This window comes from Bacillus sp. MHSD_36, from assembly GCF_030757775.1.
Classification (GTDB): Bacteria; Bacillota; Bacilli; order Bacillales; family Bacillaceae_G; genus Bacillus_A.
In genome coordinates this window covers 173,014-288,356 of record NZ_JAVBIS010000005.1, presented here as the reverse complement: position 1 = coordinate 288,356, position 115,343 = coordinate 173,014, and the positions used below count along the sequence as shown (strand labels likewise).

Annotated in this window: 103 protein-coding genes, 8 pseudogenes and 1 riboswitch (2 of these 112 only partly in view); of the genes and pseudogenes, 81 read left to right on the top strand and 30 right to left on the bottom strand. The window is 35.6% G+C overall.

The window, feature by feature from the left end:
* The 3 genes from Q9B79_RS21395 to Q9B79_RS21385 form a co-directional block, all read left to right on the top strand.
* A protein-coding gene (locus tag Q9B79_RS21395) for a LamG-like jellyroll fold domain-containing protein (RefSeq protein ID WP_306187426.1) crosses the window boundary here: on the top strand, positions 1-2,033 show its 3' portion. Its footprint begins 427 nt before the window's first position; 2,033 of the gene's 2,460 nt are visible here — the last part of the coding sequence; its start codon lies beyond the left edge, outside the window; its stop codon occupies positions 2,031-2,033.
* A gap of 80 nt (positions 2,034-2,113) precedes the next feature.
* Positions 2,114-2,317 (top strand): hypothetical protein, encoded by a 204-nt coding sequence (locus tag Q9B79_RS21390; RefSeq protein ID WP_000391503.1) that lies wholly within the window; start codon positions 2,114-2,116, stop codon positions 2,315-2,317.
* A gap of 12 nt (positions 2,318-2,329) precedes the next feature.
* A complete protein-coding gene (locus tag Q9B79_RS21385; protein WP_306187422.1) occupies positions 2,330-2,500 on the top strand; it encodes a hypothetical protein in 171 nt (56 codons plus the stop codon).
* A 28-nt stretch (positions 2,501-2,528) separates the two neighbouring features.
* Here the strand turns inward: Q9B79_RS21385 and bcaP are convergent, their stop codons facing one another.
* A complete protein-coding gene (bcaP, locus tag Q9B79_RS21380) occupies positions 2,529-3,932 on the bottom strand; it encodes a branched-chain amino acid transporter BcaP (protein ID WP_306187420.1) in 1,404 nt (467 codons plus the stop codon).
* A gap of 277 nt (positions 3,933-4,209) precedes the next feature.
* Between bcaP and Q9B79_RS21375 the strand changes: the two genes are divergently transcribed.
* The 10 genes and pseudogenes from Q9B79_RS21375 to Q9B79_RS21330 all read left to right on the top strand — a co-directional run bounded on the left by Q9B79_RS21375 (position 4,210) and on the right by Q9B79_RS21330 (position 12,122).
* A complete protein-coding gene (locus Q9B79_RS21375; RefSeq protein ID WP_306187418.1) occupies positions 4,210-5,337 on the top strand; it encodes a cation:proton antiporter in 1,128 nt (375 codons plus the stop codon).
* A gap of 124 nt (positions 5,338-5,461) precedes the next feature.
* Positions 5,462-5,692, top strand: a pseudogene (locus Q9B79_RS21370) (outer surface protein); the annotation flags it as partial.
* Between the two features lie 152 nt (positions 5,693-5,844).
* Positions 5,845-5,943: pseudogene (locus Q9B79_RS21365) on the top strand (outer surface protein); the annotation flags it as partial.
* A gap of 17 nt (positions 5,944-5,960) precedes the next feature.
* Positions 5,961-6,824, top strand: a complete 864-nt coding sequence (locus tag Q9B79_RS21360; protein WP_306187416.1) for a MurR/RpiR family transcriptional regulator — start codon at positions 5,961-5,963, stop codon at positions 6,822-6,824.
* Positions 6,825-7,118: 294 nt separating this feature from the next.
* Positions 7,119-8,003, top strand: a complete 885-nt coding sequence (gene murQ / locus Q9B79_RS21355) for an N-acetylmuramic acid 6-phosphate etherase (protein ID WP_306187414.1) — start codon at positions 7,119-7,121, stop codon at positions 8,001-8,003.
* A gap of 24 nt (positions 8,004-8,027) precedes the next feature.
* Positions 8,028-9,404 (top strand): PTS transporter subunit EIIC, encoded by a 1,377-nt coding sequence (locus tag Q9B79_RS21350; protein WP_306187412.1) that lies wholly within the window; start codon positions 8,028-8,030, stop codon positions 9,402-9,404.
* A 48-nt stretch (positions 9,405-9,452) separates the two neighbouring features.
* Positions 9,453-10,517 carry a DUF871 domain-containing protein gene (locus Q9B79_RS21345; RefSeq protein WP_306187410.1) on the top strand — a complete coding sequence of 355 codons (1,065 nt, stop codon included), beginning with the start codon at positions 9,453-9,455 and terminating at the stop codon, positions 10,515-10,517.
* Positions 10,518-10,677: 160 nt separating this feature from the next.
* Positions 10,678-11,082 carry a DoxX family protein gene (locus tag Q9B79_RS21340; RefSeq protein WP_001077751.1) on the top strand — a complete coding sequence of 135 codons (405 nt, stop codon included), beginning with the start codon at positions 10,678-10,680 and terminating at the stop codon, positions 11,080-11,082.
* Between the two features lie 153 nt (positions 11,083-11,235).
* Positions 11,236-11,637, top strand: a complete 402-nt coding sequence (locus Q9B79_RS21335) for a nuclear transport factor 2 family protein (protein ID WP_306187391.1) — start codon at positions 11,236-11,238, stop codon at positions 11,635-11,637.
* Positions 11,637-12,122 (top strand): PRK06770 family protein, encoded by a 486-nt coding sequence (locus tag Q9B79_RS21330; RefSeq protein ID WP_306187388.1) that lies wholly within the window; start codon positions 11,637-11,639, stop codon positions 12,120-12,122. Before Q9B79_RS21335 ends, Q9B79_RS21330 begins: the two co-directional genes overlap by 1 nt.
* A gap of 34 nt (positions 12,123-12,156) precedes the next feature.
* On the opposite strand, the gene Q9B79_RS21325 is transcribed toward Q9B79_RS21330, so the two are convergent.
* Positions 12,157-13,068, bottom strand: coding sequence for a DMT family transporter (locus Q9B79_RS21325; RefSeq protein WP_306187386.1), 912 nt, complete (start codon positions 13,066-13,068; stop codon positions 12,157-12,159).
* A gap of 205 nt (positions 13,069-13,273) precedes the next feature.
* Here Q9B79_RS21325 and Q9B79_RS21320 point away from each other — a divergent pair, with 205 nt between their 5' ends.
* From Q9B79_RS21320 to Q9B79_RS21295, 6 genes are all read left to right on the top strand, one after another.
* Positions 13,274-13,768 carry an Lrp/AsnC family transcriptional regulator gene (locus tag Q9B79_RS21320; protein WP_088232423.1) on the top strand — a complete coding sequence of 165 codons (495 nt, stop codon included), beginning with the start codon at positions 13,274-13,276 and terminating at the stop codon, positions 13,766-13,768.
* A gap of 128 nt (positions 13,769-13,896) precedes the next feature.
* Positions 13,897-14,352 (top strand): N-acetyltransferase, encoded by a 456-nt coding sequence (locus Q9B79_RS21315; protein ID WP_306187382.1) that lies wholly within the window; start codon positions 13,897-13,899, stop codon positions 14,350-14,352.
* 343 nt (positions 14,353-14,695) lie between these two features.
* Complete coding sequence (locus Q9B79_RS21310; RefSeq protein WP_306187380.1) at positions 14,696-15,040, top strand: DMT family transporter; 345 nt, start codon at positions 14,696-14,698, stop codon at positions 15,038-15,040.
* Positions 15,041-15,042: 2 nt separating this feature from the next.
* Positions 15,043-15,357 carry a DMT family transporter gene (locus Q9B79_RS21305; RefSeq protein ID WP_000539670.1) on the top strand — a complete coding sequence of 105 codons (315 nt, stop codon included), beginning with the start codon at positions 15,043-15,045 and terminating at the stop codon, positions 15,355-15,357.
* A 129-nt stretch (positions 15,358-15,486) separates the two neighbouring features.
* On the top strand, positions 15,487-16,065 hold the full coding sequence (locus tag Q9B79_RS21300) for a TetR/AcrR family transcriptional regulator (RefSeq protein WP_016716563.1): 579 nt from the start codon (positions 15,487-15,489) through the stop codon (positions 16,063-16,065).
* A 211-nt stretch (positions 16,066-16,276) separates the two neighbouring features.
* Entirely contained in the window at positions 16,277-17,479 is a 1,203-nt protein-coding gene (locus Q9B79_RS21295) for an MFS transporter (protein ID WP_306187378.1), read from the top strand.
* Positions 17,480-17,512: 33 nt separating this feature from the next.
* Here the strand turns inward: Q9B79_RS21295 and Q9B79_RS21290 are convergent.
* A pseudogene (locus Q9B79_RS21290) lies at positions 17,513-17,814 on the bottom strand (winged helix-turn-helix transcriptional regulator).
* Positions 17,815-17,966: 152 nt separating this feature from the next.
* Positions 17,967-18,470: a transcriptional regulator YetL gene (gene yetL, locus Q9B79_RS21285; RefSeq protein ID WP_306187376.1), complete on the bottom strand. Its 504-nt coding sequence runs from the start codon at positions 18,468-18,470 to the stop codon at positions 17,967-17,969.
* Positions 18,471-18,629: 159 nt separating this feature from the next.
* Here yetL and Q9B79_RS21280 point away from each other — a divergent pair, with 159 nt between their 5' ends.
* The gene (locus tag Q9B79_RS21280) at positions 18,630-19,739 is read left to right on the top strand and encodes an FAD-dependent oxidoreductase (protein ID WP_306187375.1); all 1,110 of its coding nucleotides are present in this window, start codon (positions 18,630-18,632) and stop codon (positions 19,737-19,739) included.
* Between the two features lie 52 nt (positions 19,740-19,791).
* Positions 19,792-21,234, top strand: a complete 1,443-nt coding sequence (locus tag Q9B79_RS21275) for a DHA2 family efflux MFS transporter permease subunit (protein WP_306187373.1) — start codon at positions 19,792-19,794, stop codon at positions 21,232-21,234.
* Between the two features lie 250 nt (positions 21,235-21,484).
* On the opposite strand, the gene Q9B79_RS21270 is transcribed toward Q9B79_RS21275, so the two are convergent.
* Together Q9B79_RS21270 and Q9B79_RS21265 are read right to left on the bottom strand one after the other, a co-directional pair.
* Positions 21,485-22,426: an alpha/beta hydrolase gene (locus Q9B79_RS21270; protein ID WP_306187371.1), complete on the bottom strand. Its 942-nt coding sequence runs from the start codon at positions 22,424-22,426 to the stop codon at positions 21,485-21,487.
* Between the two features lie 533 nt (positions 22,427-22,959).
* Positions 22,960-23,544 carry a TetR/AcrR family transcriptional regulator gene (locus Q9B79_RS21265; protein ID WP_306187369.1) on the bottom strand — a complete coding sequence of 195 codons (585 nt, stop codon included), beginning with the start codon at positions 23,542-23,544 and terminating at the stop codon, positions 22,960-22,962.
* Positions 23,545-23,701: 157 nt separating this feature from the next.
* On the opposite strand from Q9B79_RS21265, the gene Q9B79_RS21260 reads away from it, so the two are divergent.
* The 3 genes from Q9B79_RS21260 to Q9B79_RS21250 all read left to right on the top strand — a co-directional run bounded on the left by Q9B79_RS21260 (position 23,702) and on the right by Q9B79_RS21250 (position 26,899).
* Entirely contained in the window at positions 23,702-24,928 is a 1,227-nt protein-coding gene (locus Q9B79_RS21260; protein ID WP_306187367.1) for a cytochrome P450, read from the top strand.
* 188 nt (positions 24,929-25,116) lie between these two features.
* On the top strand, positions 25,117-25,671 hold the full coding sequence (locus Q9B79_RS21255; protein WP_000064560.1) for a TetR/AcrR family transcriptional regulator: 555 nt from the start codon (positions 25,117-25,119) through the stop codon (positions 25,669-25,671).
* A 205-nt stretch (positions 25,672-25,876) separates the two neighbouring features.
* Positions 25,877-26,899 (top strand): 2,3-butanediol dehydrogenase, encoded by a 1,023-nt coding sequence (locus Q9B79_RS21250; RefSeq protein ID WP_306187364.1) that lies wholly within the window; start codon positions 25,877-25,879, stop codon positions 26,897-26,899.
* A 569-nt stretch (positions 26,900-27,468) separates the two neighbouring features.
* Here Q9B79_RS21250 and Q9B79_RS21245 read toward each other — a convergent pair.
* Positions 27,469-27,687, bottom strand: a pseudogene (locus tag Q9B79_RS21245) (winged helix-turn-helix transcriptional regulator); the annotation flags it as partial.
* 621 nt (positions 27,688-28,308) lie between these two features.
* Between Q9B79_RS21245 and Q9B79_RS21240 the strand changes: the two are divergent.
* From Q9B79_RS21240 to Q9B79_RS21200, 9 genes are all read left to right on the top strand, one after another.
* Positions 28,309-29,481, top strand: coding sequence for a radical SAM protein (locus tag Q9B79_RS21240; protein ID WP_306187363.1), 1,173 nt, complete (start codon positions 28,309-28,311; stop codon positions 29,479-29,481).
* Positions 29,482-29,484: 3 nt separating this feature from the next.
* A complete protein-coding gene (locus Q9B79_RS21235; RefSeq protein WP_306187361.1) occupies positions 29,485-30,108 on the top strand; it encodes a histidine phosphatase family protein in 624 nt (207 codons plus the stop codon).
* Positions 30,105-31,217 carry an Ldh family oxidoreductase gene (locus tag Q9B79_RS21230; RefSeq protein ID WP_306187359.1) on the top strand — a complete coding sequence of 371 codons (1,113 nt, stop codon included), beginning with the start codon at positions 30,105-30,107 and terminating at the stop codon, positions 31,215-31,217. Before Q9B79_RS21235 ends, Q9B79_RS21230 begins: the two co-directional genes overlap by 4 nt.
* A 3-nt stretch (positions 31,218-31,220) precedes the next feature.
* Positions 31,221-31,736: a M15 family metallopeptidase gene (locus Q9B79_RS21225; protein ID WP_200458757.1), complete on the top strand. Its 516-nt coding sequence runs from the start codon at positions 31,221-31,223 to the stop codon at positions 31,734-31,736.
* A gap of 43 nt (positions 31,737-31,779) precedes the next feature.
* Positions 31,780-33,051 (top strand): alanine--tRNA ligase-related protein, encoded by a 1,272-nt coding sequence (locus tag Q9B79_RS21220; protein ID WP_306187356.1) that lies wholly within the window; start codon positions 31,780-31,782, stop codon positions 33,049-33,051.
* A 693-nt stretch (positions 33,052-33,744) separates the two neighbouring features.
* A complete protein-coding gene (locus tag Q9B79_RS21215; protein ID WP_200458759.1) occupies positions 33,745-34,953 on the top strand; it encodes an ATP-grasp domain-containing protein in 1,209 nt (402 codons plus the stop codon).
* Complete coding sequence (locus Q9B79_RS21210; protein WP_306187353.1) at positions 34,937-36,163, top strand: MFS transporter; 1,227 nt, start codon at positions 34,937-34,939, stop codon at positions 36,161-36,163. The genes Q9B79_RS21215 and Q9B79_RS21210 overlap by 17 nt, the downstream gene beginning before the upstream one ends.
* Positions 36,160-37,362 carry an ATP-grasp domain-containing protein gene (locus Q9B79_RS21205; RefSeq protein WP_306187351.1) on the top strand — a complete coding sequence of 401 codons (1,203 nt, stop codon included), beginning with the start codon at positions 36,160-36,162 and terminating at the stop codon, positions 37,360-37,362. The genes Q9B79_RS21210 and Q9B79_RS21205 overlap by 4 nt, the downstream gene beginning before the upstream one ends.
* Positions 37,363-37,434: 72 nt before the next feature.
* A complete protein-coding gene (locus tag Q9B79_RS21200; RefSeq protein ID WP_200458762.1) occupies positions 37,435-37,572 on the top strand; it encodes a multidrug transporter in 138 nt (45 codons plus the stop codon).
* Between the two features lie 52 nt (positions 37,573-37,624).
* Here the strand turns inward: Q9B79_RS21200 and Q9B79_RS21195 are convergent, their stop codons facing one another.
* The 6 genes from Q9B79_RS21195 to gapN form a co-directional block, all read right to left on the bottom strand.
* Positions 37,625-37,828: a hypothetical protein gene (locus Q9B79_RS21195; RefSeq protein WP_200458763.1), complete on the bottom strand. Its 204-nt coding sequence runs from the start codon at positions 37,826-37,828 to the stop codon at positions 37,625-37,627.
* 241 nt (positions 37,829-38,069) lie between these two features.
* Positions 38,070-38,585: a type 1 glutamine amidotransferase domain-containing protein gene (locus Q9B79_RS21190; RefSeq protein WP_000037553.1), complete on the bottom strand. Its 516-nt coding sequence runs from the start codon at positions 38,583-38,585 to the stop codon at positions 38,070-38,072.
* 23 nt (positions 38,586-38,608) lie between these two features.
* Positions 38,609-40,606, bottom strand: coding sequence for a catalase (locus Q9B79_RS21185; RefSeq protein WP_306187347.1), 1,998 nt, complete (start codon positions 40,604-40,606; stop codon positions 38,609-38,611).
* Between the two features lie 190 nt (positions 40,607-40,796).
* Entirely contained in the window at positions 40,797-41,996 is a 1,200-nt protein-coding gene (locus tag Q9B79_RS21180) for an ABC transporter permease (protein WP_306187345.1), read from the bottom strand.
* 60 nt (positions 41,997-42,056) lie between these two features.
* Positions 42,057-43,481 carry an amino acid permease gene (locus tag Q9B79_RS21175; protein WP_001186318.1) on the bottom strand — a complete coding sequence of 475 codons (1,425 nt, stop codon included), beginning with the start codon at positions 43,479-43,481 and terminating at the stop codon, positions 42,057-42,059.
* 147 nt (positions 43,482-43,628) lie between these two features.
* Positions 43,629-43,817: riboswitch (Lysine riboswitch) on the bottom strand.
* A 178-nt stretch (positions 43,818-43,995) separates the two neighbouring features.
* Positions 43,996-45,435, bottom strand: coding sequence for an NADP-dependent glyceraldehyde-3-phosphate dehydrogenase (gene gapN, locus Q9B79_RS21170; RefSeq protein WP_306187342.1), 1,440 nt, complete (start codon positions 45,433-45,435; stop codon positions 43,996-43,998).
* Between the two features lie 596 nt (positions 45,436-46,031).
* On the opposite strand from gapN, the gene Q9B79_RS21165 reads away from it, so the two are divergent.
* From Q9B79_RS21165 to Q9B79_RS21145, 5 genes are all read left to right on the top strand, one after another.
* Entirely contained in the window at positions 46,032-47,792 is a 1,761-nt protein-coding gene (locus Q9B79_RS21165; protein ID WP_306187340.1) for an ABC transporter ATP-binding protein, read from the top strand.
* Positions 47,789-49,789, top strand: coding sequence for an ABC transporter ATP-binding protein (locus tag Q9B79_RS21160; protein WP_306187338.1), 2,001 nt, complete (start codon positions 47,789-47,791; stop codon positions 49,787-49,789). Before Q9B79_RS21165 ends, Q9B79_RS21160 begins: the two co-directional genes overlap by 4 nt.
* A gap of 272 nt (positions 49,790-50,061) precedes the next feature.
* The gene (locus tag Q9B79_RS21155; RefSeq protein ID WP_306187336.1) at positions 50,062-50,859 is read left to right on the top strand and encodes an amino acid ABC transporter substrate-binding protein; all 798 of its coding nucleotides are present in this window, start codon (positions 50,062-50,064) and stop codon (positions 50,857-50,859) included.
* A complete protein-coding gene (locus Q9B79_RS21150) occupies positions 50,846-51,544 on the top strand; it encodes an amino acid ABC transporter permease (RefSeq protein WP_029437600.1) in 699 nt (232 codons plus the stop codon). The genes Q9B79_RS21155 and Q9B79_RS21150 overlap by 14 nt, the downstream gene beginning before the upstream one ends.
* A 28-nt stretch (positions 51,545-51,572) precedes the next feature.
* The gene (locus Q9B79_RS21145; protein WP_001970173.1) at positions 51,573-52,307 is read left to right on the top strand and encodes an amino acid ABC transporter ATP-binding protein; all 735 of its coding nucleotides are present in this window, start codon (positions 51,573-51,575) and stop codon (positions 52,305-52,307) included.
* 203 nt (positions 52,308-52,510) lie between these two features.
* Here Q9B79_RS21145 and sasP read toward each other — a convergent pair whose 3' ends face one another.
* The gene (gene sasP, locus Q9B79_RS21140; protein ID WP_000013338.1) at positions 52,511-52,714 is read right to left on the bottom strand and encodes a small acid-soluble spore protein, SasP family; all 204 of its coding nucleotides are present in this window, start codon (positions 52,712-52,714) and stop codon (positions 52,511-52,513) included.
* 356 nt (positions 52,715-53,070) lie between these two features.
* Between sasP and Q9B79_RS21135 the strand changes: the two genes are divergently transcribed.
* Complete coding sequence (locus Q9B79_RS21135) at positions 53,071-53,316, top strand: hypothetical protein (protein ID WP_306187330.1); 246 nt, start codon at positions 53,071-53,073, stop codon at positions 53,314-53,316.
* Between the two features lie 16 nt (positions 53,317-53,332).
* On the opposite strand, the gene Q9B79_RS21130 is transcribed toward Q9B79_RS21135, so the two are convergent.
* Together Q9B79_RS21130 and Q9B79_RS21125 are read right to left on the bottom strand one after the other, a co-directional pair.
* A complete protein-coding gene (locus tag Q9B79_RS21130) occupies positions 53,333-54,793 on the bottom strand; it encodes a YheC/YheD family endospore coat-associated protein (protein WP_306187326.1) in 1,461 nt (486 codons plus the stop codon).
* A gap of 20 nt (positions 54,794-54,813) precedes the next feature.
* Entirely contained in the window at positions 54,814-55,866 is a 1,053-nt protein-coding gene (locus Q9B79_RS21125; RefSeq protein WP_306187324.1) for a YheC/YheD family protein, read from the bottom strand.
* Between the two features lie 134 nt (positions 55,867-56,000).
* Here Q9B79_RS21125 and Q9B79_RS21120 point away from each other — a divergent pair, with 134 nt between their 5' ends.
* A complete protein-coding gene (locus Q9B79_RS21120) occupies positions 56,001-57,137 on the top strand; it encodes a DUF445 domain-containing protein (RefSeq protein WP_306187322.1) in 1,137 nt (378 codons plus the stop codon).
* A gap of 142 nt (positions 57,138-57,279) precedes the next feature.
* Positions 57,280-57,636: a YlbF/YmcA family competence regulator gene (locus tag Q9B79_RS21115; protein ID WP_016082710.1), complete on the top strand. Its 357-nt coding sequence runs from the start codon at positions 57,280-57,282 to the stop codon at positions 57,634-57,636.
* 41 nt (positions 57,637-57,677) lie between these two features.
* Here Q9B79_RS21115 and Q9B79_RS21110 read toward each other — a convergent pair whose 3' ends face one another.
* Both Q9B79_RS21110 and Q9B79_RS21105 read right to left on the bottom strand, forming a co-directional pair.
* The gene (locus Q9B79_RS21110) at positions 57,678-58,274 is read right to left on the bottom strand and encodes an NDxxF motif lipoprotein (RefSeq protein WP_306187317.1); all 597 of its coding nucleotides are present in this window, start codon (positions 58,272-58,274) and stop codon (positions 57,678-57,680) included.
* 21 nt (positions 58,275-58,295) lie between these two features.
* Positions 58,296-58,856: a DUF1700 domain-containing protein gene (locus Q9B79_RS21105; protein WP_306187315.1), complete on the bottom strand. Its 561-nt coding sequence runs from the start codon at positions 58,854-58,856 to the stop codon at positions 58,296-58,298.
* A 402-nt stretch (positions 58,857-59,258) separates the two neighbouring features.
* Between Q9B79_RS21105 and alsS the strand changes: the two genes are divergently transcribed.
* Together alsS and alsD are read left to right on the top strand one after the other, a co-directional pair.
* Positions 59,259-60,947 (top strand): acetolactate synthase AlsS, encoded by a 1,689-nt coding sequence (gene alsS / locus Q9B79_RS21100; RefSeq protein WP_306187313.1) that lies wholly within the window; start codon positions 59,259-59,261, stop codon positions 60,945-60,947.
* A 16-nt stretch (positions 60,948-60,963) separates the two neighbouring features.
* Positions 60,964-61,722 (top strand): alpha-acetolactate decarboxylase, encoded by a 759-nt coding sequence (gene alsD / locus Q9B79_RS21095; protein WP_306187310.1) that lies wholly within the window; start codon positions 60,964-60,966, stop codon positions 61,720-61,722.
* 218 nt (positions 61,723-61,940) lie between these two features.
* On the opposite strand, the gene Q9B79_RS21090 is transcribed toward alsD, so the two are convergent.
* Positions 61,941-62,558 (bottom strand): DNA-3-methyladenine glycosylase, encoded by a 618-nt coding sequence (locus Q9B79_RS21090; protein ID WP_306187307.1) that lies wholly within the window; start codon positions 62,556-62,558, stop codon positions 61,941-61,943.
* 134 nt (positions 62,559-62,692) lie between these two features.
* Between Q9B79_RS21090 and Q9B79_RS21085 the strand changes: the two genes are divergently transcribed.
* The 4 genes from Q9B79_RS21085 (at position 62,693) to Q9B79_RS21070 (ending at position 71,238) form a co-directional block, all read left to right on the top strand.
* The gene (locus tag Q9B79_RS21085) at positions 62,693-63,565 is read left to right on the top strand and encodes a Cof-type HAD-IIB family hydrolase (protein WP_306187305.1); all 873 of its coding nucleotides are present in this window, start codon (positions 62,693-62,695) and stop codon (positions 63,563-63,565) included.
* 393 nt (positions 63,566-63,958) lie between these two features.
* Positions 63,959-67,816: an MSCRAMM family protein gene (locus Q9B79_RS21080; protein WP_306187303.1), complete on the top strand. Its 3,858-nt coding sequence runs from the start codon at positions 63,959-63,961 to the stop codon at positions 67,814-67,816.
* 141 nt (positions 67,817-67,957) lie between these two features.
* Entirely contained in the window at positions 67,958-69,448 is a 1,491-nt protein-coding gene (locus Q9B79_RS21075) for a coproporphyrinogen III oxidase (RefSeq protein WP_306187301.1), read from the top strand.
* Between the two features lie 233 nt (positions 69,449-69,681).
* Entirely contained in the window at positions 69,682-71,238 is a 1,557-nt protein-coding gene (locus tag Q9B79_RS21070; RefSeq protein ID WP_306187298.1) for a fatty acid--CoA ligase, read from the top strand.
* Between the two features lie 576 nt (positions 71,239-71,814).
* Here the strand turns inward: Q9B79_RS21070 and Q9B79_RS21065 are convergent.
* Positions 71,815-72,012 (bottom strand): hypothetical protein, encoded by a 198-nt coding sequence (locus Q9B79_RS21065; protein ID WP_001098286.1) that lies wholly within the window; start codon positions 72,010-72,012, stop codon positions 71,815-71,817.
* Between the two features lie 196 nt (positions 72,013-72,208).
* Here Q9B79_RS21065 and Q9B79_RS21060 point away from each other — a divergent pair, with 196 nt between their 5' ends.
* Positions 72,209-72,343, top strand: a complete 135-nt coding sequence (locus tag Q9B79_RS21060; protein WP_257192421.1) for a hypothetical protein — start codon at positions 72,209-72,211, stop codon at positions 72,341-72,343.
* A 150-nt stretch (positions 72,344-72,493) separates the two neighbouring features.
* Here the strand turns inward: Q9B79_RS21060 and Q9B79_RS21055 are convergent, their stop codons facing one another.
* Positions 72,494-72,958 (bottom strand): hypothetical protein, encoded by a 465-nt coding sequence (locus Q9B79_RS21055; RefSeq protein WP_000955014.1) that lies wholly within the window; start codon positions 72,956-72,958, stop codon positions 72,494-72,496.
* Positions 72,959-73,145: 187 nt separating this feature from the next.
* Between Q9B79_RS21055 and Q9B79_RS21050 the strand changes: the two genes are divergently transcribed.
* On the top strand, positions 73,146-74,624 hold the full coding sequence (locus Q9B79_RS21050) for a SulP family inorganic anion transporter (protein ID WP_139872638.1): 1,479 nt from the start codon (positions 73,146-73,148) through the stop codon (positions 74,622-74,624).
* 368 nt (positions 74,625-74,992) lie between these two features.
* Here Q9B79_RS21050 and Q9B79_RS21045 read toward each other — a convergent pair whose 3' ends face one another.
* Positions 74,993-76,372 (bottom strand): O-antigen ligase family protein, encoded by a 1,380-nt coding sequence (locus Q9B79_RS21045; protein WP_306187291.1) that lies wholly within the window; start codon positions 76,370-76,372, stop codon positions 74,993-74,995.
* A 308-nt stretch (positions 76,373-76,680) separates the two neighbouring features.
* Between Q9B79_RS21045 and Q9B79_RS21040 the strand changes: the two genes are divergently transcribed.
* From Q9B79_RS21040 to Q9B79_RS21020, 5 genes and pseudogenes are all read left to right on the top strand, one after another.
* Positions 76,681-77,469 (top strand): enoyl-CoA hydratase, encoded by a 789-nt coding sequence (locus Q9B79_RS21040; RefSeq protein ID WP_242242393.1) that lies wholly within the window; start codon positions 76,681-76,683, stop codon positions 77,467-77,469.
* Positions 77,470-77,542: 73 nt separating this feature from the next.
* Positions 77,543-77,854, top strand: a pseudogene (locus Q9B79_RS21035) (hypothetical protein); the annotation flags it as partial.
* Between the two features lie 179 nt (positions 77,855-78,033).
* Complete coding sequence (locus Q9B79_RS21030; RefSeq protein ID WP_001277353.1) at positions 78,034-78,360, top strand: nucleoside triphosphate pyrophosphohydrolase; 327 nt, start codon at positions 78,034-78,036, stop codon at positions 78,358-78,360.
* A 149-nt stretch (positions 78,361-78,509) separates the two neighbouring features.
* Positions 78,510-79,559, top strand: a complete 1,050-nt coding sequence (locus Q9B79_RS21025) for a M42 family metallopeptidase (protein WP_306187288.1) — start codon at positions 78,510-78,512, stop codon at positions 79,557-79,559.
* A 394-nt stretch (positions 79,560-79,953) separates the two neighbouring features.
* Positions 79,954-80,907, top strand: coding sequence for a TRM11 family SAM-dependent methyltransferase (locus Q9B79_RS21020; RefSeq protein ID WP_001059312.1), 954 nt, complete (start codon positions 79,954-79,956; stop codon positions 80,905-80,907).
* A 111-nt stretch (positions 80,908-81,018) separates the two neighbouring features.
* Here the strand turns inward: Q9B79_RS21020 and Q9B79_RS21015 are convergent.
* A pseudogene (locus tag Q9B79_RS21015) lies at positions 81,019-81,219 on the bottom strand (YflJ family protein); the annotation flags it as partial.
* 131 nt (positions 81,220-81,350) lie between these two features.
* On the opposite strand from Q9B79_RS21015, the gene Q9B79_RS21010 reads away from it, so the two are divergent.
* The 4 genes from Q9B79_RS21010 to Q9B79_RS20995 all read left to right on the top strand — a co-directional run bounded on the left by Q9B79_RS21010 (position 81,351) and on the right by Q9B79_RS20995 (position 84,772).
* The gene (locus Q9B79_RS21010) at positions 81,351-81,812 is read left to right on the top strand and encodes a VOC family protein (protein WP_306187285.1); all 462 of its coding nucleotides are present in this window, start codon (positions 81,351-81,353) and stop codon (positions 81,810-81,812) included.
* A 236-nt stretch (positions 81,813-82,048) separates the two neighbouring features.
* Positions 82,049-83,092, top strand: a complete 1,044-nt coding sequence (locus tag Q9B79_RS21005) for a proline racemase family protein (protein WP_306187282.1) — start codon at positions 82,049-82,051, stop codon at positions 83,090-83,092.
* Between the two features lie 19 nt (positions 83,093-83,111).
* Complete coding sequence (locus Q9B79_RS21000) at positions 83,112-84,089, top strand: ornithine cyclodeaminase family protein (protein ID WP_306187280.1); 978 nt, start codon at positions 83,112-83,114, stop codon at positions 84,087-84,089.
* A 170-nt stretch (positions 84,090-84,259) separates the two neighbouring features.
* The gene (locus Q9B79_RS20995; RefSeq protein WP_046957205.1) at positions 84,260-84,772 is read left to right on the top strand and encodes a hypothetical protein; all 513 of its coding nucleotides are present in this window, start codon (positions 84,260-84,262) and stop codon (positions 84,770-84,772) included.
* A 107-nt stretch (positions 84,773-84,879) separates the two neighbouring features.
* On the opposite strand, the gene Q9B79_RS20990 is transcribed toward Q9B79_RS20995, so the two are convergent.
* On the bottom strand, positions 84,880-85,218 hold the full coding sequence (locus tag Q9B79_RS20990; RefSeq protein WP_306187278.1) for a hypothetical protein: 339 nt from the start codon (positions 85,216-85,218) through the stop codon (positions 84,880-84,882).
* Between the two features lie 228 nt (positions 85,219-85,446).
* Between Q9B79_RS20990 and Q9B79_RS20985 the strand changes: the two genes are divergently transcribed.
* The 6 genes from Q9B79_RS20985 to cdiI all read left to right on the top strand — a co-directional run bounded on the left by Q9B79_RS20985 (position 85,447) and on the right by cdiI (position 89,356).
* Positions 85,447-86,076, top strand: coding sequence for a hypothetical protein (locus Q9B79_RS20985; protein WP_098098326.1), 630 nt, complete (start codon positions 85,447-85,449; stop codon positions 86,074-86,076).
* A gap of 193 nt (positions 86,077-86,269) precedes the next feature.
* Entirely contained in the window at positions 86,270-86,566 is a 297-nt protein-coding gene (locus tag Q9B79_RS20980) for a WXG100 family type VII secretion target (protein ID WP_306187275.1), read from the top strand.
* Between the two features lie 162 nt (positions 86,567-86,728).
* Complete coding sequence (locus tag Q9B79_RS20975) at positions 86,729-87,004, top strand: TIGR04197 family type VII secretion effector (protein WP_306187273.1); 276 nt, start codon at positions 86,729-86,731, stop codon at positions 87,002-87,004.
* Positions 87,005-87,044: 40 nt separating this feature from the next.
* Entirely contained in the window at positions 87,045-87,407 is a 363-nt protein-coding gene (locus Q9B79_RS20970) for a DUF3958 family protein (RefSeq protein ID WP_306187270.1), read from the top strand.
* The gene (locus Q9B79_RS20965) at positions 87,404-88,948 is read left to right on the top strand and encodes a T7SS effector LXG polymorphic toxin (RefSeq protein ID WP_306187268.1); all 1,545 of its coding nucleotides are present in this window, start codon (positions 87,404-87,406) and stop codon (positions 88,946-88,948) included. The genes Q9B79_RS20970 and Q9B79_RS20965 overlap by 4 nt, the downstream gene beginning before the upstream one ends.
* A gap of 27 nt (positions 88,949-88,975) precedes the next feature.
* Entirely contained in the window at positions 88,976-89,356 is a 381-nt protein-coding gene (gene cdiI / locus Q9B79_RS20960) for a ribonuclease toxin immunity protein CdiI (protein WP_086389951.1), read from the top strand.
* A gap of 201 nt (positions 89,357-89,557) precedes the next feature.
* Here the strand turns inward: cdiI and Q9B79_RS20955 are convergent.
* A pseudogene (locus tag Q9B79_RS20955) lies at positions 89,558-89,866 on the bottom strand (tyrosine-type recombinase/integrase); the annotation flags it as partial.
* 25 nt (positions 89,867-89,891) lie between these two features.
* On the opposite strand from Q9B79_RS20955, the gene Q9B79_RS20950 reads away from it, so the two are divergent.
* The 4 genes from Q9B79_RS20950 (at position 89,892) to Q9B79_RS20935 (ending at position 92,385) form a co-directional block, all read left to right on the top strand.
* Positions 89,892-90,251, top strand: coding sequence for an AHH domain-containing protein (locus Q9B79_RS20950; protein ID WP_088121407.1), 360 nt, complete (start codon positions 89,892-89,894; stop codon positions 90,249-90,251).
* 34 nt (positions 90,252-90,285) lie between these two features.
* A complete protein-coding gene (locus Q9B79_RS20945) occupies positions 90,286-90,855 on the top strand; it encodes an imm11 family protein (RefSeq protein ID WP_306187263.1) in 570 nt (189 codons plus the stop codon).
* Between the two features lie 155 nt (positions 90,856-91,010).
* Entirely contained in the window at positions 91,011-91,463 is a 453-nt protein-coding gene (locus Q9B79_RS20940) for a YrhA family protein (protein WP_306187261.1), read from the top strand.
* Between the two features lie 271 nt (positions 91,464-91,734).
* A complete protein-coding gene (locus Q9B79_RS20935) occupies positions 91,735-92,385 on the top strand; it encodes a Yip1 family protein (protein WP_306187259.1) in 651 nt (216 codons plus the stop codon).
* A gap of 311 nt (positions 92,386-92,696) precedes the next feature.
* On the opposite strand, the pseudogene Q9B79_RS20930 reads toward Q9B79_RS20935, so the two are convergent.
* Positions 92,697-93,033 (bottom strand): annotated as a pseudogene (locus Q9B79_RS20930) (hypothetical protein).
* 287 nt (positions 93,034-93,320) lie between these two features.
* On the opposite strand from Q9B79_RS20930, the gene Q9B79_RS20925 reads away from it, so the two are divergent.
* The 5 genes from Q9B79_RS20925 to Q9B79_RS20905 all read left to right on the top strand — a co-directional run bounded on the left by Q9B79_RS20925 (position 93,321) and on the right by Q9B79_RS20905 (position 98,909).
* Positions 93,321-94,910 (top strand): ABC transporter substrate-binding protein, encoded by a 1,590-nt coding sequence (locus tag Q9B79_RS20925; protein ID WP_306187257.1) that lies wholly within the window; start codon positions 93,321-93,323, stop codon positions 94,908-94,910.
* A gap of 207 nt (positions 94,911-95,117) precedes the next feature.
* On the top strand, positions 95,118-96,068 hold the full coding sequence (locus tag Q9B79_RS20920; RefSeq protein ID WP_048566940.1) for an ABC transporter permease: 951 nt from the start codon (positions 95,118-95,120) through the stop codon (positions 96,066-96,068).
* Between the two features lie 6 nt (positions 96,069-96,074).
* Complete coding sequence (locus Q9B79_RS20915) at positions 96,075-96,926, top strand: ABC transporter permease (protein WP_306187253.1); 852 nt, start codon at positions 96,075-96,077, stop codon at positions 96,924-96,926.
* 26 nt (positions 96,927-96,952) lie between these two features.
* Entirely contained in the window at positions 96,953-97,945 is a 993-nt protein-coding gene (locus Q9B79_RS20910; RefSeq protein ID WP_306187251.1) for an ABC transporter ATP-binding protein, read from the top strand.
* Positions 97,938-98,909, top strand: a complete 972-nt coding sequence (locus Q9B79_RS20905) for an ABC transporter ATP-binding protein (RefSeq protein WP_306187249.1) — start codon at positions 97,938-97,940, stop codon at positions 98,907-98,909. The genes Q9B79_RS20910 and Q9B79_RS20905 overlap by 8 nt, the downstream gene beginning before the upstream one ends.
* Positions 98,910-98,980: 71 nt before the next feature.
* Here the strand turns inward: Q9B79_RS20905 and Q9B79_RS20900 are convergent, their stop codons facing one another.
* The 4 genes from Q9B79_RS20900 to Q9B79_RS20885 form a co-directional block, all read right to left on the bottom strand.
* Positions 98,981-99,520 carry a hypothetical protein gene (locus tag Q9B79_RS20900; RefSeq protein WP_306187247.1) on the bottom strand — a complete coding sequence of 180 codons (540 nt, stop codon included), beginning with the start codon at positions 99,518-99,520 and terminating at the stop codon, positions 98,981-98,983.
* A 47-nt stretch (positions 99,521-99,567) separates the two neighbouring features.
* Positions 99,568-99,810, bottom strand: a complete 243-nt coding sequence (locus tag Q9B79_RS20895; RefSeq protein WP_001045661.1) for a hypothetical protein — start codon at positions 99,808-99,810, stop codon at positions 99,568-99,570.
* A 90-nt stretch (positions 99,811-99,900) separates the two neighbouring features.
* Positions 99,901-100,356 (bottom strand): hypothetical protein, encoded by a 456-nt coding sequence (locus tag Q9B79_RS20890; RefSeq protein ID WP_000084805.1) that lies wholly within the window; start codon positions 100,354-100,356, stop codon positions 99,901-99,903.
* Positions 100,357-100,927: 571 nt separating this feature from the next.
* Complete coding sequence (locus Q9B79_RS20885; RefSeq protein ID WP_306187243.1) at positions 100,928-102,250, bottom strand: MFS transporter; 1,323 nt, start codon at positions 102,248-102,250, stop codon at positions 100,928-100,930.
* Between the two features lie 225 nt (positions 102,251-102,475).
* On the opposite strand from Q9B79_RS20885, the gene Q9B79_RS20880 reads away from it, so the two are divergent.
* The 8 genes from Q9B79_RS20880 to Q9B79_RS20845 all read left to right on the top strand — a co-directional run.
* A complete protein-coding gene (locus Q9B79_RS20880; RefSeq protein ID WP_306187240.1) occupies positions 102,476-104,065 on the top strand; it encodes an ATP-binding protein in 1,590 nt (529 codons plus the stop codon).
* 19 nt (positions 104,066-104,084) lie between these two features.
* The gene (locus tag Q9B79_RS20875; RefSeq protein WP_306187238.1) at positions 104,085-104,762 is read left to right on the top strand and encodes a response regulator; all 678 of its coding nucleotides are present in this window, start codon (positions 104,085-104,087) and stop codon (positions 104,760-104,762) included.
* On the top strand, positions 104,759-105,739 hold the full coding sequence (locus Q9B79_RS20870; RefSeq protein ID WP_306187235.1) for a tripartite tricarboxylate transporter substrate binding protein: 981 nt from the start codon (positions 104,759-104,761) through the stop codon (positions 105,737-105,739). The genes Q9B79_RS20875 and Q9B79_RS20870 overlap by 4 nt, the downstream gene beginning before the upstream one ends.
* 258 nt (positions 105,740-105,997) lie before the next feature.
* A complete protein-coding gene (locus Q9B79_RS20865) occupies positions 105,998-107,827 on the top strand; it encodes a DNA cytosine methyltransferase (protein WP_306187233.1) in 1,830 nt (609 codons plus the stop codon).
* Positions 107,828-109,008: 1,181 nt separating this feature from the next.
* Positions 109,009-110,481: an ATP-binding protein gene (locus Q9B79_RS20860; RefSeq protein WP_270707697.1), complete on the top strand. Its 1,473-nt coding sequence runs from the start codon at positions 109,009-109,011 to the stop codon at positions 110,479-110,481.
* Positions 110,474-113,173 carry a Z1 domain-containing protein gene (locus Q9B79_RS20855; RefSeq protein ID WP_270707699.1) on the top strand — a complete coding sequence of 900 codons (2,700 nt, stop codon included), beginning with the start codon at positions 110,474-110,476 and terminating at the stop codon, positions 113,171-113,173. Before Q9B79_RS20860 ends, Q9B79_RS20855 begins: the two co-directional genes overlap by 8 nt.
* Entirely contained in the window at positions 113,170-114,180 is a 1,011-nt protein-coding gene (locus Q9B79_RS20850; protein ID WP_270707703.1) for a PD-(D/E)XK motif protein, read from the top strand. Before Q9B79_RS20855 ends, Q9B79_RS20850 begins: the two co-directional genes overlap by 4 nt.
* 15 nt (positions 114,181-114,195) lie before the next feature.
* Positions 114,196-115,343: the 5' portion of an AIPR family protein gene (locus Q9B79_RS20845; protein WP_283729585.1), read on the top strand. The gene runs 694 nt beyond the window's last position; the window shows 1,148 of its 1,842 coding nt (coding positions 1-1,148); it begins with the start codon at positions 114,196-114,198; its stop codon lies off the right edge, out of view.

Sequence of the window (115,343 nt, the reverse complement as noted above, 5' to 3'; positions counted from 1 at the left end):
AAACAGGTATGAAATCAATTTATTATCATAATGTGGTAAAGGGTTATCACTTCCTTGTTATGTCTCCAGAGGATGGGACAACTCATGGATATTATTCAGACAAACAAATTAATTGGTTAAAAGAAGAAATGGCAAAGGCACAAAAAGATGATCCAGAAAAGCCGATTTTCGTATTTTTACATCAGCATATTAAAGATACAGTATACGGTAGTCAAGAGTGGGGAACGAAAGATAGTGCGAAAATTAATCAGGTATTAAAACAATACCCACAGGTTATTACGTTTTCAGGGCATTCGCATTATCCGTTAGATGATCCAAGATCGATTCATCAAAAAGACTTTACATCAGTTGGTACATCTTCTGTAAGTTATATGGAAGTTGAAGGTGGGAAAGTACAAGGAAATATCCCGCCAGGAGCTAGTACATTAAGTCAAGGTTTATTAGTAGAAGTAGATGATAAAGAAGTAACGATTAATCGCCGTGATTTCCATACAAATTCTTGGACAGGCGAACCGTGGAAAATTCAGTTGCCATCAAAGAAAGAAACATTTACACATGTAGAAGATCGTGATAAAGAAAAGCCTTACTTTGCAAAAGATGCGAAGTTATCGGTATCAAATGTAACAGAAAATGCAGCAACAGTAACATTCCCTCAAGCATTGGACAACCTTCTTGTTCACTCTTATCGTGTACAAGCTAAAGATAAGCAAACAGGTGAGATAAAGAATAAATTGTTAGCATTCTCAGAGTTTTATCGTGATCCAGTGCCAAAAGAGCTGACATTTACACTGGCAGGGTTAGATGGCGGGAAAACATATACACTTGAAGTTGTTGCGATTGATTCATTTGGCAATGAGAGTGGACAGCCGTTAACAGCAGAAATCACTACGAAAAAAGATAATATTGATCCGAATGTAAAAGTACCAAAGGCCGATGTTTTTGATGTAAACTTTGCAGATGGTACATTTAAAGACAATTCATCATTTGGTACAAAAGGTGATGTTAAGGGCACTGTGACTATTGAATATGATAAAGCATTAAAAAAGAATGTTATGAAGCTAAATGGAAAAGCAAATACATTTGGATACCTTCCGTTTTCAGCAGCACAAAAAGAGAAAGTAGCAAATACGTTTACGTTAGAAACTGTATTTTCAATGAATGAAATCCGCGGACAAGGTATTTTACAAAATACAGAGAGCGGCGGAATTGGCTTTGAATCTACAGGAAGTGGATATGTAGAATTATGGGCTCATATTGGCGGTAGCTATAAGCGCGTTGGGGTTCAATTAGCAGCTAACAAAACGTATCATTTAACAGGAACGTATAACGGAAGTGAAGTAGCAATTTACGTAGATGGTAAAAAAGTAAATAGCCAGCCAGCTACAGGGAAAGTGTATCACCCGAACGTACCATTTGCACTTGGTGCTGATCCTGATAGCAATGGGAATGGTGGTATTCCGTTAAATGGACAAATTGCGCTTGCGAAATTATATAGTAAAGCGTTAAATTCTTCAGAAGTATTAGCAGCGTATAATGAGTTTTCTAACCGTACAAAGTTAGAGGAAGTAAATGCGTTATATGAAGAGATTGGAAAAGTAAAAGAAGTGTTAGCTGGTACGTATGAATTTGGTGATAAGCCAGGTCAATATTCAAAGGAAGCATTTCAAGAATTAGAGAAAAGCTATAATAATACAAAACAAGTGTTTGAAAATGTAGCGAGTACGGGAGAACAAATTGTTCAAGCGTATAATAAATTAAAAACTGCAAATCAAATATTTATACAATCTAAAGTAGTAGACCAACCGAAAACACTGAAAGAAAAATTACAAATGAATATTGAATCTGCAAAAGCAGTAGTGAAAAAAGCGCAAGCTGCAAATGTAACGGACGGTTCAGTGAAATCATTGAGTCAAAAAATTACAGTGGCAGAATCTGTGTTAAAAGATGCGAAAGTAAAAGATACACAAGTAGAAACGATGAATCGTACGATGGAATATGCGATTTCACTCGTTGAAAAAAGCATAAACAAATAAGAGAGAAGAGAAAGAAGCTTATCATGATAGGCTTCTTTTTTGTTATACTAAAAATAGTATAGAATGAGGGAGCGAATAATTTGGAAGAGAAAAAGCTAAAAAGAATTCTTGAATATGTATGGATCGCGGTTGTGCTCCTTGTAGGATATTATTTCTTAAAAGAAAAAAGTATATGGATTCTATTTTTAATGACGTTTTTATTAGCGGGTTTAGGCACGTTATTTATTAACTTCTTCTTTGATAGTTTAAATGCATGGAAGAAGAAAAAGAAGGGAACGAAGTAAAGGAGGGAACATATGCAAAAGTGGAAGCTCATATATCAGGTGATTATTTTCTTAGTGCTTGTAGGTATTGGAATTGTTAAATACTCAACGCCAATAGGAAATTGGGCATCGTTTACAGCTTGCATCGGCATATTTTTCATTTTACAATCGTTAACGAAAAAATATAATAGTACAGAAAGATAGCTCGCCGTTTTATTGGCGAGCTATTTTGTTATGCTTTTTTCTGTTCATCGTTTGTTTTTTCAGTAGCTAAGTGACTATGTTTTCTAGAGTAGAAGAAATAAAAGCATAAACCGACTATAAGCCAAGCTATAAAGCTAATCCATGTCGTTTTAGATAAATTAGCCATCAAATATAAACAACAAAGAATCGCGACAACTGGTAATGCAGGGACGAAAGGTGTACGGAATCCGCGTTTCAAGTCAGGGTGTGTTTTTCGTAAAATAAGTACCGCACAGCAAACGAATGTAAAGGCTGTTAACGTACCGATGTTCACTAAATTAGCTAGTAAGTGTAAGTCTAAAAGTCCTGCTAATAAAGCGGCAACAACACCAGTAATCCATGTGTTTAATAAAGGGACTTTTACTCTTTTATTTACACGTGCTAATGCTTTTGGAAGTAGGCCATCGCGGCTCATCGCATATGAAACGCGAACTTGTCCATACATAACGACTAAGAGAACGGTTGTCATTCCAGTCATCGCTCCAATAGCAAGTAGTCCTGCAATTGTATCTTCGCCAACGAAATGTAAGGCAAATGCAACTGGATCAGAAACATCTAATTGTGTATACGGAACCATACCTGTTAAAACGAAAGATACAATCATGTATAAAACAGTACAAATAAGAAGGGAACCGATAATGCCAATTGGCAAATCACGCTGTGGTTTTTTCGTTTCTTCTGCCGCGGTTGCGATTGCATCAAAGCCTAAAAAGGCGAAGAATACAGTGGCAGCTCCAGTAATGATACCGTCGTATCCGAATGGAATGAACGGCGTCCAGTTTTCAGGTTTTACATATTTTGCACCTGCTACGATAAAGGCGATAATAACAGCTAACTTGATAAGAACCATAATATTATTAATGCGTGCGCTTTCGCGTATACCAAAACTTAAAAGCCCCGTAATGAGTAGTAAAATACAAACAGCGGGTAAATCGATAAGACCACCTTTTCCTACGCCAGGAGCCGAGGCGATTATGGCGGGCAGATGGATGTTAAATCCTTGTAGTAAAGATTGTAAATAACCAGACCAACCGACAGCTACTGCTGCGACTGCAAGTAAATATTCGAGCATTAAACACCAGCCGACGATGAAGGCGACGACTTCTCCGACTGTCATGTATGCGTAAGTATACACACTTCCTGAGACAGGAATAGAAGAAGCAAATTCAGCATAACAAAAGGCTACACAAGCACAAGTAAATGCAGCAATAAGGAATGATAGCATAATACCAGGACCAGAATGTTTCGCCGCAACAATACCTGTTAATACAAAGATTCCTGTCCCAATTACGGCGCCAATTCCTAAAAACGTTAAATCAAGTGCAGTTAATGTTCTATTTAACTGCCGTGGTGATTCAGTACTAAGCGCTTTTTTTCGTAATAATGACTTCACTTTGGACTCTCCCCCCGTTTTTCATTTCCATAACTGCGAATATAGTATGAGCCCACTAGAAAAGAGTATGTAGGTAAATGGAGGTACAGTTATGGTATGTAGTTTTTTAAAATTGCTGGATTAATCTTAATATAATTCAGAATATTTTGTCAAATAAAAGTATGACAAATAAAATGCGGATGAATAGGGGAAACTACTCGCAGGAATGGACGAGGGTTAATAATCTACTTTGGATGGAGAAAACCCGCTCATTAAAGTTAAAGTAGGAGAAGATGTTATGTTATTTTATTTTGAACTTGTCGTCATTTTACTTTGTACAAAATTAGCTGGTGATATTAGTGTAAGACTTGGTCAGCCTTCTGTACTTGGTAAATTAATTATCGGAATTATTATCGGTCCAGCTGTACTTGGTATTATAGATAGTTCCGAATTAATCGATGAACTGAGTGAAATTGGTGTTTTGCTACTTATGTTTATGGCTGGACTTGAAACAGATTTAGAAGAGCTAAATCGGAATTTGAAATCATCATTTGCAGTAGCGGCTGGTGGAATTATTTTTCCTTTCATCGGTGGTTATGTAACAGGATTGCTGTTTGGATTAATACAATCTCATGCAATTTTCTTAGGTTTATTACTTTGCGCAACGTCAGTTAGTATTACGGTTCAAACACTAAGAGATTTAGGGAAAATGAATACGAGAGAAAGTACAACGATTTTAGGTGCTGCTGTATTTGATGATGTTATCGTCGTTATTTTATTAGCGTTTGTTATGAGTTTTTTAGGAACGCAAGATGTGAATATAACACTTGTTATCGTAAAGAAAATTATTTTCTTCGTCAGTATTGTTTTTATTGCCTGGAAAGTTGTGCCTTGGATTATGAAAATGCTCGTGCCACTTCGTGTAACGGAGGCATTAATTAGTGCAGCTCTTATTATTTGTTTCTCTTTTTCGTATTATAGTGAAATGATGGGAATTGCAGGTATTATTGGCGCATTTGCAGCTGGAATTGCCATTTCGCAAACAGAGTATAAGCACGAAGTAGAACATAAAATTGAACCGATTGCGTATGCGATATTTGTGCCAGTGTTCTTCGTAAGTATCGGAATGGAAATTACATTTCAAGGTATCGGAAGCCAGCTTTGGTTCATTATCATCATGACGCTTATTGCGATTTTCACAAAGCTGATTGGATCAGGTTTAGGAGCAAGATTAACAGGATTCAACCTTCAATCTTCTATTAGTATCGGTGCCGGGATGGTATCACGTGGTGAAGTAGCGCTTATCATCGCAGCGAATGGACTTACGGCGAATTTATTAGCGAAAGAAAATTTCACAGCGATTGTTATTGTTGTTATATTAACGACGATTATTACGCCGCCGCTTTTGAAGAAGTATTTTGTATAGAAAGGAAGGGCTTATCTCATGTAGGTAAGCTCTTTTTTATTGGAAAAGGCAATAGTCATATAGCGTGAATAGGTTGTAATTATGGTAAAATCTACGTATATGATAAGTCGAGGGGAGAAAATGTGTGAAGATTACGAAGGGGAAGGTTATTGGTGTGATCATACTAATTGTACTATGTATGCCATTTACCGCATGGAAAGAATCAAAGGTGAAAGATTTTCCAGTTTCTATTTTTTCTTCCTATGTAGAAGACGAAAACCCGAAAGACTATAAGTACACTGCTTTTGTACCTGACTTTGCAATTTGGATACATGGATGGGAAAAACAGCGATTTGAAGGTGAAATAACGTCATATAAAGTGAAACTTTAATCAGTGGGGGGTTCTTCATCCCCCACTGATTATTAGCCTTCACCAATCGGACTTTTATGGGCAGCCCGACCCCCACCTAACTTCTTTGCTTTCGCTGAATTTTGAGATGGGGGTCTTACTGCCCATTAAAGCGGGATAAAAAAGGGGATCGAACTGTAATCGTTCACCATCCACCTGGTAATGATGGTTTTTATCTATATGGTGTAAATGATAGTAGAGAATATACGCAACCGTAAGAAGTGGAGGTTAAATAGTGAAAGCTTCAACATTACTATTTAAAATTGAAAGTAATATGGATCAATTTTCACCAGCTGAAAAGAAGGTTGCCATGTACATAATGGAGAATGCAGAGATTGTTCCGAACTTAACGACGAAAGAAGTTTCAACGAATGCGGGTGCAAGTGAGGCGAGTGTTGTTCGTTTTTGTAAGTCGATTGGGATTGGGAGCTTTAAAGCATTTAAAATCGCACTCGTTCGTGAATTAACGATTGCTGATTATAATATTAATGATTTTTCAGTGATGAATACAGAAGATGGCCCGTACGACTTGTTTAATAAAGTTACGTATGTGAATAAAGCTGCAATTGAGGCGAGCGTGACGGCGATAGATAAAAAAGAACTTGAAAAAGCTGCAGATCGTATTGTAAATGCCGATAAAATTATCTTTTACGGGGTAGGCGGATCAGCTACTCCGGCGATGGACGGAGCTTATAAATTTACAAGGCTCGGATTTACAGCGATGATGCTATCTGATTTTCATATGATGTTGCCGCTTGTGACGAATTTAAAAGAAGGTGATATTTTTGTGGCAATTTCAACATCTGGCCGTACGAAAGATGTACTTGAAATGGCGCAATATGCGAAGAGACAAGGTGCAACAGTTATTGCGATTACAAAGCTCGATCAATCATCACCGTTATATAAAGAGGCGGATATTCGTCTTTGTATGCCAGATGTAGAACAAGATCATCGTATTGCGAGTATTGCTTCAAGAATGACACAATTGAATATGATAGATGCTTTATATGTCATTACTTTTAATCGTATTGGTAATCAAGTGCTAGATCAATTTATGGAAACAAGAGAAGAAGCTTTACGATTACGGAAGCTGAAATGAGAAGATGGGGAAACCCATCTTTTTTTCGTACCGACATAAAGTGAAACTTTAATAAGTGGGGGGGCATCCCCACTTATTATTAGTTGAACCAATCGGACTTTTACAGGCAGTTGATCCCCCACCTATCTTCTTTGCTTTCGCTTAATTTGAGGTGGGGGTCTTACTGCCAGTTAAAGTGGGATAAATTCGTCATGAAAAGAAATTAAATTTCATAAAATAATAAAGTAATATTGATTTTAAATTTCTTAAAGTTATAATAAAAGTATGAAATTAAATTTCAAAGTGGGTGGTAATATGTTAGAAAATTTATCGACAGAACATCGTAATGAGAAGACGATGAATTTAGATGAGATGAGTATAAAAGAAGTGTTGCAAAGTATGAATGAAGAAGATCGAACTGTTGCGTTAGCAGTTGAAAATGAAATAGAAGAAATTGAAAAAGTTGTACAGATTGTCATTAAATCCTTTGAAGAAGAGGGCCGATTAATTTACATTGGGGCTGGTACGAGTGGCCGTTTAGGTATTTTGGACGCAGTGGAATGTCCACCGACATTTGGTACAGATGATAAAATGGTGCAAGGATTTATAGCAGGTGGATTGAAAGCGTTTACCAAGGCGGTAGAAGGTGCTGAAGACCGCGAAGAGTTAGCAGAAGAAGATTTAAAAAGTATTGGATTAAACGAGAAAGATACAGTGATTGGAATCGCAGCAAGTGGTCGAACTCCTTATGTTATTGGTGGCTTGAAGTACGCGAATAGTGTAGGGGCGAGTACAGCTAGTATTTCTTGTAATAAAAATGCTGAAATAAGTAAATATGCAAAACTAAACGTGGAAGTAGAAACAGGCGCAGAAATTTTAACAGGATCAACGCGTTTGAAAGCTGGTACAGCGCAAAAACTAGTACTGAATATGATTTCAACAGCATCTATGATTGGTGTTGGGAAAGTATATAAAAACTTAATGGTAGATGTGCAATCTACAAATGAAAAGTTAGTAGAACGATCAAAACGAATTATTGTGGAAGCAACAGGGGTTAGTTATGAAGTAGCAGGGGAGTATTATGAAAAAGCAGAACGTAATGTGAAAGCTGCGATTGTTATGGTGTTATTGCGGTGTGAGTATGGGGAAGCACTGAAGAAATTAAAAGAGGCGAAAGGGTTTGTGAAGAAGGCACTATAAAATAATAGGGAGGGGGATTCTATTATGAAGAAAGAAGAGAGAATGGCCAGAGAAATTTCAGAGCAACTTGGGGGAGTAAAGAATATTCGTGGCATTGCTCATTGTATGACGAGACTACGATTAACGCTTCATGATGAAAGTAAAGTGAATATGGACCTTTTGAAAAAGGTTGAAGGGGTTATGGGCGTTATTGAAGATGAGACGCTTCAAGTCGTTGTTGGACCAGGGACAGTAAATAAAGTAGCAGCTGAAATGGAAGGTTTAACAGGACTGCGAATTGGTGAGGTGGCAGATCATCACCTTGAAGACCTTGGGCAAGAGATGAAGTCAGAGATTAAGAAGAAAAATAATACACCAGTGAAAAACTTTTTAAGAAAAATAGGAAGTATTTTCATTCCGTTAATTCCTGGTCTTGTTGCGTCAGGTATTATAAACGGGGTCGCTAACTTTGCGAAAAACGCAGGTGCTGATCCGAATGCAACGTGGCTACAAATGTTATTACTTATTGGCGGGGGTATCTTTACATTCTTAGGAATTTTAGTCGGCTGGAATACAGCGAAAGAATTTGGCGGGACACCGGTTCTTGGAGCAATTGCTGGTATTTTAATTTTTAATCCAGCGATGGCGAACGTAAAATTATTCGGTGAAGCGCTCGTACCCGGACGGGGCGGATTGTTTGCCGTTATTTTTGCAGCGTGGCTTATGGTTGTAGTGGAAAGACAAGTTCGAAAAGCAGTGCCAAATGCAGTTGACATTATTGTAACGCCACTTATTACTGTGTTAGTGGTAAGTATCGTAACGATGTTAGCGATTCAGCCGGTAGCAGGTTTCTTATCTGAAGGAATTACAAGCGGCATTAATGGTATTTTAAGTATTGGTGGAGCATTTGCTGGAGCATTTGCTGGAGCAGTGCTTGCGGGAACATTTTTACCACTCGTTATGGTCGGTTTGCATCATGGTTTAACACCAATTCATATGGAGTTTATTAATCAAACGCACGTAACACCTCTATTACCAGTACTCGCAATGGCTGGAGCTGGACAAGTAGGAGCAGCGATTGCCATCTATGTGAAAACAAAAAACAAACGACTTCGTAACGTAATTAAAGGGGCATTACCAGTTGGCTTTTTAGGAATTGGTGAACCGTTATTATACGGGGTTACATTACCACTTGGGAAACCGTTTCTTACAGCTTGTTTAGGAGCAGCAGTTGGCGGTGCATTCCAAGCAGTTATGAAAACAGCCGCACTTGGAATTGGCGTATCAGGATTATCATTAATTCCGTTAATTGCTGATAATAAATATTTACTATATTTCCTTGGATTAGTAGTGGCATATACGTTCGGATTCATCTTTACGTACTTCTTCGGATTTAAAGAAGAAATGGCAGAAAACATATAGAGAAAGGGATTCCTTTCTCTTTTTCTATTCATAGAAAGGGAGATTCATATGATCGGAGTTTCAATTTACCTTGCAAAAGAACGAGTAAAGAAACAAGAAGGATGGCTAAAAGTAGTGAAGGAAAACGGGTTTTCATCTATTTTTACATCACTTCACATTCCTGAAGATGACCCTGGTACGTATAAAGAGCTAATTCAAATACTTGGGAAACAAGCTCTTGAAAACGACATGGAATTAATGGTCGATGTTTCTCCAAAATCGTTATACCATTTAGGGATGACGTATGAAAATGTGGAGGAGTTATTGGACTGGGGCATTACAGGCTTAAGAATGGACTACGGCATCAAGCCGAAAGAAATCGCACGCGTATCTCACAAGATGAAAGTAGCTTTAAATGCGAGCACGATTACAGATTCATTTTGGAAAGAGTTAATCATAGAACATATAAAGATAGAGAATGTAGAAGCGTGGCATAATTTTTACCCGCGCCCAGAAACAGGACTAGCAAAATCATTCTTACAAAAACAAAACGCATACTTACATGAGTGTGGAATAAAAACGATGGCATTTATTCCGGGAGATGGTGAAAAACGGGGTCCGTTATGTGAAGGTTTACCAACGTTAGAAAAGCACCGCAATATGCGCCCGCTTGAAGCGTACTTAGAACTTGTACAAGATTGTGGTGTCGATAAGGTGTTAATCGGGGATATAAGCGGAAGTATAGAAAGTGTACAAGAAATAGCGAGTGCGAGTAGAGGAATTATTCCGCTGCGATACGAGCCATTGATAGAGAAAAGTGAAGTGTTAAAAATGGTAGAACAAGTGCATACAAATAGACTAGATCCAGCGCGTGATGTCATTCGTTCTGTACAATCACGAGAAGAAAATAAAATCGTGTTACAGCCAATGCAAACAATTGCAAGGAAGAAAGGCAGCATTACAATTGATAATGAATTGTACGGTAGATATGCAGGAGAGATGCAAGTTGCCAAACATGACTTGCCTGTAGATGAGAAAGTGAATGTTGTTGGGATGGTTGTAGAAGAGGACTTGTCTTTATTGCCGTATGTTGGCGCTGGAAAAATGTTTCAACTTTTTTGTGCAATAGAGTAAAAGCTTGAATTAGCACTATTCTGTAGGAAAACATTATCCGTAAAAGGGATAATGTTTTTTGTTTTCTTAAAAAAAGTATTTGACGAATGAAATGAAATACCGTATTGTTTTGATTTGTAAATAAAAGTTCACCATAACAAAACAAAAAGGAGAGTTCAAAATGAACCAATATATTGGGAATTTAATTATTCGTATCGTGTTAGGAGTGACATTCTTTGCGCACGGTTTAGCGAAGTTTCAATCAGGTATCGATAACGTAGCAGGATGGTTTACAAGCATTGGCTTACCAGGTGGTCTTGCCTACGGTGTAGCAACAGTTGAATTAGTTGGTGGTATATTATTAATTATCGGTTTAGGCGTACGATATGTAGGATTGTTATTCGCTCTTATTTTAGCTGGAGCTATCGTAAAGGTAAATGGAGCAGCAGGTTTATTAGGAGATGGAAAGAATCCAGGATATGAATTAGATCTTGCATTATTATCAATGGGTGCGTATTTATTCGTTGTAAAAGCAGAAGGATATGTAGATCGTTTCTTAAAAGAGAAAGTAATGAAAACGAAGTAAACTTATTTATAAATTGTTGACTTGAATCATTAATGTAACTATAATGATTACAACATGTAGATTAAGAATAAAACAATTTAATTTTTTTTGCACAAGGTGTAACGTAATTGGTTACATCTTGTGCAAAAAATAAATAAAACGGGAGGAAGTAACATGCTTAAATCAAATTTAGAAGTGATTCGAAGTACATATGAAGGATCAGCTTCTTCGAATGCAAAACATTTAGTAGAAGCCCTCTCTGAAAAAGTAGAATGGACAGAGGCAGAAGGATTCCCATACGGGGGAACTTATATAGGGATAGAAGCAATAATGAAAAATGTATTTAGCCGATTAGGATCAGAATGGGATGATTATAAAGCGAGTGTAAATATGTACCATGAAGTAAGCGGAAAAGATGTGATTATTGCTGAGGGTGTTTATTCAGGAGTTTATAAAGAAACGGGAAAATCATTTGAAGCAGATTTTGTTCATGTATGGCAACTGGAGAACGGAAAAATCGTGAAGTTTAAGCAGTATGTAGATAGTCATCTTGTTAGGGAAGCGATGAAGAGCTAATGCTTTTTAAATGGATCGTAGGTATGTGCATTACAATTATAGTAATTTTCTCGTCTATAGTTGGCGGAAAGAAACTGCTTGCATATGTGGAAAAAGAAAATAAAAATATTCAAACCCAGCAAGTGGCAAACGAAAAAGAGAAGAGAGTTGCAGAAGAATCTCCACAAGTTAGTGAAGGTGAAATTATTTCTACTATGCACAAAATGGTACACCAAAAGGTAAAATCCTCTGAAAAATGGGGATTTGTAGAAATGACAAACAAGGAAATTTCTAATGTGAAAAGAGATATTGAAAATAGTACAGGTTTTCAATATAAAATGAGGTTATTTTCTATTATAAATAGATGGGAAAAAGGAGATTTTTCTCAAACTGTTGAGGAACACAACTTCTTATGGAGCCTTCAAGGTGGAGATACTGGTAAGGCAACTGAACGTTTATCACCAGAAGAGGAAAAGCAGTATATAAAAGAAATGAAGAATAAATAAAAACATCGCCAACTTAGATGACGATGTTTTTTCATTAAGAATGTTTTCGTATTAAAGCTCCAGTTGGCTGAACAGCAACTGTTTTGAAATGAGAAAATAAATAACATCCTGTTACAACGATCATTGTCCCTAAAATTTGAATCCACGTTAATTCTTCTCCGAGGAAAAGGAATGCTAAAATAGCTGTGAAAATGGGATTGAAGTTTAGAAAAATGCCAGATGTAGTTGCTCCTAATTTTTGTACGCCAACATTCCAAAATACCATACAAAGAACTGTGGAAATAAGCCCAGTATATAAAAGTGATGTTATAAAAGAAGTGTTGATATTTGTAACAGTGAAGCTCCCTATGTTAAATGGCAGTAATAAAATAACGCCGAAAATACCAGAGTATAATGTCGCCATGAGTGGTGTCGTTGTTTTTGTTGCCCATTTACTACAAACAGAATAGATTCCCCAAATACAAACTGCTGCAATCATCCATAAATCGCCGCTATTAAAATGTAGTGAAAATAAAAGGGCAAAGTTACCTTTTAATAGAACGAGAACAACCCCGAAGAATGAAAGAATCATAGATAAAATTTGAAGTGTATTTACTTTTTCTTTTAGAAATAAGACGGAAAATAATGCGATAGAAATTGCGTTTAATGTAGAAATAAGCCCTACATTTGTTGCGGATGTTTTTTCTAATGCCAAAAATTGAAAGATGTTAAAAAGAGCAACCCCTGAACTTCCCATCAATATTAACGGAAGTATGGCAGCACGTGGTGGAATGATTTTCTTCTCTTTAAACCATACCATCGGTAATAAACAAACGATCGCAATCATCCATCTTAAACTTGTAAGTGTCATTGGAGACGCGTGATCAACGAGTGATTTTCCAACGACGAAATTTCCTCCCCATAATAAGCTCGTTAGTAATAGTAAAAAGACATAAAAATAAGGCATATTAAAATCCCCTTTGTTATAATCAATGTGAATTGTAAATAATTTTAGCATTTTTCTTCTGTATGTAATATATTCTTTTGTATAAAGAATAAAAGTCGATAAAATATTTTGTTTAAGGTATTGTTTGCGGAATGATATTCAGTTTTGTATAAGTTGTAAGGTGTTTTTTCGAATAATCATCGGTAAGAAAAAAGGGGGAATTATAATGGAGTCGTCTGTTATTAAAGTGTTGGATGATTTAGATGTACAAATTTTAGATATATTGCAGAAGGAGTCACAAGTAAGTAATGCAGAGCTTGCGCGACGCGTTAATTTATCACCGGCTGCGATGCATGCAAGAATAAAAAGGTTAGATGGGGAAGGTTTCATCGATAAGCAAGTTGCGATTTTAAATCAAGAAAAGCTTGGGTTTGATTTATTATGCTTTATTTTTATGAGTACGAATATTCATCAATCGGATAAACTTGAAGTGTTGGAAAAAGAATTAGAATCGATGCCGGAAGTGTTAGAATGTCACTGTTTAACAGGAGAGTACGATTATTTATTAAAGGTTGCAAATCGTGATCGTAAAGAACTAGAGCAGTTTATTAGAAAGCTGAATAAGCTTGGTATTACACGTATACAGACGAGTTTGGCACTTCGTGAAATTAAATATTCGACGGTATTGCCGATACGAAATGAGGAACCAAGCATTGATTAGATTGCTTGGTTTTTTGTTTGTATAAAGTGATTGACGAGGAGAAAAGAGAGATGTATTATTATATAAAATTATGAATTAAAATTCATTTAGGTTTATAAATATTAATATTGAGGGTAAGGGGATAGAATATGAAAATCTTTAGCGCAGTTACGAGTGATGTGAAAGAAATTTATAGTCTTATTGAGATTTACGCAAAAGAGGGAGTGGTTTTACCGCGTTCTCTTTTATCTCTCTATCAATACTTACAATGTTTATATGTTATGAAAGATGAAGAAGAAATTGTTGGAGTTGCTGGTTTACATGTATTAGGGGAGGACCTAGCAGAAGTCCGGTCGTTAGTCGTTTCGCATACATATGCAGGGAAAGGGATTGGACGTATGTTAGTAAACCATGTAATAAATGAGGCAGCGAAAATAAAAGTGAGTAGAGTTATTTCTTTAACATATGAAACGGAATTTTTTCAAAAGTGCGGGTTTGATTTTGTGAATAGAGATGCATTGCCAGAGAAAGTATGGATTGATTGTAGGCATTGTCCAAAGGTTGATTATTGTGATGAGGTGGCGATGGTTCGGTATGTTGGGTGAAACTAATGCAAAAAAGAGCAGCTAGCAAAAGCTAACTGCTCTATTCAAGGGATCTCTCCAAGGGGGAGTGGAGAAAATATTATGTTACTAGCAGTATTGACAGATTATTAGGAAATATACAAATCAGATGAAATAAATTTTTGGCATTGACAGTTTTTAAAATATTCATGTACAATATTTATGAATGACATTCAGTCATTTTTGTAACAGGATGTCATTTACTTGGAAACGGAACAAATATAAATGGTAAATGAGGATGATAGTTGTTTATATATAGTAGTGATGAAGGAGTATATTTTTCAAAACAAAAATGACTGATAGTCAGTCATAAGAGGTGAGAGGTATGAAGAATAGAGCTTGGTTATATGTCATATTAACATGTATCTTTGAAATTTTTTGGGTGTTTGGTTTTAATACGGCCGATACTTGGTGGCATTGGATTATTATTTTAGGCGTTATCGCTGTTGATTTTCACTTCCTTTCTAAGGCGTGTGAGCATCTTGCAACAGGGACTGTATATGCCATTTTCGCCGGAGCTGGTACGGTAGGTACTTTCTTAATGGATGTATTCCTTTTCGGCGGAAGTTTCAGTGTAGGGAAATTATTCTTTATCGTGATGGTTATAGCGGGCGTTATCGGTTTAAAGCTAGCTGATAATAAAGAAGAAACTATGGAAGGAGCTGCTTAAAGATGGGTTGGTTTTTCGTATTTTGTGCTGCAATTAGTGAAATAGTCGGTGTGATCGGTCTAAAAATGTATAGTAAAGATAAAACGTTAGCAAATGGTGCGATTTATATAGGCGGATTTGCTACATCCTTCGCATTCTTGTATACATCTTTCTTATTCTTACAAGTCAGTGTCGCGTATGCGGTTTGGATTGGTATTGGAACAGCAGGTGCCGTTTTATTAAACATGTTCCTGTTTGGTGAGTCGAAAAGTAAAGCACGTATCATTAGTGTGGCTCTTATTGTATGTGGAGTGACAGGATTAAAAGCTCTTTCGTAAAGATATACTGTATCTCCTAACAAGTTGTTAGGAGATTTTTATTATACAAAGTACACGATCATTGACAGTACAGCTAGTTATTTTATAAAATGAGTGACAGTCATTCAATACGCGTGTGAAAGGGTTCAGATGATGAATAAAAAAGAGAAAATTGTCTATGCAGCTATTGAAGTGTTTCAGGAAAAAGGCGTTGAAAAAACGAAGATTTCTGATATCGTGAAATTGGCTGGCATTGCACAAGGAACTTTCTATTTATATTTTCCTTCTAAGTTATCTGTTATGCCTGCAATAGCAGAAGTGATGGTTGAGAAGATGATCCTTGCAGTGAAAGAAAAAGTGCAAAACGATGCGCCTTTTTCAAGTAAAGTTACGCAAGTAATAGATGCGGTGTTTCACTTCATAGCGGAATATCGTGAAATACAAGCTTTAATGTATGCAGGTCTTGCATCTACGGAACATATAAAAGAATGGGAAGCTGTGTATGAGCCTCTTTATATGTGGCTAAGTGAATTTTTAAGTGGGGCGAAAGAAGCTGGTGAAATTCGTGATTCGGTTCACGCAGAGCGAACAGCGAAGTTATTTATTGCTCTAGTTGAATCAGCAGCGGAACAAGTTTATTTATATGATCATAAAGATGATGAGCAAGTCGAGCTACAAAAGGCAGAAGTACTAGATTTTTTAACACATGCACTACATATAAAGAAGTAGTAAGATGAACCTGTCTGAGAAGGTAGGTTCATTTTTGAGGACAAATGAATGATAGTCATTCACTTAATACTTATGTATGTGTGGAAGGATAGAGTGAAATTCTAATGAGTGGAGGCATCTCTACTCATGATTAGCCCACAAATAGCAGGATAAAGAAAAAGCTTCTTGGGCATTATTTTTTGAGAGGAGCTTACGGGAAGAGGTGTTAAAAGTGAAGAAACCGATAAAAGAACAAAAGATGGTACTGGTCATTCTTTTGAGTAATATATTTATCGCTTTTTTAGGGATTGGATTAATCATTCCGGTTATGCCGTCCTTTATGAATGATATGCATTTAACAGGGAAGACAATGGGTTACCTCGTTGCAGTGTTTGCAATGGCTCAGCTCATTTCGTCACCTATTACAGGCCGGTGGGTCGATCTTTACGGTAGAAAGAAAATAATCATTATTGGCTTATTTATTTTTGGTGTTTCAGAACTTCTTTTTGGATTAGGAAAAGATGTGTGGATGCTTTATGTAGCACGGGTGTTAGGCGGAATTAGTGCTGCGTTTGTTATGCCTGGTGTTACGGCATATGTTGCTGATATTACCTCTATGCAAGAACGTCCAAAGGCGATGGGATATTTATCTGCAGCAATTAGTACGGGGTTTATTATAGGGCCTGGAATTGGCGGATTTATTGCGGAATACGGTATACGTGTGCCGTTTTTCGTTGCAGCAGCAATTGCCTTTATAGCATGTGTCATTTCGATCTTTATTTTGAAAGAACCGTTAACGAAAGAAGAGCTTGCAGAGATTTCTTCTAATACGAAAGAATCAAGCTTTATTGGTGATTTAAAGAAATCATTACATCCAATGTATGCAATTGCATTTATCATCGTATTTGTACTTGCATTCGGTTTATCGGCGTATGAAACGGTGTTTAGTTTGTTTTCTGATCATAAGTTTGGATTCACACCGAAAGATATCGCGGCAATTATTACAATTAGTTCAATCTTTGGGGTAGTTGTGCAAGTATTTATGTTTGGTAAATTGGTTGATATATTCGGGGAAAAAGTATTAATTCAAATCTGTTTAATTGTAGGTGCAGTATTAGCGTTCGTTTCAACTGTAGTCTTTAATTATTGGATTGTACTTCTCGTTACTTGCTTTATTTTCCTTGCATTTGATTTGCTTCGCCCAGCTTTAACGACGTTTTTATCAAAAGCAGCCGGAAAAGAGCAAGGATTCGTTGCTGGTATGAACTCGACTTATACGAGTTTAGGAAATATCGCAGGACCAGCGATGGGCGGAATATTATTTGATATGAATATTCATTATCCATATGCATTTTCAGGAGTTGTCTTAATAGTTGGTCTCGCTATTACATTTATGTGGAGAGAGAAACAGTTAGCTGAAAGTTTTGCGAAGTAATAAAACCCCTTACGACGGTAAGGGGTTTTTGTTTTATAAGCTTAATCCAAACCGTTTTAATTCAATAAATATGCCCTCTAATTGCTTTCCTTTATCCGTTAATGTGTACTCTACGCGAGGCGGAACTACTGGATATACTTTTCTCGTGATAATGTTTTCGGACTAATCCCATCCATTGATTTTTGTAAATCACTAAAGCGTAATGTTACTTCGATAAGAAGGTCACGGATGATTAAAAACGTCCATTTTGTACGAATTACATCAAGCGTTTTAGCGATAGGACAAGGTATGCCAGGTAAACCTTTCGTTAATTCAACTGGATTTATAGCGTTCATGGAACTAGCCTCACCGCCATCAACCTAAGAAATACAAATGCCCCCAAAACGAAAAAATGAATATTTTATTACAAGTTAGTACAAAATTTCGTTCTGGGGATACTATAAAATTTCAGCTGAATAACGATGTGGCGGGACCCAAAAAATGCGTTTTACTCTTTAAACACGCTCAGTTTTTCGAATAGATCTCCCAGGATACTGATAAACATTTCTTTTTCCTCATCGCTGTAGTTTTCCATTACCGCAGAGATTTTACTGAAATGACCGGGTAGAAATTGTTTCAGTTGTTCTTTTCCCTCTTTTGTCAGTTCAATGCTGATTTTTCGTTTATCCTTATTTTGATGCGTGCGGCTAACAAAACCGTCCCTCACCAGCCCGTCCAGCAAACCTGTAATCGTTGCTTTCGTGACGTTTGATTGCTTTGCAAGTTCTGTCGGACTTAACGAGTGGTCTTTTGCGTCAAAGAGTAGCATCAGGATTTTGAATTTTCCTTCAGACAGCCCTCTGCCTGCAAAGTAACGCTCCATCACATGATTCATTTTTTTTGATATATCAAATAGAGATAAAAACAATTCAAGAGAACTAGCATCTATATTGGAATACGTCTCGGTGTGTTCTGTTAAATATTTATATTTAGGTAAATGTTTTAATTCCATTAAAATAAGCTCCCGTTCGTTCGTTATGACACGATTATAAAGGAGTTAATATCATAATACAACCTGACTTAAAGATGATTGACAATTTTTCTGAGGATATAGTAAAGTAATGTAGTTAGGCGCCTAACTATATTCGAAGAACTAAAAGGGGTTATTTATATGAAACATATTTTGATAGCTGGTGGGGGAATTGGCGGATTGTCAGCGTCTATTTCCCTTAGCAAAGTAGGATTTTCTGTTACCTTGTGCGAAGCGGCTTTAGAAAATCGCAAAACCGGTGCGGGGATTCTCATGCCGCAAAACGCACTGGCTGTCTTGAAAGAATTGGACGTATTCGAAGAGTGTTGTGAACATGGCTTTCAAACAAAATGGCTTAAAACATTTGATGCACAGGGGAATCTGCAGTTTCAAGTGAGTGAATCCTTTTTAGACGACACACTTCCAGGGCGCAATAATATCCCGCGAAAAACATTAAGTGATATTCTCATCAAGCATGCTGATGCAGCGGGTGTAGATATCAAGTGGGGGAAAAAGGTTGTTGCTTATGAAGAAACGGCTGAATCGGTCTCTGCCATATTTGACGACGGAGAAAAGATAAAGGCTGATATTTTAGTAGGTTTTGACGGCATCCATTCAACTGTAAGGAATATGATGCTGCAAAAGGAAATAGAAAAGGAGCATCTCGGTATGGGGGCGTGGCGATTTTATTTCGAGCTTCCTGATTACAAATTCGAGGACTCGTCATTGATGTATATAAGCGGAGAAACGCAAATCGGCGTCGTACCATTAGCCGAGCGCGCCGGCTATGTCTTTGTGCTCCAGCCTTGCGCCAGCGATTACTGGGATGAGGAAGATACCCGGTTTAATAGAGTCAAAGAGATTCTCTTAGGCTTTCCGGGACTTGATTTTATTACAAAGCATATGTCAAAAGATTATCCTGTTATTTTTAACAAATTGGAGCAAGTCGCAGTGCAAGAGCCATGGTACAAAGGCCGCGTCGTCATTGGAGGGGACGCCGCCCACGTCGGAGCTCCGACTCTTGCACAAGGAGGAGCCATGGCTATTGAGGATGCAATCGTTCTCGCCGAAGAGCTCAAAAACAATAATGACATTGAAGCTGCATTTCAGGCATACTTCGAAAGAAGAGCACCAAGAGCGCTCAAAGTCCAGAATCTATCCTCAGAAATCGTCCGTCGTAGGCTGAAAGGCCAGACGGGAATAGAAGAGCTGATTTGGGAGTGCCACGAGGTGTTAAGGGAAGATTATTAAAATCGAAAATTCAAATAAAAGAATTAGGTAAGAGAGAGGAAGACAATTTAATATGGGGAATCAACAAACAACAGCAGAAAACTCTAACATCAGAGCTCTGCCGATTATTACGTCATTTCTTATTGCTGGATTTATCGGCTTGTTTAGTGAAACAGCCTTAAATATGGCGTTAAAAGATTTAATTACAGGTTTTGATATTCTAGAGACAACAGCACAGTGGCTGACAACCGGCTACTTATTAACATTAGGAATTCTTGTGCCAATTTCAGGTTTAATTCTTCAATGGTTTACAACAAGACAGCTTTTTATCGCATCTCTTGTATTCTCCATTATCGGAACGTTAATCGGAGCTATTGCACCAACATTTAGCGTACTAATGATTGCCCGCATTGTACAAGCAGTAGGAACAGCTTTACTTTTACCACTTATGTTTAACACCATTCTTGTTATTATTCCACCACATAAGCGTGGAAGAGCTATGGGAATTATCGGGCTTGTCATTATGTTCGCTCCAGCTGTTGGACCAACCGTCTCAGGGTTGATTCTAAAAACGTTAACGTGGCACTGGATTTTTTGGATTTCACTCCCATTATTGATTGTCGCATTAGTATTTGGTATATTCTTCATGCAAAACGTAACAAAACTAACAAAGCCAAGAATCGATATTTTCTCAATCATTCTTTCAACAATTGGTTTTGGCGGTATCGTATTTGGTTTCAGTAGCGCTGGAGAAAGTGGAGGCTGGGGAAGCTCACACGTTATTCTTTCTCTTGTTATTGGAGTCGTTGGATTAATTGCATTTTCCCTTCGTCAAATGAAGATGGATGAGCCAATGTTAGACCTTAAGGCTTTTAAATATCCAATGTTCGTTATTGGACTTCTCTTAATTTTAGTATGCATGATGGTGCTACTTTGTACGATGATGATTTTACCATTATACTTACAAACATCATTAGCGTTATCAACGTTTGCAGCGGGTCTTATGCTTCTACCGGGAGGAATTATTAACGGAATCCTTTCGCCTGTTATGGGGGGATTATTTGACCGTTTTGGTCCTAAATGGTTAGTTATTCCTGGACTTGTCATTGTAGCATGTGCACTGTATGGTTTCTCAACCTTAACATTGGAAACATCTACAGGATTTATTGTTGCACTACACATTGCACTTATGGTTGGAATTTCAATGATTATGATGCCAGCTCAAACAAACGGATTAAATCAGCTGCCACCTGAACTATACCCGCATGGAACAGCGATTATGAACACCTTACAACAAGTTGCTGGTGCTATTGGAACAGCTGTTGGAATTTCAATTCTTTCCTCAGGTTCAAGAAGCTTCCTTCAGACAGTATCTGATAAAGAAAATCCGTTAAACCAAGTTCTGGCCTTTACAAACGGTGTTCAAAATACCTTTATCTTTGCTATCATTGTAGTAATTGTTGGATTAATAATCTCGTTCTTTATCAAAAGAGTCAATGTTGAACAGCGAGCATAATAATAAAAAAGTACTGGCATTGCCAGTACTTTTTTCAGGCTGTGGAGAAAGTCTTCTCCACAGCCTGTTTTTGTGTCTGAGCTTCTTTTTATGTGTCACCACTGATAAAAAGAGGAAAAAGAGAGATTTCTTATGATGGGTTCTTTAATCTATTTCTGGTAATACAGAAAATATTTCTCTTAATTCTGGATGAACTCTATTCTTCATTAAAAATTCTCCTTTATTATGAAATTTTTTGTCGCTACCGTAGTTACTTTCTTGCGAAACCAGTTTTAACTGCTCGTACATAATCATTCCAAGCGTGAATAGATATATCAGTATCCGGATGCATCATTTCGAACCCATGATAAGCCCCAGGATATAAATGGAACTCGACATCAACACCAGCTTCTGCAAGTTTGGTTACATAGGTTAATGTTTCACTACGGAATGGGTCCAATTGACCAACACATGTGTAGGTACGTGGCAAATTACGATAATCTTCTGCTCGAGCAGCGGCTGCATAAGCAGGAATATGATCCGTTCCATGTAATTCTCCTAAATACATTTTCCAGCCAGCTTCATTTGATTTTTGATTCCAAACAAATCCTTCTTTAATTTCATTGGCAGAAGGTGTGTTATTACGATCATCAATCATTGGATAAAGCGGCATTTGGAAACAAATAGAAGGGTATTGGCGATCACGGGCTAATAATGTTAATGCAGCTGTTAGTCCGCCACCAGCGCTCACTCCTGCAACACCAATTCGATTTGAATCAATGTTCAATGTCTCCGCGTTATCAGCAATCCATTTTAATGCTGCATAACAATCTTCAATTGGAGCTGGATAAGGATGTTCAGGAGCTAAACGGTAATCTACAGAAACGACCATACAGTTAGCCTCTTTTGCAATTTTTACAGCAAGATCATCATTATCATTTATAGATCCCAAGATATACCCGCCACCATGTATCCACAACAGAGCAGGTAAGACTTCATTATTTGATTTTGGACGATAAATTTTTAATCGTAATGGATTCGCATCAGGTCCCTCAATGACCTCATCTGTTACAGAAAGAGTTTCATCAACAATGGTAGGTGGGAAGACTTTTGACGCTTCTTCTCTCATTACTGGCAAACATTCTGGGCGTAAATCTTGATCTGGATACATTTCTAATCCTGGTAATAATGCTGGATTTACTCGGTTCTTCATTTTAAAAACTCCTTTTTATTTTTTATGAAAGGTGAAATATTATTTTTAGAAATATAATTGTAAGCTAGCTATGTATAGCAATTTATCATAGGCATTAGTGGAAAACGATAATCAAAAATGTTTATGTGTATCAAAATGCGACATATATCTCAAAGTGGTTCATTTTTCAATAGATTTTTCACATGTGTTTTGACTGTTATTCTCCTTTTCCGAGGGGATAGGAAACATATCTAATGGGGAATTAACTATCATGAAGTAGATTGATGCGGGATTTATCCCGCTTTAATGGGCAGTAAGATCCCCACCTCAAAATTCAGTGAAAGCAAAGAAGTTAGGTGGGGGATGAAGAAAACCCCCACTGATTAAAGTTTCACTTTATATGTTGTATTATAAAAAAGAAAAAGCATGCCCTTCTCGCAGTATAAAGAAGGGGCATGCTTTTTCTTTTATTCCAGCTGCTTTAACACCTAGAAAAAATAAAACAGAATGAAATGTACAAAATGAAGCAACAAAGCGTAGGGCTTGATTAAAATTTAAGGCTTTAAAGATTTCAATGCTAAATTCATATAAGTATTCATTCTCTGTTCTAGTGAGTATTTTCCAGCTAAAAGACACCAATCTAATATAAGTCCTCTAGCAATTGTAAAAAGATATGTTGTTATTTCTTCTACACTCATATCATTTGTTAATTCTTTTTCAAGTTGTCCTTTGTAAACAAAGCCATTTAGAGCTTCGTAAATGAGTGAAGGCTCATATATAAATGACCTTTTGTTGAAATCGTTAAGAAGATTTATATGTAACTCTAATTTAGTTGTATATTCAGCTATGCATTGGAAGAAAGTTAAAATAGTTGTTTGCATTGTTGTATGTTGATCGATATTTTCTAATTCAACATGTAGGTTTTCTTCAATTTGTTGAAATAATTTTTTATAAATATCCTCTTTGGAAGAGAAATAATGATAAAAAGTTCCTACTGATACATTTGCTTTTTTACAAATATCTTCAATTGTTATATTTTCAAATTTTTTTTCTTTCATTAAATTTAAAAACACTTGAAATATATTGTTCTGTGTTAGTAGAGCTTGTTGTTTTCTATTTGGCAGAGTTTTTTTATACAACGTCTATTCCCCCTTATTTATATATTAACGGATATCTTAAAATCGAAAAAGTAGTTTGAATATTTCGGTTCTTGTTGTATAATCCTCATTACACCGAATGGCATTCGGTGAATATTATTCGGTGTAATAGAATTTTTTTGAGAGGAGATTTATATATATGAAAACACCTTATCAATCAGTTGTTATGATTCCTACAAATAAGTTGATGGGAAAAAAGGCTTTAGAAGATCCGTATAAACCATTTGCATGGTATAAAGAGATGCGAGAAAAGGAGCCTATTTGTTTTAATCATCAGGCAGACATGTGGAATGTTTTTTTGTACGAAGATGTAAAAACTGTCTTAGAGGATAAAGAGTACTTTTCTAATATTATGCCTGAGAAGAAAAAGTCTCCATTTCCACAAAGTATTCTTGGGATGGATCCGCCAAAGCATACGCAAATTCGGTCTATTGTAAATCGGTCTTTCACTCCTAAAGCATTAAGGGAATGGGAACCTAGAATCCAGCAAATCACAAACGATATACTCAATCAATTATCTAATCGTGAAACTTTTGATATTGTTAGAGAGTTATTTTATCCGTTACCAGTTATAGTAATTGCTGAAATGTTAGGTGTTTCTGCTAAGGATATGGAAAGGTTTAAGAGATGGTCTGATATTATCGTAAGTTCACCGAGTCATGATGATTCGGATTATTTGGAAGGATTTTTTAATACACGTTTACAAGCAGAAAATGAATTAGGAGAGTTTTTTGAAGAAATCATACAATCCAATCGAGGGAAATCCAAAAAAGATTCAAATAACATTATTTCTTTATTAGTTCAAAGTGAAGCGGAAAAAAACATTTCAGGAAAAGAAATAGTACCGTTTTGTAAACTACTTTTAGTAGCAGGAAATGAAACAACAACCAATTTACTTGGAAACGCTTTATATTGTTTCATAGAACATCCAAATGTTTATGATCAATTACAACAGGATATATCTCTTATTCCGAAAGCAATTGAAGAAGTATTGCGGTATCGTTCACCAGTTCAAAGAGTTGTACGCAGAGTAAAAAAAGAGATTCAATTAAAAGGGCAAACTTTACAAGTAGACCAAATCATTTCAGCTTGGGTTGGATCAGCTAACCGTGACTCACATCAATTCAAAGGTGCCGATAGTTTTAATATATATCGTAGACGTAATCCTCATCTTACATTTGGACATGGCATCCATTTTTGTTTAGGGGCTCCTCTAGCTAGATTAGAAGCGAAAATTGTATTAACAGAATTAATAAAAAGATATAAATCATTTTCATTTATTGATCAGAACCTCCCTGTTCCTATCTCAAATAGTAGCTCTATATATGGATTACATTCTTTCCCTGTAAAAAGTGAACTAAATTAAACATTTTGGCTCTGGTATATTCGCGCCAGAGCCAAATTTATATGATCCATCTCATTTTCATAAAAGGATTATATTTAGGGGGGAATTCCAGATCATCACTAATTTAGGCATACTAAAAGGAAATAAGGACTAGGAAAACAATTACAAATTCATGCATTACTTAGATTAAATATAGGAGGATACTAAAATTGAGTAATTTCACACGTTTACGCACACAAACCATAATAAAAGATGCGTTTATGGATTTATTAAAAGAAAAAACATTTTCATCCATCACAATTAATCATATTTGTGAAAAAGCAATGATTCATAGAAGCACATTTTACCGTCATTATGAGGATAAATATGAGTTGTTTAGTGACGTGTCAAATTCCATCGCAATAAACCTTTTTGAACAAACAAAAGAAGGTTTGGATTTAGAACATACACTATTTGAGGAAATAATTGAATACATAGATGTTAATCGTGCATTGTTTTTTAATATTACCAGTAAAAATAATAGCCTTGAGTTATACGAAAAATTGATTCGATTTGGTGCAGAAAATTTATATGAAAACTCAATGGAATATAATGATCCGCTTTCGAAAAAAATACAAAACTCAGATTACCCAATGGTACTATGTGATTTCTACTGTAGTGGTTTTTTTGAGATTATAAAAAAATGGTTAAGCAATGAATATTCCTATACAAAAGAAGAATTGATTCAGATTTCTAAGAACTTATTGATAAATGAACCAAATTAAAACAAATGTCTCAATTCGAGACGTATATTATTTTTTGCTCATCGTCTTCCTCAAAAACCTATGATAGATTATTGAACATAGCAAAGGAGGAATGAGTAAGGTTAAAGAGCAAAAAAATTGCTGTTATGCTTTAAAAAACGAATTACGATCTAATATTAAATGAAAATTATATATAATATTCCAATTGTTTGAGGGAGGATTTTTTATGAAAGCCGCAGTGTGGTATGGTGAAAAAGATATTCGTATCGAGGAAAGAGAAACAAAAGAGTTACAACCCAATGATGTAAAAGTTAAAGTGGCATGGGCTGGTATTTGTGGTTCTGATTTGCATGCATACTTGCATCCGGATTCAGTACCAATGAATAAGAATACGGTACTCGGACATGAATTTTCTGGTGAAATTGTAGAAGTTGGTTCTCATGTAACAAAATTTAAAGAAGGGGACAGAGTGTGCATCTATCCAATGATGCTTAAAGATCCTTCAAATGCTGAAACTGAACGTTTTATCACTTTAGATGCGGTTGGTGCACAAATCGATGGAGGATTTGCTGAATACGCGATACTTCCACAAAAAACGATTTTTAAAATTCCAGATACTTTACCACTAGAAGTGGCAGCAATGGTAGAACCAGCAGCTGTATCATTCCAATCAATTAAGGATTCAAATGTAGAAGAAGGAGATACTGTTGTTGTTTATGGAGCAGGTCCAATTGGGCTATTTGCTGTATTAGGTGCAAAAGCTGCAGGTGCTTCTAATATTATTGTTGTTGATTTATTTGATAGTCGACTTGGCAAAGCAACCGAGGTAGGTGCGACGCATACGTTTAATGCTAAAGAAGTAAACCCTGTAGAAGAAATTCGTAAATTATTCCCAGATGGAGCAGATGTGACAATTGAAGCTGCAGGTGTTGAGTCAACATTTAATCAAGCCATTCAATCAACTAAAGTTCGTGGCACAATGATGGTTATCAGCTTCCACACGCAAGATATCCAATTCAATGCTCCTGCTTCCTTACTCTTTAGTGGCGTAAAATTAATGGGATCTGTGGGATACAGTAATGAAACTTATAATGAGGTCATTCAATTACTTGCTAATGGAAGATTACCTGCACAATCCATTATTACAAGTAAAGTTGGTATAGATAATATCGCTGAACAAGGTTTTGAAGCGTTAATTCATGACAAAGCGCAAGCGAAAATTCTAGTTAAATTAAGTGGCGCACATTAAACATATTTTAGATGAAATAACTTGAGAAGATTAAAAATTTGTAAAAGTAGTCGAGAATATTAGAATGTAATTGAAATGTCTTTTTAAAGTGATTGGAAAAGAAATAATTAAAAATATAGAGAACTCTTAACTATTTACTCAAGAAATTCAAGCCTTTTATCCTCTAATGTTTTACGAAATCCTGCTAGAAATATAGGCTTTGTGCAACGAACCGATAAATAACAAACCAAAGATGTAGTTGCTTTGCGTGTATACCCTCACAAGAAAAAATATAGATTTTATCTTGTGGGGGTATTATAAAATTCTTAAGTTGATGCACACATATGGAGAGGTCTAATAGCGTGAAGATAAACTAATAAAATATAAATTTATACGCTACTTAGTGACAGAATAAAGGTGGACAAGGTTCCCCTCATATTCTAAATTCTTTATATATATATCTACATAAGCAATCTTCAATTGCTCACGTAATTGTTTCTTCTCTTCTTCTAAATTCTTAATCTTACGTTTCAATGAGGCTATAATTACTACTAATTATAGCCTGTTTAACGATGGTAAGGTTTTTTGTTTTATAAGCTTAATCCAAACCGCTTTAATTCAATAAAAATCCCCTCTAATTGCTTTCCTTTATCCGTTAATGTGTACTCTACACGAGGCGGAACTTCTGGTTATACTTTTCTTGTTATAATGCCTTGAGTTTCTAATTCTTTTAGTCGAAGCGATAATGTTTTCGGGCTAATGCCGTCCATTGATTTTTGTAAATCACTAAAGCGTAATGTTCCTTCAATATATTTAAATCTATATAGTCTTTTGATTAGTTCTGAAAATTCAGTTTAAATTTTATCAAGTTTATTTTTAGTGAATTTTCAAAAAAATATTCCGTTTTTACCTAATAATTGTATAATATGAAAAGTAAAGTAATGAATATGGAAATAATTAAAAGTAATCCCAAAATCCAGTAAATTAATAATGGAAAATATGGTTCTGCTGCAAAGTTACCAAAAACATAAATAATCTGGAGAAGCGTCGGTACTTTATTATGTAACGGTTAATAACTCTTGTAATTCATGATACACGGAAAAGGCGGAGTCTATCTGAAGATTTCACCATTTTCTGTATAGGGTATGAACGGAAGCATCACGATAGCTCATAGAAAAAAGGTGCTACTAAAATTATGTGTTTTTCAAAGTGTTTCCTTTTGGAGTATCTCACTCCTCATACTCCTGTTCATTTTTTAAAGTGTAACTTTGTTTAAAAACTTTACAACAGAATCACAATTATGCTGGTATCTTTAAATGGATTATTTTTGTAATTATTCGTATTTTGAAACTTTAAAGATAAAAAATGATTTGTTATATCAAGTAAGAAAAGAAGAAAATTGTAAAAAACTTATACTGGAGGAATATTTAATGTCAATTATAATGCAAACCCTACCATCACCTCTTGTCCGCTTAGGGCTATTAAGTAACGGTATTAGAGTATCTGCGGATGTACAAGAAGCATTTCAAAAGTATATTAAAGAACCATTAAGAACAAGAGCAGGGGCGGGTGGAGGATTAGATATCATCCTTGAAGATGGAACTTGGGTAAATGCGCCTACTCTGGAGGATTTCGCAGAAAATTCCCCTTATTATCTAGATGTCTATAAAGGAGAATTTTTCATTAAGGCAAGAGGAGAAGCTATTCAAAAGGTAACCTTCCCAAAAAGGCCAGAGTATTACGATATGCTAACTTCCGATGGAGTACCAATGTCTAAAGTCGGTGTAATGTTAGGAGATAGACTGGCAATATCCATTACAAATGCATGTTTATTTTGGGGCACCCAGGATGTTTGCAAATATTGTTCAATAGGATTAAATAAGGAGCAAGATCTTACCTTTAAAAAAGTTGATCAAATCGTTGAAACGGTAGTGCAAGCAGTTAGTGAGGGGAGTGCGAATCATGTCGCTATTAATGCTGGAGGATTGCCAGGCAAAGATAGAGGGGCAAAAACATATGCTAAATACGCACGTGCAATTAGAGAGAAAATAGATGTGCATATAGCTGCTCAACTGCTTCCACCTGAAGAGCTAGATTACGTGGATTTATTAAAAGAGGCTGGATACTCTGAAGCTACATATGATGTTGAAGTCTTTGATTGGGAGCGAAATTGGGCTGTAAGTGAAGGAAAAGCGAAAATTGGATTAGATCATTATTTAAAAGTATTAGAAAGAGCTGTGAAAGTGTTTGGAAGGGGAAATGTTACATCAAATCTAATTGTAGGGCTTGAATCACCTGAATCAACAGCGAAGGGGGCAGAAGTATTTGCTAGTATGGGTGTTGTCCCTAAATTAATCATTTTCCGACCACTAAATGGTACACCTCTGGCTAAAGAAAAAGCTCCTTCGGTTTATCACATGATTGAGACTTACAAACTGGCAAATAGTGCTGTAAAGAAAAATGATGGCAAACTGGGTCCTTTATGCACAGCATGTAATATTAATCGTCTAGCTTTTCCATATGATGTAGATTTTGATGAATTATTGAGAGTACATGGTGATCATCTCGCGGAAATTGAAACTAATACAGTTGTTTCAAGATAAATAATGAACAGCCTAAAAATATATTTGGTAAGACATGGTGAATCTATAGCTAACGCTAATAGAATTATGCAGGGTATTGCTAATTATGATTTGAGCACAGTAGGAATTGAGCAAGCAGTAATGTTAAGTGAATCTTTAAAAAACATTAATTTCAAAGCTATATATACCAGTCCATTGGCAAGGGCTCGAAAGACTGCTGAGATTCTATTGAAAAATAAAAGAAGCCCTCTTGTTACATTAGATTGTCTGAAGGAAAGAGATATAGGAATATTTACCGGGTTAAGTCTAGATACAGTTAAAGAGAGATATCCGTATTATTATAAACTTTATGAGGATAGTGGATTTAACAAAATTCCCTTTGCTGAAACAGATTATCAGTTACATATGAGAGCTTCTTGTATTAATAAGTTTATACACAGTCTAAAAGGTGGATCCTACTTATTTGTAAGTCATGGTGTATTTTTATCATGCCTTATAAAAAATCTATTAAACATCCCAATGGAGGAATATCTTCATGTCGATAATACGGGTCTTACAATAGTAGATATTAATCAAAATGTTATAACAAACGCAAAGTTAAATATAACTGAACACCTTACCACATTAACTAGGAGGGAAATATATTGAATACTAGCTATTTAACAGTTGACGCGATAGAGTTACGAAAATATGTAGAAAATCTATACCAGAATTATGGTTTTAAACAAGAAGATTGCGAAACAGTGGCAGATGTTCTCTTAGCTGCAGACTTAAGAGGAGTAGATTCTCATGGTGTATCTCGCCTTGCATGGTATGATGAATGGATTGAAAAAGGCCTAATTAACTTGAAGCCTAATATAAAAATTACGACTGAAACACCTACGACCGCAAATGTTGATGGAGATAATGGTATGGGGATGTTGGTATCAAAATTCGCCATGAATCTTGCTATTAAAAAAGCTAAAGAATATGGTACCGGATTAGTTTCTGTTGGCAGAAGCAACCACTACGGTATCGCTGGTTATTACTCCATGATGGCTTCAAAGGAGGATATGGTAGGTATCTCAATGACAAATATGATACCAATTGTCGCACCAACAAATGGTAAACAACGTATGCTAGGGACAAATCCAATATCATTTGCTATTCCAGCTAAAACAGAAGATCCATTTGTTTTAGATATGGCTACTACAGCAGTTTCTGGAGGGAAGCTTGAAATTGCAATGCGTGAAGAGCGCGACATTCCTTACGGCTTGGCCATTGATAAGGAAGGTAGGGCAACAAATAATCCTAAGGATCCTTGGGACAATGGAGCTTTAGTTCCATTAGGCGGAGATAGTTGTGATACTGGTGGGCATAAAGGATATGGATTAGCGACCTTAGTAAATGCTTTATCTGGTGCTTTATCTGGTTCTATCTACGGTATAAACCAAAGTGACTCAAAATTATTTGGAAATCCTCTATCTGTAGTCGCAAATGTTGGTCACTTTTTTGGGGCGTTTAAAGTTGAAGGATTTCGTGAGAAGGAAGAAGTTTTAACTACAATGGATGGTATGTTACGCTCCCTAAAAGAGTCTGAACCAGCACCAGGACATGAAAGAGTTTATGTAGCTGGGGAAAAAGAGTTTGAATCGGAGCGTAAACGAGTGAAAAATGGAATTCCTTTACATATAAAAACCATAAAAGAACTAGCTATGCTGGGTGAGAAATATAATATAAACTATGACTTCTTACCACTGAATAATGTAGAGGTATAAAATATGATTAACACTAAACAAAAGCATACAGAAATACTACAAGAAATCCACCCTATATTTCAAAAGAAAATTGTAGAATTAATTGACAATAGACCTAATAAGGAAATGGAACTAAAAGCTCTGTATGCTTTAGTAAGTTATGAGAAGCAGGAACAATTATGGCTAATAGGAAGAAATGATCAAGGAGAGCCACTTTATGACAGCCTTACGTGCAAACCTTTGACGGTAACCAGTGCTAAGGGGGGACAATCTTGGCATAATTTTGGATTAGCGATTGACCTTGCTTATTTTCGAAATAATGAAATTGTTAATCATGATGAGAACAAGGCAGCTTATGATGATTTGGGGAAAGTTGCTAAAAAATTAGGAATTACATGGGGGGGAACATTTACTCCTTATTATGATGCAACTCATTTTCAATGGACAGCACATTTTACTGAGATTCAAAAATTAGATCTATTAATGAAAAAGGGCGGTTTAAACTTAGTTTGGGAAGAGATTAACAATAATTATAAGTAAGTATACGTATTATCATAGTGTTTCAAGGAGGTGTAGCTAGAAAATGGATGCTTTAGAAATAAAATCCTTATTTAAAGAACATATGCAAGGAAATGGACACTTATTATTACCGGAACTTCCTTTAATTAGTCCAAAAGAAGATAGTTTTTTTACTATCGCTGCTGCTAAAGCTGTGAAAGATAGTTATCAAAATGCAGGCATACCTTGTAATCCAAATGTTTGTATAGTGCAGAGAATGTTTATGGCAAACCAGTTAGAGCAAGCTGGAGTTTATCCTGTAGCTACACCTATGGAAGTACAAATGAGTATTTTCCGTTTTGCTGACCAAACCCCAGAAAAAATGTTTAGTTTAGTACTAGGTTTTTTGAGGAAGATTGGTATAAATATTGAAGACTTATTTTTTATATCTCCTGGAAATTATAATGTCAACGAGGCTTTAGAGAATGTTCAATTTAATGTTGCGAATATTGTAGAGTGGCATAAACCCATGCGTTATAAGATTGGAGAAGATATACCTACTGGGCATTACGGTCGTTTCTGTTTAAGCTATAATAGCGGGTTATTTCCAATCGTCGATATGACTTTTATGAAGGATATACAGAATAATGTTCTAAAATTAGAAGCTTGTTTTTATCTAGATAGAATATATTTTACATTAGCGGAAAAGGATACATGGTTTGAGACCCCTTTATATATGCCAATAGTTGATAAAATCCAAGAACAGTATACTTCAGTATCTGAAGTATTAGTAAATCAAACTGCTATTTTGATGAGAAGCTTAGTAGCACTCCTAGGTGATGGTTTATGTATAACACCAAAGGGGTACGGATATGTTGGAAGAAAAATCTTAAGACAAATCATCGTAAATTGGTATTTGGAAATTCAAAGCATACTAGATTTAACTTTTCTAGTTCAGCCGACAATTGAATCTTTAAAATTTATGGGATACGACTATAGTGACGAGAAAGAAAGAATTGTGGAAATAATCAGAAAAGAAGAAGAGCTATTTGCTGCCAATATTAAAGATTCTATTAAATATATTAAGAGACAAATAAAAAGTAATAAAGTAGAGGATCTATTGACTAAAGAAACTCTTTTAAAGTGGAAAGATAGCAGAGGAATACCGGAAAAGATTGCTATTGGTACAATTAAGCATAATTGTGATAGTAATCTGTTACTACAAGTAGACTTTAATAATGATTTTCCTTTTAACCTAAAGATGAACGGTTATCCGTATTTGAGAAACATCAACAATCCTCGACAATGGCTTGTTGATGCAGAAAAGAAATTATACACTAACAAAAAATGGATTTAGATTCTATCTAAATTAAAGGGCTGAAATTATAATTAAGTATGCTCTTATATTTAGATATTACGTGAGAAATTAAAATATTAAGGTGTAAGATTAACAATAATAATGGAACAGTAAGAAACTTACACCTCTTCCAAAGTTCTTCGAACAGTACCATTTATCAAGATTTCATCGTAAGATATTCGTTTGTTGATATCCACTTCCAAGCGAATATCTTATAGATGAAACCAACATATACATACTGTTTTCAAAGAGGATACTACTCCAAAACAATGCGTCCTTCACTACTAATAGCAGTCCTTGAAAATTGTGTACATTAAGTAGGTGTGTAAGAAGGATTTCCTTTGAATATGGCCAAGCATCAAGACAAGTTCCTTTCCTAGCCCCGATTCTATATCGTAATGGGAAGTTAATAGGGATATGCTATTCTACATTGAAATTAAAATTTTTTGAATGATTGAAAACAATAATTATTCCGGATACACTGTAGACCAATGTTTCTACCAAACAATTTCCAAACTTTGAAGTACAAAGATTGGAGGGTTCTTTCTTTAGTTCCATTAGGCTAATTCAACTGGATCTTTATAATTTAGCAGAAGTTATAAAGAAGATTCTTTACTATCTCAAAACGAAGCAAATTTTGTATTTTATAGAAATAATCATAACATAATAAATTCTAGCAAGGGAGTGACTCTAATGCCTATAGTTATTTTAAATAGGTTACCTATTGTTATAGTAGATTTTAAAGAATGGTTAGATGAAAAAGCAGAGGAAGTTTATATTATTTTACCGGAACACAGAGAGAAAGAATTTAGAGAGAATGGTTACAAAAACATTTTTACTGTCCAAAATTTCAAGAATGATTTTGAATTACTAAGTATACTTTCCAATATTGATAATAACCATAAAATAACTAGTATAATAGCGATTGATGAAATCGATATAGAAAGAGCTGGTTTCTTCAGAGAGTATTTTAAAATCGATGGCCAAAAATATTATAGCGCAAAAATTTTCAGGGATAAAATATGGATGAAGACTTTCTTGAAATCCAAAGGAATACGCGTACCTGACTATAGTAAAGTAGAATCAATAGAGGATGTTAAAGCTTTTGCTGAATTATATGGATATCCAATAATATTGAAACCGCACAACGGTATGGGATCCATTGGATTGAAAAAGATTAATAACTCGACCGATTTAGAAAATATAAATATAAAAAATTTAAATTTAGTTGAATCATTTATTAATACGCAAAATATGTACTCGGTGGAAGGTTTAGTAGTTGATAATGAGATCGTGTTTTCTGCTGTAAATCGCTATAGTAAAAATATGTTAGATTATATCAATGGAAAAGGCGAAAGTATTATTGAAACCGTTCACCCGGATGAAATAATATTTTCTCGTCTTAAAGAATTCAACAACAAGATTATAAACAATATTCCAAATGAGGCAGGAGCTTATGCTTTTCATACTGAAATATTTCATACAATCGATGATGAACTTGTACTCTGCGAAACTGCTAGCAGAGCAGGAGGAGCAAGAATAGTAGAGTTAGTAAGACAGAGTTACGGAATTAATTTAGAAGAGGCAGTTGTTAAAATCCAAACGGGCATTTGGAATAAAGATAACTTGGTCATCGCAGATAAACCAAACATCTTCACGGCTACTTATTTATTATCTAAAAAAGCTGGTAAAATCAAGAGTATTCCCCAATCAATTCCGTTTGATTGGGTTACTGAATATCAACCACGTGCAAAAGTAGGGGATGAAATCCCAGAATTAAGTGTTGGTTCTGACTTAGCATCCTTTATAATTAGTGGCAAAACAAAAACGGATTTATGGATAAATATAAGAAAATTAGCAATGTACATCCAAAAGGAAGTAACATATGAAAAAATTAATTAAAATAGAGATGTTAGATTTATTAAAAAGTAATAAAAATTTTTTAATGCTATGGATATCAACTATTCTTACTTCTGTATACGAACGTGCCTTTTATGTTGTTGTTCCAATTTATATTTACGATTTAACTAATAATGCTAGATTAGTAGGATTTGGATCATTAGTTGAGACAATTGCTCTTCTTTTATTTGGTTTAATAAGTGGGTTCATAGTAGATTCTTTCAAAACTAAAAAAATTCTACTTGCTACTAATTTTGCACTATTAATATTATTTATATCGGCAATCTTATTTAAAGCTACAATTTTAAAATTTGAGCTTTTCTTGATTTTCATGCTATTCTTCGTAGCACTGGGCAGAACTAATAATATTGCTAGAAATTCAGCTATTTACAATATTTTTGAAGGCAATGAAAAATTAGGTATTGCTAATGCTTCAATGGGAATGATATTTTCTTTAGCATTAATATTAGGTCCGATAATTGGAAGTAACATTTATGTGGCTTCAGGAATCGATGGAATCCTATATATAGGTATTGCTATTATGGGTATTGTAGTTCTTACTTTTAAAAACTTAAGTATAGCAAATGATACTAAAACTAAAACAGGTTTGAAAAAGAAAAGTTTGAACGAGATTTACTTTCTTATAAAAAATAATAGGGCTATATATGGCTCTACTATTTTTCAAGTTCTATTTATAACTTCATGTGCAGTTTTTTCAGCATACATTTATGTATTTATAAAAGACTTTTTCAAAGCAAGTGAAGTTGTTTTCTCCTTGTCGATAACATTCCAAGGAATAGGCAATTTTGTAGGTGGTTTTTTATTTTCTTATGTAGATAAATGGAAAGCTAGTAATCGTGTTATTTTTATACTGACATTGATGATTTGTACGTTTGAACTTCTCTATATAATTATACCTAATACAATGCTTATGCTTGTATGTAATTTTATTGTTGGATTATTAGTTCAAATAGTTATGGTTATTTCACGAACATTCTTTATGAAGCATTGTGATTCTAATAATATTGGCCGAATGACTGGATTAAATTATACAATTGTAAATACTGTTTCCGTATTGATGATTTCTTTAAGCGGATATTTACTTTCTTTTTATTCAATTCAAACCATATTATTTGCAAATCTTTTAATACTTGCAATGAGTGGATTAGTAGGATTCATATACTTTAAAGATGAGATGGAGGTAATAGAATGAGTATTCTTGTTATGACAAGATATGATTCTAATAGAGCGAATATAGAAGAATGGGTTAAGGATTATAAAGAACCCGTAGTGTTAATTACGAATAAAGATGTTAGTGATAGTCATAGCAATTTAACAGAAAAAGTGGTATTTGATCAGTATATTGATGACTATTCCGTTGAAGTTAGAGTTAGAGAGTTACATGAAAAGTATAAGTTTAAAAGGCTTATTGTTTTTGAAGAATTTGATATTGAAAGAGCTGGTATTATTAGACAAACATTAAAAATACCAGGGCAATTTATTAATAGTGCCAATGCATTTAGAGATAAAGTAATAATGAAAAGTTTTGTACAAGAAGCCGGAATAAAAGTTCCTAATTTTAAATCTATTAGTAATAGTTTTGATTTGCTTGAATTCACTAATGAATTTGGATTCCCTATTTTTTTAAAACCTAAAAAAGGAATGGCCTCTATAGGTACTTCAAAAATAGATAATGAAGTTGAGCTTGTTAATTGGCTTAAAAAAAATAAACCAGTTGATTTTATGGTGGAGACCTATATTGAAGGTGATGTTTATCACACTGATGGTTTGGTAAAGAATGGGAAAATTATATTTTTCTCTGCCTTTTCTTATGTAAATACCATTTTTTCCTCACATTCACTTGATGGATTAGGTGATAAACTTATTACCGAAGACAATATGTTATTGGAGAGGTTTAAAAATTATACTGAACATGTATTGTGTGCATTACCTTGTCCAGATGTTTTTACTTTTCACTTAGAATTCTTCTTAACAAAAGATGATGAAATTCTTTTTTGTGAAATAGCAAGTAGAACTTCGGGATTTTTAGTTCCTAATATTATTAAAAAAGCATATAATGTCTCCTTAGATCAAGAACTTTTAGTAAATCAACTAAACGATGATAATAAAGAAATACAGGAAACAAAGCCAACAAAGTACTATTTAGCATTCTATCGTCCTCTTAAAAAAGGTAAACTTGTGAAAAAGATTAATTCTCTGCCTTTTCCTTGTATAGAGGAGTATGAAATTAAGGGGGAAGAAGATAAAATTTATAACCCTACTGCATATTTTGAAACATATGTTAGATTTATTATTTCTGCAAAGAGTGAAAAAGAGCTTGATCAGCAATTGCAACTGGTAAATGAATATATTGATGAAAATACTATCTGGGAAGAAAGTGAAATAATTTAACTCGGCTAATCAATTTTGTGTTAAATTCTTTTCTTAGTTAGATTAAGAGCTAATCTGACCTTTTTAGGTGTTATGCTAGGTTCATTTCTTGCATCTTGGGGCATGAGTGCTCTGTATTTTATCGTTGGTATGAGCAGTATTTTATTATTTATGAAAGCGATAGGGAAAGAAAAGTATCAGAATGAAGGAAATGTTTCTCAGATTGGATAAAACTATATGAAAAGCGAATCAGTTATACTGGGACTCGCTTTTTATATAGTTTTTAGAACGGATCAACCTCAGCTAAATTTGGAGTGGTATTCGGCTGTAGCAAAAGATTTTTTAACGTTCCTACTTCAGAAAGAGCTACTAATATGTAGCCACTAATTAGTACAATAAGCCCAATAACGCGTAACGTTTGTAAGCTTATTTCATTATTATTCGTTTCTGTTGGATTTGGGGGCGTTGAAGGTGGATTGTTATTCATGATTAAGGCTCCCGTCTTTTTTTATTTATATATGTGTAAAATCATTATTTAACTTATGGATAGGAATCGTATAGTCATTTTCACTATATGAGAAATGCCTATGAAAAGTGATTAGAAATTTTGGGGCAAGAAAAGAGGGTGTCTCAAAAGATTATTGAAAATGAGATTCTTTTTGCTTTTTTATACAAATCAAAAGGTTAACCAACGTAGCTAAACAGCTATTTTGGTTAACCTCTAATAACTATCCTAATATACGCAATGATTCTTCAATAAACGCTGGGATATCCTCTGGTTGTCTACTTGTTACTAGCTGATTTTGGCATACGACAACCTCTTTGTCATGAAAATTTCCGCCGGCATTTTTCAAATCGACCGCAATGGATTTATATCCAGTCACATCGCGTCCTTCAAGTGTTTGTGCAGTGATGAGTAATTGGGGTCCGTGACAAATAGCAAAAACAGGTTTTTTCGCATCCATAAATGCTTTGCTAAAGCGAACGAAACGTTCATCTGCACGAAGTATATCTGGGGAAAATCCGCCTGGTATGAAGAGGGCATCAAAGTTCTCTGGAGAAACATCATCGATACCTTTATCAATTACAACTTCACTTTTTCCTTGTTTACCGTGTACCGTTTTACCTTTTTCTGCTTCAATAGTTGTTAATTCATATCCCTTTTGTTTAAAAGCTTCTGCTGGCTCTGTGTATTCTGTGTCCTCGAAATAATCTGTTATTAAAGTAGCAATTTTTTTACTCATTCTAATCCGCTCCTTACATTATATTATCGGTTCCAGAATCGTCCTTGGGCGATGCCTTCTATAAATGATTCAATTGAAGTATCTGTTAAGTTGTAAACTCCTGCCTCATGCAGTTTAACCTTACTATGGTCTAAAGCATGAGGGTCGCTAAGGACATAGGCTATTGGTTTAAAGTGTTTAAAAGTAGTTTCTGCAAATTCTAAAACAGGGGGGTGAATGACAGATTCACTACTAAACACTAATACTGCATCAAAAAGTGAGGAGTCTGCTGTTGTATAAGTATCCGTTACTTTAATGGAATCATTGAAATGATGAATTTTATTATCTATGATTCCATAGTTAATTCGGTGCTGTGCAAAAGCTTGAATCCATTCGGACAGAAGGGAGACGCTTGGGTCACCATTCAATAGAATTGCCACGTTTTTGGAATCCGCTTTAAAAATAGTATTGGACATGCTCAGTGCAGGTGATTTTGCATCCGAATTTATTTCATGATTTTCCTTAGGCAAGGGAGCTCCAATCATGTTAGCGACTTCCTTTGCTAATTGACGATCGACGTGGTTTAAAAGAGCAATTACATTTGCCTTCACCATGTCTGATTTGCACTTCCCAACTTCAAAGCAAAATGCGTCTTTTATGTGCTGCTTTTCAATAGGATTCATACTATTGTAGAAAAGTTTAGCTTGAGAATAAAAGTTAAGGAAGCTTTTACTGCGACCTCTAATTTTATGACCATCAATCTTTTCTTGATAATGCTCATATCCGCCCTGTTCGGCTTGGACGGTTGCTGGTTGATTATTATTTAAGCCATTAGGATGATAGCTTGTTTGACCGCGATGAATCTGCATTTGATGCATACCATCACGTTGATTATTATGAAAAGGACATACAGGCTTGTTAATAGGAATTTGGTGAAAATTAGGGCCTCCTAAACGAGATAATTGTGTATCTGTATAGGAGAACAATCTTCCTTGCAGAAGAGGATCATTTGAAAAATCAATACCTGGCACGACATGGCCAGGGTGAAAAGCTACCTGTTCCGTTTCGGCAAAGAAGTTATCAACATTTTTGTTGAGTGTCATTTTGCCAACTAGTTTTACAGGAACTTCTTCTTCAGGCCATAGTTTCGTTGGATCTAAAATGTCAAAATCAAATGCATGCTCATCTTCTTCTGGAATTAACTGTAATCCAAGCTCCCATTCCGGATAATCGCCTTTTTCAATTGCTTCGTATAAATCTTGACGATGGAAATCAGGATTTTTCCCAGCAATCCTTTGAGCTTCATCCCATACTAATGAATGAACTCCGAGGGTAGGTTTCCAGTGAAACTTTACGAAGTGGGCTTTTCCTTCTTTATTAATGAGTCGAAATGTATGAACTCCAAAACCTTCCATCATCCGTAAACTACGCGGAATTGCGCGATCACTCATCTGCCACATCACCATATGAGTAGACTCGGGATTATGCGCAACAAAATCCCAAAATGTATCATGAGCACTAGCTCCCTGAGGAATATCATTATGTGGCTCTGGTTTAACTGCATGGACAAAATCAGGGAATTTAATAGCATCTTGGATAAAGAATACTGGCATATTATTACCTACTAAATCATAGTTACCTTCATCTGTATAAAATTTTGTGGCGAATCCGCGCACATCTCTTACTGTGTCATTGGATCCTTTAGAGCCTTGAACGGTTGAGAACCGTACAAATACAGGTGTTTTTTTTGAAGGATTAGTAAGGAAATCTGCTTTTGTATATGCTTCTAAAGATTCATAAAGCTGAAAATGACCATGTGCTCCAACTCCGCGTGCATGAACAATTCTTTCAGGAATTCGTTCATGATCAAAGTGGGTCATTTTCTCGCGAAAGTGGAAATCCTCCATTAAGGTTGGACCTCTTAAGCCCATCTTTAAAGAGAATTCATCCTCGGCTATTTTTACTCCTTGGTTTGTTGTTAAAGCATGTTTGCGTTGATTATCCGTAACGTGATGTTCCAATTGCTCCATTTTCTTATTCACAATATAGGCACCTCCTTTTTCCTGTTAATTTAATACATACCCTGTTTATTAGGACGTAAACATGTATTATCGTTTTTATGTAAAAATCATAAAACATCGGTTGTACCGGTGATTCTTATTTAAGGAAGAAAAATAAGAAAACCAAGGAGATCATTTATTTTCTCCTTGGCTTTTAAGATAATTCTTTTCGTTAAAACGAAGAAACACGTTGCTTCGTTTTTGGTACAATAATAAATTTGATCCAGAGTAACCCGAAAATCATAATGATAAGGCTATGTAAAAATTGACCTGTAGCAATGAGTATAACAATTGAAAATAAAATGAGTTGAATGTTTAGCAATATAAAGATTAGGTGAAGAAATTGCTCCATTCGTTTTTCAGTATCAATTGGATATAATGCTACAATAATATTTCCCGAAAAATATTTCCACAGGGAACGGAGCTGCATAGAAATCATATATAGAACGATATATGCGATAGCGCCTTTTACGTATATGTTTGGTATAAAATATAAGGCGAAGGAACCAATCAATCCTAAGCGGATATATATACCGAAATAATCATTCCCACGTAAAAATGCGAGTGTATGTAAATAGAAGAAAGTTGCTTGCTTTTTATGTAATAAAGGTTCGATCCAATTTGTAAGCCATTTTCGTTTATTTACTTGCTTATTCAGTTGCGGAACATCGGTGAAAATGCTAGCAAATTGATAAAAATGAATGTTCATTTTTTCTTCTTGTTGAATTATGTAATCCCACGGTATTCGTTTTGTAGGCTGTTTTTTCGTATATAGAAGCAGGAAAGCAAGTAGTAATAGTAATCCGCCTAATATGAGAACATGTGCCGAGTAAAACAGCATGTAAATAATGAGTGCGTTACAAGCAATACGAATAATGAGCCATATGCTTTTTTCATGACTATCACGCCACATCCAATGTATGTATATGTTCCAAGCTTTCGTAACCATTAAAACGATAAAAATCGTACATAAGAAAGGTACCGTTACTTGTAATGATTGCATGGCAAGTGGAACGAGAATAAGGAATGTGAACAATAATGGAAAAAGCTGAATGATGTAATTATATAGAAGAGATTTTTGGAAATAAGATGTTAGTTTCTCTTCTAATGCAAGTAAATATACAGCATCAGGTTTTTGAATAAATGTACGGATAGGGCATCTCGTTATAATGAGTGTAAGTACAATCATTATAAGTAGTAAAGATATTCCTTTAGAAGGAGATGCTTTTAAAAACTGAGCATAGTAGTATGCGCCAACGCATGAAATAAAGATAAAGCTATATAGTAAACCGTTAATCATACGTGCAAAGTATGTAATGATATTTTGCATATGTTGTTGGAAGCGACTGCTCCATAGCGATTCGATTGACATGTTTTTCACCTCTTTGTTCTATTATATATGTTTTACAAAAGAAAAAACGAGCAAATTGCGTTATGCAACTTGCCCGTTTTTCTTTTCGTTATTTTTTTTCTGATCACGATTCATTAATGGATAGAATGCAAAGCCGATTACGAATAAACCAATTCCGAGAAGGAATGTTTTTATATCGGCTGCGCCCGTTTTAATAACCCATAGTGCGTAGCAAAGTGCGATTACTGCGACTATACCATCTGTAATTCTTGCCCGCATTTCATTTTTATACGTTTCACCAGTAGCGACTAGTTTTAACTGGAAGATTGGTGAAACGAGATATGGAATGAGGTAGGCCAATGTTGATACGGTAATAACGAATGTATAAGCTTCCGCAATTGTTCCTGATAATGTTGAGAATAAGAACACTTGCGACATAATGTTTGTTAATCGTAATGAGTAAATTGGACTTCCTTTTTTATTTGTTTTCGTGAAGAAGGAAGGGAAGAAACCTTCTTTTGCTGCTTGGTATGGTACTTCTGAGCTTAATAAAATCCAGCCTAAGATGGAACCGAATAGGGAAGTAAGAGCAAGTAATGCCATCAGTTTCCCACCGCCATGACCCATTGCAGCGTTTAGTGCATCTGCTAATGGACGTTCAGAAGCTTGTAATGTATCAACGTGAAGTACACCCATTGTTAAAATTGTAATTCCTAAGTAAATCGCAACGGTAATAAGTAAGCCTGCAACTGTTGCACGTTTTACCGTTTTTGGAGAAACAGCACGGTTTGATAGAAGAACCGCTGATTCAATTCCGATAAAAGCCCAAAGCGTTGTAAGAGCAGCTAAGTTTACTTGTGAAAGTAGGCCGTGTGATACACCTGATTTATCGATCATCGGTGTGTACCATTGTCCAAACTTAGAAGCTTCGAATGCAAATAACGTAACGACGATGAATAAAAGGAATCCAGTTACTTTCGTTGTTGTTGCTAAGAAGTTTAGCTTTCCAGCTCCGCTTACACCGTTCGTTAATATAATATGAGTTCCCCAAAGTAAGATGGAACAAATCGTAAATGTAATTAGTTTTCCGACTTCTACGTTAAAAGAACCGATTGAAAATAGTAGTCGTGTATCTTTCATAATGGGGAAGAAGAGTGATAAATATCCCGCAAATGATGTAATGATGGCAACGTTACTTGCCCAGTTTGCAACCCAATATCCCCATACCATACTGAAACCAGCCATTTTTTTCTTTTTTGGTGTTGAGAATAAAGCATATGCATGACTTTGTGGTCCTGTCGTTAAATCAGGACGACGAATTGCTAAATTACCGAAAACAAGAGCTAGCATTAAAACACCAAACCCTGTTGTTAACCAAGCTAAAGTGACACCGAGAGGGCTTGCTGTTTGTGCCAACGTACTTGGCACCATGAAAATACCAGCGCCAACCATGTTACCGACAACGAAAGCTGTTAGTACCCAAAAGCCCCATTTTTTTTGTTGCATAGAAAATACCTCCAAAGTTAGTATAACCAAGTCAAGCGAGGAGATATGTATGTCTTCCTAAGTCAGGAAGAGAAGTCCCAAACAAAACAAAAAAAACACGTAATTTGTCGCTACATGCTTTCTATCTTATAAGAAACCCACGACATACCTCTCGATAGCTCTCCACAAACGAAGCGTTTCGTTTGTGACAGTTCTGCACTTATTAAATAGCAGACCCAGCAAGCGTGCATAGTGGACACGGGCTTACTTCGGCAATCATTCCTTTCTCATTCCTTCATCAATGCCACTACATCTCCTGAAATGATACTCTTAATGACTGCAACCTCTACCTCACCGAGATACGAATGAGGATTTAAATATTAAATTAACGTATTTAAGAGTAACAAATGAATTTTTATACGTCAATGGATATGGTAATAATTAGATTATAGAGAATAGTTTGTGATTGATGATGAATAATTATTTGATATAAAAAGAAGCTGATCTAAAACGAGATCAGCTTCTACATATAAGATTAAACTAAGTTTAATACAGTTACTTTTTCACGTGTCATAGACTCAAGGCTCTTGCGAATACCTTGTGCGCCCATACCTGAACCTTTTACACCGATGAATGGGAAGTGGTCAGGGCCACGTTCTGTGCGTCCGTTAATTTGAACAGAACCAGTTTCGATTTTGTTAGCAATTGCAAATGCTTTGTTAATGTCTTTTGTGAAGACACTTGCTTGTAAGCCGAACTCTGATTTGTTAGCAATTTCAATTGCTTGCTCATCTGAAGAAACGCGGATGATTGGAAGGATTGGGCCGAATGGCTCTTCCCAAGCAACTTTCATTTCTTCTGTTACGTGGTCGATTAATGTTGGGTAAATTAAGTTACGCTCACGTTTGTTACCGATAACGATCGTAGCACCTTTTTCAACAGCGTCGTCAACTAAACCTTGAACGAAGTCAGCAGACTTGTCATCGATTAATGGAACGATTGTGCTATCTTGCTCTGGAGATCCAACTGATAGTTCCGCTACTTGCGCTTTTAATAAGTCAACAAGCTCGTCTGCTACGTTTTCGTGTACAAGTACACGTTTAATAGCTGTACAACGTTGACCAGAGTAAGAGAATGCACCGCTTACGATATGGTTTGCAGCATCTTGTAAGTCAGCATCTTCACGAACGATACCAGGGTCTTTCCCGCCAAGTTCTAACACAAGTGGAATCATTGCAGCTTTTTTTGCTAAATGTTTACCTGTGTTTGTACCACCTGTGAACGATACCATATTGATGCCTTCGTGTTCTACTAAGTAGTCACCAATTACAGAACCGCGTCCTGTCGCTACGTTCACAAGTCCTTTTGGAAGACCAGCTTTATGAAGTGCTTCAACCATCTTAATACCACTAATTGCGCCTTGAGTTGCTGGTTTGAAAATAACAGCGTTACCCATAATTAATGCTGGTGCAAGTTTTGCAGCAGATAAGTTTACTGGGTAGTTAAACGGTGCGATTGCTAATACAACACCAAGTGGTGCGCGTTGGATGATCGCAAGTTTAGATTTTGTACCGCCCGGGAAGCTATCGCCCATCATGCTTTCTCCGTGCATATGTAAAGCTTCTTCGATAGTGTAACGAATGAAGTCAGCTGTACGAACAACTTCTTTCTTCGCATCTTTATATCCTTTACCGACTTCTTTCATAATGATATCGGCAATTTCATCTTGCATATTTACGAGCTCATCAGCCCATTTATATAAATATTTTGCGCGATCTTGTAGAGGAGCTTCTGCCCATGATTTTTGAGCTTCTTTTGCAGATGCAATTGCTTCATCTACTTCTCCGCGAGTAATTGCTTGTACTTGTCCAATTACTTCGTGTAAGTATGGAGATGGAATTTCGATTGTTTCTCCTGAAGAGCTTTCTCTCCATTCTCCATTTAAATAAAATTTGTACGTATTGCTAGTTGTCATGATTAGTCCTCCTAAAATAGCAACTTGTAAGAGTGAGTATAAGGTGATTGTAGGGGGTTTGATAACATTTTTCAAATGAAATGTTTGTGAAAACGATTTCTTATTCTTTTTTTATTTTGTATGCCCTTTCTTACAGAACATTCCCTTATTTCAAAATGATGTAGTGTATATTTTCATGCGGTTTGTGAAAAAAACAATTGACAGAATACTCAATAAAGTTGTAAGATTATAAATGGAAAATAAATGAAGGGGGTGTGCGTAATGATTGTAATCGTAAATGTAATGGGCTTAGCTCTGTTAAATGGCAGAAAACATTCATATCATTACGCAACCCGTACGGATATATAGGGCATCTTTGTCTTATAAAAAGCGTACGTTGCGTATATCGTAACGTACGCTTTTATGCATTTCTGTGCATATCGTCAAGCGGCGGTATGCTTTTTTTTGTTTATTTTCCCTTGTTGAGTTCCAAGAAAAAACTTTGGAAGGTGGAAAAATGTGATGAGATTGTATGGGTTACGAAATGTAAATGTGATGGGTCTGGATAGTGGATAAAGAAATGAGAGGAAAATAAGAACGAGAAGGGAGAGGTTACATTGTTATCAGTATTACTAAAGTTAAAATGGTTTTTTAAAGAGCATTGGAAGAGATATAGTATCGCCATTGGAGCTCTTTTAATTGTAAATATAGTTGAAGTCATTCCCCCGAAAGTGTTAGGGATTACGATAGATAATATAAAAACAGGAACGTTATCGAACGAAGCTATTATACAGTCTATTCTTATTTTAATAGGGGTTACGATCGTTGGATATGGTCTTACTTTCGTTTGGCAACATCAGTTGTTTGGGGGAGCATTCGTACTGGAGAAGACGATGCGGTCTAAATTTATGGGACATTTACTGAAAATGACACCGACGTTTTATCAAAAAAATCGTACTGGTGATTTAATGGCGAGAGCGACAAATGATTTAAAAGCAATCGCTATGACAGCTGGTTTCGGTATATTAACGCTCGTGGATTCGAGTTTATATATGCTTACGATTGTCTTTATGATGGGATTTACAATTAGTTGGGAGCTTACATTTGCGGCACTTATACCGCTTCCGATTATGGCGTATGCGATGAATATATATGGAAAGAAATTGCATGAAAGATTTACTGTTGCGCAAGATGCATTCGGTGATATGAACGATAAAGTACTTGAGTCAATCGCTGGTGTACGTGTGATTCGTGCATACGTACAAGAAAATGCAGATCAAGAAAGATTTCATCAGTTAGGGGATGACGTCTACGAAAAGAATATGAAAGTAGCTAAAATTGATGCACTATTCCAACCAACTGTGAAAATGCTTGTCGGTCTTAGTTATTTAATTGGTTTAGTGTACGGTGCATATCTTGTATTTCAATCAAAGGTGACACTTGGTGAACTCGTTTCCTTTAACGTGTATTTAGGGATGATGATTTGGCCGATGTTTGCAATTGGCGAATTAATTAATGTTATGCAAAGAGGAAACGCTTCGTTAGACCGTGTAAATGAAACGTTAGCGTATGAACCAGATGTAAAGGATCCTAAAAATCCAAAGCTTGTACAAGAGCCGGATTATATTCAGTTTGATGATGTTACCTTTTCATATCCTTCATCAACTGAAACAAATTTAAAGAAGGTTTCGTTTACATTAAAACAAGGGGAAACGCTTGGTGTTGTCGGGAAAACAGGAAGCGGAAAGACGACGCTTGTCCGTCAGCTTCTTCGCCAATATCCGCTTGGAGATGGGGATATTGCAGTCTCTGATGTGACGCTAGATAAAATGACGAATGAAAATGTACTCGGCTGGATTGGATATGTACCTCAGGAACATATTTTGTTCTCAAAAACAGCGAGAGAAAATATTTTATTCGGAAATAGGGAAGCGACAGAAGAAGAACTCGAGAAAGCGATTGAAATCGCGGCGTTTAAAAAGGATTTAGAGTTTTTACCAGAAGGGTTAGAAACGCTCGTTGGAGAGAAAGGTGTTTCTTTATCAGGAGGGCAAAAACAAAGGATTTCGATTGCGCGAGCTGTTATACAAAATCCGGAAATTTTAATTTTGGACGATTCTTTATCAGCTGTTGATGCTCGTACAGAAGCAGCGATCATTGACAATATAAGAACAGAAAGAAGCGGAAAGACGACGATTATTACGACACACCGTCTATCTGCAGTTCAACATGCGGATTGGATTCTCGTTATGGATGAAGGGCAAGTAATAGAAGAAGGTACGCATGACCAGCTGATTAAGAGTGGAGGCTGGTATGCTGAGCAGTTTGAAAGACAACAAGGAGAAAGTGAAAGTGCGGATAGTGGGGTGAAAATATGAGCGTTTCGAAACGATTGTTTCAATATGCGATGAAAGTGAAAGGTACGATTTTTGCAGCGATGCTAATGTTATTTATTTTCGTTATCGCAGAGCTTGCTGGTCCATTCGTCGCGAAAACGATGATTGATGATCATATCGTTGGAATAGAGAAGCCTTGGTATGAAACAGAAAAGAGTGAAGAGGCTGTTTCGTATAATGGTGCCTTTTATAAGCGAAGCGATCGCTTCCAGGAAGGTGAGAAAAAAGGAAAAGAAGTACGCGTGATGCAGGTCGGTTTTCAATATTACTTTGTACCAAACAAAGTGAATGTTGAAGGGGCACGTTCTGTAAAAGATGATATGATTACCGTTCAAAATGGTAAGGCGGTGCAAGTATATAAAGCGAAAGCATTAACGAAAGAAGAAGTGTTTGCGTTTTATAAACCAGAAATAAACCGTTTACTCCTACTTGGTGGTGGCTATTTTGCTTTATTAGTAGTCGTATCATTGTTTGCATACGGAAAGCAATTTTTCTTACAGAAGGCAGCGAACAAAATTATTCAAATTATGAGGGAAGATGTGTTTTCTCATATTCAAACGTTGCCGATTCGTTATTTCGATCATTTACCAGCAGGGAAAATTGTATCGCGTGTCACGAATGATACGGAAGCCATTCGTGATTTATATGTAACGGTACTTGCGACATTCGTCTCTAGTATCATCTATATTATAGGGATATTTGCGGCATTATTTTTACTCGATGTAAAATTGGCAACGATATGTTTACTCATTATCCCGATATTAATCGTTTGGGCAATTCTTTATAGAAAGTATGCTTCTGTATACAATCATAAAATGCGTTCACGTTTATCTGATATTAACGGAACAGTGAATGAATCCATTCAAGGGATGCCAATTATTCAAGCGTTCCGTCAAGAGCGTGAAACGAAAAAAGAGTTTGATGAATTAAATGGAGATTATTTTAAGTATCAAAATAAAATTTTGAATTTAAATGCAGCAACTTCGCATAACTTAGTAGGTGTATTAAGAAATATCGCTTTCACAGGTGTGATTTGGTATTTCGGTGGTGCTTCATTAAGTGCTTCAGGTGTTATTTCACTAGGGATACTGTATGCGTTCGTTGATTATTTAACACGATTGTTCTCGCCGATTACAAATATGGTAAATCAGCTTGCTAACTTAGAACAATCGCGCGTTGCATCAGAACGTGTTTTTGAATTGTTAGAGGAAAAAGGGGAAGCAGTAGAAGAAGAACGTATGCCTCGCTTACAAGGAAATGTAAAGTTTGATAATGTGTCGTTTTCTTATAATGGAAAAGATGAAGTGTTAAAAAATATTTCTTTTGAAGCGAAACAAGGAGAGACAGTGGCACTTGTCGGTCATACTGGATCAGGAAAAAGTTCCATTATGAATGTACTCTTTCAGTTTTATGAGTTTGAAAAAGGTAAGCTAACGATTGACGGTCACGATGTAAAAGAGATGCCGAAACAAGCAACTCGTGAACATATGGGAATCGTACTGCAAGATCCGTTTTTATTTAGCGGAACAGTAGCATCTAATGTTAGTTTAGAGAATGAAAACATTTCAAAAGATCGCATCGTAAAAGCATTGCGTGATGTTGGTGCGGAAAGATTTGCAAACAATATAAATGAAGAAATTACGGAGAAAGGAAGTACACTTTCAACCGGAGAACGTCAGCTTATATCGTTTGCTAGAGCACTTGCATTTGATCCAGCCATTTTAATTTTAGATGAAGCGACGTCTAGTATTGATACAGAGACGGAGGCGATGATTCAACAAGCGTTAGAAGTTGTGAAAAAAGGAAGAACGACATTTATTATCGCTCACCGCCTTTCTACAATTAAAAGCGCAGATCAAATTATTGTACTCGATAGAGGAACGATTTTAGAAAAAGGGTCCCATGATGAACTAATGAAAAAGCGCGGGCGTTATTACGATATGTATAAAACGCAAATGGAAGGTAATCAGAGCGCTTAATACGTACGGGGGAGAACTTGCGATTTTCGCAAGTTCTTTTTTTAGTGAATCGCGGCAGTTAAATAAGAAGTATTATTTTACCTTTCCTACAATAAATGCTATATTAAAAAATGTTACTTATTTTTTGTATGTAGAGTTATTTTTCCCTTTTGTTTGATTATGAAGAAAAAGGATAAACTAAATAAGAACATTTTCATTGAAAAATTGTTCAAGATTGCATACAATCAATATAGTTTTTAAATTCCTATCAGAATACTTGGAGGATTACCATCATGAAAAAATTATTTTCAGTACTTGCAGTAACTACATTAGCGATTGGGATTGTAGCGGGCTGCGGTAAAGAAGAGAAAAAAGATACAGCTAGTCAAGACGCGTTACAAAAGATAAAACAAAGCGGTGAACTTGTAATTGGAACAGAAGGTACATACGCACCGTTCACATTCCATGATTCAAGCAATAAATTAACTGGATTTGACGTTGAACTATCAGAAGAAGTTGCAAAACGTTTAGGTGTAAAACCTGTATTTAAAGAAACACAATGGGATAGCTTACTTGCTGGTTTAGATGCGAAGCGTTTCGATATGGTTGCGAATGAAGTTGGTATTCGTGAAGATCGTCAAAAGAAATATGACTTCTCTAGTCCATACGTTTCATCTTCAGCGGTATTAGTTATTGCAAAAGATAAGGATAAACCTGCTACATTTGCTGATGTAAAAGGATTAAAAGCAGCACAATCTTTAACAAGTAACTATGCAGATATTGCTAAGAAAAATGGTGCGGAAATTACGAATGTAGAAGGCTTTAGCCAAGCAGCAGAATTATTAAATACTGGCCGTGTTGATTTCACAATCAATGATAAATTATCAGTGTTAAACTATTTAGAAACGAAAAAAGATGCAAAAATTAAAATTGTAGATACAGAAAAAGAAGCATCACAAAGTGGATTCTTATTCCGTAAAGGTAGCGACAAGCTAGTACAAGAAGTAAATAAAGCGTTAGAAGATATGAAAAAAGATGGTACGTACGATAAAATAGCGAAAAAATGGTTCGGTGAAAATGTATCTAAGTAGTGCATTGGTTTCAGATCGATTGTCTACTTGGATAGATATTATGCAGTCTTCCTTCATGCCTATGCTGAAGGAAGCTGTATTTACGACAATTCCATTAACGCTTATTACATTTATTATCGGAATTATACTTGCGACGTTAACGGCGCTTGCACGTATTTCAGGTAGTCGTATTTTACAATGGATTGCTCGTATCTATGTATCTATCATTCGCGGAACGCCACTTCTTGTACAGTTATTTATTATTTTCTATGGTCTTCCAACTCTTAATGTTGAAGTTGAGCCATATACAGCAGCAGTTATTGGATTTTCATTAAATGTCGGTGCATATGCATCTGAAATTATTCGTGCTTCTATCCTTTCTATTCCGAAAGGGCAGTGGGAAGCAGCTTACACAATTGGGATGACATATCCGCAAGCGTTAAAACGTGTTATTTTACCACAAGCAACGCGCGTATCCATTCCGCCGCTTTCGAATACATTTATTAGTTTAGTGAAAGATACTTCGTTAGCATCGTTAATTTTAGTAACAGAAATGTTCCGAAAAGCGCAGGAAATTGCGGCAATGAACTATGAGTTTTTAATTGTTTATTTCGAAGCAGGTCTTATTTATTGGGTTATTTGTTTCTTATTATCAATCGTACAACAGATGTTAGAAAAGCGTTCAGAACGCTACACATTAAAATAATCCTTTTACAAAAGGAGTTTTTGTTTTTATGATCTCAATTCAGCACTTACAAAAAAGTTTCGGAGATAATACCGTACTAAAGCATATAGATTTATCAGTTGAGAAGGGAGAAGTTGTTGTTATTATCGGGCCATCTGGATCTGGTAAAACGACATTCTTACGTTGTCTCAACGTGTTAGAAACACCGAACGCTGGTAGTATTCGCATCGGTAATAAAGAACTCGACTTCTCTCAAAAAGTAACGAAGAAAGATATTGTCAATCTTCGTACGCAAACAGGTATGGTATTCCAGCACCATAACTTATTCCCGCATTTAACAGCGCTTCAAAATGTAATGGAAGGGCTCGTTACAGTGAAAAAGATGGGGAAAGAAGAAGCGAAGAAAAAAGCAAACTATTTCCTTGAAAAAGTTGGTCTTGCGGATAAAGTAGACTTATATCCGTTCCAATTATCAGGCGGACAACAACAGCGCGTTGGAATTGCTCGCGCGCTTGCGATGGAGCCGGAAGTGTTACTATTTGATGAGCCGACGTCAGCACTTGATCCTGAACTCGTTCAAGAAGTTCTAAAAGTAATGAAGGAACTTGCTAAAGAAGGTATGACGATGGTAATTGTAACGCACGAAATGCGCTTTGCACATCAAATTGCGAACCGCGTTATCTTCATGGATGGCGGTGTCGTTGTCGAACAAGGTACACCAGAAGAAGTTTTTACAAATCCAAAAGAAGAACGTACGAAGAAGTTTTTACAAATGTTGCAATAAAGTGAAACTTTAATCAGTGGGGTTTTCTTCATCCCCCATTGATTATCAGCCCTCACCAATCGGACTTTTATGGGCAGTTGATTCCCCACCTAACTTCTTCGCTTTCGCTGAATTTTGAGGTGGGGGTCTTACTGCCCATTAAAGCGGGATAAATGAAGGAAGGTCTCAAGGCATATGCCTTGAGACCTTTTTGCCATATATATTTATTTGTGGAATCCGCCAAGGCTTTGCTCAGCCATTGCAACTAGACGTTTTGTAATTTCGCCACCAACAGAACCGTTAGCACGAGCCGTAGAATCTGCTCCTAATTGTACACCAAATTCTTGAGCGATTTCGTACTTCATTTGGTCGATTGCAGCTGTTGCTCCTGGTACTACTAATTGATTTGAAGAATTTTGGTTTGCCATAGGAATATATCCTCCTTAGAGTTATAAAAATTTTTTTGGTTGGACTAGCTGGAGTTGAACCAGATTATCGCCCCGTTTGGCGCTAATCCATCGGTAATTAAGTTTGTACTCATAGTATGGATGTTACCTAGAAAGATATACGAAATAATAATTTGTAAATTTTGTAAAAAAATCTTAGTGATTTCGTAAATTATGAAATAAGAGTAATCGTTGTATTTTTTAGAAAGAAGGTAAAACTAAGAGCGATATGAAATATATTTTTCTTTTTGTATCCTGCTATTTTGAGGAGAATGTAAGTAAGAATGGGGCAAGCCGCTCCTATACGTAGCTAGATACAATTATATGGAGGAATCGTGATGGGAATTTGCCCGCTTTGCAACGCATTAGAATCACAAACATATTCTTGTCAAAATTGCCAAAGTATACTCCAAGATTACGGGAAAACTGTAGATTACATAGACGATTATAGTGCGTATATGGATCAAGAATTATTAAGCGCAGTAGATGGTTTAACACATAATAATTCACAAGAGTACTGTAATCATGTTTTTTATTGCGGGATGTGTAATGTGGAAACAGAAGTTGTCGTAAAACTTGTGTAAATAGAAAACTTCCACCTTATGAATGAGGTGGAAGTTTTTGTTTTTGTATTTGTGAGTGAATCATAGGGGAAGGGATATGCTCGGTGTTTGAGGAAGCCTCTGATTTTATTTGAGACATTTTTTCCTTTGCATCGCGCAAAGAATGTTCAGTTAAGTAGATGGCATATTCGTAAAATAATTGGCGCGTTAGTTCACTCTGTTCTTTTAATTTGGCATCTTGGAATACAGTTCGCCCAGGTTTAGAGTTCGCTTCAAAGAGCCACGGGTTTTCCTGCGTGTCTAAACCGATATCAAAACCGATTTCTCCAATGTTTCCAGTTACTTGTTCATCGAGCGCGTAACTAATTTGTAAGGCTGTATGTTTTAATTTATTTTCAATTTGAACTTGTTTCGTTGAATCCGGAAAAAGTTCTTGTAGTAATTTTGTATCACCACCGCTATTTACATGCGTTGTTAAGCTACCTTTGCCAGCAATTTTTGCGACGATTGCACTGACCATCCATTGGCCGAAATGATTTTTATTTGTATGAATGCGAAAATCAACAGGTTGCCCGTCGAAGCGAAGTAAGGAAATACCTTGTTGTACGATAAACTTTTTTAAATCATGTCCTTTTAACACATGGTTTAGAAGTGTTTCTAATGATTGATACTTTCTTAGTTTGTTTGCTTCATTCTCGCGATAACGACAGTAGTAGCAATTCTCTGCTTGGGAATAAAATAGTTGATGAATATTTCTACCGAAGCTGCCGTGAATGGGTTTCATGTAAATCGATTTATACGTTCCGAGAAATCGTTCCACTTGTTCGAAGTGCTGAAATGTTTCTGTGTTTGGTAATAACGGCATAATGGATTCATCTTTCATAAGAAGTTGATGTACTTCCCATTTATTAAAAAAACCTGGGTTAAACCATGGAATCGCATAGTCATGCTCTAATTTTCTTTTTGCTCTTACGATCGGTTTATAATTTTCGGCTTTCCGATTTGGTAATCGGTCGTAAATGACATTCGGAAAAGGTACTTTTTTCTTAATCCATTGCCCTTCTTGAAAGAAGTATCCTTCAATTGTTTCATCTTCCCAGTCTATATGTTGCACACCAAAAACGAATACAAATGGTTGCAAAGTGAATGGGGGCGTTAGTAACTCGCCAAGAGAAGTTGAACGGCTTCCTAAAGGATTAGAAGAGTCATCGTTAAAACCGGTTGTAAAAATCCCGATTAATGGTCCGAAAATAATGGTTTCATTTTGAGTGAATGCATGGATGGTAGTGGATTGAGGAAGTAACAGCTTCTCTGCAATTTGTTTTCCGATAATGATTTCGCGAGTAAAGGAATAATGAATCTTCACCTCTTCACTGGCAACATGGCGTATGCCGAAGGAGAGGGATGTAATCGGTGGTGTAATGGAAAAAATATAAGGTAAAGTAATACTATTTGGATGCTCATCTGAAATGTTTAATGTATATATGTGCTCTTTCAAAATGAAATTACCTCCTTTCATTATGGTGTAAAGCGACTAAATTTGAGTGGTCCGTGATATATTTTCTCAGCTAATGCATCACTATGACGAATGTAATGTTCGTACGGGGGAATCGTGTTGACATACATAAGCCAAATGGCCCCTTTTTGATCCATAATGGTGGAAAGCTCTAGCTCGAATAAAGAAGAATAAGATTGATCTAATGTTTGAAACACTTCATTTATAATGTCATGTAAAGCGTCTTGTAATAACTGTACCCCAGTACTAGATAGTACGTATTTAATTTTTGAAAATGAGTGCAGAGTGGAATCGTCCGTTACCGAAAATAAAAGTTGATCTGGAAATGAGCTTTTTTGTATAAATTGACCGATAACGTTCCATTGCTGTTCTTTATTTTTTTGTAAAATGGTTCGAATATGGAGCGGATATGTTAATTGATTTGGTGGTTGCAGCATTGTATGGGTGATATAACATGCTGATCGTATGTTACGTTTGTACCAAGATATAAATTCATCGGTCCGTTTCATTTGAGCTGAAGTATGATAGGCGTCATTGATCGTATCGATATGAAAGGTTTTATTTTTATAAGCGACCCGGTACAGACTTTCATTGGAATGTGTGTTAGTAGGACGTATAATAATATCTTTTGTTTTTAATAACAGTTTGAAAACGTTTTGTATCGTTGCTATTTCAAATTTGGGTATATAAGGAGATAATTTTTTGTTCGTGAGAAATACATCATGTAGTTCGCTTAAATCAATGAGTGTGTTATTTAAAAAGGTAGTGGTAGGACGGTTGTGTAATGAGTGAATAATTGATTTTGCTTTTTCGAAGTTTGTTTCTTCGTTAAAAGAAGAACGATCATATATATAAGAAGGAATAGGGAATATTTGCTCTTTCCATTTTCCTGTATCAGTATCATAAATCAGACCAGAAATAAGATCTGTTTTAGGATCAATACCAAATGGCGTAAACTGGGCAACGACATTATGATAAAGCCGAGCGCGTTTAGCGATTTCGGTGTAATACGTTTGCTCATAATGAGGGTGAGAAGTTAAAATACCGAGAACCAACGAAATCACTCCTTTACTAACAAAATGTTGGCACAATAGGCGAAGCTATATATTGCAAATACGTTTTTATACCATTATACTTTTGTCCGTATGATGATATGCTATAGTTTTGGAGAAGTGAAAGGTTGATTGTAATGAATATATGGTTGAGTATGTTAACGACGACAGGGCTCGGAGCAATTATTGGAGGATTCACAAATCATTTAGCGATAAAAATGTTATTTCGTCCTCACCGTCCTATTTATATTGGGAAATTTCAAGTTCCATTTACACCAGGATTAATTCCGAAGCGCCGCGATGAGCTTGCTGTTCAATTAGGGAAAATGGTTGTCGAGCATTTGTTAACGCCAGAAGGAATCGGAAAGAAGTTAACAAATGAAGAGTTTCAAAAAGGTTTAATCCACTGGGCACAAGTAGAAGTGGATAAAGTAATGACGAATGAACAATCACTGCGACAAATGTTAGAAAAATGGAATGTAGCACATGTAGAAAAAGAGGCAACCGAGAAAATTGAACATGTGATTACAGAAAAGATTGAGGCATTTTTAGAAGAGTACTATACATATACATGGGAACAAGCTTTACCTCATTCTGTTCACGAGAAAATAGAGAATGCGATTCCAAATGTTTCGGCATTTATTTTAGGGCGAGCAACTCAATTTTTTGAAAGCGAAGAAGGCAAAGCTCGTCTTTCAAAAATGATTGATGATTTCTTTGCTTCTAGGGGAACGCTGCTTAACCTAGTCGGAATGTTTTTAGGGAATGTAAGTGTAGTGGATCGTGTGCAGCCTGAGGTTATTAAGTTTTTAGGGCAAGAAGGTACGAAACAGCTTTTAACTGATGTACTGCAAAAAGAGTGGGAAAAGTTAAAAGGAAGAGATGTAAAAGAAGTAGAAACGTTTGTAGAAAAAGAAATGATTGTAAGCTCCATATTGTCTGCAGTTAAAGTGAAGGAAACAGTAAGTAAATTTTTAAATCAATCTGTGCAGCAAGTATGTGAGCCAGTTCGAGAAACAATTATGGAAAAGGTAGTTCCAAGTGCAGTAACGAAAGGCTTGAAGTGGGGAGCAGAAAACGTAGCGAGTATACTAAATAATCTCCACTTGGCTGAAATTGTCCAGCAAGAAGTATCTACATTTTCAACGGAGAGACTAGAAGATTTAGTGCTGTCCATTACAAAAAATGAACTAAAAATGATTACGTATTTAGGCGCCTTATTAGGCGGTATGATTGGACTCGTGCAAGGATTGTTACTATTGTTTCTTACATAATAAAATAAGTCCATAGAAATAAAAGTGAAATTTCTTCACATCTCTTGCATAGTTTGATATGGTAAGAAGAGGTGCGTATGTAAATGCACTGAAAAGGCAGTACGCAAGACAAGTGCTAGCCTTCTAAAGGAGGAAAAATAAAATGACAAAAAACATTCATGATGTTGCATATGAATTACAAAAAGCAATCGCTGAAAACGAAGACTTCAAAACTTTAAAAGAGAGCTACGCAGCAGTTCAAGGTGACGCAGCTTCAAAGAACCTATTCGATGAGTTCCGCACAATGCAACTTGGCCTACAACAAAAAATGATGCAAGGTCAAGAAATCACTGAAGAAGATAACCAAAAAGCACAAGAAGTTGTAGCTCGCATTCAACAAGATGCTAAAATCACAAAGTTAATGGAAACTGAGCAACGTTTAAACGTTGTAATCGGCGACGTTAACAAAATTATCATGAAGCCACTTGAAGAATTATATAGCGCGCAACAACAAGCGTAATGAGAGAAGACGCCCTAGTATAGGGGCGTCTTTTTTGTTTTTTATTTGTGGAAATACTCCGTTTCAATATTCTTCGCCTTCAAAAATGTTTCAATTTCTTTTTGCTTCCTACCATTAACCTTCTCAAAGCGTTTTGTAAAAGAAAAATCAGTTTTGAATACGTTACCATCTTGAGCGAGTTTGTCTAATTCTTGCTCTAGTTCCACTGAAAGCGCTGTAGACGCTGAAACGAATTCATACATTTCTTTCGAAGGTTTTTTGTAATCATCAGGAATCGTGTTGTTACTAATAAAATGATGGAAGTTCGCATCGTTTTGTTTCGCTAAATCTACTAGTTGTTTTAATTTCTCTCGATCGGATTCCGTGACTTCCTCGTCAGACATGGCTGATGAAAGTGGAACGATGTTTTCGTATAACTCTCCGCTATAATCTAAATACGTTTTTATATTTTGTTTCATTTCATCTTCGTTAATCGTTTCATTCTTTTTTGAGGAAGTGAATATAGTTTCTGGAATTTTAATCGTAACATCTTTAATAGATTGTACATCGTTTTCTTCCTTAGGTTGTGCACTGTTTGAACAAGCTGATAGAAATAAAAGAGTAAGTAGCATGAGTGAATATAAAGTATATTTCTTCATTTTAATCTCCTTTTTTATTCATTAGTGTCTTTGTAAAATAGCTATATTCCATTTCAAATACTTTACTAAAAGTGCGTATATATGTTTGACCATTTGATAACATACGACGGATATGAGTAAACCGACGCAAAAAGCGATGAACACATTATAAACATCGGAATAACTAATTTGATGAAACCCTTTAAAGAATCCTAATCCTATTAATAAAATAGGTGAAATAATTAATACTGGAGTGGCAATGATCAGTACTAGAAGAAAAGGTAATAAAAAGAGTAGTACGAAAAAGGCGACAAAGATAAAGGAAAAGTTTAAAACACTTAAGCTCATAACAGAAAATAGTGCGGTTAGCATATTTTTAAAGCTTCGTTTACTGTCAGCATTGCTTATTGCATAGGAAACAGTAAGTTCTTTCGCGATCGTTTTAGGGTTTCCTAGTTTTCTAGCAATTTCTTCTTCACATTTGCCATCTTGTTTACCACTGATAAAATGAGTTTCATATTCTGAGATAATATCCTCCTTTTCTGAATTAGGTATATTCCGTAGGGAGGAACTAAGTTGTGCTAAAAATTCACTTTTGTTCATTGCAATCACTTCCCTTTATAAAATAATGAATTATAGCTGAGAGTCCGATCTTTTTTGAAGGGGATATACTAACTATGCATGTTATTCCAATTAATGGGTGTTCCAATATTTACAAATATATCATTTAGTAGTATTCTTTGCAAGGTACTGTAAACATTTTGGTACCGTGATGAGATGGAAGTTTTTTGTGTATTTTTAGAAGAGGTATAAAAATATTATTTTAGGATAAACAAAGGGTTGTAAGCGTATTCCTTATTGTTTGTCAAAATAATGTCAAATTCATATTCTTGGAAAAATAATGCATTTGTACTATAATGATAAACGATACTTCACCACATTAATTAACTAGGTGAAGTTAAAAATCTTTATTACACACATTATGAAATAAAGGAATGATTAGTTTTGAGTACAGGTGTAAAAGCAAACGACGTGAAGACAAAAACAAAAGGAGCAGATCTTGTTGTTGATTGTTTAATTAAACAAGGTGTTACACATGTTTTCGGTATTCCAGGAGCGAAGATTGACTCTGTATTTGATGTACTGCAAGAAAGAGGACCAGAGTTAATTGTTTGTCGTCATGAACAAAATGCAGCATTTATGGCAGCTGCGATTGGTAGATTAACAGGGAAACCGGGTGTGTGTCTTGTAACTTCAGGACCAGGGACATCAAATTTAGCGACAGGTCTTGTTACTGCGAATGCGGAGAGTGATCCCGTTGTTGCTTTAGCTGGTGCAGTTCCGCGTACAGATCGATTAAAACGTACGCACCAATCTATGGATAATGCTGCACTATTCGAACCAATCACAAAATATAGCGTAGAAGTAGAGCATCCTGATAATGTGCCAGAAGCATTATCAAATGCATTCCGAAGTGCGACTTCCACAAATCCAGGAGCTACTTTAGTAAGTCTGCCGCAAGACGTTATGACTGCGGAAACGACTGTAGAGTCTATCGGTGCGCTCTCTAAGCCACAGCTTGGAATCGCTCCCACACATGATATTACATATGTCGTAGAAAAAATAAAAGCAGCGAAATTACCGGTTATTTTACTCGGTATGAGAGCGAGCACAAATGAAGTGACGAAAGCTGTTCGTAAATTAATTGCGGATACAGAACTTCCTGTTGTTGAAACATATCAAGCAGCTGGTGCGATTTCACGTGAGTTAGAAGATCATTTCTTCGGCCGCGTTGGATTATTCCGTAACCAACCAGGTGATATTTTACTAGAAGAAGCAGACCTTGTTATTTCTATCGGTTATGACCCAATTGAGTATGATCCAAAATTCTGGAATAAACTTGGAGACAGAACAATTATTCATCTTGATGACCATCAAGCAGATATCGACCATGATTACCAACCAGAGCGTGAATTAATTGGTGATATTGCTTTAACGGTAAATAGCATCGCGGAGAAATTACCGAAACTTGTATTAAGTACGAAATCAGAAGCAGTGTTAGAACGATTACGTGCGAAATTATCAGAACAAGCAGAAGTTCCAAATCGTCCTTCAGAAGGTGTTACGCATCCACTTCAAGTGATTCGTACACTTCGTTCTTTAATTAGTGACGATACAACCGTTACATGTGACATCGGTTCCCATTCTATTTGGATGGCGAGATGTTTCCGTTCTTATGAACCACGTAGATTATTATTTAGTAACGGCATGCAAACGTTAGGTGTTGCACTTCCTTGGGCAATTGCTGCTACTTTAGTAGAACCAGGTAAAAAAGTAGTTTCCGTATCAGGTGACGGTGGTTTCTTATTCTCAGCGATGGAGTTAGAAACGGCGGTACGTTTAAATTCTCCAATCGTCCATCTTGTTTGGAGAGACGGCACATATGATATGGTTGCATTCCAACAAATGATGAAATACGGCAGAACATCAGCTACAGAGTTTGGCGATGTTGATCTTGTGAAATATGCGGAAAGTTTCGGGGCGTTAGGTCTTCGTGTTAACACGCCTGATGAATTAGAAGGGGTATTAAAAGAAGCATTAGCAGCAGACGGTCCTGTCATTATTGATATTCCAATCGACTATCGTGATAACATTAAATTAAGCGAAAAATTATTACCAAACCAATTAAACTAATGGAGGCAGATTTGAGATGACTGTTGCGCAATTAATCGATATGGATGCAAAAAAAACGAAAATGAGCAATGAAGTATATCAAACATCTACAATGCTTGCGCTATTAGATGGTATATATGATGGTGTGATCAGCTTTGAGGAATTGAAAGAACGTGGTGATTTCGGCATCGGCACATTTGATCAATTAGATGGTGAAATGATTGCATTTGATAACGAATTTTATCATTTACGCTCAGACGGTTCAGCAGAAAAAGTAGAGCCAGAAGAAACAACACCGTTTGCGACTGTAACGTTTTTTGAAAAAGAAATGAGTTATACAGTAGAGCGTCCGATGAATCGTGAAGAAGTTGAGGCATTATTACATGAATTAATGCCAAGTAAAAACTTATTTTACGCGATTCGAATGGATGGTACATTCCGCGAAGTAAGAACGAGAACTGTTCCAAAACAAGAAAAACCGTATACACCGCTCGTTGAAGTGACGAAATCACAGCCGATCTTTTCCTTTAAAAATACAGAAGGTACGCTTGCTGGATTTTGGACGCCAGATTATGCGCAAGGTATTGGTGTAGCTGGTTTCCACTTACATTATATTGATGATGAAAGAAGCGGAGGCGGGCACGTTTTCGATTATGTTGTTGAAAACTGCACGATCCAAATTTGTCAAAAAGCTCATATGCATTTAGCACTTCCAGAAACAGCTGACTTTATGGCGGCTGAATTATCTAGAGAAAACTTAGAGGATAATATTGCAACTGCGGAAGGTGCGGAGTAAAAGGAGAAGACTGTTCCACTTTGGAACAGTCTTCTTTTATTTGTTGGTAAGTCGATATCGTTTATCCCGCTTTAATGGGCAGTAAGATCCCCACCTCCAAATTCAGCGAAAGCAAAGAAGTTAGGCGGGGGAGGGGGATCAACTGCCCATAAAAGTCCGATTGGTGAGGGCTAATAATCAGTGGGGGATGAAGACCCCCCACTGATTAAAGTTTCACTTTATTTCTTTGAAACAAATGGATGCCCCTCATAATAAAAACGCCACGGATAATGTACAGCTTCTTCTGCATAGTCGATGTTAATACGAGGTCCTGCTGTTATTTTATATTGTGATGATAGCTGCTCTTCTTCTGGGACGAGTTCAATATGTAATGTGTCACTTTGTAACGATACACCTCGTTCTTCCAAAGTAATGCCGAGGGCGCGGCATAGTTTGCCAGGACCGTTCGTTAAATTTTTATATTGCGCCTTTGTAATGTCGGTCTTGTTGTAGCGTGCTAGTTTTATTTCTTCTATTCCATCTACCGGCTCAAGGGCTCGAATGAGAACACCTTGCGGGGTGCCAACTGGCGCTGTAATGACGTTAAAACAATGATACATACCGTAAATTAAATATACGTAAGCGTGTCCCGGTGCACCAAACATGACTTCTGTACGGTCCGTTCGTCTACCTCCGTAACTATGCGCAGCTTTATCATCGGGACCTTTGTACGCTTCTACTTCTACAATGATTCCGCTTCGTTTTACTCCGTCTACAATATGTACGAGTTTCTGTCCGAGTAATTTCTTTGCGACTTCTAACGTATCGCCTTCATAAAAGGAAGGTGGTGCCTGCATTGTACTATCTCCTTTGCTAAGTGTATATGTATATAGTAAACCAAATTTTCAGTAGTAATTCTAACTCGTTCTATTTGCTACATTTATTTCATAAATTATGGATAGAGTACAACAGCGAAGAGGGGGAGTGCGACATGATTTATCGCTTACTAGCTCTTAATATAGATGGGACACTACTATACAACAACGGAAAAATTGCAAAAGGATTACGAGAAACAATTGAATTTGTGAAAAGAAAAGATGTATACGTTACATTATTTACGAGTCGTAATTTTCAGTCCGCTCATAAAGTAGCAAAGGCACTAAAATTAGATTCTATATTAGTGACACATGGCGGTGCTTTCGTTTCAGCAACGTTAGATAAGCCGTATGTTCAAAGAAGATTATCGGAAGAGAAGACGTTTAACATTGTGCAAGTGTTAGAGCATTTTGATTGTAACGTCCGCATCTCTCATGAACGGTTTTCAATCGGAAATCGCGAGAGAAATACACCAAACTTAATTGCACGTACTGTGTTATCGAGTGCAGATCCGTTATTTTATCCAGTTCAATTTGTGGATTCATTAGGTGATGCGCTTCGTGATCATCCAGTAGCGGCACCAAAAATTGATGTTCTTTTCCAAACGAAAGGTGAAAAAGAACGAGGGCTCCATACATTAAGAAAAGCGTTCCAGGATTTAGAGTATGTTGAGTGTGATTCAAAACGAATAGAAATTTTGCCGCAAAATGTATCAAAATTACGTGGATTACAATTGCTTGGAGAGCATTTAAATATTTCGCTAAACGAAATGGTTGCGATTGGAGATAGTCTAGAAGATCTAGAAGTAATTGAAAATGTAGGGCTCGGGGTAGCGATGGGGAACTCGCCTGTAGAGTTAAAACAAGCAGCTGACTGGATTACACGTTCAAATAGTGAGAACGGTGTAGAGTATATGATTAAAGAACATTTCCGTAAGCAATTCCCGCTTCCATTTTTGAAAAATCATAAAAATACACCGAAACGATGAAAGAAAAACGTAGCTTTTGAGCTACGTTTTTTTGTTGAACGTATTAAAAGGAATGAAAACGTTTTAGATTATGAATTGTGTATGAAATCTATACAATTCACTTGAATACTCTGAGAAACTATTGTAGAGTGAATGATGTTGCCAAAATAGTTACACCACATGAAATATTCTTCAGGTTAATTTTGTTGAGCTCTATATGCAAAAAATACTCCCGCATGATAGTTTCGTTTACGTATTATTTCAAAAATGAATTGTAGTAATTTTATTAAGCAGTTGTAGAGTTTCTTGTTTTTATTTAAATGGATGATTTTAGGTAATTGTGAGTAAGGCTGGGTACATATGAAAGATGCTTTTTGTTTGGTTTTAGGAAGTTTAAAAGGGGGAATGAATTTCTTGAGGAAATCATTTAATCAAAAAATAAAAAAATTAAGTAGTAGTTTTATAGTTGTATTACTAGTATGTATGAATTTTTTAATCCATTTACCGTATAAAGCAGAAGCAGCTACAACAGAATTAAAAGGTTTAGGTGATGTATCTTATTACAATGCAATCATTTTTGGAGATCATAGTGCAACGAGTGCGGATATTGAGGGTGCGATGGCGGTTCAAAAAAATATGAATGCATCAAGTTATACAGTCGTAGCGGCTGCAACTGGAGCAAATAACTTAGCAGGAGCAACTTGGGTAGATGAAGGATATCCATCATTATTACTAGGCGGTCAATTTACGAAAGCGGGAGCAGGACAAGTAATTATTCAAGATGGAACAGTGGCGATGACAAAAGACGGTGATCCAGATGGCGCAATGAAAACGTCATATGACCGTATCTCGTATAAAGAGCAAGCGGAGATTGATGCTAAATTTAAAGAGTTTAGAAAAGACATTAATAGTGTAATTGAGGATGCGGGTCAATTACATACTGATAAACCAAAACCGGGTATGACCTTTGGAATCGGTGAAGATGTAAAGAATCCTAATATTTACGTTTCTTCAGGATTAGAAGGGCAAGAACCATTCAATGTAAAGGATGTTTATCTTCCAAATGTAAATAACAAAGATTTTATTGTTATTCATTCAGACGCAGAAGAAGTTAATTTTGGTGGCGGTGCAATCCTGTATGATACAACAGATAAGGGCGGGTTCACATTAGTTAATACCTCTCAAGCATATGACCCTAATTCCTTTTTTACTGAGTTAGCTAGTAAAGTCATTTGGGTGTTCCCTAATGCTAAAAAGATAACAACTAAAGGATATGGTGTAGTAGGAAGTGTATTTGCACCTAATGCAGTTGTAGATACAAAGGGTGGTTCAATTAATGGACAAGCCTTTGTTGGTGGATTACACCAAAGAGATGGATTTGAGGTTCATAATTTTAAATTTAACTGGCCAAAGTGGAAAAAGCCAGCAGCTGAAAAAGGAAATTTACAAATTAAAAAAGTTGATGAAAACGATGAAAACATTGTTTTAAAAGACGCAAAATTTGATGTTATAGACAAAGATAATAATATTGTGGCTACTGTTACAACAAATGAAAAGGGTATTGCGGAAGTTAAAGATTTACCATTTGGTGATTATTTTGTAAAAGAAATTAGTGCACCAGAAGGATATATAAAAGTTGATACACCAGTAAAAGTAACAATTGATAATACAAACGTAATGAAAATTGTTATGAAGAATACGAAAAAAGTAGAAAATGGTCAATTTAAATTATTGAAAAAAGATAGTGAATCTGGTCAACTTTTACCAGGTGCAAAATTTGATGTTATAGATAAAGATGGGAACGTTGTCGAAACAATTATTACAGATGGTAAAGGTGAAGCTTTATCAAAACAACTTCCAGTTGGAACATATACATTAAAAGAAGTTGAAGCACCAAAAGGTTACGAACTATCATCTAGTTTAGTTCATATTGATGTAGCTGCTAATAATACAGTGACTGTAGATGTGTTGAATAAAAAGATCGTTGAAAAAGCTACAGGTCAATTCGAAATCGTAAAAGTAGATGCAAACGATAAAACGAAAGTATTATCAGACGCAGAATTTGAAGTGTACAAAGATGGTAAAAAAGTAGAGACGTTACGAACAGATAAAACAGGTAAAGTAATCTCTAAGAAATTAGAACCAGGAACATACACATTAAAAGAAACGAAAGCACCACAAGGATATAAGTTGTTAAAAGAAGAAATTGAAGTCGTTGTGGAAGCAAACAAAGTAATACAAGTACAAGTAGAAAACGCAAAAGAACTAGGAAGCTTACAAGTAATCAAAAAGGATGCAGAGAGTGCAGAAGTTCTAGAAGGCGCAGAATTTAGACTGAAGAACGAAAATGGTCAAGTAGTTGGAGAGGCGAAAACAACGAATAAAGACGGTGTAGTACAATTCGAAAACTTAGAACCAGGAAAATATACGTTAGAAGAAACGAAAGCGCCAGAAGGCTATAAAGCAGTAGAAGTAACAGTGGAAGTAAACGTAGTAGCAAACGAAGTAGTAAAACAAGAAGTTACGAATGAAAAAGTAACAGGTCAATTTGAAGTGGTGAAAGTAGATGCAAATGATAAAACGAAATTGTTATCAGGTGCAGAATTCGCAGTGTATAAAGATGGTAAAAAGGTAGCAGAACTGAAAACAGATGAGAGTGGAAAAGTGATGTCGCCAAAATTACCATTAGGTGAATATACAGTGAAAGAAACGAAAGCACCAGAAGGTTACAAGCTTTCAAATAAAGAATGGAAAGTAACAATACAAAACGAGAAAGAAGTAGTAAAAGTAGAGGCGGAAAACGAAAGAATCTTAGGTTCTCTACAAATTATTAAGACGGATGATAAAGATCAAGCGAAACGTTTAGCAGGCGCAGAATTTACATTGAAAGATGCGCAAGGAAATGTTGTAAAAGAAGGAATTACAACAGATGAGTCTGGAACTGTTAAAGTAGACGGACTAGTGCCTGGTGAATATACGTTAGAAGAAACAAAAGCGCCAGCAGGTTATGAGTTAACAAAACAAGTAATTCATGTAACAGTTGATGGTGAAAAAGTTATTGATGTAAAAGTAACGAACAGTAAGAGCCTTGGTCAATTTGAAATCGTAAAAGTGGATGCAGAAGATCAAGCGAAAGTATTATCAGACGCAGAATTTGAAGTGCATAAAGATGGTAAAAAAGTAGAGATGTTACGAACAGATAAAACAGGTAAAGTAACCTCTAAGAAATTAGAACCAGGAACATACACATTAAAAGAAACGAAAGCACCGCAAGGATATAAGTTGTTAAAAGAAGAAATTAAAGTCGTTGTGGAAGCGAACAAAGTAGTACAAGTACAAGTAGAAAACGCAAAAGAACTAGGAAGCTTACGAGTAATCAAAAAGGATGCAGAGAGTGGAAAAGTTCTAGAAGGTGCAGAATTTAAGCTGAAAAATGAAAATGGTCAAGTAGTTGGAGAAGCGAAAACAACGAATAAAGACGGCGTTGTGAAATTCGAAAACTTAGTGCCAGGAAAGTATATGTTAGAAGAAACGAAAGCGCCAGAAGGCTACAAAACAGTAGAAGTGAAAGTGGAAGTAAACATTGTAGCAAATGAAGTAGCAAAACAAGAAGTATTGAATGAAAAAGTGAAAGAAAAGATTAAAGGTCAAGTAGAAATTATAAAAGTAGATGCTAATGATAAAGATAAAAAATTAGCGGGCGCAGTGTTTGAAATTTTGAAAGATGGAACAAAAATAGACACATTAACATCAGATGAAAATGGTAAAGCAACTTCGAAAGAACTAGAGCCAGGAGATTATATTTTAAAAGAAGTTCAGGCGCCAGAAGGTTATGAGTTATCTGATAAGGAAATTGAATTTACGATTTCTAATCAAAAAATTGAAGTAGTAAAACTTCAAATTACAAATGAAAAAGAAACAAGCAAAGGTCCAGAGAATCCAGGTGGAGAAACAGAAACACCAGGTGGAGAAACAGAAACACCAGGTGGAGAAACAGAAACACCAGGTGGAGAAACAGAAACACCAGGTGGAGAAACAGAAACACCAGGTGGAGAAACAGAAACACCAGGTGGAGAAACAGAAAAGCCAGGTGGAGAAACAGAGAAACCAGGTGAAGAAGTAGGAGCGCCTAACTTACCAGAAAAAGAGCAAGGCAGTTCCAATAATCAAAAACTTCCAGCTACAGGTCATAATACAAACTACCTTCCATTTATAGGGGTAATTCTTTTGTTAATAGGAATGCGTTTAAGATTTATGACTAAAAATAGCTAATAGGCTTATAAAAGGCAGAAGAGAATGTCATCTTTTCTGCCTTTAAGTTTTTAAATAGAAGAAATAAGGTAAAACCTTCTGTATTGACCTGCAAACGCCCTTCAAGTAAACTAAAGAGAGTTTGCAAATGAAAAGGTGATAATGTTGTTAATTTCAATTAAAACGTTACAAGATGATCGTTTTTTACGTCCGCTGCAAAATATTGGCGGTTTATTTTTTGAAGATAGTACGATTGGGTTTGAACAAGAGGAAGCAAATCTTATCGTTGATATACACATTGAAGAGAATGTAAAAGCATCTGCTCGTTTAACAGATGTTGCGACTGGAAATGTGTATGAAGAAACATTCGCAAAAGATTTATCTGCTTTCACAGATGAAAAAGAGCGTATGAAGCAAGTGAAGCACGTTGTTTCTTATGTATATCTTTCTGTACTTCAGCAGTTAACTGGCATTGAACAAAGCTGGGGTATTTTAACGGGAGTTCGTCCGACGAAACTTCTTCATAAAATGCTTCAAAATGGTATGTCAAAAGAAGAAGCGCACCAAGAACTTCGTGAGAGCTATTTAATTCATGAAGAAAAAATTGAACTTCTTCAACGTATTGTCGATTGCCAATTAGCGGTAGTTCCGGATTTGTACCGTTTGAAAGAGGAAGTAAGTATTTATATCGGTATTCCATTCTGCCCAACAAAATGTGCATATTGTACATTCCCGGCGTATGCAATTAACGGACGCCAAGGCTCTGTTGATTCATTCTTAGGTGGTTTACATTATGAAGTTCGTGAAATTGGTAAGTTTTTAAAAGAAAAAGGTGTAACAGTTACGACGATTTATTACGGCGGCGGTACACCGACAAGTATTACAGCAGAAGAGATGGATATGCTGTATGAAGAAATGTATGAAGCGTTCCCAGATGTGAAAAATGTGCGTGAAGTAACAGTTGAGGCAGGTCGCCCAGATACAATTACGCCAGCGAAGCTAGAAGTGTTAAATAAATGGAACATTGACCGTATTAGTATTAATCCGCAGTCATACCATCAAGAGACATTAAAAGCGATTGGACGTCACCATACTGTAGAAGAAACAATTGAGAAGTATCATTTAGCTCGTGAAATGGGAATGAACAATATTAATATGGATTTAATTATTGGTCTTCCTGGTGAAGGGCTAGATATCTTCAAGCATACGCTAGATGAAACAGAAAAGTTAATGCCAGAGTCATTAACAGTTCATACGTTATCATTTAAACGTGCTTCTGAAATGACGCAAAACAAACGTAAATATAAAGTAGCAGGTCGCGAAGAAATTACGGCGATGATGCACGAAGCAGAAGAGTGGACGCAAAAGCATAATTACGTACCATATTACCTATATCGTCAAAAGAATATTTTAGGTAATTTAGAGAATGTTGGTTATGCAATGCCGACGCAAGAAAGTATTTACAACATTGTCATTATGGAAGAGGTACAATCAATTATCGGACTTGGTTGTGGTGCATCAAGTAAATTTGTTCATCCGAAAACGGGAGCAATTACGCACTTCGCAAATCCGAAAGATCCAAAATCATATAACGATGGCTTCGTAAAATATACAGAAGACAAACTGAAAATTTTAGAAGAGTTATTTGTATAAGAAGAAAGAGGTTGTTCCAATTTGGAACAGCCTCTTTTTTTATTTTGTCAGTTTTTATCTGTAAGTTCATATATTCGAAAAACCGCCGATATAATTTTACTTACCGCCAAGCGGAACCGTTTGTAAAACTATGTCGATAATAATCAGAAAAATTAGTCAAATCATTAGAGGACAATGTCTACTTATGGACGAAATGATAGATTTATGAAAGAGAAAAGGGGGAAATTGTTGGCATGTACATGACGATAGGGAGAATATTTGATTTAGCTGTTGGTAAGTATCCGAATAAAGAGGCGTTAGTAGAGCCGGAAAAAAATATTCGCTGGACATATAAACAGTGGGATGAGCAAATAAATAAAACGGCGCAAGCGCTATTGAAAGAAGGGGTAAGAAAGGGAGATACTGTATCTGTTTACTTATATAATTGCCGTGAATTTGTAAACGTTTACTTAGCCTGTGCGAAAATAGGGGCAATCTTTAACCCGATTAATTTCCGCTTAAAAGCGAAAGAAGTATCGTATATTCTCCAGGACGCAGCCTCGAAAGTAGTAGTCTTTGAAAAAGCAGTTGAATCAACTGTTGCTATCATTGAACGAGATTTTCCAAATTCGTCTTTTTGGTATGTAGAAGACGATACACCTTCCTATGCTAGTTCTTACCATGAAAAAGTGAATGCAGCATCTTCTGACAAAGTAGATATCGAAATTGATGAAATGGATTATTGTTCTATGCTGTATACGAGCGGTACGACAGGTCATCCGAAAGGCGTGCTACATCGCCATCGTGAAATGGCTGAGCATAGTATGATTTGTACGTATTTCTTAAAATATAATAGAGATAGTGCGGGGCTTGTAGTGGCACCTTTATATCATTGCGGCGAGTTAAATGCTGGAATCATTCCGCGCATTCAAGTTGGTGGGAAGAATGTTATTTTACATCACTTTGATACGGATAGAGTCTTACATACGATTCAAGAAGAGAAGATTACGACATTTTTTGCAGCACCGACGATGTGGAATATGTTACTGCAAAAAGATTTAACGCAGTACGATTTAACGTCAATGAAGATTGGTATATATGGAGGAGCGGCGATGGCTCCAGCATTAGTGAAAGAATGCAAAGAACGTCTTTATATTGATCTTGTACAAATTTACGGAATGACAGAAATGGGACCAGTTGTTGCGTTTCTCGTAGAAGAAGATCAAATTACGAAAGCAGGTTCAGCGGGAACACCGTGCTTTAGTCATGAAATCCGCATTGTAAAACCAAACGATGATGGACCAGCAGAACCAGATGATGTATTACCTCCTTATGAAGTAGGAGAGATTATTTTGCGTGGCCCAACTATGATGGCTGGTTATCATAACCGAGAAGAAGCAAATGCAAAATCGATGTATAAAGGATGGTATCACTCTGGTGATTTAGGTTACTTTGATAAAGATGGCTATTTATTCGTCGCAGATCGTGTGGATGATATGGTAATTAGTGGCGGTGTTAATATTTATCCACGTGAAATTGAAGATTTCCTTCATAGTCATCCTGGTATTTTAGATGTTGCGGTCCTTGGAGAGCCAGATGAATTATGGGGAGAACGTGTTGTGGCTGTTGTTGTAAAGAAAGATGAAGCGATTACAGAAAATGATTTAGAAATATATTGTAAAGAAAGTGATGAATTAGCGGATTATAAACGTCCGCGTCATTATTTATTTGTGGATGAACTTCCTCGTAATGCGAGTGGGAAATTACAAAAATTTGTCCTGAGAGAGTCTTTGAAAGGTGCGAAAAAATAGAAGGTGTCGGATGCCTCATGTCTACGTGATTTTCGCCTGTTTGTCTGTAAGCAATATCTTTGCTCTTTTGTAGAGGTGAAGAATTAAGTGAAGATCAATTGGTCTTCACTTAATTCTCGTTTCTTTGTAAAGAAGAGAAATTCGTGCATTTGGAACAATATGAAAGAACTAAAGGGATGTAATGTACAAAAAAAGACACCCTAAGGTGCCTCTTTCCGACTTGAACCATTTTCATTTCATACGAATCTATCCGTATTACCCCTTTGTTATAGGTGTAAACACATACTATAAAACAGAATCGTCTATATACACTAATTGTTAGTTCAAAAAATACAAGAGATTTGAACTGAGTATTGGAGTAACGCCACATCCCCTGAAATGATTGATATGTTACGCCTTTTAAAAGAATCTGCTTTATAGAACGTGTCCACAAGTTGTATTTTACTACATGTAATATTCATTTGGTTTATTTTTTGTGAATATGTATAATTACATAAACTGCATAAGAAAAAGAGAGTATACTTTTTTATTTTGTAATAAAGGTAAAGCCCGCCTACAAAAAATAGGGGGCTTTTCTTACTTTTTATAGATGTCTATTCCAATTATATTATCAGATGAATCTAAACGAACATACACGTCATCTGACAAAAGGTGGGCATTATATATTCTTTGTTTATACGTTGATATCTCGAAGCGTTTTCCATTTGATTCACATTCCAAAATAATCATATCTCCATGTTCTTTCCAATTTACTAATCTAGCAGTTGTATTCATTTTTAAACCTCCTCTAGATCATTTTATGTAAATTAATAGAAACAGTGTGAGGAAGGAGTTTATATAGTCAAAAAGAAAGGTGAAGATATTGAAGAGATGGTAACATAGTAACTTTTTAAAAAACAAACTATTTAATTATATCAATAATGAGATTAATTAATATAATGTATTAATCTAACAGAAAGGAGGAATAGCCATGCAATTAGTTTGTTTTAAAATAGTAAGTGGTCAATACTTCTTATTTGTAGAAGGTATTCAAATTCCTGTACCAATTCCAGCAGTAGCTGCAGCTCTATTAATTGGTTTAGGAATAATTCCACTTTGTTCTTAATTTAAGGAAGCCCACAAGTTCTACCTTTCAATTGAAAACCCCTCAAGTATATGAATACTTGAGGGGTTTTTTATTGTTATAAAAATCGTTGAATGAAATGGGGTTCGCAACATTGTTTGATGGTCATGTTGGTATGCCCACTTTCTACTTTTATTTACGTGAAAATCCTTCTTCATCAAGGTATTCCGCAGCTTCTGGATAAGAGTTGAATGTACCATCTAAGTTTACACCAGCGTACACGTTCCACATATCGTCCTCTGAGATAAGAGTAAGGATATGACCGTCTTCGTTATGCCATTCTTCTTCTTTGGCAGGTTCTGCAGGAATTACTACTTCTTCTTGTGAAAGTAATTCAATTGATTGCTCGATTACTGAGCGTAATTCATCTGCTGAAAACTCGCGGATGTTAACCATGCCTTTATCATCCGTTTTGTAACCTTTAATACCACTTGCATATACAAATCCGTTTCCGTTTGGATGTAAGTGATAAACAACGTTCTTTTTATCTAAACGACTTTCTTCAAAGTGAAAGTTCACGCGTTTTAATGATACGTTCTTTCTTTCTAATTCAGGGAAAGATTCAATAATCGATAATTTTTCTTCAAAAGTTAGCATAGTGCCTCCAAATATATAATAAAAGATTTAATTTATCTATTATAGCATAGTTATAATAGTTTCCAAAGATGAAGCGAAAGCTTACAATTGAATGCGTTTACGTCACGATACTGTAAAAAGTGGACTAACGAATATATTCTTTTAGGTGTACAATGGAACGTGGACTTAATGTGAAGGTGGTTATTATATGTTTCAAAGAATAGCAAAGGAATGTTTAGCAGGTTTTACTGTTGCGATTGTTGCGTTGCCACTTGCCATTGCATTTGGTATTGCTGCAACAGGAACGTCTGAAGGAGCACTAGTCGGATTGTATGGTGCGATTTTTGCAGGGTTATTTGCGGCGTTATTTGGTGGTACACCTGGGCAGGTTACGGGACCAACTGGGCCGATTACTGTTATCGCAACAGGGGTTATTGCGACGCACGGATTAGAGGCGAGTTTTATAGCCTTTATGATGGCGGGACTGTTTCAAATTTTATTCGGTGTATGTAAGCTTGGATCTTACGTTCGATACATTCCGTATTCTGTCGTTTCAGGATTTATGAATGGCATCGCATTAATTATTATTTTAGGTGAAATGAAGCATGTGCAAAATAGTTTTCTACTCGTCGTATTAACGATTATTGTAATGATTGTTTCTGGAAAATGGATTAAGGCCATTCCATCTAGTTTAGTCGCATTAGTAGGTGTGACAGCTATGCTTCCTTTATTTTCTTCGGCGTTAGAAGGGCTTACGGTGAGGTTACCGCTTATCGGAAACCTGTCATTAAATAAAGTGATTGAGAAGATTGGAACGATTCCAGAAGCTATGCCGACGCTTCATATTCCATCTTTAAGTGGAACAAGTTTTGCGGAACTTATTTTACCAGCGCTTAGTATTGCTTTATTAGGATCGATTGACTCGTTGTTAACATCGGTTGTAATGGATAATGTGACGGGTACACGTCATAAAAGTAATAAAGAACTGGTTGGACAAGGTATCGGTAATATGATGAGCGGATTATTTGGTGGATTAGCAGGCGCAGGGGCGACTGTACGGTCTATCGTGAATATAAGAAGCGGTGGTAAAACGGCGCTTTCAGCAAGTATGCATAGTGTTATATTATTTATTTTCATTATGGGACTTGGGTCAGTCGTACAATACATTCCACTTGCTGTGTTATCAGGCATTTTAATTTTAACTGGTATTGGCATGTTCGATTGGGAAAGCATGAAGAAAATGCATGTAGCACCAAAAGGCGATGTTATTGTTATGCTTGTAACGATGGTTGTCACAGTGAAGTTTGATTTAATGATTGCTGTTGCGTTCGGTATTATTCTTTCGTTCATTATATACATGGTGAAATGTAAAGAACGTAAAGCTTCTATTGTAAAAGAAAAAGGAGCGATTTATAAAATTAAAGGCCCCCTTTCTTTCCTAACAGTGGATCGTATTTTTTATGCTTTACAAGACGTAAAGTCTCCGGTTGTTTTACGTATGAAAGATGTACGTTATATGGATGTATCAGGAGCTATGGCATTGTTGAACTTTGTTGAGCAGTCGGATAAAGTAGGTGCGAGTGTGACACTAGAACAAGTGCCTGCTCATATTGAAAACACGATAGTAACGATGGCGAGTAATGAGCAGAAAGATAAATTACAGTTTGTAAAAGCTGAGGCTATATAAGAAAATGTTCTCGTATGTGAAGTGACCCCTGAAAATGGGACACCAATCAAAACACCTAAACCACTTTTTCGAAATACATTTCGTACAAAGAAACGACATATTTATTATATATTCTTTTTTATCCCGCGTTAGCGGACAGTAAAACTCCCACCTCAAAATTCAGTTAGAGCAAAGAAGTTAGGTGGGAGTCGGGCTGTCCGTAAACGTCCGATTGGTGAGGGCTGATAATCAGTGGGGAGGAAATGTGAATTATAGGACAAATTTATCTTGGAAGAAAGTAATCGAGGTATATTAGCAGGCATTTTGTTAGAGGCGGTAAAGGAGTGGGATAAGAAAGAAGCAGCATCCAAATAGATGCTGCTTCTTTCTTATTCGATTTCTAAATCAACAATTAAGTAAGCGAGTATCACAACAAAGAAAATACTAACGGCTGGTGCTGTTAAGACGTGTCCAGACATAAAGCCGATACCGAGCGATAAGACGAGTGTGCTAGCTAGTAGCGTATGTTTTACGCTAAATAGTTTCCTGAAGTTTGTGATCAAGCGAATGAATATTTTTATTCCGAAATAAAGAAGTGGTAATACGTACATAAGGAAGCCGACAATTCCGAATGCAAAGAATAGGTCGTAGAAATCCATTTCGACTAACTTCATATTCGTCGTATAGTTACCAGCATAGCCCATTCCAAATAGTTTTTGAGATAGTGGTGCTTCTTTATAGTATTGTTTATATACTTTTAAAAACTTGTCACGATCACTATAAATTAAACTTTTCATTTCAGAGTCTGTTAGTTCGCCTTGCTTATGTTCTTCTTCTTTAACTACTTTTCCTTCTTTTCGGTCTTTCTCGTCTTGTACTGATTTTTTGTATTCATATATTTGTAAATGGATACTCATATTTTTGGCAATAGGGGTTTGTGGTGTAAGAACGAATAAACCACCTAATACGACAGCCGCAACGACTGTGTTTACAAGATATGTGAATCCCGTTCCTTCTTTTTTACGATGCATCATATATTCAATGAATAAGAAGAAAAGAGCGATGCCAAGTGTAATAACGATAGCACCATAGCCTACTTTCGTTCCGATCATAATGCTTGCATACATCGCAAGTACAGTTGGAATCCAGTAATATACTTTTGAGAAAGAAGTTGTTTTATGAACCGAGTATAAGACAACGATTGGGAACATAATTGCGAAAATAGAACTTAAATCATTTCCAGCAAAGAACCATCCTCTTGAACCGATCTTTGAGTTTGGATAGCTTGGGAAATCTGTACCAGTTGCCATAGCCACGATAATTGAAATACTTAAAATTAATGTTGCATATAAGAAATACGTAATGATTTTATGAAACGCATATTCGTTATTTTTTAATTCTTTTAGTGTGATAATATATCCAAACAGTAGTACAATCGGATACACACTTTTTAAAATGAATTTCACTTCTTCTCCAAATGAAACTGGAGATTTGATCATTAAATTATTTACAAGGCCGATTGCGAGCACGATGCCAAAGAGACATAAGTAGAGAATATATTTTTTCGCACCTTGTTGTTTATGGTGAAGGAGTAGATAGCCTAATGCAAGAAGCATAAAGGCGAAACGGACTACGATTCCGACTGTTGCACTCATGTGTAATACATAGATTGAAAAAGACGTTAATAAATCTAAGATTGGTTGAAACACAATGAACAGCAGTAAGAAATGCGAGAAGGAATTATCCGTCTGTTTTAACTTAGTAACCATATGTTCCTCCATTTCTTCATTCCTTTATTTCAGAACCTCTATATAAATAGGAAGGAGAATGAATTTCTATATTTAGTTTTTATATCAGACTCAAGGATACACTATTTCATTGTAATGGTAAATAGATGAGAAGAGGCGATAAACCGACTTTAATTGCTATATTTTTTAACGGAATTGTATGTTTTATACAAGGTTATATACATATTTTGAGATTATTAGACAGAAAATTAAGAAAAAAGAAGGGTTTTTCGCCTCCTTTCTATAATTATATAAGTATAATCTTTGTGTAGAAAAGAGGGGTATATATAATGGAAGTAACAAGTAAAACAGAATCTGTCATTGTGAAATATGAAGGGCACGTTGCAACGGTTATGGTCAATCGCCCAGAGGTGTTAAATGCATTAGATGAGCCAACATTAAAAGAACTATTACAAAAACTGAAAGAAGTAGCGGAGAGTTCTGCACACATTGTTGTGTTATGCGGGAACGGCCGCGGTTTTTCTGCGGGCGGAGATATTAAATCGATGCTTTCAAGTAATGATGAAAGCAAGTTTGATGGTATTATGAATACTATTTCTGAAGTTGTCGTGACTTTATATACGATGCCGAAGCTCGTTATTAGTGCGATTCATGGACCAACTGCTGGTCTTGGATTAAGCATTGCATTAACAGCTGACTATGTGATGGCGGATATTTCATCCATTATTGCGATGAACTTTATTGGAATCGCTTTAATTCCAGATGGTGGCGGCCATTTCTTCCTTCAAAAGCGTGTTGGTGAAAATATGACGAAGCAAATTATTTGGGAAGGAAAGAAATTATCAGCAACAGAGGCGCTTGATATCGGTTTAATTGATGAAGTAATCGGCGAGGATTTCCAAACGGCTGTGAAGCAAAAAATTAATGAGTGGTCACAAAAGCCGATCAAAGCGATGGTTCAAACGAAGCAAATTTTATGTGAAGTCAATCGTTCTAATTTAGAACAAACGTTGCAACTTGAAAAACGCGGCCAATATGCGATGAGACAAACAGCGGACCATAAAGAAGGCATTGCTGCATTTTTAGAGAAACGTTTGCCAGCATTTAAAGGGGAATAAAGTTAAGATAAAGGGGAGAAAGTGCTAACACATTTTAGTATAATTGTGTTAGCACTTTTTTTAGGAGTAATATATGAAGAAAATTATCGGTGTTATCAGCATGATTGTCATAGCATATTATGCTTTGCATCGTACACCATCTCTTGCGGTACGGACTGCACTATTCTTTGAAGGGCATCCAATTGTTGCTTTCTCAGGTGAAGTGGAGAAAGAACGGGATGTGAAAAAAGAGGCGACTCCTGATGAGTACCAAACCTTATATGGCGATAAGAAAGAAGAACCAGAGCACTATTTCTTCCCGGTAGTAAGGGCGCACGAATCAGGAATTGATATGTTAAGTGCTTGTGTGAAAAAAGAGTGGTTATTTTATCCCGCATTAACGGGCAGTAAGACCCCCACCTCAAAATTCAGCGGAAGCAAAGAAGTTAGGTGGGGGATCAACTGCCCGTAAAAGCCCGATTGGTGAGGGCTGATAATCAGTGGGGGATGAACAAAACCCCCACTGATTAAAGTTTCACTTTATAAGGCAGAGCTCGGCTGCTATTAAACATAGGAGGATGAATGATGTCAGCATATAACAAGTTAGTAAGAGATCGTGTTCCAGAGAAGATTTTAATGTCTGGAAAAACATATACAGCACAAAAATTAACAGGACAAGCATACATACAAGCTTTAGCGAAAATTGGAACGGAAGAAATTCGTGAATTTGCTTCTATGAAAGAACGTGAACATGCGCTTGATTCTCTTGCGGATGCACTGGAAGTAATTATCTCATTAGCGCGTGCAGAAGGTGCAACAATTGAAGATGTAGAACGTCTTCGTAAGCAAAAAGAAATAGAACGCGGTGGGTTTGAAAGAGGCATTTATTTATTAGATGTTTCAGAAGAATAGTTTGATAGAAAGCATAGTGTTCATAAATAGCGCTATGTTTTTTTGTTAAAGTGAATTTTAATATAATTTAGAAAATTAAACTATATTAGTAGAGGATTTATAGTAAATTCGGTATACTAAATAATAGGAAAAATGAGGAGGAAACGATAATGGCACATCATGCGAAAGAAACGATGGAACTGATTAAGGAGCTTGTCTCTATTCCAAGTCCGTCTGGAAATACAGAGAAAATCATTCGTTTTATTGAAAACTATGTAAGTGAGTGGAACGTAGAAACGAAGCGTAACAATAAAGGTGCTCTTATTTTAACGGTAAAAGGGCAAAATGATGCACAGCACCGTTTATTAACGGCACACGTTGATACGTTAGGTGCGATGGTGAAAGAAATTAAACCTGACGGTCGTCTAAGTCTTTCTATGATTGGCGGATTTCGCTGGAACTCTGTAGAAGGGGAATATTGCGAAATTGAGACATCAAGTGGTAAGACGTATACAGGGACGATTTTAATGCATCAAACATCTGTGCATGTATATAAAGATGCAGGTGAAGCGAAACGTGATGAGAAAAATATTGAAGTTCGTATTGATGAGCGTGTATTTTCAGCTGATGAAGTACGTGAATTAGGAATTGAAGTGGGAGACTTCGTTTCATTTGATCCGCGCGTTCAAATTACAGAGAGTGGATACATAAAATCACGTCATTTAGATGACAAAGTAAGTGTTGCAATTTTATTAAAATTAATTAAGAGATTACAAGATGAAAACGTAACATTACCATATACAACTCATTTCTTAATTTCTAATAATGAAGAGATTGGATACGGTGGTAATTCTAACATTCCAGAAGAAACGGTTGAATATTTAGCGGTTGATATGGGAGCGTTAGGTGATGGACAAGCATCTGATGAATATACAGTATCTATTTGTGCAAAAGATTCTAGCGGTCCGTATCATTATGCGCTACGTAAACATTTAGTAGAGCTTGCGAAAACGAACAATATTGAATATAAAGTAGATATTTATCCGTACTATGGATCGGATGCATCAGCTGCGATTCACGCTGGATTTGATGTGAAACATGCATTAATTGGAGCGGGTATTGATTCTTCTCATGCATTTGAGCGTACACATGAAAGTTCGATTACACATACAGAAGCATTGGTTTATGCATATGTATTATCAGAGATGATTGCGGAATAAGAAAAAATAGGCTGCCAGAGGTAGCCTATTTTTTTGTAGAGAAAGGGACATAGGTGTATGGATTTAAAACTATCTTCAACAAAAAGAAAATGAAATGTATTTTATTCTACAATATTAAGAAAGTAGGTTTACTACATAATTCGAGTATTATGAAATGATAGAGGTGCACTAATTTTTTTGTTTACATTTGTGAGAATTTTTATATTGAGATTATGTGTTATTTATATGAAACAACGGATAAAGATGTATCTTCTTTCCGTTAATACATCAAAAGAGATTGCCAATGGTAGTCTCTTTTATTTATTAACGTTTCTCTTTATTCTAGGCATGTGATATCATTTAATTTTATATGAAAAAGTATTGTAATTATAACGATATAGAGGATGATAATAGATTGAATAATCATAGTAAAACACCTGCATGTATATATACGTATGCATTTCGTGAGGAGGAGCGTGCTTTATGTTATTTGGAAATGCGCTCGTTCTTTGGAATGGAGTCTCATGTTAATATTTTGAAAAGTGATGTCAAAATTGACCCAAGTAGAAGTGCGTTTATAAAAGAGCGCGTTGAGGTTATGTATGAAGGAGACGACTTAGAAAGTATTTTAAAACAAGTAGAACAAATTGATTTGGCGGGGGCGTCATTTAAAGTGATCTTCGTTAAAATTAATGATCTCGTTGGGGAGAATAAAATTGAATATGGAGAAAGACGTCTTATTGAACGAGACCTTGGCATGCATATTGAAGGAGAAGCGGATGTTCGTAATCCAGAGCGTGTATTCGGGATTGTTCCTCTTGGAGGACGCTGGTACTTCGGACATTATGTAGAAAGTGAGCCAGTTTGGTATCATCACATAAAAAAACCGCATAGTTATTCGACATCTCTTAGCACACGTGTTGCGAGATCGGTTGCAAATATTGCTGTACCAAATCCAGAGGGCGTACGAGCGATTGACCCATGCTGCGGTATTGGAACAGTAGTAGTAGAAGCACTTTCTATGGGAATTAACATCGTTGGTAGAGATATAAATCCACTTGTAGTTCTTGGAACGAGAAAAAACATCGCACATTTCGGATTTGAAGGAACAGTAACAAAAGGTCCAATCGAGGAAATTACTGAGAACTACGATGTCGCCATTATTGACATGCCATACGACTTATTTACGCATGCAACACCAGAAGACCAACTCTCTATTCTTTCAAGCGCGCGCCGCATCGCTAAAAAGGTAGTCGTTGTCACGATGGAAACAATGGACGACATGATCCATGAAGCAGGATTTGAAATTACAGATCGCTGTATTACAAGAAAAGGATCATTTACTAGACAAATTCTTGTTTGTGAATAAGAAAGGAAGGTCACCCGTTTGGGTGACCTTTTTTGATTTGTATTGATGTGTGATTGGTTGGTGGAATGGAGGAGTGATTTGTCGGTAAGTCGATATCGCTACAATAGTATATTACTGTTCTTTTAATTTCTCCTGTTGTGCAATGAGTAAATTGCGTAAGATATGTCCGCGGTAACTTTCTAGTTTTCGTCCTTCGTGATAGCGTACGCCTAATTTTTTTAGTTCGGCTACGTACCAGCCTTTTGTTCCATAGTACATTGGATCACTTCCTTTTTGCTTTTGAACAGTATATGTGTCAGGGGGAGAGAATTTTCTTTTTTATTCAGCATTAAGGTAACAAATTTGAAAAACATGTAAGAAGAGTATGATATCACTTCTATTTCTAGTTTATTAAAATAGGTTTTATAATAAGAATTTCTAAAAATATAAAGGGGGAATATGCTTTGTTTCCAGGTACTTTATATGAAACACATGTTAAAACTAGAAATTTAGAAGTAGCAAAAGAGTTTTATACGAAACTTGGATTATTTCATGCTCGTACAATTGAAGAACGCCGTGTCGCATTTTTTTGGTTTGATAAAGATAATAAGAAGGAACAAATGCTGGGCATTTGGGAGGTATCAGAAGAGGAATTCCATAAAAGTCACTTTGCATTCAAGGTTAACTATGAAGAAATCATTCATGCAAGGGAATGGCTTCTTAATAAAGGAATAACCCCAAGGGCCGCTTTTGGTCTTGAACCGTCTGAGCCTATGGTTCATACGTGGACACCTACTGCCAATCTTTATTTTTATGACCCTGACGGTAATTCTTTAGAGTTTCTATGTTTACTTCCTGAAAAGAAAAACGTAAAACAAGATGTTATGCATTTAAGTGAGTGGGAAAAATTGCCGAGTGACATATAAAGTGAAACTTTAATCAGTGGGGGTCTTACTGCCCGTTAAATGCGGGATAAATTCGACTTTGGCTTGAATCCCGCAAAATAATTTAAAAAGGAACCATAACTTTGCTCAAGTAGCGATGTTATGGCTTTTTTGTTTTGTGCAGACTAATGATCATTCACCGTCTACTGTATAAAAAAATAGACAGTAGTGCATGCTTTTTTACACAATGTATACAAATTTATATCCTATGCGTTGGCATGATATTTGCAATAAAAATAGTATCAACATATAGGGGAGAGATAGAAATGAAGGTTAGTAAGGTGTACACGACAATTGATGCTCACGTAGCTGGGGAGCCGCTTCGAATTATTACAGGCGGCGTGCCGGAAATAAAAGGAGAAACGCAGCTAGAAAGACGCGCGTACTGCATGGAGCATTTGGATTATCTTCGCGAAGTTCTTATGTATGAACCAAGAGGACATCACGGTATGTACGGTTGTATCATTACTCCACCTACAAGTGCTCATGCTGATTTTGGCGTGTTATTTATGCACAATGAAGGATGGAGTACGATGTGTGGGCATGGCATTATTGCTGTTATTACAGTCGGAATTGAAACAGGTATGTTTGAAGCGAAACAAAAGTTTATTATTGATAGCCCTGCTGGGGAAGTCATTGCGTATGCAACATATAACGGGAGCGAAGTAGAATCCGTATCATTCGAAAATGTTCCTTCATTTGTATACAAAAAAGACGTTCCTATTAAAATAGATGACTATGAATTTCAAGTAGATATCGCGTTTGGCGGAGCTTTTTATGCGGTAGTAGATAGTAAAAAATTTGGTTTGAAAGTCGATTTCAAAGACTTAGCTGCTATTCAAACGTGGGACGGTAAAATTAAGCATTACATCGAGAGCCAGATGGAAGTGAAGCATCCGCTTGAAGAAGGATTAAAAGGAATATACGGCGTTATTTTCTCAGATGATCCGAAAGGGGAAGGCGCAACGTTGCGAAATGTAACAATTTTCGCTGATGGGCAAGTAGATCGTTCTCCTTGCGGCACGGGAACTTCCGCAAGAATCGCAACTCTTTTTGAAAAAGGTGCTTTACAAAAGGGAGAAATTTTTGTCCACGAATGTATTACTGACGGGAATTTCGAGGGAGAAGTATTGTCGGTAACAACGGTACATACATATGAAGCTGTCGTTCCAAAAGTAACGGGGCATGCATTTATTACAGGATTTCATCAGTTCGTTGTAGACCCGAGAGATGATTTGAAACGGGGGTTTTTGTTAGGATAAGAGGAGGAGGTGGAAAGATATGCTAGTCATAAGCGCGAACGACCAACGAAATTTAGTAAATATGAACGAAGTTATTGCATACGCGGCGCTTGCTTTAAAAGAATTTTCCGCAGAAAGAACGATTACGCCAATACGAGGTTCATTACCATTTGCAAGCGAGAAAAATACGGCATTAATTATGCCTTCAGTAGCAGAAGGACTTGAGGCACTTGGTTTAAAAGTAGTAACAGTAGTCCCTGAGAACAAAAAGATAGGAAAGAAAACGATAAACGGGATTGTGATGTTATCAGACTTTCAAACGGGAGAACCGCTCGCACTTTTAGAAGGGGCCTATTTAACGATGATTCGAACAGGGGCTCTATCAGGAGTAGCGACAAAATATTTAGCTCGTCATAACGCAAAAACGTTATGTATCATCGGGACGGGAGAACAGGCGAAGGGAATTGCTGAAGCTGTATTTGCGGTAAGGGGTATCGAAAAAGTCATTTTATACAATCGAACAGAAGAAAAAACACATGCATTCTCGCAATATATACAAGAGAGATTCAATAAACCTGCATATGTTCACACAAGTCCAAATGAAACAATAAGCGAAGCAGATATCATCGTCACAACTACGAACGCATCCACCCCAGTCTTCTCAGAAAAACTACAAAAAGGCGTCCACGTAAACGCCGTTGGCTCATTCAAACCGAACATGCAAGAACTACCATCCCATGCCATCGCGGGCGCAAACAAAGTAGTAGTCGAATCAAAAGAAGCGGCACTAGAAGAAACAGGTGACCTCCAAGTTCCCGTGCGAGAAGGTTTATTCAAAGCAAACGACATCCACGCCGAACTCGGCCAAATTATAAGCGGAGAAAAAGCTGGCCGTGAAAATGATGAAGAGATTACTGTTTTCAAATCGGTTGGTTTGGCAGTGGTAGATATTATCGTTGCGAAGTATTTGTATGAGAAGGCGGTGGAGAGTGGGGTTGGGAATAGGATTGAGTTTTGAGGGACTGCCTTTTGGTGGTCTTTTTTTGTTTGGTTTGTCGGTCCATATATTTTGGCACATGAAAGTATATTGAGATTGTGGTGTTCTTTTTGTTTATAATGCCTGTATGCATCTCAAATGTGATGTATCATATATTCTGTTGAAATTTAAAAAAATGCAGGTGAGAAACTTTGGATTTAGTTCGAAAATTAACTCATATTTATGGCTTAGGACTTTGCTGTGGGTTGTGGAGTAAAGCTGAAGTAATTCAATGGTGTGATAAATTGATTGAAGTAAGTGAAAATCCGCCATATGAATTAATTGAGATATCTTTAATGTCTAAAGCAAAGATAGATGATATGGAAGGGAAGTTATTTGAGTTTAGTAGCACGGTTGATGAAGAATACACTATTAAATTAACTCTTTCCATCATTCATGAAAAACTAAAAGAACATGAACTGACGATTGAAGAATCAATTAAATGCACCACCAGACTTTTAGTCAACAGGGGTGTGTATTGGGAGGCAGAATACTTTGAATTATATGGTCTAGATGATAGCTATGACTTAGCTAAAGATGGTGCTCATTTTGATTTAAGCGAAGTTATTCATACGTATATTGAAACGTTAAGTATTTACAGTAAGTATTTTAGGGGATTTGAAAAGATGTATTTTAAAGTAATGGGAAATGAATGGAGATTTTAATATATATCAGTATTTGATTGGCTCTGTTTGTCCCTTATTTTCCAATTGGAGAATAAGGGACAAAGTTGTATGAAGGAGTAAATTTAGAAAACAAGTATGCAGCTTGCTTACCATTCCCTCCATTCCTCTGTTATATCTTCTTCAGATTCTAAGCCAGCTATTCGTGCAGCTGCATCGATAAATTCATAGGGATCTTCTCTTTCCATTGCTTCGATAAAATGGTCATGTTCGATATTTAGTTCATTTATTTTCATAACTACCTCTTTAACAACTTGCATGACTTCGGCTTCGGTCGGATTCTCTCCTAATTGCTGTAAATTGTTAATGTAAGTGTCAAGAGTCGTATTTGTTGCACTTATATTTTCTTCAGTGGAAAATCCCCCATCTTCATCATACTCAACCCATGAGGCTGTTGGTTTGTTTTTTTTCAATTCATCAAATGTCATAATAACCTCCTAAATGTGTTTTTTGTCTTTAATTTCATTCTTCATGTTCGATCATATATAACAATCATTTTAGAGGGGTTTTCTATAAGCTACTAGTTTTTTAACTCATTTCATGTAAAAACGATTGATTATTCTTAATCATTCGACATAATGCAACAATTTAAGATCGTGTTTTTTGCTATGATAAGTAAGAAATTTACATATTGTGTTATTGGAGGATAAAAAGAGATGTTGAAAAAATTTACTACATGTATTTTAGGTGGCGCTTTAGTATTCAATTTATCTGGTTGCGGCAATACATCCGACAAAACTTCTTCAGAATCTAAAGAAACCAATTCTAAACAAGAAGAAAAGAAAGTGCAAACAACTGATGAGGCGAAAACGAAAGAGAATACAAAGCAGAAAAATACAGAACAAACAAAAGAGAAATCAAAAATAAAAGAAAAAGAGTATGCTGTAAACAAGGATTTTCATACACCTAAATTTGATGTAACTGTAAAAAGAGTTGTAGAAAGAGATAAGGTTGGTAAAGAGAGTATAGGATTCCAAAAACCTGAAGATGGACATGTCTTTATTGTTGTAGAAGCAGAAGGGAAAAATATCACAAACGAACCGATGAAATTAGCCGTTTTACCATCAGTGGATTTAGTGGATGAAAATGATAATGCTTACCAAAGTGATGTGTGGGCAGCTAGTAGTTATGCGGTTGAAAAAGGCGAGACCTCTACTATTACTAAGGGATTAAAACCAGGGGAGGTAATGAGAGAAAGTAAAGTTTACGTGATTAATAAAGAAAAATTTGATACAGGAAAATGGTATGTAGTTGTTAACAATGAGTATAAGGAACAAATTAAATAGTGTTTATTTATGAAGAGGAGATGGCTCCTCTTTTTTGCATGAAATTTTGTAAAGCAAGAAAAATTGAATGTTAATATTCTAATATTCAATAGAGAGATGAAGTGTTTAAAAGTTCAAAATAATACATTATAATATATTTAGTAAAATTAACCAATATATATTTTGCTCATTATGTATTAAAGGGGAAATAAAAATGGCTGGACAAATTCGTATGTCACCAGAGGAGCTTAAATCGAAAGCGACTCGATATGGACAAGGTGCAAATCAAATTGAGGACATTTTAAGTCAATTACAAACCTTGCAAAATGAATTAAGAGGAGAATGGGAAGGTCGTGCTTTCGAAGGTTTTGATCAACAGTTCAATGAATTAAAGCCAAAAGTACAAAACTTTGCACAGCTATTGCAAGAAATTAATATGCAGCTGAATAAAACTGCAGAGGCTGTTGCTTCTCATGATGAAGAATTATCACGTAATTTCGGTTTGAAATAAAAATTGTTTTACTCTATATAACAAGCATTTCAAATGAGCCATACAGATTATATTGTATGGCTCATTTGATTGCATGCCTAGCGCGAGTGATATTGATAGGGATATATATTTATTGAGGTTTCTTTGATGCATTTGGAAAACTTATAGAAAGGGTTTGAAAGAATGGGACAATTTCAAAGTAATTTACAAACAGCAACGCAAATTGCTACGAAAATGGGATCAGCCTCCGATAGGATTCAAAGTGCAACCAGTCGTTCTATAACAAAGGCGACGCGTACAACGTTGTCTGTTAATTTCAAAGCACAAGAAGCGAATCAGCAAGTTTTAGACTTGACGAAACAATTTTTCGCTGCCTTTCAACGAGCGGTTGATAATATTCATTCGGTATCTAACGAGTTTGAGAGAATGGATAATGAACTTCACAACACTTTTCGTTAATGTGACAACCTACGTAAAGTAAAATAGTAGGAGGAAAAAGATGGATCGAGATATTGAAAACCAAATTAAAGAGTTAAATTTAAAGTTACGAAATGTATTTGAAGAACAAGACCGAAATCAATTCGCAATTCAAGCTCAAGAACAAGCGGAAGCAGATTTTTATGAATGTAGAAGTCGAAATCGTCGTTTGTTTGATCGAATTTTAGGAACTTGGCATGGTGATAGAGAAATGTCTCAGTTTTTTATGAATACGTATCAAGATGCACAACATATTGAACGAAAAGTCACATTTGAATTGGAAAACAAAAAAGAAACGTTGCTTCAAGAAAGACGAGACCTCAATGATTTAGAAAACGCCCTTTCCTATCAACAACAACAATTAGCAAGGGAGATCAATGCATGAGTTTAAATATGTATTTGGGAGAAGTACAAAACCAAACTCAAAGTATGAACGCTGTATGTACGGCCACCATTCAAGGTATGGAACAAGCAATTCAGTCGATTGATGCTTTTGCAATTGATACTGTTCTACAAGGACAAACTTATAGCAGTGCAAAATCATTTTTTGTACAAACCTTTCGTCCTTTAGCGCAAGGAATTATTTATTTGTGTGAAGAATTGATTCGTCGGAATGATGCTTTTCCAAGTCAATTTCAATCACAAGTCGCTTCGACAGATGTAATTGAACAAGAGATAAGAGAACAAATACAGGAAATCAATCAATCGATTGCAAGTATAGAAGCGGTAGATGTAGCTATGCCAATGCCTGGAATAGACGCAATTGTTGCAGTCTTAGTTGCGATGAGAAAAAAACTTGAAGAAAAATTAGAGCATCTATATGAATTCAATTATACGTCCAGTAATAACTACAGCACGGCCCTTCAACTAGCATCTAGTATTGCTACTGGTCTTGCTGAAGTTCAAGGTGGAAAAGGATTTAGTCCTGCAAGTGGTACATTTAGTACGCAAGGGTTGAATATGGAGTGGACGGGTCCTATTCAAGCAATTACAGAAAGTAAAGCTCGTAAAGCACAAATTGAAAAAGCAATTGCTTTACGAGAACAAGAAGCCAATAGACCATGGTATGAAAAAACAGCTATCAGTACTTGGGAATTTATGAAAGAATTTTTTCAAGGCGCTGGCAGCGCGGCTTTCGAAAGCGTTATTGGACTAGAATCACCTGATAATGATGAATTAGAAAGCAAGTTAACTTATCAAGCGGGAAGGTTCACGGGAAATGTTATAGCAGGAGCGGCATCCATTATAGAAATTCTAGAAGGTCTTACTGTCATAGGCGGCTCTAATTTTTTAACTCTAGTCGCAACAGTAGGAACTGGTGGATTAGCAGCACCAATTGCTATTACATTTGATGCAGCTGCTACAACGGCTGGAGTTAGTCTTGTTGGACATGGTGTATTTGTTGGGCGTAATGCAATTCAAAATGGTAAGGATACTCTTCAAAAATTCCAGTCTTCTTCTAATGGATCTAGTGGTGGAGTTAAACAAGAAGTCGATAATACCTTTAAAGCGACTCCTAAATTAGAAAATCATATTAAAAACATAGACCCCTCTGTTCCAAGAAGGAGAGGTATTGGTGGAGCACACAACAGTGAAGAGTTCTTTAAAAACGATATAAAAATAGTCAGTGAATCACCTTCAAAAATTCCAGGTGTAAAAACAGTAGAATACAATATGCCTAAGTTAAATATGGATGGCACTCCTACAGGAGAGTATGGAAATAAAGTATTCACAAAAACCATTTATGATCCTAAAATTATAAGTGATAAGGAATTTATTAACCGTGGAATTGAAGCAGCTAATGACGCTAAATTAAAAACTAGTGATGGAGTTCTTTCAAGAGAATGGACAGGTGTTGACAGTAAAGAGATAACTTGGAGAGGATACCATAAAGATGGAGAAATTTCTTCTTTTTTTCCAGAATAAATTAAAGATATACGAGGAGAGATATGTATGCAAAGAGAATTTAGATTAAAAGATGAGGATTTACTAGATTTAACTCATTTCCCTATACAAGCAGTGTTTAATATGGTAGATGATGAAAGATTTTTAAAGGTAATCAATTCAGTTTGTGAAGGAGTAGGATTTGGAGAGGAATATGGCGCATGTACTTTTCCAGGAGATTTGGATGAGTATGATATTGCCAATGGAGATTCATTTGAAGGTGTAGAATTTGCATTATACAGTGGTGATGAGGTAATAATTGATTATCAAACACTTTATCATTATTTAAAAAAAATGTGTGAGGATTATTCAAAAAAGTATCCAAACACAATTAAGAGATTAGAAGACAGTCTTAACAAATTTATTGAATTATACAATATTAATAGGTAGAGACTATTTATAACTTACCCAAAATCATTATAAAAGGGTTACCGCCACATTGCCATCAAGCTAAAATTTTATTGTACCCCCAGAACGAGATTTTGTGCTAATTGGTCACAAAAAAGCTAGTTTTTTGGTTTTTAATATTTTAATTAGAAAAAGAAGACTACTATTTGCTTTTTAATAGGTTGATATATATTTTAAAAGAAATTAAAGGAGAAATGTATCAAGGATATCATCCTTTTCTTCTTTATTGATACCAATGTATTTAAGTGTAATTTGTGGTGTGCTGTGATTCGAAATTTCTTGTAACATGGCTACATCTTTTGTTTGTTTATAGAACCAATAACCGAAGGTTTTGCGCATGGTATGAGTACCAATAGATTCTACATCGGCAAAATCTCCGGCTTTTTGCAATTGTCGATAAGCCTGGATTTTACTAATGGGTTGCTCCCCTTTTCGAGAAGGGAATAACCAGGTACTTTCTAGTGTTTGGGCATAAGAGTATACTTCATTAAAACCTGATTCGTATACAACATCTAAAATATTACGTGAAGAACTTAAGGATGCAGGGATTGAACCACCCCCATATTCTAATGCAGCACATCACCTAACACCTTGGAATGATAAAAGGGCTATTGAAGCACAAGAATTATTAAAAGAATTTGGAATACACCATGATTCTGCTGCTAATGGAGTATTTTTACCGTATAAAGTAAATGAATATGTGACTACTGAAGTGTTACATATAGGTAACCATGGTACGGATTATATGAAAGAGGTAACTAAGGTACTAAAAGAAGTTAAAGAATATGGTGGTACTCAAGCAGACGCTGTTGCAGCTTTACATGACATAAGAACACGTTTATTAGATGGCAGCTTAAAATTAAATAGCCCGAAATAATTTATGAATAGATTAAATATAAAGGAGAAGGAAAATGAAAATTTGGGAATTGAAGAGCTCATCTAATAACTATGAGTCTTTCCAACTATTAAATTATAAAAAGGATAAGAAATATTTTGAAGGAAAATTCAACTCCACTACAATTTTACTAGATTCATGGGGAGAAATATTTATTGAATGTCTAGAAGAAGGAAATCATAGTGATTTTCCTTATTTTTTTGGGGAAACTGGTGCACCAATGGTTAGTGAACAAGCGAAAAAATTATTAGAACCTTTAATAGGTGCTAACGTTGAGTTTCTTCCACTTATTAACAATACAACAGGTGAAGTATATTATGTAGTTCATGTTTTAAATGTATTAGATGCAATTGATAGTGATAAAGCAATTTTTAAAAAACTAATTACAGGTTTAATAATAGGGTGTGAAAAATTTGCATTTACTCCTAATGTTATTCAAAATGAAGTGATTTTTAAAGTATATGTAAATAAAAGGATTCATCCTACTGCTGTTTTTGTGTCTGACGAATTTAGAAATGTAGTTTTAGAGAGTGATTTAAAAGGTTTTGAATTTGTAGAGGTATGGGATTCAGAGGCAAATATGTAAAAGAAAGTCCTAAAATAACTGATAGAAGTTGAAGCAATGGTTTACATTAACTAGACACTTACAAGATGGAGATAGTGCAGATATAACTTGGTCTATACCCAAATATAATACCTATCCTAAAGGAGAATAAATACTCTTAGAAAGAAGTTTTTTATATGTGGAAAAATTTGATTTTAGAAATTGAAAAAATAGAGAAAAGTTTTAATGATAAACTGAATACACCAGCAACAGATAGTGAAGTTCAGAAATTAAGAGAACGCATGAAAGAGAGTTTTAATGTTGACCTACCGAGTGAATATGAGGAGTTTGTTAAAACTGTAAATGGATTAGATTTTAACGGGCTAGTACTTTATGGAGTTGACTCTTATTTGTTAGATACAGAAAGGGACGAATCAATTTGCGGGCTTATAGAAACCAATGAGATTTGGTATGAAAATGAATTTCAAAAAGAGTATCTTTTCCTTGGAGATTCAAATATAGCATGGTTTTGTAAAAACATATCTGAAGGTACTTATTTAGAACTTGATAAACCATCTGGTACGGTAATGAACACATATAATGATTTTAATACAATGCTTGAGGAAGCGTTAAAAATAACCCTTCTTTAATAGGATGATAAAATTATAACTGTTTATCCAATGTATTAAAGAATGTGAGGTACTCAAAAATGAAAGTAACTACTCAGCCCATAGTTAAAAATGCAAGGCAATATAGAGGGAATTGCTAAGAAGCACTATCCCTAAATTCTAGATGAAATTAAATGATTGAATATTTACATTTAAATAACCGACTATTTATGCTTTAATATTTATATGTACATAACTGGGATAATTGGGAAATTATATTTAATATGTTTTAAGAAAGGGGAATGTTTTTTATATGGAAAATCCAGAAAATCAATTTAAACGTGCACTTAATCCTTGGTTCTCCATTTGGACAAAACCACGTGATACAATGAAAGAAATTTTTATATCCAAACCTAAGAATGTGTTTTTACTCATTTTATTAGGCTCATTCGTGCAGACTTTAGATCGAGCATCTTCTAAAAATATGGCGGATTCAATAAGTAGTCCAGTTTCAATAATCTCAATGGTTATATTCGGTACCTTCGTTGCTTTCTTAATTTATTATTTTTTGCTACCAGCGTTATTTAATTGGGTGGCAAAAAAACTTGGTGGACAAGGTACATTTGAAAAAACACGTTACTCAGTTGCCTATTCTTATATCCCTTACGTTTATTCTCTTATATTAGTTTGGGTGCCTTCATTTTTCTTATTTGGGATAGAAAACTTTACGAGTGAGACACCGAAAATGGAGAGTAGCATAACTTTAACGATTTTGTTTCTTATTTTTTCCATAATCGATATAGTTATTGGAATTTGGACAATTATTATTTCCTTAAAATGTTTAGGAGAAGCACACCAATTTTCAGCATGGAAAGCATTATTAACAATAATAATATCCTTTATGATTATCATTCTTCCTTTGATAATAATAGTATTTCTTATAGTAGGGGTTACAATCTTTTAATCATTGATTTGCCTCTTATTTATCCAAATGTTTTCTACGCGCTGTTAGTAATTGTTACAGGGTGAACAACCATATGATTCGGATATTCCACTTGGCGAAGCGTATGACCTATATGATCAAATTAATCGCCCGTTTTACGGCCTGTTTTGCCTATTATCAGTGTTAACAGGAATTTGTGAAGGCAAACTTAAAAATCAAATATTAAACTATTAAAACCTTAAGGGAGCTAAGTAGATTGTCTTTGTTCGTCTCTTATTTTCCAATCGGAGAATAAGGGATGAATTTTTATGAAGGAGTAAATGCAGCCTTTGTTACCATTCCCGCCATTCCTCTGTTATATCTTCCTCAGATTCTAAGCCAGCTATTCGTGCTCCTGCATCGATAAATTCATAGAGAGCTTCTCTTTCCATTGTTTCGATAAAGTAGTCATAGTCGTCATTTAGTTCATTTATTTGAATAATGAGCTCTTTAACAACTTGCATGACTTCGGCTTGTGTCGGATTCTCTCCTGATTTCTGTAAATTTTTAATGTACGTGTCAAGAACAGTATTTGTTGCGCTTATATTTTCTTCAGTGAAAAACTCCCCATCTTCATCATTCTCAACCCATGCGGTTGTTGGTTTGTTTTTTCAATTCATCAAATGTCATGATAACCTCCTGAAAATGTTTTTTTATCTTTAATCCTATTCTACATTTTCAATCCTATATAACAATCAATTAATAGAACTTTTTTGTAGGCTGCTAGTTTTTTAACTTATTTTGCTCTTCGCATCAATATAGCTTATAGCAAGAATGCATGAATAGATTTCAAACTTTCTACCTTTACGAAAAAGTTTGACTTTATATACGGGTAGTGGTAATTTAAAACTTATAAGAAAACTCGGGATTAATTCCGAGTTTTCTTATGGGTATAACTAGTTCGAGGGGGCCGAAAGATGAAACGGAAATTATTTGCATTACCATTTGTCCTAATACTACTTATTGCATTAGCGGCTTGTTCTGGGGAGAAAGATTCTTCGAAGCAAGCAGGCACTAGTAAATCAGGGACTCCGAAAGATGGAGGAACGTTAACGATTGGTGTTAGCGATAACCCGGATACGATGAATCCGCTTTATGCGAATGATCGCGTGTCGTTAACGATACAACAAGCTTTATATGCACCGCTGTATCATATGGAAGACGGTAAGAAAAAGTTTGTTCTTGCTGAGAGTTTTACGCCTTCAGAGGATCAATTAACATGGACTTTAAAATTAAAGGATAATTTGAAATGGCATGACGGTAAGAAAATTACATCAGACGATATTGCATTTACATTCCAGTCTATTTTAGATGAGAAGCAAAATAGTTCAAGCCGTGAAAACTTTATTTTTAAAGGGAAACCGCTTGAGGTGAAAAAAGTGGATGAGTTAACAACTCAATTCGTATTACCACAAGTAAGTGCATCTTTCGAAGGTGTGATGAATGATTTCTTCCCAATTCCAAAGCATGTATTTGAAGGGGAAGCAGATTTAGCGAAGAGTAAGAAAAACTTACAGCCTGTAGGATCAGGGCCGTTTAAGTTTAAAGAATATAAATCAGATGAGTACGTTGCATTAGATCGATTCGATGATTATGTAGGTGGTAAAGCGAAGTTAGACTCTATCGTATACCGCGTTGTAAAAGACCGTAATACAGCAAATGTTTCGCTGCAAAATGGTCAAATCAACATGAAGATGATTGAGCCGCAAGACTTTAAGAAATTAGATAGCACTGGGAACTTCTCAATGGTGACATTCCCTGAAGGTAGATTATTCTACTTATCTTATAACCAAAATACAGATCTTATGAAGAAAAAAGAAGTGCGCCAAGCAATCGCGCATGCGTTAGATAAGAAAGAAATGATTAACTCAGCATTCGTTTCGAGTCAATTTGCAGAACCAGCAAATTCAATCTTAACGCCAGATGCTATGTATTATGCAAAAGACATTAAAGATTATAAGTATGATAAAAAAGAAGCGAAAGATTTATTAGCAAAAGCTGGCGTAAAAGATAAAGAAAAAGTACGCGTTATGTATGTAACGAATAATAAAATTATGGAAAGCTTAGCGCTTTATACACAACAAAAATTACAAGAAGTTGGCTTAGAAGTTGAACTGAATGCATTAGATGCTAGTGCAGCAAGTGAAAAAGGCTTAGATAAAGAGAATAAAGAATATGATATTACATTCGGTGGTTACATAATGGGACCTGAGCCAGATTCATATAAGAGCTTATTCTTAAGTAATGCTGAATACAATTATGCACGCTATAAAAACGCTGATTTCGATAAGTTATGGGAAGAAGCTGCAGTTGAAACAGATAAAACGAAACGCGCAGAACTATACCATAAAATTCAAGAGACAGCGAGAGAAGACTTACCTTATCTACCAATTGCATATCCGAAAGCAGTTATTGCAGTAGATAAAAAGTTTGATGGATTGAAAGAAGCAAAAGCAATTCCAGTTACAATGTTTGAAGATTTATCTAAGATTTATGAAGTGAAATAAGAAACTGTAAAGAAGCTGGTGGAAATCAGCTTCTTTATCCCGCTTTAACGGGCAGTAAGGCTCCCACCTCAAAATTTGACGAATGCGAGGAAGTAGGGGGAGAGATCAACTGCCCGTAAAAGCCCGATTGGTTCAACTAATAATAAGTGGGGGATGGACAGAACCCCCACTTATTAAAGTTTCACTTTATCTTGAGGGGGGAAGTTTGTGTATAAAGTAATTGGGAAGAGGCTTTTAAATGCAATTCCGCTTTTATTTGTTATTTCTATTATTTCTTTTCTATTAATAAAACTAGCACCGGGCGATCCTGTTCGAAACTTTGTCACGCCGAATATGAGTCCAATTGATGTTGAGCGTATTCGCACAAGTTTAGGACTCGATCAACCCATTTATATGCAGTATATTTTATGGTTGAAAAATATTTTAACAGGGAACTTTGGTTACTCACTTCAAAACCATCGTCCTGTTTTAGACCTTATTGTAGAAAGGTTACCTGCAACAATCGGCTTAATGGGATCGTCTTTACTCGTCTCATTTGTAATCGCAATACCACTAGGACTACTTACAGGTGTGAAAAAGAATTCCATCTTTGATCGCATTGTGAACTTTATTTCTTATGTGGGAATTTCAATGCCAGTCTTTTGGTTCGCCTTACTATTAATTTACTTATTCTCTTTAAAGCTGAACCTTCTTCCAAGTATGGGTATGCGTACAGTCGGTCAAGATTCCTTCTTGGATATTGTCCAGCACGGCATTTTACCTTGTATGGTGCTTGCGTTCCAAAACGTCTCTGTTTATATGAGATATATTCGTTCCAGTACAATTCAGCAATTAGAGGAAGATTACGTACAAATTCAATATGCGTACGGTGCTTCGAAGAAAACAGTTTTATTTAATCACGTACTTCGAAACGTATTAATACCGATCATTACGATTTTCGGATTATCTATTCCAAGTTTAGTAGGCGGAGCATTTATTACGGAAACAGTATTCTCATGGCCGGGTCTTGGTTCACTTGGGGTAAATGCTATTTTTAGATTTGATTATCCGATTATCATGGCAATTACATTACTATCATCATTCATGTTAATTCTCGGTAACTTAATTGCTGATATTTTATATGGCGTAGTAGATCCGCGCATTCGAATGAGGGGGTGATTTGGAATGAATAATAGGAGATTTCAAACGATAAAAAGTAGTTTTACGAAAAATAAGTTTGTACTAATGGGAGTTATTATACTTACGGTTTTAACGGTCGCATCGATTTTCGCATTTGTATCACCATACGATCCTAGTAAAATGTCGATTCCAGATCGCTTACAAGAACCTAGTATGAGCCATCCTTTCGGAACGGATGATTACGGAAGAGATTACTTAACGAGAGCGTTATATGGTGGACGCGTTTCCCTTGCGGTTGGTTTCCTTGCGATGGTTGTATCTGTTACAATCGGTACCGCAGTTGGGACGATTAGCGGATATTTTGGCGGAAAGTTAGACAACTTCTTAATGCGAGTTGTTGAAGTGCTTATGTCAATTCCATCATTCTTCTTAATGTTACTATTAAATGCTTATTTAAAACCAGGAATTACAACGTTAGTTCTTATTATCGGATTACTAACATGGATGGACACCGCTCGTATCGTAAGGGCAGAGACTTTATCTGTAAAAGAGCGTGAGTACGTTTTATATGCAAAAGTGTCAGGACAAAAATCACTCACGATTATTGTAAGACATATCATTCCTAACATTTTATCAACCATTATTATCGCTGCGACATTAACGATTGCGACATCAATTTTAATGGAATCATCACTTAGCTTCTTAGGTTTAGGTATTAGAGAACCAGATTCTTCTTGGGGCAGCATGCTGAACAATGCGCAAGGGTATATCGGTGAAGCTTGGTATTTAACACTCTTCCCGGGATTCCTTATCCTTTTAACGGTACTTAGTTTTAACGTAATTGGTGAAGCATTGAAGAAAGTTTTCGCGCCAAAAGGAGCTGGAAATGAAAACTAAAGTGTTAAGTGAGAGGAGTGAGGAACGTGTCTGAAAAACTACTAGAAGTGAAAAATTTAAAGACTTCTTTTTTCATAGAAAGTGGAGAGGTTGAAGCGGTTCGTGGCGTTACATTTCATTTAAATAAAGGAGAAGTAGTTGGTATTGTTGGTGAGTCTGGTAGCGGAAAGAGTGTTATGGCAAAATCTGTTATGTCGCTCGTTGCGTCACCAGGGAAAGTGAAAGAAGGAGAGATTCTTTTTCATAATGAAAACATACTTTCTAAATCTGAAAAAGAATTGCGGGCTATTAGAGGGAATCAAATTTCACTGATCTCCCAAGATCCAATGTCGGCGCTAAATCCAGTCGTGAAAATTGGGAAGCAAATGACAGAAGTAATTATACGGCATCAAAAAGTAAAAAAGAAAGAAGCAGAGCAGATAGCGGTCAATTTGTTAAAACAAGTCGGTCTTTCGTCACCAGAAGAAAGGGTAAAACAATATCCGCATGAACTAAGCGGCGGTATGAAGCAGCGGGTTATGATTGCGATGGCGATGTCTTGTAATCCAGACCTTCTCATTGCGGATGAACCGACGACAGCGCTTGATGTAACGATACAAGCGCAAATACTAGATTTAATGAAAAACTTAAAAAACGAAACGAATATGGCGTTACTTCTTATTACGCATGACTTAGGAATAGTGGCGCAAAACTGTACGCGCGTCATCGTTATGTACGGCGGGCTTATTATGGAAGAAGGACCTGTACTTGATATTTTCCAATCGCCGAATCATCCATATACGAAAGGGCTATTAAACTCTCTGCCGAAAATATCGAACGGCGTAAAAGAGAGACTCGCGCCAATTCAAGGTGTAACGCCAAACTTATTAAACCCGCCACAAGGTTGCCCATTCGCTGAGCGCTGCCCGCATGCGATGGACATTTGTGAAAAAGAACGTCCGCCATATTTTGAAGTCGGAAACGAAAGACGTTCTATGTGCTGGTTAAACGATAAGACAGTAGGTGAATCACATGCATGAAGAAAACTTAATTGAAGTTCGGAACTTAAAAAAATACTTTCCTATTAAAAAGGGACTATTCGGCAGAAAAACGGAACAATTAAAAGCAGTCGATGACTTAAGCTTCACAATTAAAAAGGGTGAAACATTCGGATTAGTAGGAGAATCGGGCTGCGGAAAATCAACGACAGGAAGAAGCATCATTCGTTTACACGACGTCACTTCAGGTAACGTTTTATTCGACGGAAAAGACATCGCAAGTTTAAAGGAAAGTGAACTAAAAGAATATAGAAAACGAATGCAAATCATTTTCCAAGATCCATACGCATCATTAAATCCGTCGATGAATGTATTCCAAATTATTAGCGAGCCAATGAACATTCACGGATCTTATGAAAAAGAAGAACAAAAAGAAATCATTCTAGACCTCCTCAAAAAAGTAGGACTAAAAGAAGAACACCTATATCGCTACCCGCACGAATTTAGTGGAGGCCAGCGTCAGCGCATCAGCATCGCGCGTGCACTATCTGTAAAACCAGATTTTATTTTATGTGACGAACCAATCTCAGCACTAGATGTCTCAGTCCAAGCACAAGTCGTAAACATGCTGCAAGATATTCAAGAAGAAACAGGTGTCACATACTTATTCATCGCACATGACCTATCTATGGTAAGACACATATCAGATAGAATCGGAGTCATGTACTTAGGAAACATAGTAGAAATTGCCAACAGCGAAGACCTATACACAAAACCGGCACATCCATACACACAAGCACTACTCTCATCCATGCCAGAACCAGATCCAACAAACATAGGCAAGGAACGGATTATTCTAGAGGGAGAAGTACCAAGCCCACTACACTCACCATCCGGCTGCAAATTCAGAACGCGCTGTAAATTCGCGACCGAAAAATGCGCGCAGGAAGTACCGAAGATGGTGGAGATTGCGAAGGGGCATGAGGTGGCTTGTCATTTGTTTTAGAGTGGGGGAAGCATCGGGGGGATCCGGTGCTTTTTTGTTTATATAGATAATATTAAGGATAGTTTTACAATTTACTTGAAAAATAACTTCCCCTTATAAGTTTCTATATAGATGCGCCCGTCGTCTTCTTCTTTTATTTCGCTATCAAAATGTTTTATCCAATCAACAATGCCTCGATCACTTTTTGTGACATTTTCTCTTACATATAGATATGAATGAATTGATTTATAAAATGTATAGTTAGTTAAAAGCCTTTGACCAAGAGAAATAGGAGTATCTGAATTTGGAGTCTCCTGAATTATATATGGAGATGGGAGAATGTTATTACTGTTAACATATACATAATATTTGGACTGATTAATGGCCCATTTTAGCCATATGATTTGAACTATTATTATAACTATGGTTACAATTTTTTGTGTTTTTTTTAAACTTCGTCCTGGAAAAGAGTAGTAGATGAAAATCGGAATAGCAAATAAACCAACCCAAGCTACCCATTTGTCTATTGGTGTACCATTTATCCAGAGGATAAATCCTAAAGCTTTTGTAAATAAAAATAAACAAACAAGACTGGTGAAAATTATTGATAAATAGTATGTTTTATTTTTCATGATTTTCTCTCCAAAATATATGTTCATAAAACGAGTATAAGAGTATTTTAAAAAGTGTATATCATATAGATGTAGAGTACAAAATAGTAACTTAAATTAAATAGGGCAAGCATAACGCGTTGGTAAGTTTTACTGGCTCCAGCTGAAAATAAAACGCCTATAAGTGGTGCAAATAATCCAATCTTCCAAAATATATTTGCTGAGCCACCTATTTCTAATGTATCTTCATTTACTATAGTTAAGAGAGCGTAAGGTACACAAGCTAAAGATAATATAGCCCACTTGTTCAAAGTGTCACCCCCCTTTCGTTGTTTTAATATAAATAGTAGGAAAAAGTTTTTATGATTTGGAAGTGTATCCTATATATTTGGAATATTAGGCTATAATAAGTTATTATTTGTGCTGTTCATATATCCACCCATTTTTTCCGTTTCGAAATCATATTCCAATGTTTTAGTTTCATATTCAAATTTCATTACTATTGAAACCTTAGTATTATCTTTCCATGAAATTTCATAAAGGTCTGAACTATTAACAATATTAAAATTAGCCACCCTTATTTTTGTTTTCTCTACAAGTTTGTTTTTTTCTTTAAAGTAAATTTTTATGTATTTATCATCGAAGAGATGTCCATATGAAATCCCTGTAATTTCTATGTGATTTGCTTGGTTAGTTGACGTATTTTTTACAAGAGGTTTTTCGATTTCTTGAAAAAACAGCCAATAAATAGGATATAGAATAAGTATAAAAATGATACTCATACCTAATAAAAATTTTAATATGCAACCGCCAAAATCGTGGTCTGCTATTTTATCATTACTTAGCCATTGGCTCATATTAGTTTCACCACTCAACTTTAGTATAATTAGATAGAAAACCTCTAAATGATTTAAAGTATCACCTTGTTTAACCACTTACTAAGAATAGAATGTTAACTATATTTATAAATTATTATCTTCATTTTGGAAATAATTTTTACACTTCAATTGGTTTAATTTACCACAAAGTGAAACGAACCGCCAGTGTTTTTGAATGATATCTATATGTATAAATATATGTAAATGGTAGACAGGCTTCAAGTTTTAGTGCAAAACAATAGCTCAAGTATTCTACGGCATTTCAAGGCTTTAAATGAGAGAATACTTGAGCTTGGTGAATCTTATAAAGTAGGTATTCATTTTTCTTAAGTTGATACACATGAGATGTTACCTCTATAATCTTCTTTTTTTCGTTTCATAATGATTTATTATAAATAATACATGTCATAATCAAAAAAGAAGAAAAGTAAATTTGAATATGTTTTCTGTTATAAAGTTTAAAAACCTCTACATATAAGTAGAGGTTTTTAAGTTGCACATTAATGAATTATACTTTTTCAGATAAACGAAGATCATAGAATACATAATTTTAACTAGATTTATTATTAGCTAGTTTATCCCCACCACCAAGCTCCGCCTCAATCTGCGAAGTCTTCGATGACTCAGCCATACGCCAATACGTAATAAAGCTTATCGCGATACATCCAGCTACGTAGAAGTAGAATAGTGATTCCATACCGATACTTTTTAGCCACAATGCGATGAACTCGGCTGTTCCGCCAAATATCGCAACGGTTAGTGCATATGGCAAACCTACGCCAAGTGCGCGAATTTCAGTTGGGAAGAGTTCTGCTTTTACAATTGCGTTAATTGATGTGTAACCAGTCACGATAATGAGGCCGACCATCATGAGTAAGAATGCTACGATTGGTTCTGTCGTTTTTTCCATAAAGAAGAAGATTGGTGCTGTTAGTAATGTTCCGAGAATACCGAAAGTCATTAATAGTGGGCGGCGTCCGATTTTATCGGATAATAGTCCCGCAATTGGTTGAAGCACGACGAATATAAGTAGTGCGACAAAGTTAATCCAGCTTACAACTTCTTTCGGAAGACCGACTGTGTTTACCATGAACTTTTGTAAATATGTTGTGTACGTATAGAAGGCGACAGTGCCTCCGAGTGTTAGGCCGACTACTGTTAATACTGCTTTAGGATGTTTCATAAGCGCGCGAACAGTTCCTGCACTTTCGCGTTTTTGTGATTTTATGTTTGCAAATTGCTCCGATTCATCCATCGTGCGGCGAAGCCATAATACAGCTACTGCACCCATTGCTCCAATAATGAATGGAATACGCCATCCCCAAGCTTTCATATCTGGTTCGCTTAGTAATTGCTGAAGAACAATTTGAACGCCTAACGCAACCATTTGTCCAGCAACGAGCGTTACATATTGGAAGCTTGAATAAAAACCACGGCGACCACTACTAGCCATTTCAGATAAATATGTTGCGGAAGTTCCGTACTCTCCGCCAAGTGATAATCCTTGCAGTAAACGGGCAAGAACTAAAATAATTGGTGCCATAATACCGATGCTTTCGTAACTAGGTGTACAGGCGATAATGAAAGAACCACCGGCCATAACCGTAATGGAAAGCGTTAATGCTGCTCGGCGTCCGTGCCGATCTGCATAACGTCCCATTAATAAACTTCCGATAGGGCGCATTAAAAATCCAACTGCAAAAATAGCTGCTGTGTTCAGTAACTGACTCGTTGGATCTCCTTTAGGAAAGAACTCTGCTGAAAAATAAACAGCAAAAGCAGAGTAAACGTACCAGTCGTACCATTCAATTAAATTGCCGACAGAACCTTTGAAAATATTACCGGCAACTCGGTTTGATTTTGCTTGAGCCACACTAATTCCTCCCCTTGCTTATAAATAAAATAATAATTATGAAAGCGTGTTCATTATAGTTGAATTGTACTGTCTTCGAAGTAAAATCTCAATATTATGACAATTTTATTCTTTTTGTACTTTATGTACATGGAGAGTTTTAATAGTTGCTTCATTATTCGTTTTGTCATAATAATAGAAAAAGGAGATTGATAGTTTTGAATATTTTATCAAAGGATATGGAGTATGAAGAAATCACGCAAAGTGTCATTACAAACGAAAATAGTAGGCTTAATTATGGCGTTAATTTTATTTGTCGTTCTCCTATTAGCGGGGATATTTGTTTACATTCAGTCCGTTGATACGAAGCACCAAGTGGAGCAGCTAGCGCTGCAAACGGCGAAGTCGCTCTCTTTTATGCCAGCTATAAAAGAAGCTTTTCAAAATAACGAGCATAAAAGTACAATCCAATCCATTGCGGAACAAGTTCGAGAGCAAGCTGGTGCAGATTATGTCATTATAGAAGATCGCTTTGGGGTGATGTATTCCCATTCTAATTCGGAGTTAATTGGCACAAAGAGTAACAATCCATATAACTATGAAGCACTCACTTTTGGTGGCTATTATACACTCGAAGGAAATGGTGTAAGTGGTCCGGCTTTAATGGCTAAGGCACCTATTATTGTTCATAACGGTAACTACGACCAAGTAGTAGGCGTTGTGACAGTGGAGTTTCTAATAAAAGGCATTGAATCTAACATATTGAGCAGAACGAAAGAAATTATCCTCTTTTCCTTAGCTGTATTAGTAGCTGGAATTGTTGGTGGCATTCTTTTAGCTCGTAGTATTCGTAAAGATACACTCGGTTTAGAGCCGAATGAAATTGCAGCGCTATACCGGGAAAGAAGTGCGATACTACTATCTATAAAAGAAGGGATTATCGCTATCGATCAAAACGGTTTTATTACGATGATGAATACGTCGGCAGAAGAGATGCTGCATGTAAATGATGATTATATGCAGCAGCACATTTCAAAAGTTTTACCAAATTTTAATATGGAAAGAGTGCTAGAAAACGATCAAGAAATCGCGTTTCAAGATAAAGTGTTTATTTTAAACATGACGCCGATACTCGAAAATAACAGTACGGTAGGCGTTGTATGTAGTTTTAGAGATAAAACAGAACTGCAAAACCTTGTGAACACAATATCTGAGGTAAGAAAGTATTCTGAGGACTTACGCGCTCAAACACATGAATTTACAAATAAGCTGTTCGTCTTATCAGGATTACTTCAGTTAGGACATTACAAAGAAGCGATTGAATTTATCCAGCAAGAATCTAATATTCATCAAAGCCAAAACCATATTTTATTTCATCAAATTCATGATGCAAAAGTACAAGCTATTTTATTAGGAAAACTCGGGACAGCATCTGAAAAGAAAATTGATTTTCATATTGAAGGAGATAGTGCGCTTCATCCGTTACCAGACCATATAAAGGTTTCGCATCTTATTACGATTCTTGGAAACATAATCGATAATGCATTTGATGCGGTGAGTGAGCAAGAGGAGAAGAATGTTTCCTTCTTTGTTACGGATATTGGACACGATATTGTGTTTGAAGTGATAGATAGTGGAGCTGGGATACCGGCAGAAAAAATAACGACCATTTTTCAAAAAGGATTTTCAACGAAAGGAAACAATCGTGGTTACGGACTAGCAAACGTGAAAGAAATGGTAGATCTACTAGAAGGAACGATTGAAATTCAAAACGAGAAAAATGGGGGAGCTATTTTTACAATTTACCTTCCGAAAACATTGAGAGAAAGTACATAACAAACAGGGGGATGGGCATATGTTGAAGGTTGCAATTGCAGAAGATGATTTCCGCGTCGCACAAATTCAGGAAGAGTTTTTATCAAAAATAAAGGACGTAAAAGTGATTGGAAAAGCATTGAATGCGAAAGAAACGATGGAACTACTACAAAGGGAAGAAATCGATTTGCTTCTATTAGATAACTATTTACCAGATGGAATTGGTACAGACTTATTGCCGAAAATCCATGCTGACTTTCCAAACGTTGACGTCATTATGGTTACTGCGGCAAATGAAAACCATATGTTAGAAAAAGCAATTCGAAATGGTGTAAGTAACTACCTTATAAAACCAGTCACGTTAGAAAAATTTGTTCGTACGATTGAAGACTATAAAAGAAAGAAGCAATTATTACATAGTAACAATGAAGTAAATCAAGCATTAATCGATAACTTCTTCGGCATTTCGCAAACACAAGACATAAAAAACTTACCGACAGGTGTGGATCCGTTAACGCTGCAAAAAGTGAAAGGGATTATAAAAGGATTCGAAGAGGGCATTACAATAGAAGAAATGGGAGAACAAATGGGTGCCTCCAGAACAACCGCAAGAAGATACTTAGAATATTTAGTAGCGATAAACGACTGCACAGTAGAGTACACATACGGTATTATCGGACGACCAGAACGAAAATACCGAATAGGACGAGGATTATGAAAAAGCGATTATTACTATATATATGGATCATGACAGGAGTAATAGCTGGTTGTTCTGTAGAAAAAACGCACACGAATAAAGTGAACATCGACAAAGTTGAAATCGTTGCGCCAAACGTTCAAGGAGCAGGGTGGGACTTAACAGCACGAGCGATGCAAAAAACGCTCACAGAAGAAAAAATCTTCACAAAACCAATCACAGTCACAAACAAAGTAGGTGGCAGCGGTGACGTCGGATGGAAATATACGAAACAAAAAGGCGGTCACGTACTGGCGATTAACTCAAGCTTACTCATAACGAACAACCTACTAGGCCACAGTAAACTAACATATAAAGACTTCACGCCGCTCGCAACTCTCGCATCGGACTGGGAAGTCGTTGTCGTATCAAAAGACTCGAATATAGAAAATGCAAATGAACTAATGGAACAACTAAAACAAAACAAGAAAAACTTCAAAATCGGCGTTGCCCCTGGCCTAGGAAACGACGATCACCTATCCTTCGTACAAGTAAGCAAAGCATTCGGCATAAACCCAGCCGAACTACAATTCTTCGTCTACGAAAACAAAGAAAAAATCATAAACGCCCTAACGAACAAACAAATAGGCGCCGCAACCATGACCCTATCCGAAGCCGAAAAACAATACAAAGCCGGCAAAATAAAAATACTAGCCGTATCCGCACCAAAACGACTAGACCGACTACCAGAAATCCCAACATGGAAAGAACAAGGAATCGACGTTGTATTCCAGCACTGGAAAGGAATTATGGGCCCAAAAGATATGACGGAGGAAGAGGTTGCTTATTGGGAAAGTGTGATTAAGAGGATGGTGGAGAGTGATAGTTGGAAGGGGATTTTGAGGGAGCGGGGTTGGGAGAGTTTTTATAAGGGGAGTGGGGAGAGTAGGGGGTTTTTGGAGGAGAAAGTAAGGGATATGAAAGGGGAGGGAGGGCTGAAAAATGTGGGGGATACTTAATATGTTTTTAGATATGGGGAATTACGTTTGGTAATTAATATTATATATGTAAATTTGATTATACTTATTTAGCTTTCAAGTATTTTTAAAAGGAGTCTTATCATGGTATGATATTTACTTATTGTAAACATAATAACCGAATTGTATTCGTACATAATATAAGACGTTTTTTGAGCTGATATTTTTAAAAAATTCCTTCCAGTTATTGATTTTTACACCCATTGGATGGTATGCTGCTGTATAGAAGGAAAAAGTAGAATGTATGTTCTTGAGAGGTATGAATGTAAAGTGATAAATAATATAGATGGAAATTTAGAAAAAAAGTATAAAATAATTGATTTATTCGCAGGTGCTGGCGGGTTAAGTAATGGTTTTGAGCAAACAGGAAGATTTGAAATAGTTGGAGCTGTGGAAATTAATAAGGAAGCCGTTGAAACTTATATATGTAATCACCAAAATAATAAAGAGATAATAATAAAACCAAAAAATAGTGAAATAAGTGATATAAGTAGCATTGATTTTCATGAGTTTATGATGCAAAAAGGAATTGATCCATCAGAAACAGTAGTAATTGGTGGACCACCCTGCCAAGGTTTTTCGAATGCCAATAGACAAAAAAATTATTTGATTTCAGGGAATAATCAGCTTGTAAAAGAATATGCACGTGCTATAGATACGGTTAGACCAGTGGCTTTTTTAATGGAAAACGTTAAAACAATGAGTTCTCCTACACATAAGTTTTTCGTTACAGAATATGTAGAAAATTCAATTTATATGTATAGTTCTGAACAACATTTAAGTGATATAAGCGGTGAAGAAGATCCTTTTTGGCAAGAAGATGAATTAATTCTACTCGAAACTGATAGAGTAGAATATGGAAATTTACTTAATCGAATTTTAAATGTTACATGTGTGCAACCATTTATTACAAGTGAAATGGAACTTTCAAGAATTAGAAGTGTAGTCCGCAAATTGAAGAAGAAAAAACTTTATAATCCAATTGGCCCTAAAGAGAAGAAAGAACTAAAAGGGATTCAAAAAATTATAAAATCCCTTTCTGAATATAAGTTCGGTGAATTAGAAGATGAAGAACATCTGGTGAATATGGTTAATGAAACTGTCGAGTCATTTAAGAAACTGACTCAAGGTAATAATAGAAGTAATGAAGAAACATTAGCGAGTTTACAGGGATTTGTTGAGATTAATCAACTATTAAGATATTTGAGAGAACTAGAAGAAGAGCGTATTGTAAAATTAGGAGATCCACTCGTATTAGTTGATCAAACATTAAAGGTTATTGTTAAAGTAAAGTCATATAATATCGTTGTTTATTTAGAAAAGTTTTTTAAGCATTTAGGGTATAAAGTAGAGAAAGGGACAGTTCATTCAAATGATTATTTTGTTCCGCAAAAACGTCAAAGATTTATGATTTTAGGAATAAAATCAAGTGCTACACAGTATAAGGAAATTAAATTTCCTGAGAGATATACTCAAATAGATTTTACTGTGAGAGATGCAATTGGTGATCTAGAAAGTATTACTCCTGCTAAAAGCACTGAATCCCATAAGATTGACTATAATATTGAACTGAATAAAACTGTAATGCAACATTATTATCGTTCAGATATGAACGATAATGTAATTTATAATCATATAAATACAGACAGTGAGCCATTAAGTCAGCAACGTTTTGAAGAGATAAAGAGAACAGACGGGAAAAACTTCCATAGCCTCTCATCTGAGCTTAAGGACGTGTCATATACCGATGCATCTAGAACTCAAAATACGGTATATTTGAGATTAAATTATGATATTCCGTCACCAACAGTTATTAATGTGCGAAAGTCAATGTGGCAACATCCGACGAAAGCTATGGCATTAAGTATAAGGGAAGCAGCTAGATTGCAATCTTTTAAGGATAATTATATCTTCAAAGGTTCTAAAGATAGGCAATATCAGCAAATCGGTAATGCAGTGCCACCATTAATGGCTAGGGCAATAGCAGAGAAAATGTTGTCTTACTTAGAGGTAGAGCCTAAACAATATTTAAAAGATGAATTTGAAGTAAGAAGAAACAGTGAATTATAAAAATAACCTGCACCCTCTGTAAAGGTTATTTTTATAAAGTTAGGCAACCTCAAGAAGATGATTTCTGTATTCGACAGGAGTCATCTTTTTTAAATTCTGCTAATATCGATAGGGATTGTTTTCGTAGGGCTTTTAATTTCTGGTTGCAAATGGAAAAGACGTACAAGCTTTTATATATGCTTCATTTTTAAAATACCCGAAAAAAGATTTTTGAGAGCATTGTTCCAAAAGGCTCCTTGTATTGACATGGAATGCTCCAATTTTAATTTTTAACTAATTATTGATAGGTAAGACTTGTGTAATGAGTACTTTGATATGAATGAATATGGGGTATCTTTATAATGGAATCTTACTTAAATTGATTGGATACTACGCTTCGTGATTTTCATCACTTTTTTATAGGAATTCACTTGACGAATCGGACAGATAATACCATAATTTTATGACTCTACGTATCAGTTATTTTTAAGGAGGCAAATAAAAATAACTATAGTATCTCGAACGTGATACACTAGTGAATCTACATAAATAACAGACCATACTTCGTACGTTATATTTTGTGATAACAAAACGAATCAATATATATTTTTGAATAGGTGGCAAAGGTAGTTTTTTATTATCCTCTCTTCCATAAGTTTACTCTTTCTTTTATAACTCATGTTCAGCTTTTAGTAGTTTTTACTCCATGCATATTTTTCTTCTAACGTAAGCGACCTCTCTAGGTCTCTTCTAGAGTTTTCTTTACACACATCATATAAACCCACTATAAAATTCCCCTTATAAATACCAAGCCATTTATTTCTTGATGACTCCACATGTTGTATGCCAATCACATCTATGTCAAAACTAAATTTTTTTAAAAATATTTTGAGAGTACTTCCCTTTTCGTTTTCTTCAATAAAGATAAGCTTGAATTTATCTATATAAGTAATTCTTTTCTGAATGACAGATTTTACGAATAGATTTTTAATAGTGTTTGAGCTTCTTTTTTGTAACAGTTTTTTTGTCGCTTTAAAATTTGTTCCCTCTTCATGTTTCTTTTGTTATTTAAGAAAACTATATAAAGTGCCTTTTAAGTACAACTACTCTTTTTCGTTTCGGGATTTACAAATAATGTAACAGTCCAGAGGTATTCTGTTATAATCTTTATAGAGAACTTAAAAAGAATGGGGTGTGTTTAAATGGAAACAATTTTAACTCAACCTTCAGCAACACCTCTTATGCAGGCATTACGATCGATTGGGTATAATTCTAAAACTGCAATCGCAGATCTAATAGATAATAGCATAGATGCTAAAGCGACATTTATTGATATGAGTTTTCAATTTAAAGAATCTGATGGGATGATCGTTATAAAGGATAATGGAGAGGGAATGAGTGAGGATGAGCTTCAAATTGCTATGACTCTAGGTTCAAAAGATCCCAGAGAAAAAAGGAAAGTAAAAGAGCTAGGTAGGTTTGGGATGGGGCTAAAGACAGCTGCCTTTTCACTTGGAAAGCGTTTAAGTGTATTGACAAAACAAAATAATCAATATGTAGAACGTTGTTGGGATCTGGATTACGTATCCCGATGTAATGAATGGAGATTATTTAAAGAGATACCAGCTAAAGTGAAAGAAGCATTAGATAATATAGAAGGGGAAAGTGGTACAATAGTCTGCATTGATAAGCTAGATCGTTTTATGGGATATGGTTCTAAGAAAGTAATTAAGGATTCTAGTTTTTTTCGAAAAGTAAGAAATATTAAAGAGCATTTGGAATTAACCTTTCATTTGTTATTAAATGAAGGATTAAAAATAAGGATGAATGGTTATGAAATAGAACCTTGGGATCCATTTTTGTTAGATAACCCCAAAACATTAGAAGGGGAAAAACAATTGTTTAGAATTCATTACCATAAAATGATTGTTTCCCCATTCATATTACCACATTCCTCGAATTTTAATGAATTAGAATATAAGAATGCAGGCGGGATAAAAGGATGGAGAGACCAACAGGGATTTTATGTGTATCGTGAAAAGAGATTGTTATATTTTGGAGGGTGGCTCGGTATGTTCTCGAAAGATGCTGCGTCTCAATTAACAAGAATTAGAATTGATTTGGAAAACATAGCTGATGAAGATTGGCAAGTAGATGTTAAGAAGTCGAATATTTCAATTCCAGAAGATGCGAAGATTATATTACAGAGAATAGCTGATAGGTATCGTCAAATTTCTCGTGAAATATTTTATTTTAGGACAAAATCTAGTTATACAGGTGGGAAAATAAAAGGTAGTTTAAATACATGGGAGCGAATTGAAAATGATGAAGGTGCTTCATTTAGGCTCAATCGTACACACCCTATTTTATGTGGAATTTTAAATGAAGTAGATGAAAATACCGCGAGATTATTGAATGTATATCTAAAATCTATTGAGATGGGGTCACCAAATAATATAATTGATGTTCCAAAAGTTACAGAGGATGTTGTTCAGTGTGTAGATGAAGTTATGAAACGGATGGTAGTAGAATTTGCAAATATATATTTAGAAACTAAACTAGCTAGTAATTTGGATCAGCTAATTAATATTTTTATGACTCAACCAGGCTTTGAAAATTTAAATTATGAGACATTGAAGTATATAATTGAGGAGGAAAAAATATTTTATGTATAATGAGGCTAAACAACTGTTTGAGGACACTTTTAAAAGTAATTATTTAACATTTATTGCGAAATATTCAGAACAGGAAAAGGCAGCGGAGTTTGCATTAAAGTTGGCAGTATACGCTATTAAGAGTATTTATAATATTAATGACCAAGAATCTATAGATGATTGGTCTCTTGAGATGTACGTAAAGCATGGAATTAATATTGAATTAGAAAAGCCTTCTATTATGCGTAACGATGAACCTTCATCTTGGTTCGATAAAAATGAATTAACAAGTTCTTTTTTTTGGAATCGTTATAAACATTATTTGCTGAATATAAAATCATGGCCAGTAGAATCAATACAGTCAATTGATGATACGACAAATGAAATTTTAAAATCACTTGGGGATCCTAAGAGCTTAGAACCGTTTGATAGAAGAGGGTTAGTATTAGGCTATGTTCAATCAGGGAAGACAGCGAATTTTACTGGGTTAATAAATAAAGCATATGATTTGGGTTATAAACTAATTATTGTTTTATCAGGCATGCATAATGATTTAAGAAGCCAGACGCAAATTAGATTAGAAGAGGAAGTTATTGGATCTGTCCTTGATGAAAATGGAAATCCTAAAGGGGTTGCACAGATTCGTCAAAATGATAGTGGCCATATTATTTCAACGTGGACGACACAGGAAAAAGATATTTCATCTAATTCAGTTGGGAAAGTGACTCATATAAATCGTCCAACATTACTGGTAGTAAAGAAAAATAAAACCATTTTAGAAACCTTACGAGAACAATTGATTTATCACCAGACATTGTATGATTTAGATATTCCAGTGCTAATAGTTGACGATGAGGCAGATCAAGCTTCTATTGACACATCGGATCCAGATAAAAAGGAAGATCCCAAAACAATCAATAAGTTAATACGTCAAATTCTTGAGTTGTTTGAACGCAAAGCTTATGTTGGCTACACAGCAACACCGTTTGCTAATCTTTTAATTAATGTAGAAGCAGAGACGTTAGAAGAAGGAAAAGATTTATACCCAAAAGATTTTTTAGTAGGTTTGTCTAAACCTAAGGGATATTGTGGTCCAGAGGAATTTTTTAATGTATTTGAGGATGCTGATTATAGACGTCCTAGTCATATCAGATTCCTCCATCAAGATGAAATAAAAATGTTCGATAGTATTAAGAAGAAAACTCATGGTAATAAGTTCGAAGAAGTTCCGGATTCAATGATAAAAGCGATTTTGTCCTTTCTTATTACAATATCGGTCCGTAATTTACGGGGACAAAGAAACAGTCATAATTCCATGTTAATTCACACAACAAGATTTACCGATGTGCAAAGAACTATTAAAAACGAAATTGAAAAGCAATTTGACAATATAAAGAACCAAATTTTGTTTAATCAGGATAGTAAAATTGTTAAAAGTTTAAAACGATTATATGAAAATGACTTTATAAAAACCACTAAAGAATGGTCTGAAGAAATAGAAGTATTTAAATGGCCTAATGTATATAGAGAAGTAAAAAAAGTCATTCATGACATCCAAATAATGGAGATAAATGGGAAAAGTGAAGATACCTTATCTTATTATAAATATAAACGAGAAGGATTAAATGTTATTGCTGTAGGTGGAGACAAACTTTCCCGAGGTCTAACGCTAGAAGGATTAAGTATTACGTATTATTATCGTAATACATTAATGTACGATACGTTAATGCAGATGGGGCGCTGGTTTGGATATCGTAAAGGATATATGGATCTGTGTCGTATTTATACATCTAGTACAATTGCGGAATATTTTGAGCACCTTGCTGAAGCAATGGTAGAGCTTAGACAAGAATTTGATAAATTAGCTCGACTATCGGTAACACCAAAGCAATATGCAATAAAAATGCTAAGTCATCCGAAAATGTCACTAACTAGTCCTTTAAAAATGAAAAACGCAATATCTACTGGATTTAATTATCATGGGAAATTGCAACAAACAAGGTTGTTCGATATAGATAAGGATTTTTATGTAAATAATATGAGGGCGACTGAAAAACTAATAAATAAAATAGTACATAAGGTTGACCTTATTGGTGATGCAAAAACTAAATATCATATGGCTAAAAATGTGGATGTCACTCTTATTATTGATTACTTAAGAGAATATCGTACAAGCGAAAAAGCAACGTCGGTTATTTCGACACAAATAATTGATTATATTCAAAGGGCAAATCAGCATGGAGAATTAATTAATTGGAATGTTGCAATAGTTGATGGAGATGAAAACCAAAAGAATAATATGGGAGTATTCCCAGTCGTCTTTGGAGATGTGAAGATTAATAATGCTGTTATTCGTGGTACAGATGCATTTAAAAAATATGGTCATAGACAAATCGATAAAGTAGACATTGGAGCAATAGTTGCTGGGAAAGAAGAATTTATTGATCTAGGTATTGAAGATAGAAAATCTATTATAGATAAAAATCAACTTCGGATGAAACGTAAAAAGGAAACTGGATTGTTACTTGTTTATCCGTTACATCCTAAGGTCGAAGTGTTTGATAGATTAGGCATCGAGTTTAGTAGTAATCTAGTACCGATCGGGATCGGAATATCTTTTTCTGGTGATGAGGAAAATTCAACATTTAATAAAAGAGAAATTCGCAAAAAAAACAAAACCGTTTCAGAAATAATATTAGGAGGTCAGTCGTGATTAAGGTGAAATCAGAGTTCGAGAAAATGATAAAAGATATTGAGAGTCAATTGGTTCGAGACGTATACAAATTGAAGTTAATCTCAACATCAGCACCATATCTGTTAATTGGTATTGATACCCTTAATATGCACAGACAACTATATATCGATTTGGGAAAACAGCAATGGGAAGAGGAGCAAATACGCTCCCTCCCGATTTGGCGAGGCCTCTCGATAAAATTTGAATACTTCGAACGTATAGGACCTTTGAAAGACCATTATTTTATAATACTAAATCAAGAATCTGAAGAAAGTCTCGAAATATTTGAGGCAGTTTTGCAAAGTCTTATTGATCATATTACATATATGGAACAAAATGATAATTTATTTGGAGTGATATATCGAGTTTTGGACCAATGGCGTAGTTTTTTTTCTAAAGGAGGGTATAAGCGTCTTAATGATGAAAAGCAACAGGGGCTTTTTGGAGAACTTTATTATATTCAAAAATGGATGCAACATTTTCCTAATCAACCTCCTTTATTAATTGAAGACTGGGAAGGGCCAACAAGCGGGAGAGTTGATTTTAGGAGTTCTAGATGTGGTGTTGAAATTAAAACGTGTTCTGAAAAGTTACGTAAAGAAATTAAAATCTCCAATGAGAAACAGTTAAAACTAACAAATACAGTCAGGGATTTATATTTATACGTATGCTTTATAGAAATTAATCAAACGGTAGGGAAAACTTTGCAAGGAATTGTTGACGAAATACGAGAAGCTTTATTGGGAAGTTCACAGAGGTTGTTTTTAAAATTTAATGATTTATTACTAGAAATGGGATTCAAAGATGATGAATATACGGATAAACTTTTCTTTGTACATGAAGAAAAAACATATCATGTCATAGATGATTTTCCTAGGATTTCCGATGAGTTATTACCAATAGGAATATCCCATGTTAGTTATTATATTGATTTAACTCACTGTAATGAATTTGAATGTTCTTCAGATAAGGTGTTTAATTTATAAAGGAAGTTGGTTTTTATGAAAGAAGAAGTACAAAAAATCAAATTTTATCAATCATTTATTGAAAAGGTTGAAGCTCAAGCTCCAATCCATGCTAGCCATAAAATGACTTTTTTATATGAAATGTTAAGTTATATGGAAAAGTCAGATGAACCAGTATTTTTATCTGTTCCATATACAAGTTCTATTAAAAAAATTCAGCTAGATGCATATGCTTTTGATGAGGATCAATCTTCGCTTGATCTATACGTTGTCGATTATGATTTAGAAGCCTCGTATCATGAGATTACGACAGTCAATATGACTACAGTATTAGAGACAGCAAATAAGGCTAAGCGCTTTTATACTAATAAGAATTTCATTATAGAAAATGTTGACAAATCTCTTGATGTATATGAGGTAGCGAAGATGTTAAAATCAGATGCTATATTAATAGATCAAGTTAATATTTTTGTAGTAACCAATAAATTTTATCTATCTAATAAACCTATTGAAATTGATATCCCTGGTATTGAAACTGTAAATGTACAAGTATGGGATATGGATCGTGTGTATCAATTAGCGATGGCTGAACAAGGAATTCAAGACTTTCATATTGATTTGTTAGAGAGTTATAATCAATCTTTAGAAATGATGTATGTACCGAGTTATATGGATGGTGAAACAAATAGTGATTTTGAATGTTATATTGGGTTTATACCAGCAGTGCTTTTAGCTCAACTATATGAAGATCTGGGGCCGAAACTTGTAGAGAGAAATGTAAGGTCATTTTTACAGGCAAGGGGAGGAACAAATAAGGGTATTCGGGATACTTTAAAAGAACCTAGTCAAAGAAAAATGTTTGTTGCCTATAATAATGGTATATCGACTGTTGCACGTGCAGGGAAAATTGAAAAGATTCATGAAGATATTAATTTATATAGGATTTCGGGTTTAACGGGTTGGCAAATTGTTAATGGTGGACAAACTACAGCATCTATTCATCAAGCTTATAAAAATGAAAGTGATCTAAGTGGCGTTTATGTTCAAGCGAAATTAACAATTTTAAAGGTTAAAGCTGATCAAGAAAATGACCAGCATGTAATAGAAGATGAAATGGTTTCGAGAATATCCGAGTATGCAAATACTCAAAACAAAATTAATAAATCGGATTTGCTGGCGAATAC

Excerpts from the sequence above, each read along its gene's own strand:
- Q9B79_RS21385 (WP_306187422.1), top strand. The coding sequence starts at position 2,330 with ATGCAAAAGTGGAAGCTCATATATCAGGTGATTATTTTCTTAGTGCTT.
- Q9B79_RS21375 (WP_306187418.1), top strand. The coding sequence starts at position 4,210 with ATGTTATTTTATTTTGAACTTGTCGTCATTTTACTTTGTACAAAATTA.
- murQ (WP_306187414.1), top strand. The coding sequence starts at position 7,119 with ATGTTAGAAAATTTATCGACAGAACATCGTAATGAGAAGACGATGAAT.
- Q9B79_RS21350 (WP_306187412.1), top strand. The coding sequence starts at position 8,028 with ATGAAGAAAGAAGAGAGAATGGCCAGAGAAATTTCAGAGCAACTTGGG.
- Q9B79_RS21345 (WP_306187410.1), top strand. The coding sequence starts at position 9,453 with ATGATCGGAGTTTCAATTTACCTTGCAAAAGAACGAGTAAAGAAACAA.
- Q9B79_RS21340 (WP_001077751.1), top strand. The coding sequence starts at position 10,678 with ATGAACCAATATATTGGGAATTTAATTATTCGTATCGTGTTAGGAGTG.
- Q9B79_RS21335 (WP_306187391.1), top strand. The coding sequence starts at position 11,236 with ATGCTTAAATCAAATTTAGAAGTGATTCGAAGTACATATGAAGGATCA.
- Q9B79_RS21330 (WP_306187388.1), top strand. The coding sequence starts at position 11,637 with ATGCTTTTTAAATGGATCGTAGGTATGTGCATTACAATTATAGTAATT.
- Q9B79_RS21325 (WP_306187386.1), bottom strand. The coding sequence starts at position 13,068 with ATGCCTTATTTTTATGTCTTTTTACTATTACTAACGAGCTTATTATGG.
- Q9B79_RS21320 (WP_088232423.1), top strand. The coding sequence starts at position 13,274 with ATGGAGTCGTCTGTTATTAAAGTGTTGGATGATTTAGATGTACAAATT.
- Q9B79_RS21315 (WP_306187382.1), top strand. The coding sequence starts at position 13,897 with ATGAAAATCTTTAGCGCAGTTACGAGTGATGTGAAAGAAATTTATAGT.
- Q9B79_RS21310 (WP_306187380.1), top strand. The coding sequence starts at position 14,696 with ATGAAGAATAGAGCTTGGTTATATGTCATATTAACATGTATCTTTGAA.
- Q9B79_RS21305 (WP_000539670.1), top strand. The coding sequence starts at position 15,043 with ATGGGTTGGTTTTTCGTATTTTGTGCTGCAATTAGTGAAATAGTCGGT.
- Q9B79_RS21300 (WP_016716563.1), top strand. The coding sequence starts at position 15,487 with ATGATGAATAAAAAAGAGAAAATTGTCTATGCAGCTATTGAAGTGTTT.
- yetL (WP_306187376.1), bottom strand. The coding sequence starts at position 18,470 with ATGGAATTAAAACATTTACCTAAATATAAATATTTAACAGAACACACC.
- Q9B79_RS21280 (WP_306187375.1), top strand. The coding sequence starts at position 18,630 with ATGAAACATATTTTGATAGCTGGTGGGGGAATTGGCGGATTGTCAGCG.
- Q9B79_RS21275 (WP_306187373.1), top strand. The coding sequence starts at position 19,792 with ATGGGGAATCAACAAACAACAGCAGAAAACTCTAACATCAGAGCTCTG.
- Q9B79_RS21270 (WP_306187371.1), bottom strand. The coding sequence starts at position 22,426 with ATGAAGAACCGAGTAAATCCAGCATTATTACCAGGATTAGAAATGTAT.
- Q9B79_RS21260 (WP_306187367.1), top strand. The coding sequence starts at position 23,702 with ATGAAAACACCTTATCAATCAGTTGTTATGATTCCTACAAATAAGTTG.
- Q9B79_RS21250 (WP_306187364.1), top strand. The coding sequence starts at position 25,877 with ATGAAAGCCGCAGTGTGGTATGGTGAAAAAGATATTCGTATCGAGGAA.
- Q9B79_RS21240 (WP_306187363.1), top strand. The coding sequence starts at position 28,309 with ATGTCAATTATAATGCAAACCCTACCATCACCTCTTGTCCGCTTAGGG.
- Q9B79_RS21235 (WP_306187361.1), top strand. The coding sequence starts at position 29,485 with ATGAACAGCCTAAAAATATATTTGGTAAGACATGGTGAATCTATAGCT.
- Q9B79_RS21225 (WP_200458757.1), top strand. The coding sequence starts at position 31,221 with ATGATTAACACTAAACAAAAGCATACAGAAATACTACAAGAAATCCAC.
- Q9B79_RS21220 (WP_306187356.1), top strand. The coding sequence starts at position 31,780 with ATGGATGCTTTAGAAATAAAATCCTTATTTAAAGAACATATGCAAGGA.
- Q9B79_RS21215 (WP_200458759.1), top strand. The coding sequence starts at position 33,745 with ATGCCTATAGTTATTTTAAATAGGTTACCTATTGTTATAGTAGATTTT.
- Q9B79_RS21210 (WP_306187353.1), top strand. The coding sequence starts at position 34,937 with ATGAAAAAATTAATTAAAATAGAGATGTTAGATTTATTAAAAAGTAAT.
- Q9B79_RS21205 (WP_306187351.1), top strand. The coding sequence starts at position 36,160 with ATGAGTATTCTTGTTATGACAAGATATGATTCTAATAGAGCGAATATA.
- Q9B79_RS21200 (WP_200458762.1), top strand. The coding sequence starts at position 37,435 with ATGCTAGGTTCATTTCTTGCATCTTGGGGCATGAGTGCTCTGTATTTT.
- Q9B79_RS21195 (WP_200458763.1), bottom strand. The coding sequence starts at position 37,828 with ATGAATAACAATCCACCTTCAACGCCCCCAAATCCAACAGAAACGAAT.
- Q9B79_RS21190 (WP_000037553.1), bottom strand. The coding sequence starts at position 38,585 with ATGAGTAAAAAAATTGCTACTTTAATAACAGATTATTTCGAGGACACA.
- Q9B79_RS21180 (WP_306187345.1), bottom strand. The coding sequence starts at position 41,996 with ATGTCAATCGAATCGCTATGGAGCAGTCGCTTCCAACAACATATGCAA.
- Q9B79_RS21175 (WP_001186318.1), bottom strand. The coding sequence starts at position 43,481 with ATGCAACAAAAAAAATGGGGCTTTTGGGTACTAACAGCTTTCGTTGTC.
- gapN (WP_306187342.1), bottom strand. The coding sequence starts at position 45,435 with ATGACAACTAGCAATACGTACAAATTTTATTTAAATGGAGAATGGAGA.
- Q9B79_RS21160 (WP_306187338.1), top strand. The coding sequence starts at position 47,789 with ATGAGCGTTTCGAAACGATTGTTTCAATATGCGATGAAAGTGAAAGGT.
- Q9B79_RS21155 (WP_306187336.1), top strand. The coding sequence starts at position 50,062 with ATGAAAAAATTATTTTCAGTACTTGCAGTAACTACATTAGCGATTGGG.
- Q9B79_RS21150 (WP_029437600.1), top strand. The coding sequence starts at position 50,846 with ATGTATCTAAGTAGTGCATTGGTTTCAGATCGATTGTCTACTTGGATA.
- Q9B79_RS21145 (WP_001970173.1), top strand. The coding sequence starts at position 51,573 with ATGATCTCAATTCAGCACTTACAAAAAAGTTTCGGAGATAATACCGTA.
- sasP (WP_000013338.1), bottom strand. The coding sequence starts at position 52,714 with ATGGCAAACCAAAATTCTTCAAATCAATTAGTAGTACCAGGAGCAACA.
- Q9B79_RS21135 (WP_306187330.1), top strand. The coding sequence starts at position 53,071 with ATGGGAATTTGCCCGCTTTGCAACGCATTAGAATCACAAACATATTCT.
- Q9B79_RS21120 (WP_306187322.1), top strand. The coding sequence starts at position 56,001 with ATGAATATATGGTTGAGTATGTTAACGACGACAGGGCTCGGAGCAATT.
- Q9B79_RS21115 (WP_016082710.1), top strand. The coding sequence starts at position 57,280 with ATGACAAAAAACATTCATGATGTTGCATATGAATTACAAAAAGCAATC.
- Q9B79_RS21110 (WP_306187317.1), bottom strand. The coding sequence starts at position 58,274 with ATGAAGAAATATACTTTATATTCACTCATGCTACTTACTCTTTTATTT.
- Q9B79_RS21105 (WP_306187315.1), bottom strand. The coding sequence starts at position 58,856 with ATGAACAAAAGTGAATTTTTAGCACAACTTAGTTCCTCCCTACGGAAT.
- alsD (WP_306187310.1), top strand. The coding sequence starts at position 60,964 with ATGACTGTTGCGCAATTAATCGATATGGATGCAAAAAAAACGAAAATG.
- Q9B79_RS21090 (WP_306187307.1), bottom strand. The coding sequence starts at position 62,558 with ATGCAGGCACCACCTTCCTTTTATGAAGGCGATACGTTAGAAGTCGCA.
- Q9B79_RS21085 (WP_306187305.1), top strand. The coding sequence starts at position 62,693 with ATGATTTATCGCTTACTAGCTCTTAATATAGATGGGACACTACTATAC.
- Q9B79_RS21075 (WP_306187301.1), top strand. The coding sequence starts at position 67,958 with ATGTTGTTAATTTCAATTAAAACGTTACAAGATGATCGTTTTTTACGT.
- Q9B79_RS21070 (WP_306187298.1), top strand. The coding sequence starts at position 69,682 with ATGTACATGACGATAGGGAGAATATTTGATTTAGCTGTTGGTAAGTAT.
- Q9B79_RS21065 (WP_001098286.1), bottom strand. The coding sequence starts at position 72,012 with ATGAATACAACTGCTAGATTAGTAAATTGGAAAGAACATGGAGATATG.
- Q9B79_RS21060 (WP_257192421.1), top strand. The coding sequence starts at position 72,209 with ATGCAATTAGTTTGTTTTAAAATAGTAAGTGGTCAATACTTCTTATTT.
- Q9B79_RS21055 (WP_000955014.1), bottom strand. The coding sequence starts at position 72,958 with ATGCTAACTTTTGAAGAAAAATTATCGATTATTGAATCTTTCCCTGAA.
- Q9B79_RS21050 (WP_139872638.1), top strand. The coding sequence starts at position 73,146 with ATGTTTCAAAGAATAGCAAAGGAATGTTTAGCAGGTTTTACTGTTGCG.
- Q9B79_RS21045 (WP_306187291.1), bottom strand. The coding sequence starts at position 76,372 with ATGGTTACTAAGTTAAAACAGACGGATAATTCCTTCTCGCATTTCTTA.
- Q9B79_RS21040 (WP_242242393.1), top strand. The coding sequence starts at position 76,681 with ATGGAAGTAACAAGTAAAACAGAATCTGTCATTGTGAAATATGAAGGG.
- Q9B79_RS21030 (WP_001277353.1), top strand. The coding sequence starts at position 78,034 with ATGTCAGCATATAACAAGTTAGTAAGAGATCGTGTTCCAGAGAAGATT.
- Q9B79_RS21025 (WP_306187288.1), top strand. The coding sequence starts at position 78,510 with ATGGCACATCATGCGAAAGAAACGATGGAACTGATTAAGGAGCTTGTC.
- Q9B79_RS21005 (WP_306187282.1), top strand. The coding sequence starts at position 82,049 with ATGATATTTGCAATAAAAATAGTATCAACATATAGGGGAGAGATAGAA.
- Q9B79_RS21000 (WP_306187280.1), top strand. The coding sequence starts at position 83,112 with ATGCTAGTCATAAGCGCGAACGACCAACGAAATTTAGTAAATATGAAC.
- Q9B79_RS20990 (WP_306187278.1), bottom strand. The coding sequence starts at position 85,218 with ATGACATTTGATGAATTGAAAAAAAACAAACCAACAGCCTCATGGGTT.
- Q9B79_RS20985 (WP_098098326.1), top strand. The coding sequence starts at position 85,447 with ATGTTGAAAAAATTTACTACATGTATTTTAGGTGGCGCTTTAGTATTC.
- Q9B79_RS20980 (WP_306187275.1), top strand. The coding sequence starts at position 86,270 with ATGGCTGGACAAATTCGTATGTCACCAGAGGAGCTTAAATCGAAAGCG.
- Q9B79_RS20975 (WP_306187273.1), top strand. The coding sequence starts at position 86,729 with ATGGGACAATTTCAAAGTAATTTACAAACAGCAACGCAAATTGCTACG.
- Q9B79_RS20970 (WP_306187270.1), top strand. The coding sequence starts at position 87,045 with ATGGATCGAGATATTGAAAACCAAATTAAAGAGTTAAATTTAAAGTTA.
- Q9B79_RS20965 (WP_306187268.1), top strand. The coding sequence starts at position 87,404 with ATGAGTTTAAATATGTATTTGGGAGAAGTACAAAACCAAACTCAAAGT.
- cdiI (WP_086389951.1), top strand. The coding sequence starts at position 88,976 with ATGCAAAGAGAATTTAGATTAAAAGATGAGGATTTACTAGATTTAACT.
- Q9B79_RS20945 (WP_306187263.1), top strand. The coding sequence starts at position 90,286 with ATGAAAATTTGGGAATTGAAGAGCTCATCTAATAACTATGAGTCTTTC.
- Q9B79_RS20940 (WP_306187261.1), top strand. The coding sequence starts at position 91,011 with ATGTGGAAAAATTTGATTTTAGAAATTGAAAAAATAGAGAAAAGTTTT.
- Q9B79_RS20935 (WP_306187259.1), top strand. The coding sequence starts at position 91,735 with ATGGAAAATCCAGAAAATCAATTTAAACGTGCACTTAATCCTTGGTTC.
- Q9B79_RS20925 (WP_306187257.1), top strand. The coding sequence starts at position 93,321 with ATGAAACGGAAATTATTTGCATTACCATTTGTCCTAATACTACTTATT.
- Q9B79_RS20915 (WP_306187253.1), top strand. The coding sequence starts at position 96,075 with ATGAATAATAGGAGATTTCAAACGATAAAAAGTAGTTTTACGAAAAAT.
- Q9B79_RS20905 (WP_306187249.1), top strand. The coding sequence starts at position 97,938 with ATGCATGAAGAAAACTTAATTGAAGTTCGGAACTTAAAAAAATACTTT.
- Q9B79_RS20900 (WP_306187247.1), bottom strand. The coding sequence starts at position 99,520 with ATGAAAAATAAAACATACTATTTATCAATAATTTTCACCAGTCTTGTT.
- Q9B79_RS20890 (WP_000084805.1), bottom strand. The coding sequence starts at position 100,356 with ATGAGCCAATGGCTAAGTAATGATAAAATAGCAGACCACGATTTTGGC.
- Q9B79_RS20880 (WP_306187240.1), top strand. The coding sequence starts at position 102,476 with ATGAAGAAATCACGCAAAGTGTCATTACAAACGAAAATAGTAGGCTTA.
- Q9B79_RS20875 (WP_306187238.1), top strand. The coding sequence starts at position 104,085 with ATGTTGAAGGTTGCAATTGCAGAAGATGATTTCCGCGTCGCACAAATT.
- Q9B79_RS20870 (WP_306187235.1), top strand. The coding sequence starts at position 104,759 with ATGAAAAAGCGATTATTACTATATATATGGATCATGACAGGAGTAATA.
- Q9B79_RS20865 (WP_306187233.1), top strand. The coding sequence starts at position 105,998 with ATGTATGTTCTTGAGAGGTATGAATGTAAAGTGATAAATAATATAGAT.
- Q9B79_RS20860 (WP_270707697.1), top strand. The coding sequence starts at position 109,009 with ATGGAAACAATTTTAACTCAACCTTCAGCAACACCTCTTATGCAGGCA.
- Q9B79_RS20855 (WP_270707699.1), top strand. The coding sequence starts at position 110,474 with ATGTATAATGAGGCTAAACAACTGTTTGAGGACACTTTTAAAAGTAAT.